Source organism: Sphingobacteriales bacterium, assembly GCA_016711285.1.
Lineage (GTDB): Bacteria > Bacteroidota > Bacteroidia > Chitinophagales > UBA2359 > JADJTG01.
Genome location: JADJTG010000013.1, coordinates 40,001 through 155,343 on the forward strand (window position 1 = coordinate 40,001; position 115,343 = coordinate 155,343).

At 41.7% G+C, this 115,343-nt stretch carries 94 protein-coding genes, 2 tRNA genes and 11 pseudogenes; 57 read left to right on the top strand and 50 right to left on the bottom strand.

Annotated elements, in window-relative coordinates; translation table 11 throughout:
- Positions 1 to 273: 273 nt before the first annotated feature.
- Positions 274 to 1,050, bottom strand: coding sequence for a glycosyltransferase family 2 protein (locus IPL35_09525; GenBank protein MBK8443627.1), 777 nt, complete (start codon positions 1,048 to 1,050; stop codon positions 274 to 276).
- 278 nt (positions 1,051 to 1,328) lie between these two features.
- On the opposite strand from IPL35_09525, the pseudogene IPL35_09530 reads away from it, so the two are divergent.
- The 5 genes and pseudogenes from IPL35_09530 to IPL35_09550 all read left to right on the top strand — a co-directional run bounded on the left by IPL35_09530 (position 1,329) and on the right by IPL35_09550 (position 6,624).
- Positions 1,329 to 1,991: pseudogene (locus IPL35_09530) on the top strand (PKD domain-containing protein).
- A gap of 6 nt (positions 1,992 to 1,997) precedes the next feature.
- Positions 1,998 to 2,651: pseudogene (locus tag IPL35_09535) on the top strand (PKD domain-containing protein).
- Between the two features lie 732 nt (positions 2,652 to 3,383).
- Positions 3,384 to 3,911 (top strand): annotated as a pseudogene (locus IPL35_09540) (choice-of-anchor D domain-containing protein).
- 921 nt (positions 3,912 to 4,832) lie between these two features.
- The gene (locus tag IPL35_09545) at positions 4,833 to 5,900 is read left to right on the top strand and encodes a PKD domain-containing protein (protein ID MBK8443628.1); all 1,068 of its coding nucleotides are present in this window, start codon (positions 4,833 to 4,835) and stop codon (positions 5,898 to 5,900) included.
- Positions 5,901 to 6,120: 220 nt separating this feature from the next.
- Positions 6,121 to 6,624, top strand: coding sequence for a T9SS type A sorting domain-containing protein (locus tag IPL35_09550; protein ID MBK8443629.1), 504 nt, complete (start codon positions 6,121 to 6,123; stop codon positions 6,622 to 6,624).
- 76 nt (positions 6,625 to 6,700) lie between these two features.
- Here the strand turns inward: IPL35_09550 and IPL35_09555 are convergent, their stop codons facing one another.
- The 3 genes from IPL35_09555 to IPL35_09565 form a co-directional block, all read right to left on the bottom strand.
- Complete coding sequence (locus IPL35_09555) at positions 6,701 to 8,104, bottom strand: CBS domain-containing protein (GenBank protein ID MBK8443630.1); 1,404 nt, start codon at positions 8,102 to 8,104, stop codon at positions 6,701 to 6,703.
- A 160-nt stretch (positions 8,105 to 8,264) separates the two neighbouring features.
- Positions 8,265 to 8,678 (bottom strand): single-stranded DNA-binding protein, encoded by a 414-nt coding sequence (gene ssb, locus IPL35_09560; GenBank protein MBK8443631.1) that lies wholly within the window; start codon positions 8,676 to 8,678, stop codon positions 8,265 to 8,267.
- A 124-nt stretch (positions 8,679 to 8,802) separates the two neighbouring features.
- Positions 8,803 to 9,288 (bottom strand): hypothetical protein, encoded by a 486-nt coding sequence (locus IPL35_09565; GenBank protein MBK8443632.1) that lies wholly within the window; start codon positions 9,286 to 9,288, stop codon positions 8,803 to 8,805.
- 219 nt (positions 9,289 to 9,507) lie between these two features.
- On the opposite strand from IPL35_09565, the gene IPL35_09570 reads away from it, so the two are divergent.
- The 4 genes from IPL35_09570 to IPL35_09585 all read left to right on the top strand — a co-directional run bounded on the left by IPL35_09570 (position 9,508) and on the right by IPL35_09585 (position 13,470).
- The gene (locus IPL35_09570) at positions 9,508 to 11,010 is read left to right on the top strand and encodes a helix-turn-helix domain-containing protein (protein MBK8443633.1); all 1,503 of its coding nucleotides are present in this window, start codon (positions 9,508 to 9,510) and stop codon (positions 11,008 to 11,010) included.
- Between the two features lie 80 nt (positions 11,011 to 11,090).
- Positions 11,091 to 11,930, top strand: a complete 840-nt coding sequence (locus IPL35_09575; protein MBK8443634.1) for a 5'-nucleotidase C-terminal domain-containing protein — start codon at positions 11,091 to 11,093, stop codon at positions 11,928 to 11,930.
- A 109-nt stretch (positions 11,931 to 12,039) separates the two neighbouring features.
- Positions 12,040 to 12,123: transfer RNA gene (locus tag IPL35_09580), tRNA-Leu, on the top strand.
- 120 nt (positions 12,124 to 12,243) lie between these two features.
- Positions 12,244 to 13,470, top strand: a complete 1,227-nt coding sequence (locus tag IPL35_09585) for a peptidoglycan DD-metalloendopeptidase family protein (GenBank protein ID MBK8443635.1) — start codon at positions 12,244 to 12,246, stop codon at positions 13,468 to 13,470.
- A gap of 74 nt (positions 13,471 to 13,544) precedes the next feature.
- Here the strand turns inward: IPL35_09585 and IPL35_09590 are convergent, their stop codons facing one another.
- The 4 genes from IPL35_09590 to IPL35_09605 all read right to left on the bottom strand — a co-directional run bounded on the left by IPL35_09590 (position 13,545) and on the right by IPL35_09605 (position 17,222).
- Positions 13,545 to 14,600, bottom strand: a complete 1,056-nt coding sequence (locus tag IPL35_09590) for a tryptophan 2,3-dioxygenase (GenBank protein ID MBK8443636.1) — start codon at positions 14,598 to 14,600, stop codon at positions 13,545 to 13,547.
- Between the two features lie 53 nt (positions 14,601 to 14,653).
- The gene (locus tag IPL35_09595; GenBank protein MBK8443637.1) at positions 14,654 to 16,195 is read right to left on the bottom strand and encodes a YifB family Mg chelatase-like AAA ATPase; all 1,542 of its coding nucleotides are present in this window, start codon (positions 16,193 to 16,195) and stop codon (positions 14,654 to 14,656) included.
- A gap of 15 nt (positions 16,196 to 16,210) precedes the next feature.
- A complete protein-coding gene (locus IPL35_09600) occupies positions 16,211 to 16,951 on the bottom strand; it encodes a L,D-transpeptidase family protein (protein MBK8443638.1) in 741 nt (246 codons plus the stop codon).
- Between the two features lie 197 nt (positions 16,952 to 17,148).
- Positions 17,149 to 17,222, bottom strand: a tRNA-Asp gene (locus tag IPL35_09605).
- A gap of 174 nt (positions 17,223 to 17,396) precedes the next feature.
- On the opposite strand from IPL35_09605, the gene IPL35_09610 reads away from it, so the two are divergent.
- The 4 genes from IPL35_09610 (at position 17,397) to IPL35_09625 (ending at position 21,219) form a co-directional block, all read left to right on the top strand.
- Positions 17,397 to 18,356: an acetyl-CoA carboxylase carboxyltransferase subunit alpha gene (locus IPL35_09610; GenBank protein MBK8443639.1), complete on the top strand. Its 960-nt coding sequence runs from the start codon at positions 17,397 to 17,399 to the stop codon at positions 18,354 to 18,356.
- A 157-nt stretch (positions 18,357 to 18,513) separates the two neighbouring features.
- Positions 18,514 to 19,032, top strand: a complete 519-nt coding sequence (locus tag IPL35_09615; GenBank protein MBK8443640.1) for a hypothetical protein — start codon at positions 18,514 to 18,516, stop codon at positions 19,030 to 19,032.
- The gene (gene sppA, locus IPL35_09620) at positions 18,981 to 20,285 is read left to right on the top strand and encodes a signal peptide peptidase SppA (GenBank protein MBK8443641.1); all 1,305 of its coding nucleotides are present in this window, start codon (positions 18,981 to 18,983) and stop codon (positions 20,283 to 20,285) included. Before IPL35_09615 ends, sppA begins: the two co-directional genes overlap by 52 nt.
- Positions 20,286 to 20,400: 115 nt before the next feature.
- Positions 20,401 to 21,219: a class I SAM-dependent methyltransferase gene (locus IPL35_09625; GenBank protein MBK8443642.1), complete on the top strand. Its 819-nt coding sequence runs from the start codon at positions 20,401 to 20,403 to the stop codon at positions 21,217 to 21,219.
- Positions 21,220 to 21,257: 38 nt separating this feature from the next.
- Here the strand turns inward: IPL35_09625 and IPL35_09630 are convergent, their stop codons facing one another.
- The gene (locus IPL35_09630) at positions 21,258 to 21,815 is read right to left on the bottom strand and encodes a DUF3575 domain-containing protein (GenBank protein ID MBK8443643.1); all 558 of its coding nucleotides are present in this window, start codon (positions 21,813 to 21,815) and stop codon (positions 21,258 to 21,260) included.
- Between the two features lie 234 nt (positions 21,816 to 22,049).
- Here IPL35_09630 and IPL35_09635 point away from each other — a divergent pair, with 234 nt between their 5' ends.
- The 4 genes from IPL35_09635 (at position 22,050) to IPL35_09650 (ending at position 25,586) form a co-directional block, all read left to right on the top strand.
- Positions 22,050 to 22,922 carry a phosphatidate cytidylyltransferase gene (locus IPL35_09635; GenBank protein MBK8443644.1) on the top strand — a complete coding sequence of 291 codons (873 nt, stop codon included), beginning with the start codon at positions 22,050 to 22,052 and terminating at the stop codon, positions 22,920 to 22,922.
- Positions 22,923 to 22,931: 9 nt separating this feature from the next.
- Positions 22,932 to 23,498: a dihydrofolate reductase gene (locus IPL35_09640; protein MBK8443645.1), complete on the top strand. Its 567-nt coding sequence runs from the start codon at positions 22,932 to 22,934 to the stop codon at positions 23,496 to 23,498.
- A 23-nt stretch (positions 23,499 to 23,521) separates the two neighbouring features.
- A complete protein-coding gene (locus IPL35_09645; GenBank protein MBK8443646.1) occupies positions 23,522 to 24,556 on the top strand; it encodes an AMP-binding protein in 1,035 nt (344 codons plus the stop codon).
- A 79-nt stretch (positions 24,557 to 24,635) separates the two neighbouring features.
- Positions 24,636 to 25,586 (top strand): T9SS type A sorting domain-containing protein, encoded by a 951-nt coding sequence (locus IPL35_09650; GenBank protein MBK8443647.1) that lies wholly within the window; start codon positions 24,636 to 24,638, stop codon positions 25,584 to 25,586.
- Positions 25,587 to 25,716: 130 nt separating this feature from the next.
- On the opposite strand, the gene IPL35_09655 is transcribed toward IPL35_09650, so the two are convergent.
- The 4 genes from IPL35_09655 to IPL35_09670 all read right to left on the bottom strand — a co-directional run bounded on the left by IPL35_09655 (position 25,717) and on the right by IPL35_09670 (position 28,154).
- Positions 25,717 to 26,700, bottom strand: coding sequence for a pyruvate dehydrogenase complex E1 component subunit beta (locus tag IPL35_09655; GenBank protein ID MBK8443648.1), 984 nt, complete (start codon positions 26,698 to 26,700; stop codon positions 25,717 to 25,719).
- Between the two features lie 154 nt (positions 26,701 to 26,854).
- Entirely contained in the window at positions 26,855 to 27,214 is a 360-nt protein-coding gene (locus IPL35_09660; protein MBK8443649.1) for a CoA-binding protein, read from the bottom strand.
- A 35-nt stretch (positions 27,215 to 27,249) separates the two neighbouring features.
- Positions 27,250 to 27,708 carry a hypothetical protein gene (locus IPL35_09665; protein ID MBK8443650.1) on the bottom strand — a complete coding sequence of 153 codons (459 nt, stop codon included), beginning with the start codon at positions 27,706 to 27,708 and terminating at the stop codon, positions 27,250 to 27,252.
- 50 nt (positions 27,709 to 27,758) lie between these two features.
- On the bottom strand, positions 27,759 to 28,154 hold the full coding sequence (locus IPL35_09670) for a hypothetical protein (protein ID MBK8443651.1): 396 nt from the start codon (positions 28,152 to 28,154) through the stop codon (positions 27,759 to 27,761).
- A 266-nt stretch (positions 28,155 to 28,420) separates the two neighbouring features.
- On the opposite strand from IPL35_09670, the gene IPL35_09675 reads away from it, so the two are divergent.
- Positions 28,421 to 29,260 (top strand): DUF4292 domain-containing protein, encoded by an 840-nt coding sequence (locus IPL35_09675; GenBank protein ID MBK8443652.1) that lies wholly within the window; start codon positions 28,421 to 28,423, stop codon positions 29,258 to 29,260.
- A gap of 36 nt (positions 29,261 to 29,296) precedes the next feature.
- On the opposite strand, the gene dnaA is transcribed toward IPL35_09675, so the two are convergent.
- The gene (dnaA, locus tag IPL35_09680) at positions 29,297 to 30,709 is read right to left on the bottom strand and encodes a chromosomal replication initiator protein DnaA (GenBank protein ID MBK8443653.1); all 1,413 of its coding nucleotides are present in this window, start codon (positions 30,707 to 30,709) and stop codon (positions 29,297 to 29,299) included.
- A gap of 535 nt (positions 30,710 to 31,244) precedes the next feature.
- Here dnaA and rplM point away from each other — a divergent pair.
- The 6 genes from rplM to IPL35_09710 all read left to right on the top strand — a co-directional run bounded on the left by rplM (position 31,245) and on the right by IPL35_09710 (position 36,486).
- Complete coding sequence (rplM, locus tag IPL35_09685; protein MBK8443654.1) at positions 31,245 to 31,688, top strand: 50S ribosomal protein L13; 444 nt, start codon at positions 31,245 to 31,247, stop codon at positions 31,686 to 31,688.
- A gap of 26 nt (positions 31,689 to 31,714) precedes the next feature.
- Positions 31,715 to 32,158: a 30S ribosomal protein S9 gene (rpsI, locus tag IPL35_09690; protein MBK8443655.1), complete on the top strand. Its 444-nt coding sequence runs from the start codon at positions 31,715 to 31,717 to the stop codon at positions 32,156 to 32,158.
- 62 nt (positions 32,159 to 32,220) lie between these two features.
- A complete protein-coding gene (rpsB, locus tag IPL35_09695) occupies positions 32,221 to 33,030 on the top strand; it encodes a 30S ribosomal protein S2 (GenBank protein MBK8443656.1) in 810 nt (269 codons plus the stop codon).
- A gap of 123 nt (positions 33,031 to 33,153) precedes the next feature.
- Positions 33,154 to 33,981: an elongation factor Ts gene (locus tag IPL35_09700; GenBank protein MBK8443657.1), complete on the top strand. Its 828-nt coding sequence runs from the start codon at positions 33,154 to 33,156 to the stop codon at positions 33,979 to 33,981.
- A 237-nt stretch (positions 33,982 to 34,218) separates the two neighbouring features.
- Complete coding sequence (locus tag IPL35_09705; GenBank protein ID MBK8443658.1) at positions 34,219 to 35,547, top strand: tail fiber domain-containing protein; 1,329 nt, start codon at positions 34,219 to 34,221, stop codon at positions 35,545 to 35,547.
- Between the two features lie 225 nt (positions 35,548 to 35,772).
- Positions 35,773 to 36,486 carry a UMP kinase gene (locus tag IPL35_09710; GenBank protein ID MBK8443659.1) on the top strand — a complete coding sequence of 238 codons (714 nt, stop codon included), beginning with the start codon at positions 35,773 to 35,775 and terminating at the stop codon, positions 36,484 to 36,486.
- 18 nt (positions 36,487 to 36,504) lie between these two features.
- On the opposite strand, the gene IPL35_09715 is transcribed toward IPL35_09710, so the two are convergent.
- Complete coding sequence (locus tag IPL35_09715) at positions 36,505 to 37,482, bottom strand: hypothetical protein (GenBank protein ID MBK8443660.1); 978 nt, start codon at positions 37,480 to 37,482, stop codon at positions 36,505 to 36,507.
- An 85-nt stretch (positions 37,483 to 37,567) separates the two neighbouring features.
- Entirely contained in the window at positions 37,568 to 38,176 is a 609-nt protein-coding gene (locus IPL35_09720; protein MBK8443661.1) for a DUF4230 domain-containing protein, read from the bottom strand.
- A 258-nt stretch (positions 38,177 to 38,434) separates the two neighbouring features.
- On the opposite strand from IPL35_09720, the gene IPL35_09725 reads away from it, so the two are divergent.
- The 3 genes from IPL35_09725 (at position 38,435) to IPL35_09735 (ending at position 40,211) form a co-directional block, all read left to right on the top strand.
- Entirely contained in the window at positions 38,435 to 39,178 is a 744-nt protein-coding gene (locus IPL35_09725) for a DUF4197 domain-containing protein (protein MBK8443662.1), read from the top strand.
- Between the two features lie 95 nt (positions 39,179 to 39,273).
- On the top strand, positions 39,274 to 39,618 hold the full coding sequence (locus IPL35_09730) for a hypothetical protein (GenBank protein MBK8443663.1): 345 nt from the start codon (positions 39,274 to 39,276) through the stop codon (positions 39,616 to 39,618).
- Positions 39,615 to 40,211: a hypothetical protein gene (locus tag IPL35_09735; GenBank protein ID MBK8443664.1), complete on the top strand. Its 597-nt coding sequence runs from the start codon at positions 39,615 to 39,617 to the stop codon at positions 40,209 to 40,211. Before IPL35_09730 ends, IPL35_09735 begins: the two co-directional genes overlap by 4 nt.
- Positions 40,212 to 40,251: 40 nt before the next feature.
- Here IPL35_09735 and IPL35_09740 read toward each other — a convergent pair whose 3' ends face one another.
- A complete protein-coding gene (locus IPL35_09740) occupies positions 40,252 to 41,055 on the bottom strand; it encodes a M48 family metalloprotease (GenBank protein ID MBK8443665.1) in 804 nt (267 codons plus the stop codon).
- Between the two features lie 219 nt (positions 41,056 to 41,274).
- Between IPL35_09740 and fumC the strand changes: the two are divergent.
- A pseudogene (fumC, locus tag IPL35_09745) lies at positions 41,275 to 42,668 on the top strand (class II fumarate hydratase).
- A gap of 153 nt (positions 42,669 to 42,821) precedes the next feature.
- Here the strand turns inward: fumC and IPL35_09750 are convergent.
- Positions 42,822 to 43,421 carry a PorT family protein gene (locus IPL35_09750; protein ID MBK8443666.1) on the bottom strand — a complete coding sequence of 200 codons (600 nt, stop codon included), beginning with the start codon at positions 43,419 to 43,421 and terminating at the stop codon, positions 42,822 to 42,824.
- 343 nt (positions 43,422 to 43,764) lie between these two features.
- On the opposite strand from IPL35_09750, the gene IPL35_09755 reads away from it, so the two are divergent.
- From IPL35_09755 to IPL35_09770, 4 genes and pseudogenes are all read left to right on the top strand, one after another.
- Positions 43,765 to 44,367 (top strand): hypothetical protein, encoded by a 603-nt coding sequence (locus IPL35_09755; protein ID MBK8443667.1) that lies wholly within the window; start codon positions 43,765 to 43,767, stop codon positions 44,365 to 44,367.
- Position 44,368: 1 nt separating this feature from the next.
- Positions 44,369 to 44,596: a hypothetical protein gene (locus IPL35_09760; GenBank protein MBK8443668.1), complete on the top strand. Its 228-nt coding sequence runs from the start codon at positions 44,369 to 44,371 to the stop codon at positions 44,594 to 44,596.
- A 130-nt stretch (positions 44,597 to 44,726) separates the two neighbouring features.
- A pseudogene (locus IPL35_09765) lies at positions 44,727 to 46,266 on the top strand (DUF853 family protein).
- Positions 46,267 to 46,317: 51 nt separating this feature from the next.
- Positions 46,318 to 47,112, top strand: a complete 795-nt coding sequence (locus IPL35_09770; GenBank protein ID MBK8443669.1) for an SDR family oxidoreductase — start codon at positions 46,318 to 46,320, stop codon at positions 47,110 to 47,112.
- 25 nt (positions 47,113 to 47,137) lie between these two features.
- Here IPL35_09770 and IPL35_09775 read toward each other — a convergent pair whose 3' ends face one another.
- From IPL35_09775 to IPL35_09785, 3 genes are all read right to left on the bottom strand, one after another.
- On the bottom strand, positions 47,138 to 47,761 hold the full coding sequence (locus IPL35_09775) for a hypothetical protein (GenBank protein ID MBK8443670.1): 624 nt from the start codon (positions 47,759 to 47,761) through the stop codon (positions 47,138 to 47,140).
- A gap of 37 nt (positions 47,762 to 47,798) precedes the next feature.
- Positions 47,799 to 48,173 (bottom strand): iron-sulfur cluster assembly accessory protein, encoded by a 375-nt coding sequence (locus IPL35_09780; protein ID MBK8443671.1) that lies wholly within the window; start codon positions 48,171 to 48,173, stop codon positions 47,799 to 47,801.
- A 279-nt stretch (positions 48,174 to 48,452) separates the two neighbouring features.
- The gene (locus IPL35_09785) at positions 48,453 to 49,358 is read right to left on the bottom strand and encodes a prohibitin family protein (protein ID MBK8443672.1); all 906 of its coding nucleotides are present in this window, start codon (positions 49,356 to 49,358) and stop codon (positions 48,453 to 48,455) included.
- A 223-nt stretch (positions 49,359 to 49,581) separates the two neighbouring features.
- Here IPL35_09785 and IPL35_09790 point away from each other — a divergent pair, with 223 nt between their 5' ends.
- From IPL35_09790 to IPL35_09810, 5 genes are read left to right on the top strand one after another with little or no spacing between them, the layout of a single operon-like run.
- The gene (locus IPL35_09790) at positions 49,582 to 50,016 is read left to right on the top strand and encodes a S46 family peptidase (protein MBK8443673.1); all 435 of its coding nucleotides are present in this window, start codon (positions 49,582 to 49,584) and stop codon (positions 50,014 to 50,016) included.
- Complete coding sequence (locus IPL35_09795; protein ID MBK8443674.1) at positions 50,013 to 50,441, top strand: S46 family peptidase; 429 nt, start codon at positions 50,013 to 50,015, stop codon at positions 50,439 to 50,441. The genes IPL35_09790 and IPL35_09795 overlap by 4 nt, the downstream gene beginning before the upstream one ends.
- A 33-nt stretch (positions 50,442 to 50,474) precedes the next feature.
- The gene (locus IPL35_09800) at positions 50,475 to 51,341 is read left to right on the top strand and encodes a S46 family peptidase (protein ID MBK8443675.1); all 867 of its coding nucleotides are present in this window, start codon (positions 50,475 to 50,477) and stop codon (positions 51,339 to 51,341) included.
- Positions 51,314 to 51,619, top strand: a complete 306-nt coding sequence (locus tag IPL35_09805) for a S46 family peptidase (protein ID MBK8443676.1) — start codon at positions 51,314 to 51,316, stop codon at positions 51,617 to 51,619. Before IPL35_09800 ends, IPL35_09805 begins: the two co-directional genes overlap by 28 nt.
- Before the next feature lie 43 nt (positions 51,620 to 51,662).
- On the top strand, positions 51,663 to 51,776 hold the full coding sequence (locus IPL35_09810; protein ID MBK8443677.1) for a S46 family peptidase: 114 nt from the start codon (positions 51,663 to 51,665) through the stop codon (positions 51,774 to 51,776).
- Between the two features lie 901 nt (positions 51,777 to 52,677).
- Here the strand turns inward: IPL35_09810 and IPL35_09815 are convergent.
- The 23 genes and pseudogenes from IPL35_09815 to IPL35_09925 all read right to left on the bottom strand — a co-directional run bounded on the left by IPL35_09815 (position 52,678) and on the right by IPL35_09925 (position 77,068).
- Positions 52,678 to 53,184, bottom strand: a complete 507-nt coding sequence (locus IPL35_09815) for a hypothetical protein (protein ID MBK8443678.1) — start codon at positions 53,182 to 53,184, stop codon at positions 52,678 to 52,680.
- A 187-nt stretch (positions 53,185 to 53,371) separates the two neighbouring features.
- Positions 53,372 to 53,695 (bottom strand): T9SS type A sorting domain-containing protein, encoded by a 324-nt coding sequence (locus IPL35_09820; protein MBK8443679.1) that lies wholly within the window; start codon positions 53,693 to 53,695, stop codon positions 53,372 to 53,374.
- Positions 53,696 to 54,756: 1,061 nt separating this feature from the next.
- Positions 54,757 to 54,999: a hypothetical protein gene (locus tag IPL35_09825; protein MBK8443680.1), complete on the bottom strand. Its 243-nt coding sequence runs from the start codon at positions 54,997 to 54,999 to the stop codon at positions 54,757 to 54,759.
- A gap of 38 nt (positions 55,000 to 55,037) precedes the next feature.
- Complete coding sequence (locus IPL35_09830) at positions 55,038 to 55,226, bottom strand: hypothetical protein (protein MBK8443681.1); 189 nt, start codon at positions 55,224 to 55,226, stop codon at positions 55,038 to 55,040.
- Positions 55,169 to 56,578, bottom strand: a complete 1,410-nt coding sequence (locus tag IPL35_09835) for a hypothetical protein (protein MBK8443682.1) — start codon at positions 56,576 to 56,578, stop codon at positions 55,169 to 55,171. The genes IPL35_09830 and IPL35_09835 overlap by 58 nt, the downstream gene beginning before the upstream one ends.
- A gap of 202 nt (positions 56,579 to 56,780) precedes the next feature.
- Positions 56,781 to 57,839 (bottom strand): hypothetical protein, encoded by a 1,059-nt coding sequence (locus IPL35_09840; protein ID MBK8443683.1) that lies wholly within the window; start codon positions 57,837 to 57,839, stop codon positions 56,781 to 56,783.
- A 748-nt stretch (positions 57,840 to 58,587) separates the two neighbouring features.
- Positions 58,588 to 58,752, bottom strand: a complete 165-nt coding sequence (locus IPL35_09845; GenBank protein MBK8443684.1) for a sulfite exporter TauE/SafE family protein — start codon at positions 58,750 to 58,752, stop codon at positions 58,588 to 58,590.
- A 51-nt stretch (positions 58,753 to 58,803) separates the two neighbouring features.
- A complete protein-coding gene (locus IPL35_09850; protein ID MBK8443685.1) occupies positions 58,804 to 59,169 on the bottom strand; it encodes a sulfite exporter TauE/SafE family protein in 366 nt (121 codons plus the stop codon).
- Positions 59,166 to 59,606 carry a FixH family protein gene (locus tag IPL35_09855; protein ID MBK8443686.1) on the bottom strand — a complete coding sequence of 147 codons (441 nt, stop codon included), beginning with the start codon at positions 59,604 to 59,606 and terminating at the stop codon, positions 59,166 to 59,168. The genes IPL35_09850 and IPL35_09855 overlap by 4 nt, the downstream gene beginning before the upstream one ends.
- A 96-nt stretch (positions 59,607 to 59,702) precedes the next feature.
- A pseudogene (gene ccoG / locus IPL35_09860) lies at positions 59,703 to 61,105 on the bottom strand (cytochrome c oxidase accessory protein CcoG).
- Positions 61,106 to 61,315: 210 nt separating this feature from the next.
- Entirely contained in the window at positions 61,316 to 62,563 is a 1,248-nt protein-coding gene (locus IPL35_09865; protein MBK8443687.1) for a c-type cytochrome, read from the bottom strand.
- A gap of 200 nt (positions 62,564 to 62,763) precedes the next feature.
- Positions 62,764 to 64,901, bottom strand: a pseudogene (gene ccoN, locus IPL35_09870) (cytochrome-c oxidase, cbb3-type subunit I).
- 13 nt (positions 64,902 to 64,914) lie between these two features.
- Positions 64,915 to 65,067: a cbb3-type cytochrome oxidase assembly protein CcoS gene (ccoS, locus tag IPL35_09875; protein ID MBK8443688.1), complete on the bottom strand. Its 153-nt coding sequence runs from the start codon at positions 65,065 to 65,067 to the stop codon at positions 64,915 to 64,917.
- A gap of 37 nt (positions 65,068 to 65,104) precedes the next feature.
- Positions 65,105 to 67,522, bottom strand: coding sequence for a heavy metal translocating P-type ATPase metal-binding domain-containing protein (locus tag IPL35_09880; GenBank protein ID MBK8443689.1), 2,418 nt, complete (start codon positions 67,520 to 67,522; stop codon positions 65,105 to 65,107).
- Positions 67,523 to 67,584: 62 nt separating this feature from the next.
- Positions 67,585 to 68,022, bottom strand: a complete 438-nt coding sequence (locus IPL35_09885) for an Rrf2 family transcriptional regulator (protein MBK8443690.1) — start codon at positions 68,020 to 68,022, stop codon at positions 67,585 to 67,587.
- 152 nt (positions 68,023 to 68,174) lie between these two features.
- On the bottom strand, positions 68,175 to 69,125 hold the full coding sequence (locus IPL35_09890) for a nitronate monooxygenase (protein MBK8443691.1): 951 nt from the start codon (positions 69,123 to 69,125) through the stop codon (positions 68,175 to 68,177).
- A 151-nt stretch (positions 69,126 to 69,276) separates the two neighbouring features.
- Positions 69,277 to 70,902: a ribonuclease Y gene (gene rny / locus IPL35_09895; GenBank protein ID MBK8443692.1), complete on the bottom strand. Its 1,626-nt coding sequence runs from the start codon at positions 70,900 to 70,902 to the stop codon at positions 69,277 to 69,279.
- A gap of 154 nt (positions 70,903 to 71,056) precedes the next feature.
- Positions 71,057 to 71,353, bottom strand: a complete 297-nt coding sequence (locus IPL35_09900; protein MBK8443693.1) for a cell division protein ZapA — start codon at positions 71,351 to 71,353, stop codon at positions 71,057 to 71,059.
- 70 nt (positions 71,354 to 71,423) lie between these two features.
- Positions 71,424 to 71,618, bottom strand: coding sequence for a hypothetical protein (locus IPL35_09905; protein MBK8443694.1), 195 nt, complete (start codon positions 71,616 to 71,618; stop codon positions 71,424 to 71,426).
- A gap of 225 nt (positions 71,619 to 71,843) precedes the next feature.
- A complete protein-coding gene (locus tag IPL35_09910) occupies positions 71,844 to 73,091 on the bottom strand; it encodes a hypothetical protein (GenBank protein MBK8443695.1) in 1,248 nt (415 codons plus the stop codon).
- Entirely contained in the window at positions 73,042 to 73,323 is a 282-nt protein-coding gene (locus IPL35_09915) for a hypothetical protein (protein ID MBK8443696.1), read from the bottom strand. Before IPL35_09915 ends, IPL35_09910 begins: the two co-directional genes overlap by 50 nt.
- A complete protein-coding gene (locus IPL35_09920) occupies positions 73,313 to 74,281 on the bottom strand; it encodes a phenylalanine--tRNA ligase subunit beta (GenBank protein ID MBK8443697.1) in 969 nt (322 codons plus the stop codon). Before IPL35_09920 ends, IPL35_09915 begins: the two co-directional genes overlap by 11 nt.
- A gap of 165 nt (positions 74,282 to 74,446) precedes the next feature.
- A complete protein-coding gene (locus IPL35_09925; GenBank protein MBK8443698.1) occupies positions 74,447 to 77,068 on the bottom strand; it encodes an AAA family ATPase in 2,622 nt (873 codons plus the stop codon).
- A gap of 397 nt (positions 77,069 to 77,465) precedes the next feature.
- Here IPL35_09925 and IPL35_09930 point away from each other — a divergent pair, with 397 nt between their 5' ends.
- On the top strand, positions 77,466 to 81,008 hold the full coding sequence (locus IPL35_09930; protein ID MBK8443699.1) for a hypothetical protein: 3,543 nt from the start codon (positions 77,466 to 77,468) through the stop codon (positions 81,006 to 81,008).
- A gap of 64 nt (positions 81,009 to 81,072) precedes the next feature.
- On the opposite strand, the gene nhaA is transcribed toward IPL35_09930, so the two are convergent.
- Both nhaA and IPL35_09940 read right to left on the bottom strand, forming a co-directional pair.
- Positions 81,073 to 82,227 carry a Na+/H+ antiporter NhaA gene (gene nhaA, locus IPL35_09935; protein MBK8443700.1) on the bottom strand — a complete coding sequence of 385 codons (1,155 nt, stop codon included), beginning with the start codon at positions 82,225 to 82,227 and terminating at the stop codon, positions 81,073 to 81,075.
- Positions 82,228 to 82,285: 58 nt separating this feature from the next.
- Positions 82,286 to 83,068: an MBL fold metallo-hydrolase gene (locus IPL35_09940; protein ID MBK8443701.1), complete on the bottom strand. Its 783-nt coding sequence runs from the start codon at positions 83,066 to 83,068 to the stop codon at positions 82,286 to 82,288.
- Between the two features lie 23 nt (positions 83,069 to 83,091).
- On the opposite strand from IPL35_09940, the gene IPL35_09945 reads away from it, so the two are divergent.
- The 15 genes and pseudogenes from IPL35_09945 (at position 83,092) to IPL35_10015 (ending at position 104,414) form a co-directional block, all read left to right on the top strand.
- The gene (locus tag IPL35_09945; GenBank protein ID MBK8443702.1) at positions 83,092 to 83,274 is read left to right on the top strand and encodes a hypothetical protein; all 183 of its coding nucleotides are present in this window, start codon (positions 83,092 to 83,094) and stop codon (positions 83,272 to 83,274) included.
- The gene (locus tag IPL35_09950; protein ID MBK8443703.1) at positions 83,267 to 84,739 is read left to right on the top strand and encodes an ABC transporter permease; all 1,473 of its coding nucleotides are present in this window, start codon (positions 83,267 to 83,269) and stop codon (positions 84,737 to 84,739) included. The genes IPL35_09945 and IPL35_09950 overlap by 8 nt, the downstream gene beginning before the upstream one ends.
- A 298-nt stretch (positions 84,740 to 85,037) precedes the next feature.
- Positions 85,038 to 85,559 (top strand): NAD(P)H-dependent oxidoreductase subunit E, encoded by a 522-nt coding sequence (locus tag IPL35_09955; protein ID MBK8443704.1) that lies wholly within the window; start codon positions 85,038 to 85,040, stop codon positions 85,557 to 85,559.
- A gap of 57 nt (positions 85,560 to 85,616) precedes the next feature.
- Complete coding sequence (gene nuoF / locus IPL35_09960; protein ID MBK8443705.1) at positions 85,617 to 86,969, top strand: NADH-quinone oxidoreductase subunit NuoF; 1,353 nt, start codon at positions 85,617 to 85,619, stop codon at positions 86,967 to 86,969.
- A gap of 67 nt (positions 86,970 to 87,036) precedes the next feature.
- Entirely contained in the window at positions 87,037 to 88,110 is a 1,074-nt protein-coding gene (locus IPL35_09965) for a (2Fe-2S)-binding protein (protein ID MBK8443706.1), read from the top strand.
- Positions 88,111 to 88,248: 138 nt separating this feature from the next.
- Positions 88,249 to 89,283 carry an NADH-quinone oxidoreductase subunit NuoH gene (nuoH, locus tag IPL35_09970; GenBank protein ID MBK8443707.1) on the top strand — a complete coding sequence of 345 codons (1,035 nt, stop codon included), beginning with the start codon at positions 88,249 to 88,251 and terminating at the stop codon, positions 89,281 to 89,283.
- A 636-nt stretch (positions 89,284 to 89,919) separates the two neighbouring features.
- Positions 89,920 to 91,278 carry a peptidylprolyl isomerase gene (locus tag IPL35_09975; protein ID MBK8443708.1) on the top strand — a complete coding sequence of 453 codons (1,359 nt, stop codon included), beginning with the start codon at positions 89,920 to 89,922 and terminating at the stop codon, positions 91,276 to 91,278.
- A gap of 26 nt (positions 91,279 to 91,304) precedes the next feature.
- Positions 91,305 to 92,336: an AAA family ATPase gene (locus IPL35_09980; protein MBK8443709.1), complete on the top strand. Its 1,032-nt coding sequence runs from the start codon at positions 91,305 to 91,307 to the stop codon at positions 92,334 to 92,336.
- Between the two features lie 23 nt (positions 92,337 to 92,359).
- Positions 92,360 to 93,013, top strand: a complete 654-nt coding sequence (locus IPL35_09985) for a hypothetical protein (protein ID MBK8443710.1) — start codon at positions 92,360 to 92,362, stop codon at positions 93,011 to 93,013.
- A 114-nt stretch (positions 93,014 to 93,127) separates the two neighbouring features.
- Positions 93,128 to 94,093 (top strand): annotated as a pseudogene (locus IPL35_09990) (AAA family ATPase).
- Between the two features lie 114 nt (positions 94,094 to 94,207).
- A complete protein-coding gene (locus tag IPL35_09995) occupies positions 94,208 to 95,578 on the top strand; it encodes an alpha-amylase (GenBank protein ID MBK8443711.1) in 1,371 nt (456 codons plus the stop codon).
- Between the two features lie 356 nt (positions 95,579 to 95,934).
- Positions 95,935 to 97,831 (top strand): annotated as a pseudogene (dnaK, locus tag IPL35_10000) (molecular chaperone DnaK).
- Between the two features lie 206 nt (positions 97,832 to 98,037).
- The gene (locus IPL35_10005) at positions 98,038 to 98,541 is read left to right on the top strand and encodes a hypothetical protein (GenBank protein MBK8443712.1); all 504 of its coding nucleotides are present in this window, start codon (positions 98,038 to 98,040) and stop codon (positions 98,539 to 98,541) included.
- A 173-nt stretch (positions 98,542 to 98,714) separates the two neighbouring features.
- Positions 98,715 to 100,409 carry a M3 family oligoendopeptidase gene (locus IPL35_10010; protein ID MBK8443713.1) on the top strand — a complete coding sequence of 565 codons (1,695 nt, stop codon included), beginning with the start codon at positions 98,715 to 98,717 and terminating at the stop codon, positions 100,407 to 100,409.
- 114 nt (positions 100,410 to 100,523) lie between these two features.
- A complete protein-coding gene (locus IPL35_10015) occupies positions 100,524 to 104,414 on the top strand; it encodes a hypothetical protein (protein ID MBK8443714.1) in 3,891 nt (1,296 codons plus the stop codon).
- Here IPL35_10015 and IPL35_10020 read toward each other — a convergent pair.
- A pseudogene (locus IPL35_10020) lies at positions 104,415 to 105,147 on the bottom strand (class I SAM-dependent methyltransferase).
- A gap of 137 nt (positions 105,148 to 105,284) precedes the next feature.
- Between IPL35_10020 and IPL35_10025 the strand changes: the two are divergent.
- Entirely contained in the window at positions 105,285 to 107,468 is a 2,184-nt protein-coding gene (locus IPL35_10025; protein ID MBK8443715.1) for a hypothetical protein, read from the top strand.
- Between the two features lie 164 nt (positions 107,469 to 107,632).
- Here the strand turns inward: IPL35_10025 and IPL35_10030 are convergent, their stop codons facing one another.
- Together IPL35_10030 and IPL35_10035 are read right to left on the bottom strand one after the other, a co-directional pair.
- Positions 107,633 to 108,400, bottom strand: a complete 768-nt coding sequence (locus IPL35_10030; GenBank protein ID MBK8443716.1) for a T9SS type A sorting domain-containing protein — start codon at positions 108,398 to 108,400, stop codon at positions 107,633 to 107,635.
- Positions 108,401 to 108,898: 498 nt separating this feature from the next.
- Entirely contained in the window at positions 108,899 to 111,037 is a 2,139-nt protein-coding gene (locus tag IPL35_10035; GenBank protein MBK8443717.1) for an elongation factor G, read from the bottom strand.
- A gap of 183 nt (positions 111,038 to 111,220) precedes the next feature.
- On the opposite strand from IPL35_10035, the gene IPL35_10040 reads away from it, so the two are divergent.
- Positions 111,221 to 112,132: an LD-carboxypeptidase gene (locus tag IPL35_10040; GenBank protein ID MBK8443718.1), complete on the top strand. Its 912-nt coding sequence runs from the start codon at positions 111,221 to 111,223 to the stop codon at positions 112,130 to 112,132.
- A gap of 657 nt (positions 112,133 to 112,789) precedes the next feature.
- Here the strand turns inward: IPL35_10040 and IPL35_10045 are convergent.
- Positions 112,790 to 113,248: pseudogene (locus IPL35_10045) on the bottom strand (hypothetical protein).
- Positions 113,249 to 113,705: 457 nt separating this feature from the next.
- On the opposite strand from IPL35_10045, the gene IPL35_10050 reads away from it, so the two are divergent.
- Both IPL35_10050 and IPL35_10055 read left to right on the top strand, forming a co-directional pair.
- Positions 113,706 to 114,584 carry a hypothetical protein gene (locus IPL35_10050; protein ID MBK8443719.1) on the top strand — a complete coding sequence of 293 codons (879 nt, stop codon included), beginning with the start codon at positions 113,706 to 113,708 and terminating at the stop codon, positions 114,582 to 114,584.
- Positions 114,585 to 114,880: 296 nt separating this feature from the next.
- On the top strand, positions 114,881 to 115,330 hold the full coding sequence (locus IPL35_10055) for a winged helix-turn-helix domain-containing protein (GenBank protein MBK8443720.1): 450 nt from the start codon (positions 114,881 to 114,883) through the stop codon (positions 115,328 to 115,330).
- Positions 115,331 to 115,343: the final 13 nt, after the last annotated feature.

Below are 115,343 nucleotides of genomic sequence, written 5' to 3' on the forward strand. Positions count from 1 at the left end.
CAATGAACTTTTCACAACCCCGACTGCTCTTGTTTATCTCGCAGCCCAATTCTTCTTTTCGCTTCTTCGCTGAGGTGGGCAACTCACATCGCCGCTCCGCTGAAGGGGGTCTCTTTTCGCTTCCTTTTTATTATCAACGCCCTTTTTGTCAAACGTTGTTTTCCTTGAAAGCGAGTGCAAAGATAATGACCTTATTTTCTATTCTCCAAATTTTTTTGCAATTATTTTTATTGTTTTTTTAAAATGACTATTTTTTGACTGATTTTCAATGTTTTATGTACTCCTTTTTTTACTTTCTTTTTCCACAATAATCATCTCCAATAGCTTTGATTGCCGGAGGAATGATGAATATGATGATAGAATACATATTTGAAAGCCTGCCAGTCCGTCTAAAAAACCTCTTTTTATAATGTAATCGGTGAAAAACTTAAAGAGTGGTTTGATGAGGATATGCGTGATGGAGCTTTTTTTGCCTTTTTGAAAGTCATCGGCTGCCATTAATGTGGTGAAATTATTTATCTTTTGGGCGTGTTGTGCAATGTTGTTGTAGCTGTAGTGGAGTAGATCTCCTTTGAGTTTTTGCAGGGTGGTGAGCGGTTGCATTTGTACTGACTCGTGAATATTGCCTTGCCAAGTGCCTTTTTGTTTGTTCCAAAGTCGGAGTTTGGTGTCGGGATACCACGCACTGTGCCGTATCCAAGTGCCGCAGTAGTTGGTGCAGCGATTGAAACAATAGGCATCTTTGGAAAAGTTTTGTTTTGCCGATAATATGGATTGTTTTAATTCGTCTGATAAAGTTTCGTCGGCATCTAAGGAGAGGATATAATCGTGGCGGGCGATGTGGTTGCCGTAGTTTTTGGCAGCGGTATAACCCTCCCATTTTCTTTGGATTACTTTAGCCCCGTATTGTTGGCATATAGTGGTGGTGGTGTCGGTGGAAAAACTGTCTATTATTATGACTTCATCTGCTATTCCTTGCAATGAATCTAAACAGCGTGTAATGTTGTGTGCCTCATTGTGGGTGATAATTACTGCACTCAGGGGGGGCATTTTTTATAAGTTCTTGCTTTTTTTTGACAAAGTTAGCAGAATATTCCATCTTTTATAAGAACTTGCTTATTTTTGAAAAAATATCATTTGAATTTTTTATTTAGTTATATTACAGTGATGTTTATTTGTTTCTTTGTTTAAATAATCTTTAATATACTGTCTTTTTGTGGGTGTTGTTTAGTTTATTTTGTTTTTTGTATATATATTAGCTTATTTATTTTCAGGTATTTAATATATTTTATTTTAAATAATTTTATTATTTTCTAAGTTTTATTGTTATGAAACGATTTTTACTGTTTATTCTTTTTTTAGCTTTTATACAAGGGAGGCTTTGTGCTCAAGTAAGCTATGATTTTCCGCTAAATGATGAAACGTTGGAAATAGAGGCGTGTGATATGATTATTTTGTATGATAATGGCGGCGCAGAGGATAATTATGCGCCTTCTTCTGGAACTGTGACGGTGTCGGCTCCCGGTGCTTTGTATTTTACGGTTTCTTTTACGGCGTTTGATTTGGCTGATGATTTTTTTTCGAGTTTACAAATTTATGATGGAGATAACACGATGGGGGCTTCTATCGCAAATTTTGGCTCTGGATTTGAACCCAACTTAAACACCATAGTGGTTTCCTCTACCTCCAATATTGTATCATTTGTATTTAATTCTTTTGAGTTTAACCAAATATCCGGTGAGGGTTTTGCGATAGAGGTTACGCCTGTAGTTGCTGATGGTGTAGAAGATGTGTTTTTTGCAGCCGATTCGCCGATGAGTTGCAACGGCTCGGTGAGTTTTACGGATTACTCGTGCAATGCACCCGATTCGTGGCTGTGGAATTTCGGCGATGGTACGACTTCTACGGCTCAAAACCCTACTCATACTTATACTACTGAAGGAAATTATACCGTGACATTGACCGCTTGCCAAGAAGATGTTTGCGGCTCGTATAGTATGCCTTTCGCTTTTGACAGCGAAGCCAGTTTTTGCTTTCAGGAAATAATGCCTGTGAGCGGTGAAGCCACTACTCAATCTTGTAAAGGCACATTATTAGACCCGGGTGGCAGTGAGCCTTATCCTTTTGAGCCTGTTTCATCTATTTATATTATTGACCCTCCCGGTGCTACTATACAATTCCGGTTTACTGACGTAAATTTAGAGGGTATTATGGATTTTGGTTTTGGTTTGCAGGGAGCGGGTGTAAGAGTTTATAAAGGTGTGGGTACTGCCAATCCTGTTTTTACGGAAATTCCTGCCAATGGTATCCCTCCTTTGAATACTGCTTTTGTGGTGGAAGATGCCATCACGGTAGAGTTTGTTTCGTACAACGGTAATTTTAATTCTTATGATGGCTTTGCGATGGAATGGGAGGTGGCAGCAGAAAATGTACCGCCTGTGGCTGCTTTCAGCACCGCCCAAAGTAGCCCTTTTGCTTTTAATACACCTGTTCAGTTTAATGATGAAAGCAGCAATAATCCGGGTGAGTGGCTTTGGAATTTTGGTGACGGCACTATTTCCACTGAACAAAATCCGCAGCACGCTTATACCGGTGTGGGCGATTTTACGGTGACGCTTGTGAGTACTAATTGCGAAGGCAACAGCAATGCCTTTTCGCAGGTGGTGACGGTTTTACCTTCGCCTACTCTGCTCAGTTATAGTCCGGCTTCGTTTTTCGTGACTTTGGAGTCCGGCGAAACTACCACCGAAACGCTCACTATCAATGCGGGCGGCGGCGGATTACTCAGCTATGATATTCAGGGTGCTGATGAAAGTTTTGCGGGTGTTATTTCGGTGTTGGTGTATAATTGGGGAGGCTTTAGTGCCGATGATGAAAAACAATATCAAAATACACTCCATATTTTGCAGGACAATTTCGGCACTTTAAATTATACCGAAACTTCTACTCAAAATGCCAATGAGTTGGAGAGTTTATTGGCTAATACACAAATTTTATTAGTACCCGGACGTGAAGATGATATAAATGAGGATATTTTTGAAGATTTTCAGGAAGTATTGCAAACTTTTGTAGAAAACGGCGGCTCTGTTATTTTTACTGGCGACAGCAGTGGCGATGCTATTAGGCAATCGGGATTGTTAAATGGTAATGCGGGAGCTTATTTGTTCAATCCGCTTATTTTAACGGAAAATAATGAACACCCCTTGCTGCAAGATGTGAATACTTCATTTTACGGAAAATCGGGCGTTATTCCCTATAACTTTACCAATAATGATATTCAGAATGTATTGAATTTTCAGAGTACGCTTTTGGTATCCTATCGCGAGGCAGGAGCAGGTAAAGTGGTTTATTTATCCTTTAATTATTATTTTTATAATGATGATATGGAGCAAATTTTGGCTAATGCCATTTCGTGGACTGCCGGCAATGAACAAACACAATGGCTGTTTGTAAATCCTGAAACCGGAAATATCAATGCCAACAGTTCGCAACAAATAGAGTTGTTGTTTGATGCTACCGGAAAACCCGCCGGAACTTATAATGTTACTTTACAAATTTATACCAACGACCCCGCTAATCCTGTAATTCAAGTGCCTTGTATTTTGGTAATTATCGGTATGCCGCAAATTTCTGTTTCTGATAATTCCTTAGATTTTGGCAATGTTATTCAATATACCTCCGCTACTGAAGAATTTACCATATATAATACAGGCAGCGATACCCTTTTTGTTACAGGCATCACTATCGGTGACAATCAGTTTACAACTGATGTGGACGATTTTTATTTATATCCGGGTTTTTCCTATACAATAGATGTTACTTTTGCTCCTACCGAAATTTTTACTCACAATAATGTGCCCTTAATTATTGAAAATAATGACGAGCCTATCACTGTGTATCTTAACGCAAATGCCACAGGCGCACCGGTTTCTTCCGTTAGCCCTGCTGCTATTAATTATACACTAAATGTAGGCGAAACCGGCAGCACTACACTTACGCTGAATAATCCCGGAGCCGGATATTTAGAATATAATATCAGTGCCAATTTGGTGTCTGCCAATACAGGATTTATTCTTAATTTTACTACTGATAATTATCCTACCGAATTTTATTGGCAATTATTTGATTCCGAAGGCAATTTATTGGCAGAAAGTATTCCGGGTAATTATACGGATGTTCTGACCGATTATACTGAATCGTTGATGGGGCTTTCGAGTGGCGAAAATTATACTTTGGAATTGTGGGATTCTTTTGGTGATGGTGGCTTGACTTCGTATGAAGTTTTAGATGCCACTACGATGGAAGTAGTTGATAGTGGCACGTTTGCTCCTTCTGATGGAGATAGCGGCTTTGAAGGTACAAAACTCACTGTTGATTTAGGAAGTCCTACGCTTAATCCTTCCGATTTGTGGGTTACTTTTAGTCCCACACAGGGTGAGTTGGATTTTCCTACCGGTTCGCAGGAAGTTGTAATTAATTTTGATGCAACTAATTTGCTGGGTGGTATTTACGAAACTACGCTCGTTATTGCCTCCAACGACCCTTTAACTCCTACTATTTCTATTCCGGTGACACTCACTGTTATTGGCATACCCCAAATTAATGTTTCTCAAAATACACTTGATTTCGGCAGTATCTTGGTCGGTTTGGAAAATACGCTCACTTTTACCGTCAGTAATGAAGGCGGTACTGATGATTTGGTGATTAGTTCTATTCAGATAGGAAATGCACATTATGAAGTCTCTCCTTCTAATTTAACCCTCGACCCCAATGAAACTGCTACCATTACCGTTACTTTTTCGCCAAATAATGTGGGCGACTGGGATACTCAAATGATTTTGGTGAATAACTCACAAGATGGGAATATTACCGTCAATTTGCAGGGAGCAGGACAACCCGCACCCAGTGCTTCCGTGAGTGCCACTGATGGTATCAACATCGTGTTGCAAGCCGGACAAAGCGGAATTGAAAGTTTTGTGGTTGCCAATACCGGAGCCGGAAATCTGGAGTTCGATATGCCTGCCAATAACCCTACTTATTTAGATTTCAGTACACAGGGCGGTAATGTAGCTCCTAACGGACAAAGTACGGTGACACTCGCTTTTGATGCTACAGGTATGACCGCAGGTGTATATGATTATGTTTTAGTAATTTCCACCAACGATCCTCTCAATCCTACTATCAATGTTCCTGTTACGTTGCAGGTCATTGCTTTTCCACAAGCGAGCTTCAATGCCAACAATACCGATGTATGCGGAACGGATATTACTGTTCAGTTCACCGACCAATCTGTGAATGTGCCTACTTCCTGGTTGTGGAATTTTGGTGATGGTACTACTTCTACTGCACAAAATCCTACCCACGTTTATACCGAAAATGGTACATATACTGTTACACTCGTTGCTTCTAACGAATTGGGAGCAGATACACTTATTTTACAGGATTATATTGAAGTAGATTTATACTGTATTGATAAACCTATTACTTGGAACGGCTCTCAAAGTGTGCAGGGCTGTAATGGTTCTTTGTATGACAGTGGCGGAGCAGACGGCAATTATGCCAATAATTCCAATGGAACACTCTCTGTTACTGCTCTTGGTGCTACTGCTATGGTGCTCACTTTTACTCAATTCAACTATGAGCTTGGTTTTGATACTTTGTATGTGTACGAAGGCACGCAAGCTATTCCAAGTGCTTTGGTGGGTGCTTATAGCGGCACTTCTTTGCCTGCCGGCGGTACAATTACTATCACAGGTCCTTCGTTTACTTTACGCGAAAAAACAGCTGTTAATGGCGGCAGCTTTGCGGTTTTAAACTCAATTTTGCCTGCCAGCAACCCGAAGCTCCCCCTACGGCGGCTTTCACTGCAACCCCTACGGCAGTATGCAGCGGTTTGGTAGTATTCAACAATCAATCAACATTGGCTTCTACCTATTCCTGGAATTTTGGCGATGGCTCTACTTCTTCTAATCCTGCCCCTACTCATCAATATACCGAAAGCGGCACTTATACCGTCACGCTCACTGTTACCAACAGCTTTGGAGATGCCACTGCTACCGAAACCCTTAATTTGAATGTATTGTATCCGAATGTAGGCATTTGCGAAGCGGCAAACCCAACGTGCCTATTCAGTTTAAAGATAATACTGCCAATGCTACTGATTGGTTATGGGATTTCGGCGATGGAACTTTGTTGCCCAGTGTTCAGAACCCTACCCATACTTATACTGCGGCAGGAACTTATACTGTTACGCTTTCTATTTCTAATACGGGTGTGGCTGCCAACTGCTTGGTGCAGTATTCCGCCAATATCGTTATCAGCAATGCTGCCCCCGATGAATGTACCTATGTAGGTATCAATGACCCCATACCTGCTATCGGCGATTTGAATGTGTATCCTAATCCTACAAAAAATCATTTATTTGTACAATGGAATAATGGCGCAGATAAAAATTGTACAATAGCTATATATGATATGTTAGGAAAATCAGTGCTGCAACAGTCTGTTGAAAATACAGGTGCTATTACCGAACAATTAGATATTAGCCATTTGGCAGCAGGCAGTTATGTGTTGATGGTGCGTAATGCACATCAATTTATAAAACGTCATTTTGTAGTGGAATAAAAAAATGATGGTATAAATAAAAATAAAACAGCCCGAAAAGTATGCACTTTTCGGGCTGTTTTATTACATATCAGCACTAATCTGCTATACGCACTTGCACTTGCTCTATGAGATTTTCGGCGAGTGCCAATACGGTAAAATGTAGATTTTTATATGAAAATTCTTTGTCTTTTTCAGGAAAATCACCCACAATATTCAAAATCATACCCGCCAAAGTATTGACATCGCCGCTTACTTCGGCAAATAGGTTTTTGTCTATTTCCAATAAGTCGTACATTTCATCTAAGCCTATCTTTCCTTCAAAAACCCAAGTAGTCGCATTGATTTGTTCGGCACGGTGCGCGTGATGCTCATCATCTTGGTCGGTTTCGTCATAAATATCGCCTACCAATTCTTCTAATATATCCTCCATCGTAATAATGCCCGCCGTACCACCGTATTCATCTACTACTATGGCTATATGGTGGTGGGTGCGCCGAAATTCGTTGAGCAGGTCATCTATTTTTTTATTTTCGGGTACAAACATCGGCTTGCGCAACAGCGTATGCCAATTAAAATGTTTGCCTTGTGTTTGTGTGCTGTGCAATAATACATCTTTGGCTACGATAATACCGATAATGTGGTCTATATCTTCTTGATATACAGGTACGCGCGAGTAGCCTGAATCTTGCAGCGACTGTAGTAATTCGTTGAAACTCACCGTGGCTTCTATCGCAAAAACATCGCGGCGTTGGCGCATTATTTTTTTTACAGATATTAATGAAAAGCTCGCCACCTTCGCCAACAGACTTTTTTCGCTGCGCAAATAATTGATTCCCGTGCTGCTGTTGCCGATAGTGTCGTTTTTTTGTGTGGTGGTTTCCGTTGAATTGTTTTTTGCCGGAAACGATTGCAGCTGGCTGCCGCCCGATGTATTATATACTATACTTTCTTGTGGCAATAATTTGTATAAAGGTTGTGTAAAACGGGTAAGATTATCTATAAGTGCTTCGTGGCGGAGTACCGTAGAAGGGGCTTTTAAAACGGCATAATGCTTCGGTAATAATACTACCAACCACATCAAACACAGACCTATCAGCCATACTATTGCCCAAAATGCAAATGGATATAGCAAGTCGGCGGTGTAATGGTGCAATAAATAGATGATGAGGATATATGCGGTGGTTTGGCACAAATGCCGGAGGGTGTATAATGCAAAATATACCGGACGCGGTGCTGCCAATAAATGTTGCAATCGCTTAGAGCCGCTAATATTGATGAGCCATTCTTCGGGCTGCTGTACCAATACTTGTGCAAAGGCGGCTTCTATTGCAGAGAGGCGCACACTCAGCCATAATAACACAATGCTCAACAAAACGGCTATTCCGCTAAATGCAAGTGTATGGGGAAACAATATATAAATAAAGATAAAAACACGGCTCTTGTACAGCGGAGGCTCGTCGAGGGAGTAATAATTATCTGTACTGCTACAACTATCCAATCGTTCTGCTTTTAATTAAAAAAATAGTATTCCTTTTTTGTTATTAAAAAGGTTTGCACAAATTATATACCAGCATTTTGTTATTTTAAAATAACGGCTGTGATATTTAAATTTTATTATTATGATGCTGTCTGCTTTTGCGGCAAACTTTTTTTATTTACTAAAACGGTAAATCATCGGAGTCGGGAGCTTGCGGCAAATCGTCTATTTCTTCGCGGCGGCTATTGCTGCGGTCTTCAAACGGACGACGCTCCAACATACTCAAATCCAAAGCCTCTATCTCTGTGATGTGGCGGTCGTGTCCGTTTTCGTCTTTCCACGAACGCGATTTCAACCGCCCCTCAATAAATACCAAACTTCCTTTTTTTAAAAATTTTTCCGCAATAGATGCCAAATTACGCCACACTACAATATTGTGCCACTCGGTAATTTCCACTTTCTCGCCGGCTTTGTTTCTGAACGACTCATCGGTAGCCACCGGAAAGGTAGCTTTCAATACGCCATTTTCCAAATATTTCACTCGGGGATCTTGACCTAATCTGCCAATAATCATTACTTTGTTTAGCGTTCTCATAATTGCTTAATTGTTATTTACTGCTGTTGAAAATGATTGTCTTTACACAAATTTATTAAAAACCTACAATGTTGCAATGTTTTTTATAAATATTTTTATATCTCAACCAATTATAACTCGTATTTCAACGACCATTGGAGCGTAAACTTCTTTCGCGCAAGTACTCAATGCGGGCGTTGGCGGCTTCTACTTCTTCTATGCGCGGAATATAGTCGCTGCGCGTGCCTTTGCGGGATTTCAGCATCGTTACCATGCCTATATACTCGGCTGTGTCCGAATAAACATATACTTCTAATTTTTTTTGAGACTCTAATTTCGGCAATACTAAATTTACTTCTTTATAACTGCTCAAGTTATGATTAGAGTCTTTAATGTGGCTGGTTTGCTCGCAAGGCAACGAACTCACAATACTGTCTTTTATCAAACACAACAAGCGCACCCGAATACTGTCGGCGGCTTGCTTGCCGGTGTTCGTTATTTCGTTTTGTGTATAAAATTTATCCTTCTGTATTTTGCCGCTGTGCGTTAGTATTTCTAAATGTGCTTTTTGCTGCGGTGCTTCCATTTCTTTGCAAGCTCCCGCTACAAACAGCAAGCCTGCAATGAGCATAATCGTGTATATGTTTTTGTTAATTGGTGCATTTTTTCGATTTTACTGCAAAATTATATATATTTTATAAGCTATTATTTATTTTCTGTGCTTGTATGTATCATTTGCAGATTTGTATGTTGCACAGCAATAATTTTATTTTCGCTTAGGGCGAATTTTCGCAAAATCTGCTTTTAGTGTATCTTTGTCTTTCTTCATCTCTTATTTTATTCTTTTACTTTGCCTGTGATTAGAGAAAATAATATCAAAATTATTTTTGGTTTAAAAATAAAGCATCTGCGCGAAAGCAAAAATTTGTCGCTGCTGATGCTATCCAAAAGTTCGGGACTGTCGATTTCTTATCTTAATGAAATTGAACGCGGCAAAAAATATCCCAAAACCGACAAAATTGTCGCCCTTGCCCGCGCCCTCGACAGCAGCTACGATGCACTTGTATCATTGCAACTGCCTCCCAAATTACAACGACTCGGGAATTTGCTCACTTCTAATATCATCAGCGACCTGCCTTTGTATTTGTTTGGTTTGGATTTTGGCAAAATGGTGGAGTGGATGAGCAACGAACCCGTAAAATTCAGCGCATTTATCGGCACTATCACCGAAATTGCCCGCACCTACGACCTCCAAAAAGAATATTTTTATTTCGCCGCCCTGCGCAGCTATCAGGAATTGCACGACAATTATTTTGAAGAACTCGAAGAAGGTGTGCAGTTTTTTATCAAAAAATATAAAGTGGATACGCTGCACCTCAGCTACGAATTTTTTGAAAATTTGCTGCGTCAGAAATTTGCCTGCTATATCAGTTACTTTTCGCTCGAAACCCACCCCGAACTTACCGCCATTCGCTATGTGTTTTTGCCCGAAAAAAACCGCCTCCTCCTCCACCCTCGCCTCAATGAATCGCAAAAGGCTTTTATTATCGGCAGAGAAATTACTTTTAATGTTTTAAAAGCCAAAGAACGCCCCACTACTTCGGTGATGGTACAAGTGCCTTCTTTTGAACACCTCATTAATCATTTTAAGGCTTCGTATTGTACGGCGGCTCTGCTCATTCCCCGCGAAAGGCTGCTGCCCGATATTGAGCGTTGGCTGGCGCATCGTACATGGAATGCTGATGATTTTTTTGAACTTCTGGCAAAATATCCCGTTTCGGCAGAATTGTTTTTGTTTCGGCTTACGAATATTTTGCCCAAATTTTTCAATATCAAAGATTTATTTTTACTCCGCTTTCAGCAAAATCGCGATGGCGGCAACGATGGCTACGACCTCACCAAAGAATTGCACCTGAGCCAAGATGCCCCGCAATCGCACAGCAACGAAACGCTGTTGCATTATTGCCGCCGATGGAGTGCGCTCCAATCCCTCCAATTGCTCAATACCCAACAACAACAGGGCAGTGCTGCTCCGGCAATTTTGGTTCAACGCTCTGTGTTTTTGGACAGCGGCAATGAATATTGGTGCTTGTCGGTGGCGCGTGCTATGGATCCTACGCCATTGCTCAATTCCAGCGTCACTATCGGGCTGCGCATCAATGAAGAACTGGCGAAAAAAGCCGCTTTTGTGCAAGACCCCCACATTCAACGGGTCGTTGTAAACCAAAATTGCGAAAATTGTCCGCTGCACGATTGTCAGGAGCGTGTTGCACCGCCTACCCTTTACGAAAATAATCAACAACAACTCCGCCTACAAGCCGCCTTGTTGCGACTTAAAGATGAACAATTATAAAAAAAATTAACCGCCTGTTTATCAATATACTTTCAAAAAAAAGCTAACTTTGTTTATTATCATTTTTTTGGTGAAAAATTATGCTGAGTAAATTATGTAGTAAGCAATGGATAAAAATTGTCGGTGTATTCTTGCCCCTCATTACTTGCTTGCAGGCTTGTTATAGCGGCTATTATGTAAATCAGGCGGCTTACAGCACACCGCAAATCATTTATTCCGATACGCTGCCCACCGATTCGGCAATCGTTGCCCGCATCGGCAGCTACCACATGGAGCTGCTGCCCGAAGACTCGGCAATGGCGGCTTTTATTGCGCCTTACAAAGCTGATATTTCAAAACAAATGGACGTGGTTATTGGCGAAGTGGACGGCGCACTCACACATTCGCGCAGTGCACCTGAAAGCACTTTGGGCAATTGGGCTTGCGATGCAATGATGCTGATGATGAAAGAAAAAACCAACGAACCCATTGATTTTTGTGTTATTAATAAAGGTGGTTTGCGGATTCCCGAATTGCGCGGCTCTGTTACTATTGGGCGTATTTATGAACTAATGCCTTTTGACAACGCCCTCACCACAGTTACTTTGGACAGTGCGCAGGTAATTCAGTTTTTTCAACATATTGCTGCCAACGGCGGCTGGCCTGTATCCAAAGAAGTATCCGCAATAATGGATAAAGATAATAACACCCTCATCAATGTATCCATCAACAAAGAAGCGGTGCGCGGTAATCGTACTTATACTGTGCTGGTGAGCGATTATATAGCCAATGGTGGCGATAAATGTTTCTTTTTGCAGGGCTTACCGCGCCAAAGTTATAATTTTTTGATGCGCGATGCACTCCTGAAAGCGGTAATATACAGTACCCGACAAGGCGAAAAAATACACGCCCAACTTGACAATCGTATGTTTTGGGACTAAAACAGTCGGTCGTTATCCTTTATTTATAAAAAAATAAGCCCGCAATGTTTTGTACAACCTCATAATTGTATTATCTTTGCACCGCTATTTTTATATAGTTGTACATTTTGCCCAGATGGTGAAATTGGTAGACACGCTATCTTGAGGGGGTAGTGCTCGCAAGGGCATGCAAGTTCGAGTCTTGTTCTGGGCACACTTGAGCATTTTTTCTTTATAAACCGTTCTCTTAAAACAAGAACGGTTTTTTTATTTTCAAACCATTGATACACAATAATTTTTGTTTCTTTGTGTCGTTATTTTTTTTGGTAAAAAAATGTTTAGGGTGAAAAAATATGCTTTGTATGTTTGCCTGCTGCTTGTGATGGTGGCAGGTGCTATTGCCGCCCAACAAGATGGCAGTTCCAAGAAAAATTTGGAAAATGAAAAAAAACGCCTCGCTAAAGAAATAGAACAAAGCAGTAAATTGTTGGAGGAAATCAGCCAAAAGAAAAAAAACTCTCTCAGCGAACTTTCCGTACTATCCAAACAACTCAAAGACCGCGAACGCCTTGTTCAGAATATTAATCAGCAACTCAATAATACCAATGCGGAAATACTTGCGCTTGAACGCTCCCTTGCCGAAATAGACAGTGGCACTGTTCAATTGCGCAATAATTATGCAGATATGGTGCGCTTTGCTTATAAAGTGCATAAAACTCACAGCTTTTTGGCTTTTTTGCTCTCTGCCGAATCTTTTAATGATGCCTACCGCCGACTCCAATATATTCGCCGCCTCAATGATTACCGCCAACAAAGGGTGAACGAAATGATCAAAGTGAGCGAAGAAAAAAAAGCGAAAGTTGCCGAACTCAATGATAACCGAGTGAAAAGTGCTTCGCTGCTGCAAGACCACCAGCAAGAATCTGAACAACTGCGCCTTTCCAAAAAACGGCAGGATAACTTGGTGAAAGAATTGGGCAATGAAGAAAGCGATTTGAGAAAAAAAATAAAAGAAAAAGAAAAAGCCGTCAAACGATTAGATGATCAAATCCGCGATATTATCCGCCGCGAACTCGCTGCTACCGAAACTCGCAAAGGCAGTGGCTCGGCTGTCGGTGCTGCTCCCAACATTGCCGTAGAACGCCTCTCGGCTGATTTTAGCAAAAATCAGGGAAAATTGCCCTGGCCTGTACAACAAGGTTATATCGCCGGAACTTTCGGCAGAAATATGCACCCTTTGGTCAAAAATGTTTATACCACCAACAACGGTATTGATATCGCCACCCAACCCAACAGCGAAGTGCGTGCTATTTTTTCCGGCACGGTGAGCAATATTCTGCATAGTCCGGGCTTTCAAACGGCGGTAATCATCAAGCACGGGCAGTATTTTACCGTATATACCAACTTAAAAGAGGTATTCGTAAATAAAGGAGATGAAGTAAAGGCAAAACAAAGTATCGGTGTTGTTTTTACCAATGAAGACAACGAAACCGAATTGCATTTGGAAATCTGGAAAGGTACGAATAAACTCAATCCTCAAAAATGGATTGCAGCACAATAATACTCATTGATGCTCCAATCTATTCTTTGTTTTTTTGAAAAAATTTGGAATTGTTCTGTTGCTTTTTTCTACTTCTATTTTACAAAAAATCCCAACTCCTGCTGCAATTCCGCACTCAATATCGGCAAATTGCGGCGTTCAATCATAAAACTCGTAAGCTGCGTGATTTCGGAAAATATATAGTGCTTGTCTAATGCTCCCCGCAGATAACCCGCTCCTGTGCTGCCGCCCGTACCCATGCGCGTGCCGATGGTGCGCTGTACCATTGCCACATGCCTGAAACGCCAAGTTGCTAATTTTTCATCTATATCCAACAGTGTATTCAACAGACGATACGGCACTTGCAACAGAGGATAATCGCGGTAGAGCATAATAAACAACGCTGAACGACAGGCATCTGCACTCATTTGTGGGGTAGTTGTATCATTTTCTATCAAAAATACCTGATCAAAAAATTCCAGATTGTTGCGCTCGCCTTCTACCAAACTTTTTGCATATAATTGGCGGTAATCATTCCAAAAAGCATGCAAACCGTTGTTGTTTTCTTCTTTAAAAATGGGGTGATAATTTTTCCAGAATTTCGCTTCATCAAAAAATGGCATGCGCTCCAACCAATTATTGATTAAATATAATAAAGACGGCTGCTGGTCTAAATCACGGATAATTTGGGCATCTTCGGGGCGCAACTGACTTAAAAAATATTCCCTGCCCACACGATGTTCCATTTTTAATCCCAAACTGCTCTCTACTATCTTGAATTGCAAACTCTGAAATCCTGATGCCGGACGCAGTAAGTTGCGAAAATCCAAAAAGTCTAAAGGTGTCATGGTTTCCAAAATAGAAATCTGCTGCACCAATATATCTAATATTGTTACAATACGCTGCAAGCGATGCAAAGCCGTTGGCAGGTCGGGGCTGTTTTCGGCAATAGGGTGCGCAAATATCTTCATTACCGAACCCAATTCGTGGCGTATTTGCTTAAACCACATTTCGTAGGTTTGATGAATGATGATAAACAACATCTCATCATGTGCTTCGCGCTCTATCAGTTCGCTTTCAGGAAATTGTGCGTTCAAAACATCATCTAAACGCAAATAATCTTTATAATAAACTCCTTTTGTGTGTTCCATCATTTTTATTACATTTATATATATAAAAATTTTATCCCATATCACATCTTTGGTTAAGATGCCCAGCCTTCGCGGTCTAAACTGCGAAAATGAATGGCTTCGGCAAGATGTTCTATTTTAATGTCTTCGCTTTGTGTTAAATCGGCTATGGTGCGGCTCACTTTCAAAATACGGTCGTAGGCGCGTGCCGATAATCCTAATTTTTCCATTGCCGCTTTCAAAAGTGTTTGCCCTGCCGCCGTAATCCCGCAATATTCTTTTATTTCTTTGCTGCCCATTTGTGCATTGCAATACATGGCTTTTTCGGATTGATACCGCTCCAATTGCATCTGCCGCGCCGCCACCACACGCTCGCGGATAGGTTCGCTGTGCTCGCCCTCCTGCGATGATGCCAACTCGCTGAAAGGAACAGGTGTTACTTCCACATGCAGGTCTATTCTGTCTAACAAGGGTCCCGAAATTTTATTCAGATATTTTTGTACCACTCCCGGCGCACATACACATTCTTTTTCGGGGTGATTGAAATAACCACAAGGGCAGGGATTCATGGAGGCTACGAGCATAAAACTCGCCGGATAATCTACTGTAAATTTTGCCCGCGAAATGCTGATGCGCCGTTCTTCCATCGGCTGACGCAACACTTCCAGTACGGTGCGCTTGAACTCGGGCAGCTCGTCAAGAAACAATACGCCGTTGTGTGCCAAAGATATTTCGCCGGGCTGCGGAATATTGCCGCCGCCTACTAATGCTACATCGCTTACCGTGTGGTGCGGCGAACGAAAAGGGCGCACTGTTACCAAAGCCGATTCTTGCTGTAATTTACCCGCAACCGAGTGTATTTTGGTGGTTTCCAAGGCTTCGTGCAGAGTAAGTGGCGGCAAAATGGAGGGTAGGCGTTTGGCGAGCATCGTTTTGCCGGCTCCCGGAGGTCCTATCAAAATAACGTTGTGCCCACCGGCGGCAGATATTTCAAGGGCGCGTTTGATGTTTTGCTGCCCTTTTACTTCCGAAAAATCCAAAGGGCTGTTTTTGAGATTTTCGTAAAACTCACGGCGCGTATCTACTACGGTGGGTTCTATTTTCAGTGTGCCGTTGAAAAACGCTATCACATCTTGCAGATGCGTCATTCCATACACCTCCAAATCGTTCACGATAGCCGCTTCGCGGGCATTTTGTTGAGGTAAAATCAAGCCTTTAAACCCTTCTTTTCGCGCTTGAATTGCAATAGGCAAAGCTCCTTTGACAGGTTGCAAGGTGCCATCTAAAGACAACTCGCCCATAATGATGTATTTATCTACCGCTTCGCTTTTTATTTGCGCTGATGCCGCCAAAATGCCGCAAGCAATGGTGAGGTCGTGGGATGCACCTTCTTTGCGAATATCCGCCGGAGCCATATTTACCACGATTTTCATACGCGGTATGTTGTAGCCCGAATTTTTGAGGGCGGTTTCTATTCGCTGATAGCTTTCTTTTACGGCATTGTCGGGTAAACCCACCAAAAAATATCCGGTTCCTGCGCTGATGTTCACTTCTACAGTGATAGTGGTAGCGTTAACACCAAAAACTGCGCTGCCGTGTACTTTTATTAATGCCATAAATGTTTTTAATTTTTAATAAAAACTGTAGTTGCCGTTTTCGTCAATATGCACAAAAGGGGGGCGGCGTTTGTAGATAAAATAGGAGTAGGCTTCTTCCAAAACGTGCCAAAAACGGTGCAACTCTTCGTCTTGTTTGTCGTGCTCGTATAGGAAGGGTGTGGTGATATCAAATTTGTAGGGAAAAATATGTACCGGTATATAGGTTTGACCATTTTCGCGGGCTTTGGCGCAGAGCCAATATATTTCTTTGATTTTTTCGTTGGTCATTGCCAAGCAGCCGATACTGAAACAATCGCCGTGAATGTAGATGTCGCCGCCTAAATTGCCGCTTTTGCTGCGCTGGCGGTCGGAGGTATTGGGATAATTGATGCCGAGCGAAAGATAAAAATTGCTGTTGGGATTAAATTCGTTGATGTAATAAAATCCTTCGGGTACTTGCTCGTCGCCGCGCTTGCTCTTGGGTCCCAATTTGCCGGAAGATTTGCAGATGGAGTAATCGCAGAATTTGTAGTAGTCCTGATTGTGTTCGTATTGTACCCACACTTCCAGAATAAGCTCTTCTTTGAATGCACGCAAATACACATTTTTGGGTCCTTGGTCGTAGTTCCAGCCGCGCCGTTCAAATTCTTCGCGCAGCCATTCATCTTTTTCTTTCTTGGCTGTCGCCACTCGCCCATGGTTCAGTTGCGATGCCAAAAAACCGGGCTGTGCTGCCAATACTGTACTCCACAACACTATACCCAAAAAAAACATTCTTTTTATCCAAAGCATAAAAAAACGTCCGTACTAACTTGTTATTGCTACAAAAGTAGCAATATTCTACCACATATTGCTGTATTTTTTATTTGCAATATCTATTATTGGGTTTCGCGGAGTTTTTTTGTGTGTTCAAAAATGGGTATAAAAAAAGTGGCACTTCGTAAGAAGTACCACTTTCTAAATTTGTTTTGCGGTCTGGACGGGACTCGAACCCGCGACCTCCTGCGTGACAGGCAGGCATTCTAACCAACTGAACTACCAAACCGTCGCTAAAACATCTCTAACTGTTCAAAACAATACCTGATGTTTTTAAAAGCGTTGCAAAGTTAAGGCTTTTTTTTTTACTGCAAAATTTTTTTGAAAAAATATTTTTATCTCTTTTTGCTATCCTTACTGTAACTTTGCTGCTCTTATTATCAAAACTTACCTCTCAAAGCTTATGCCAACTTTTTTGGATTTTGAAAAGCCGATTGAAGATTTATACCTTCAAATTGAAAAGGTAAAAAAATTAGGCGAAACACAAAAGGTAGATGTTACAGAACAAATAGCTGCTTTGGAGCAACAAATTGTAGCCACTACCGAGCGTGTGTATAGCAGCCTCACAGCTTGGCAAAGAGTGCAGTTGTCGCGCCACCCCGAACGCCCCTATACTTTGTTTTATATCCACGAAATGTGCAAAGGGCAATTTACTGAATTGCACGGCGACCGCTGCTTCGGCGATGATAAAGCATTGGTGGGCGGCTTCGGATTGCTCGATGGACACACAACGGTGATGTTTATCGGACACCAAAAAGGCACTACCGCCAAAATGCGCCAATATCGCAATTTCGGTATGGCAAATCCAGAAGGCTATCGTAAGGCTCTGCGATTGATGAAACTCGCCGAAAAATTTAACAAACCTATTGTGTGCCTCATTGATACTCCCGGTGCATTTCCGGGCATTGAAGCCGAAGAGCGTGGGCAAGCCGAAGCCATCGCCCGTAATTTGTTTGAAATGGTGCAACTCCGCGTGCCGGTGCTGTGTATTGTTATCGGCGAAGGGGCTTCGGGTGGTGCACTCGGCATTGGTATCGGTGACCGACTCCTGATGATGGAAAATACTTGGTACTCGGTGATTTCGCCCGAATCCTGCTCCTCGATTCTGTGGCATAGCTGGGATTTTAAAGAAACTGCCGCCGAACAATTAAAACTTACCGCCAACGATATGAAACACTACGGCATTATTGACGGTATCATTGAAGAGCCGCTCGGTGGAGCGCATCAAGACCCCAACCGCGCCGCCGAATATCTCAAACAGCAGATTCAGGAGCATTTGGCACAACTCCAACGCATTGACCCCGAAACACGCATCAATAATCGTGTGGAAAAATATGATAAAATGGGGCATTTTACGGCTTGATAAATGTAAGTTTGAGGCTATTGTTTTGAATTTTACATTTTTTATGAAATCTTTGTACCACAATATGGGTTATACACCACGAAATATCCGCTAATTTTGCATTTTCGTTTTTGTATTTTAATTTACCTTTTACAAGAAATATTATTACTTTTTCATTATGCGTCAGTTTTTAAAATATATACTGGCTACTTTGGTGGCTTTGTTTTTATTTATATTTATCGGCTTTGCTATTTTGGCGGGTATTGCTGCTAAAAGCATGAAATCCTCCGGTAGTAATGTTACCGTAGAAGCCAACACTGTGCTTAAAATTGCCTCCGACCGCCCCATTGCCGAGCGCAGTGTGAGCAACCCCTTTGCCAAACTAAGCGGCGAAGAAGAACAAATAGGTTTGGACAAAATCCTGAAATCTATTCGCAAGGCAAAAACTGATGATAAAATCAAAGGAATTTATTTGGACTTATCCACTGTGACGGCGGGTTTGGCAAGTGTTGATGAAATTCGTACTGCTTTGCAAGATTTTAAAACTTCGGGGAAATTTGTTGTGGGATACGGCGAAGTGCTTACTCAAAAGGCTTATTATTTGGGCAGCGTAGCCAATGAATTGTATGTAAATCGGTGGGCTATATGGAACTCAAAGGTTTTAGTTCGGAGATTATGTTCTATAAAAAAATGTTAGACCGCCTCGAAATTACACCCGAAATTTTTTATGTCGGCAAATACAAAAGTTTTACCGAGCCGTTTCGTTTTACGCAAATGAGCGAACCCAACCGCGAGCAGGTGAGCGCGTTTTTGAATGATTTTTATCAAAAATTTATTCGCAATATCTCTCACAACCGCAATATCGCACCCGACAGCCTCCGCAGCATTGTGGATAATCTGATGGTACGCACCCCGCAAGATGCCGCTGCCCTTAAACTCGTTGATGGTACTAAGTATTATGACGAAGTAGAAAATACTTTGCGCAATAATTTGGGCTTGAAAGAAGATGAAAAAGTGAAATTTGTGTCTATTGCCAACTATGCCGAACAAGTAGGCGATGATGAAGACTACGGCAAAGATAAAATCGCGGTGGTGTATGCTTTTGGCGATATTATAGACGGCAAAGGTGAAGAAGGAAGTATTGCTTCTAAAGATTATGTGAAAATATTGCAAAAAATACGCACCGATGATAAAGTAAAAGCAGTAGTGTTGCGCGTCAATTCTCCGGGTGGCAGTGCCTTGGCTTCTGATGTTATTTTGCGCGAAATTGATTTAATTAAAGACAAAAAGATTCCGGTGGTGGTATCTATGGGCGATGTAGCCGCTTCCGGTGGCTATTATATCTCTTGCCACGCCGACAGCATCTATGCCGAAGAAAATACTATCACCGGCTCTATCGGTGTATTCGGTATATTGCCTATTTTAGATAAATTTTTGGATAATAAAATTGGTATCACCACCGACCGCGTAAAAACTGCCAAATATTCCGATTTTCTCAACTCCCTCAACCGACCGCTTACCGATGACGAAAAATTGATTATGCAACAGCGCGTAGATAAAATTTATGACGATTTCCTTTCGCAGGTTGCTAAAGGACGCAATATGCACAAAGACAGTGTACATACAGTGGCTCAGGGGCGCGTATGGACGGGTACACAAGCCTTACAATTGGGATTGGTGGATAAAATAGGTCGGGTTGATGAGGCAGTGGCTTGTGCGGCGCGCATGGCAAATCTGGGTGACAACTATCGCATCAGCAACTACCCGCGAGAAGAAGACCCTTTTGAAAAAATTATAAAAAAAATCAACGGAACTGAAGATGAAGAAGCTGTGCGCGCTTTATTACAAGAACAGTTGGGTGTTTATTATCAATATATAGAACCCCTACAAAAATTGCAACGCATGCAAGGAATACAAATGCGTATGCCTTACGAATTAAATATTCAATAAAGTATAATACTTTTGAGTAGCAAGTGCGCATACACAGAAATTTGGCTTTATTTTTGACAGAGATAAAACAATAAGGAACGCTTTGTTTCTATCGTTCTGTGCTGCCAGTTATTTTATGAATTACAAAACTTCCATAAAAATTTGGGAAGATTTAGCTCAACATGATGTCTTTTGGGCTGTTAATCATTTCACACAATACGAAGGTGATGTGTGGGACGTGGAGGATTTTTTAAGAACCGGCACCACCGAAGTCAATACTGTTTTGCGCTTGCTGAAACAACAACAATGGCTGCCCCCCAATATTGATTTGGCTTTGGATTTCGGCTGCGGCATCGGGCGACTCACCCGTGCTCTATACCCTTATTTTGATAAAATTGAAGGCGTTGATGCTTCTGATTCCATTATTTATCAGGCGCGGCTGCGCAATACTGATTTTTTGGATAAAATTGAATTTTTTGTATGCCACGATGCCAATTTGAATGTCTTGGGTCCCAAAAAATATTCTTTCATTTTATCTACCCTTACTTTTCAGTATATTCCAATTCCCGAATCAATGTACCTCTTGCGAGAGTTGGTATATCGTCTCAAAATAGGCGGTATTTTGGTGTTTCAAGTGCCTGTGCGCGATATTCGCAAACCTTCTATTTGGCGTATGCTTAAAGCCGGCTCTCGTTTGCAGGATTACTTGATGGCTTGGGGATTGGGTAATACCTACCAAAATCTGCAACCTATTTGTATGGACGAAAACGATATTCAAGGATTGGTACGCACCTACGGAGGCACTATTTTGGGGAGTTTTTATACGAATCATTTAATGGAGCATTTCAACGGTGATTTGCGCTTCATTCCAGAAAATGACAGTGTAGATTATGTGAGTAAATTGTTTGTGGTGAAAAAAACAGAGGCCGTCCCGATAGACGACCTCTCCTTATAATTCCTGTTTTTTTAAAAAAAACTCTAATTTTCCTGCATTTAAAAGCGATACCCCACCGCCAATTTGGCGTAGCTGCCCAAATTCAATATAGGAAAATCTGATAAGTCCACCGCTGGATCACTGTTTTTCCATTCGTTGATAACAGCACGCCCCAAACCACCTCCTATTTCAACAACGATGTTCTGTGTGCCTACCCATTTATAACCCAAGCCAAATCCTATCGTAAACTTAGTATGCGACACTTTTTCGCTCGTGACGCTGTTATTAATCGTTTTTGAATTTCCGGTTGAAAATTTACCAAAAGCGTTGATATAAAATCTATCCAAACCCGCTTGTGGTTTCATATAATATTTCCCCTCTACCATAGTGCCGATTTCATTGGAGCGGTATTCATCGCTGTTTACTTTGAATTTGCTGAAGTCTAAGTGAGGTCTTGCTTCTATACCAAAATAATCATTTAACCCAAACTCTACACCCATATCTATATTGCCGAACAATAATCCCAATGGGTTTACTTTTATTTCGGTTTGTGCTTGTGCGGTATTCAAAAAACTCATCAACAGCACTGTTGTTGCTAATAACATTAATTTTTTCATGAATAATTATGTTGTGTTGTTTTTTTAATAAAAAATTAAAAGAAAAAAGATTTTTAAATTTTAAATATGCATTTTTAGATATTTTAAATAAAAGAATGTTTAATAAGATGCTTCATTTATTTTTAATTATATTTTTTTGATAATTCCGGTTCTGTGTATTTAAAAGTCTTGAAAGCTCGCTATTTTTGAGCAGTTTATTGTTGGGTTATCTTTATTTTATAAATTTCTTGTTTTATGATGTCTGTCGGCACTCCCCCTCCTGCTACTCCACCTGCTTCCACCCTACGCACTCGTGTTATCACGGCGTTTTTCTTTGTAGTGGTGATGGTGGCGGGTATTTACTTACACCCAATTTCTTTGCTGCTGCTGCTGGGGGCGGCAAATGTGCTGTGTTTGATGGAATTTCAACTGATGATACGCAACATCACCCAAAATACTTCGAGATATGTAGCTTTTGAGCGCGTGTATATGGCTGTGTCCGGCAGTATTTTGTATCTGCTCATTGCTTTCGTGATGATGGAGTATTGCGACACGATGTATTTAATTTATTTGCTGCCTTTGGCATTTTCTTTTTTTATCAAAGAATTGTACTCCCTTAGCCGCAGCCCTTTTAATAAAGTAAGTGCCAATGTGTCGTCTTTGCTGTGGATTACTGTTCCGTTTGCTATGGCTATCGGTATTGCTCATATCAATGGCTACTTTGACCCCAATATTCTGATGGGTGTGTTTTTGTTGGTGTGGGTAAATGACAGCGGTGCTTATTTAGTAGGTTCGCGTGTCGGTAAACATAAATTTTTTGAACGTATTTCTCCAAAAAAAACTTGGGAAGGTGTAGCGGGCGGTTTTGTGTCGGCAATACTGTGCGGCTTCATACTTTCTATGATTTGGACACAACTCAGCCGCACCGAGTGGCTGCTCTGTGCTATGTTGTCGGCGGTGTTCGGCACTATCGGCGATTTGGTGGAGTCGCTCCTGAAACGAAGTGTACAAATTAAAGATACCGGCTCTTTTTTGCCCGGACACGGTGGATTTTTAGACCGCTTTGATGCTTTTATTTTTGCTGTACCTTTTGTTTATACTTTTTTATATGTTTGGCGAAATTTTTAATTTCTTACCATGACAAAACGCAAACTTATTGTATATATTGCCACCAGTGCTGATGGCTACATCGCCCGCTCCGATGATGATTTGGAGTGGCTGCAACAAGTAGCTCGCGAGGGCGAAGATTATGGCTATGCCGCTTTTATACAAAGCATTGATACGGTGGTGCTGGGGCGAAGAACCTACGAAAAAGTGTTGCAAATGGGTGTAGTGCCGCATACCGACAAACGTTGCTTTGTGCTGTCGGCGGCAGATGGCTGGCACGTGCCTCCCGATGCACCACCTACCACTCAAGTGTATGGCAGCAATCTGGAAAGTTTTATTGCTCAACTGAAAGCTGAAAATTCCGAAAAACATATTTTTTGTGACGGCGGCGCACAAGTGATACAACAATTATTACGCTTGCAACTGATAGACGAAATTATTGTTTCTGTTATTCCTGTTTTGCTCGGCCGTGGTATTGCTTTGTTTCACAATACGGCAGCTTTGCCCGAAAATACTCTGTTGTTGCTCCAATGTTCTGCCTTCGAAAGCGGCTTGGTGCAATTACATTATCGCATCAAAAAAAATGATGCTTCCTGAAAATGCTTTATATTTCCTGCTAAATGCTGCTTTTAGATTTTTCCCGCTACTCCATTTCCGACATTATTGCCCAAATACCGCGCCGCGAGGCTTGGCAAATTGCTGTTGCCGATTTTTTGGAATGGTGGAATGATACTGCTGAGGATAATTTGCACATCAAAACTTCCGGCTCTACAGGTGTACCCAAATTATATATTTTTTCCAAAAATGACCTTCTTCAAAGTGCGCAAGCTACTGTCCGCTTTTTTGATTTACAGCCCCAAAATACCGCTTTGCTCTGTCTTTCTGCCGATTTTATTGCAGGAAAAATGATGCTCGTGCGGGCTATCGTTGCCCGCTTGCGCTTGTATTGCACTGCCCCCCGGTCGCTGCCTTTATCTGATGTGTCTTTATCCTTTGATTTTGTGGCGATGGTGCCTGCACAGGTGCTTGAAACTTTGCAAAAAAACGCCGCCCTCTGGCAACAGGTTCGCTGCTGTATTGTGGGCGGTGCTGCTCTCAGTGCGGCACAAATTGCGGCGTTGCAGTCGTTGCCCACCCGTTTTTATGCCACTTTCGGTATGACAGAAACCCTCAGCCACATCGCCGTGCGCGCCCTCAACGGAGTGCAAGCTGCCGAATATTATCAGGCATTGCCCAACATCATTTTGCGCACCGACGAACGCTCCTGTTTGTGTATTCGCGCTCCTTATTTGCCGCACGAAATCATCAGCAACGATATTGTGGATTTGCAAGCGGATAAGGTTCGTTTTCGGTTTTTGGGACGCGCCGATTCCGTGATAAATTCGGGCGGCATCAAGATTATTCCCGAATTGCTGGAAGCCAAAATTGCTCAGTTTATTGCTGTGCCTTTTTATTTTGCAGGTAAAAATGACGAAAAATGGGGGCAAAAATTAGTGCTTTATATAGAAAACGCTCCCTTTGAAAAAGAAAAAATGAGTCACTTCCGCTCTGTGCTGCAACAGCAATTGCAACGCTACGAGCAGCCCAAAGAAATTGTTTTTCGCACCGCCTTTCAGCGCACCGCCACCGGAAAAATAAAAAGGATTGCTTTTTAAAATATTTTTACCGCGGCTCAGGCAACATTTTTTTCTTTCATTTGCTCTTCCTTTTAAAACCAGAAAAACTTATATTATTATGAAATTAGTATTTGCATTTCTTTGTAGTTTGTTGCTCGGTGCAGAACAACTTTTTGCCCAGAATGATATTTATTTTCCGTTGTTGGAAAACACCAAATTTGTTTATACGGCAGGTGCTTATGATGGCGATCAAACAAAGGAATTGGTTTTTGATAAGGATACTTTGGTGGATGGTGTGGTATTGAAAAAATATTTTTTTTCGTATAAAGGCGAATGGGAAAGTTGGGAATCGCAAATGTGTTTATTATTAGAAGATGTAGCCGAGCAGCGCGTGTGGCAACGGTATTTTTCGGTAAATGCTGCCGGAGAGTCGGAATATTACGACCAGTTGCTTTATGATTTTTCTTTGCAACTTAATGATACCATATCCTATTCTACTTATGAAAGTGGTGACTACATGGTGCAGTATATTTCAAAAGAAGATAGCGTGATGACGGGAAATGGCTGGGCTAAACGTTTGTATATTCGCTATCTTCATCACGCTTCAAACCACGACCACGAGTATACTGTTTTGTGGATTGAAGGCGTAGGTAACTATTATAATACTTTGTCTGCAGACTTTCCTGATTGGTGGAATACCTTTGACCCTGTATGTGTTTGGAAAAATAATACTTTTGTTTTTGGAAATTGTGAAGAGAATGGTTTTAATTCCCTAAATGACCCAATGGCGACACCGCAAGCGAATGTGTTCGCGGTGTTGCCTACCCTTCCATCTGACAATGGTTTATTACAACTTGCTTATACGGGCGGTGGTTCTTTGGTGTGCTCGGTGGCGTTGTATGATATGCAAGGAAAAACGATAGCTGTATGGCGGCATCAGGCAGTGGACTCGGCTTCTTCGTTGCTTTCTTTGGAGTTGCCTGCTGCTATGCTTAGTGGCGTATATGTGCTGAGTATTGCAGATGAAAAAGAGCAAAAGCAAATTTCAAATTTAAAAATTATACGTTAGCAGATAAAAAAGTATCTTCATAATAAGTCAATCATTTTTTTAGGTGCATCTCAAAACAAAAAAGCGGGCTTTTTAGCCCGCTTTTTTTATTTTTCAAGAGCCTGTTCATTATGCAGGTTTTTCTTCTTTTTTATTTTTTAATATACATCACTTCTTTTACTGCTTTTATTACGCGCTCGGGATTGGGTATCCACTCCTGAATGAGTGTGGGTGCAAAAGCCAAGGGTGTATCTTTGCTGTTGATACGGATTACCGGCGCATCTAAATAATCAAAAGCACGGCGTTGTACGATATGTGATATTTCGGAGGCAATGCCTGCCAAAGGCGACAATTCTTCTACAACGACTAAACGGTTTGTTTTTTTCACCGACTGTACAATGGTATTGTAATCAATGGGGCGTATGGTGCGCAAATCTATTACTTCGGCACTGATGCCGTCTTTTTCCAGCATTTCGGCGGCGGCTAAGGCCACTTTCATCATTTTATTGAACGACACTATCGTCACGTCGCTACCGCTTCGCTTGATGTCGGCAACGCCTATCGGAATTAAATATTCTTCTTCCGGCACTTCGCCCATATCCGAATACATCACTTCCGACTCCAAAAACACCACCGGATCATCATCGCGAATGGCACTTTTCAATAAGCCTTTGGCATCGTAAGGGTTAGAAATTGAAATCACTTTTAAGCCCGGAATTTGTGCATAAAATGCCTCAAAACTGTGCGAGTGTGTAGCTCCCAACTGACCCGCCGAGCCGTTAGCACCGCGAAATACGATGGGACACGAAAAATGACCGCCCGACATCTGAAGCATTTTGGCTGCAGAGTTGATAATTTGGTCGGCGGCGAGAATGGCAAAATTCCACGTCATAAACTCTACAATCGGGCGGCAGCCGTTCATCGAAGCACCTACGCCGATGCCCGCAAAGCCTAATTCCGAAATGGGGGTGTCTATCACGCGCTTTGCTCCAAACTCGTCCAACATTCCCTGACTTACCTTATAAGCTCCGTTGTATTCGGCTACTTCCTCGCCCATCAAAAAAACACGCTCATCGCGGCGCATTTCTTCGTTCATCGCCTCTCGAATGGCTTCTCTCAGTCGTATTTTACGCATATATTGTTCGCTTTAGTATATAAAATGAAGCACAAAAATAAGCATAGAAATCTTAGTTGAAATCTAAAATTTATGCTGTATCTGAAAAATTATCTTTTTTGCAAAAATTTTTCCCTGTGTTTTTTAATCCCTGTCGCTTTTTTATCCGCACCTGTCAGTATTGTCCGGTTTGTAGCAATACCAAAGTGCAGGCTTCTTCAACAATAATATTCGCTGCTTCTGCCAACTTTGCCAGTTCGGAATTTTCGGTGCCGGGGTTGAAAATAATGCGGCGCGGCTGCAAAGCAATGATGTAATCGTAGTAGGGCTTTTGCCGTTCGGGATTCAAATACAAAGTTATCGTATCAATGCGCTCGCCGTAGATGCGTTCGCTTACAATAGGTGTAGTGCCAATGTGGGCTTCTTTTGCACCAATAGCAAACACCTGATGTCCGTGGTGGTGCAGCATTTTTACTGCTTTGTACGAATAGCGATACTCATGCGGCGATGCTCCCAACACCAATGTCGGAAGCATACCGCTATCGGAATTACTCATCATAGTTGTTTTTTTTACTTCGTTATCATTTTGATTACCTTGCGAGCCAATAAAACACCGCCCATTGCAAAAATTCCTTGCACCGCCAACGACTGCCAAGAGTAGTAATCGGGGTTGCGTTTTGCAAGGCGGCGTACTTTGCTGCCCATATTTTTTTCAATGTAAGGTCGCTCTGCCACTTGTGCTATAGAGGATTTTAGTTCGTTTTTTTTGCGTTGTTTTATTAAATAATTCATACCAAAATTTAGTAATTGTTTTGCTAAAGCAGAACTCAATAAGTTATTGCCATTGTTTAAAAATAATCTTTCTGCCAATGATGATATATTCGCTGCCAAAGTATTAGTATGTGATGAAGGCGCAACTGATGATGGAGATCGTGCTTTTGCGCTTGTGTCGCTTTCTTCTATGTCTTTTCGCAATTGCTTTTTTGCCAAAGCAATTTTAGTGTTTATATATTTATTGTTATTTGTCATATTCAATTTGTTTTATTTGCTTTTTGCCCAACTCAAAAAATCGTTTTTTTTTAATCTTCTTTCATAATTTCATCTACAAATTTGTCGGATATGGCTTTAAAAATGGGAAATTCCAACAAACTCTCTCTAAAAATAATAAAAATTAATAAAAGCACTACATGAAACATCGTAAGTGCTGCAAATGCTCCAAGTGCGCCCCAAAACGATGCCAAGTAAATTGTGAGTGTTATGATGCCAAAAAAATATGCCATAAATGCTACCATACCAATAATAATAACGGATACCGCAGATGCCAACAAACCTGATATTTGTTCGACACGCTCTAAAGCAAAAAGTTGTATTTTTTCTTTTTGCTTGTCTTTAAAATTACTCACCAATGAATTCAATGAATTGATGAATTTTTCCGGTGCAAGTATATTTGAAATCAGTGCATTTAGCCAACCCATAGTTTTTGTTCCTGTTTTTTTAGCAAAATAAAAATATTTTAGCTTTTAAACTACTATTATTTTGAAAAAGTGCCTCTTTTTGTTCTTTGATGTGTTGTTTTTGGGTGATGCTCTTTTAATAGGTGTTCTTTATCTATAACGAAAAATAATTGCAATGTTGCCAAAATCATTTTTAATCTATTCAATAAATAATAACATTTTGCAATTTTAAGCGTTTATTTGCAATGCTGTTTTATAGCACTGTTTTTTTTTATAGCAGTTTTTTTTTGTTTTATCTTTTTGTGATGTTTTATTTTAAAAATTCGCCCTTTTTTACTTTCTTAGTCGGTATAGTTTTTTTGACGATGGTGGCGGCTTGCAGCAACTCCAAGCGAGTACATACCACCCATAAGCCTACTGCCGCCGATGCCAATGTTTCCAATGCCGCCGCCAAATATAAAATGGTGCAAAAGTTGCAAAAAAGTATCGATGCCGCTTTGTTTGATGCCAATACTTTTACGACCAAAGCCAAACTCAAATTTACTCAGAACGGAAAATCTGAATTGCCTGTCAATATTACTTTGCGCCTGCAAAAAGACAAAGCTATCTGGCTGTCAGTAGCTCCGGCTTTGGGGTTTTTGAGTATTGAAGTGGCTCGCGCCCTTATCACGCCCGACTCTATTAAAGTATTGGATAAAATTAATTCCCGCTATTATGCCAAAGAGTTTTGCTATATAAATAATTATGTACATTATCCTTTGGATTTTGCCACGCTGCAATCTTTATTGCTGGGACAATATGTGCGCTATGAGGATTTCAGCGAAGTACACAGCAGTGCGGCGGCAGAGCAGCTTTTATCTCAAAATTCGGTGCTTTCGGCACAACGTGATGATTATCGTGTGCAGAGCATGGAAATTACCGATACGGCGCAGGCTCGTTATCTTTTGGCACAATACCACGATTATATTTTACTTGATAATCAAAAGGCTTTTTCTACCAAAAGGCGTTATGTACTGAAAAATCAGGGCGACCACTACGAAGTAGAAATAGAATGTTCTAATCCGCAGGCGAATACTGCGCTCAAAATGCCTTTTGAAGTATCGGACGGTTACGAGAAGGTAAAATAAAAACACAAAACAGCCAACGGAGAAGTAACGCTTTTTTTAGATGTTCATCTTAATTGTTTTATCCAAATCTTTGATGGTGCGCTCAAAAACCGGATCGGTATCTATTTGGTCGCTCACCGCCTGACAGGAGTGTATTACTGTACTGTGGTCGCGTCCGCCGAAGTCTCTGCCGATTTGTTTTAAGGAGTAGTTGGTGTATGTTTTTACAAAATACATCGCTATTTGGCGTGCCTGCACCGCTTCGCGTTTGCGGGTTTGTCCTTTGAGTATATCAATGGAGATATGAAAATAATCCGCTACCGTTTTTTGTATAAAAGGAATAGACAGGTCTTTTACAGAATTGTTGTTGTGGGTTTTGATAACGGTTTTTGCCAAATTCAAATCCACTCTCCGCTGTGCCAGCGAAGCATGAGCCACCAACGAAATCAATACGCCTTCCAATTCCCGCACACTTGAACTCACATTGTAGGCTACATATTCTACTACTTCTTTCGGCAACTCTATGCCTTCGGCGAGCATTTTGTATTCTAATATCGCCATGCGCGTTTCAAAATCGGGCATTTGAAGGTCGGCGATCAGCCCCCATTTAAAACGAGACAACAAGCGTTCTTCCATACCTACCATATCTTTCGGTGCGCAGTCGCTTGTCATCACTATCTGCTTGCCGCTTTGGTGCAAGTGGTTGAAAACATGAAAGAAAATATCTTGTGTTTTATCCTTTTCGGCAAAAAATTGTATGTCATCTATCAATAATACATCTACCATTTGATAAAAACGCACAAAATCATTGAGCGTATTGTTGCGCACGGCTTCTATAAACTGGTGGGTGAATTTTTCTGACGATACATATAATATGCTTTTGTTTGGAAACAAACGTTTGATTTGGTTGCCGATGGCTTGTATGAGGTGCGTTTTTCCCAAACCCACACCACCATATAATACCAATGGATTAAAAGCTGTGCCGCCGGGTTTGTTGGCAACGGCAATGCCCGCCGAGCGTGCCAATTGGTTGCATTCACCCTCAATAAATGCCTCAAAGGTGTAGTTGGGATTGAGTTGCAACTCAAAGGGCATTTTTTTGATACCCGGTATTACAAATGGATTTTGAATGTTTTGAGTAGGGCTTGTTTCGCTCTCTTTGTTAGCGGCAGTGTAAGCGTAGGTGCTTTCTTTTTGCTTGCCCGACGGATATTGATTTTCAATCACTATCCGATATTCTAATCGTACTCCGCTCCCCAATACGCTTTTGATGGTTTTACTCAATAGATTGACATAATGCTCCTCCAACCATTCATAAAAAAACTGGCTCGGCACTTGAATAGTAAGTATATTGGCTTCGTATTTTACGGGCTTAATTGGCTCAAACCAGGTTTTGTAGCTTTGTGCATTAATGCTATCCTTGATAATGACTAAGCAGTCTGTCCATATTTGTTCTACTGTTTTTGACATAGTCATATCTGAAAGAATAGATATTTTTCAAAAGAATCTTTAGTAGTAGAGTTGTGTATTATTCCTAATTGTGCTACTGAAAAATGATGCTGCCTTTAACAGCTTCACTACATTATTATATTACGAGCAAAAATATCGGACAACAGGATTTTTTTTTAAACCTTACACCCCTCATACTATCGTGCCTGCAAAATTTGGGAGGGGTAAAGATAGATAATGACTTTGAATTTTATACTAAATTTCTGGTGTTTTTTTATATATATTTTTAGGTGCGTATCATAAAAGCAGTAAAAAGGTGCTCTTATCATCAGCAAAAACAGACTTGCAAATGTTTTCCTCTAAAATTTTTATTCCAAAAATACACTGATTATCAATTATTTATGATTTTATATCGAAATATTTTTTTCCAAAAAATTTGTTTATCTTAATATATATTTTAACTTTGCATCTCTTTTTGAAAGCCGCTTTTGTACGGCGGAAATACATTTTTGATTATTATATTTTTTTAGCTATAATTTTTTAATTCTTTCAACTCGTGAATACTCTTAGTTATAAGACCCGCTCCTTTCGCAAAGAAGACGTAAAGCGCGATTGGTATGTGATTGATATGGAAGGTCAAACTTTGGGACGCGCCTGCACCCAAATTGCTTCTATTTTGCGCGGTAAGCACAAACCCATCTTTACCCAACACGTAGATACCGGTGATTATGTGGTGGTATTAAATGCCGAAAAAGTGGCATTGAGCGGTAAAAAACTCACCGACTATCAACATTTGCGCCACACCGGTTATCCGGGAGGACAACGTGCCAGCACTCCACGCGAAATTTTGGAAAAACACCCCGAACGCTTGGTAGAAATGGCTGTACGCCGTATGTTGCCTAAAAATATTTTGGGCAAGGCTATGTACAGAAAATTGTTTGTGTATGCCGGTGCCGAACACCCCCATACCCAAAAAATGAAACCCCTTGAAATCAAATAATTTACCTTTATTTTTTTTATATAAAAATGCCAAGTAAACAAAGCAATGGAGTAGGCAGAAGAAAAACCGCCGTAGCGCGTGTGTTTGTGGCTGCCGGAAGCGGTATGATTACCGTTAATAATAAGGATTATAAAAACTATTTCCCGATTGATTTTTTGCAGTTGGTTCTTACTGAGCCTTTGCGCATTTTGGGAATAGAAGATAAATATGATATTAAAATTAATGTAAACGGCGGCGGTATCAAAGGACAAGCAGAAGCCTGCCGTTTGGGTATTGCGCGGGCTTTGGTAAAAGACAATCCTACCGAAGTAACCGTAGAACGCAATGGTCAGGAAGTGCAGCTGAACGAAGTAAAAATGAAACTTAAAGCCGGCAACCGCGATATTCTTACCCGCGATGCCCGTAAAGTTGAGCGTAAAAAACCGGGCTTGCTCAAAGCACGCCGCGCTAAACAATTCAGTAAACGTTAATCAGTTTCAGCGTTCTTTATTCCTTTTTTATTTTCTATCTCTATTCAAAATTATTCATTTCTATGCCAAATATATCGCAGCAAGAATTGTTAGATGCCGGTGTACACTTCGGTCATCTTAAAAAGAAATGGAATCCTAAAATGTCGCCCTATATTTTTATGGAGCGCAAAGGTATTCATATCATTGACCTCAATAAAACAGCTACTTCTTTGGAAAAAGCAGGTAGTGCTATGCGGGCTATCGCTCGCTCCGGAAGAAAAATTTTGTTCGTAGCTACTAAAAAACAAGCCAAAGATATTGTATATGCTGCCGCTCAACGTGTAAATATGCCTTATGTTACTGAACGTTGGCTCGGTGGTATGCTCACTAACTTTACTACCATTCGCAAATCGGTGAAAAAAATGCAAAACACCGAAAAAATGTTGAGTGATGGTACCTTGGATAATATCACCAAAAAAGAAAAACTGATGCTCAACCGCGAAAAAGAAAATCAATTCCGTGTGTTGGGAGGTATCGCTTCTTTGAGCCGTATCCCTTCTGCTATCTTTTTGGTGGATATCGGACACGAGCATATCGCTTTGGCTGAGGCTCAACGCTTGGGTATTACTACTTTTGGTATGGTGGATACCAACGCCGACCCCAATAAAGTGGATTTCCCTATCCCCGCCAATGATGATGCCGCTAAATCTATTTCAGTTATCACCAACTACATCGTGGAGTGTATTCGCGAAGGTTTGGAAGAACGCCGCCAAGAGCGCGATGCCAACGGCGGTGATGCACCCGAAAGCGAAGTGGCTGAAGTTGGCGGAGAAGACCGCCGCCGCTTGCGCCGCCGTGGCGACAAAGGTGGAGATGCTTCCAAAGAAGATTAAAGCAGCAGCCGTTTTTTTAATTTGTTATTTTTTTTTCAAGACTTTTTAAATTCCTGACGTTCTTCCGTGCGTTTTTTTTACGGATTTTTTATCTTAACCATATAATATTGTATTTAATATATTATGTCTATATCAGCTTCTGATGTAAATAAACTCCGTCAAGTTACCGGTGCCGGTATGATGGATTGCAAAAAAGCCCTCACCGAAGCCAATGGCGATTTTGAGGCGGCTATTGATTATTTGCGCAAAAAAGGACAAAAAATTGCCGCTAACCGTGCCGATCGCGAAGCTACCGAAGGTGTAGTAATAGCCGTTACCAACAGCGACCACACGAAGGGCGTAGTGGTAAAAATAAGCAGCGAAACCGACTTCGTGGCTAAAAATGAAGCCTTTATTGACTTTGCCAAAAGTGTGGCTCAATTGGCTTTGGATAATTTTTCAGAAAATAAAGATGCCTTATTGCAGGTTACTTTAGATGGTACGCCTTTGTCGCAACATTTTGAAGAACAGGTAGCCAAAATCGGTGAAAAAATTGAATTAGCCGAATACGCCCGCCTCGAAGGTACTTGTGTTGTGCCTTATATTCACTTGGGCTACAAAATAGGTGTGCTGGCTCAATTGAACCAAAACGGTGCTGCTGCCGAAGATATGGGCAAAGATGTATGCATGCAAATCGCTGCCTTAAATCCGGTAGCTGTTAATAAAGAGAGCGTAGCTGCTTCTGTTGTAGAGCGCGAATTGCGCGTAGGTCGTGAGCAGGCTATCGAAGAAGGCAAGCCCGAAGTAATGGCTGATAAAATTGCCGAAGGTCGTTTGCAAAAATTCTTCAAAGAATTTACTTTGTTGAGCCAACAATTTGTGAAAGACAACAACAAAACCGTAGAGCAGGCTTTGAAAGAAGTAAACAGCGGCTTGACAGTGGTTGATTTCAAACGGGTAGCTTTGGGTTAATACTTTTTGTGTTTTTTCCCTTGTTTTAGTAGTAATTTTTACCAAAACTTATATACAAAGCGGGTTGTCGGATTGCCTCTGACAACCCGCTTTTTCGTTTTAAACTCCGGCTTATTTTTTTATATTTTGCTCATATTTTGTATTTGATTTTCATAGCCGATATTGGCATTTTTGTAGTGATGATAAATCACAAGCAAAGTAATCTCATTTTTTAATCACTCTCAACAATAAAAAAATATGAACGCTAAATTTTTATTTGTCGGCTTATTGTCCTTCGGCGTATCCGTTCAGCTATCGGCTCAGGCACCTTGGTCTAATCTTACTCCCCAAACTTTGGATTTCTACCCCTCCGGCTCTTCTTCCGTTAATTCTATTGGCGGTGCAGACGTTTTGCCGATCGGCAGTTTTTGTGCCGGTGATATTAGCACCGTTTCCCCCACTTCTTCCGACTTTACCGTACACACCAACAACAATTTATTTTTGGGTACTACTTCCTCTAAAGTATTTTTGGGCGGTTGCGGTAGCGTCAATGTTCCTTCTTTGGCAACAGGTGCAGCCGCTAATGTGGTAGTAGATGCTCAGGGTAATTTGGCAACAATGCCTTTAGGCGGCGGCGGTATCGGTGATGATTTGGGCAATCATACCGCTATTAAAAACCTGAATATGTCCTGCTTTGATGTTACCAATATAGATTCATTGGTGTTTTGTAATAATGGGGTTATCGCTCAAAGCAAAAATTTCCCTGGCGAGTTGGTATCTTATAATGCCTTCGGTGTGGGCATTGAGCCTTCTATGGTCAATATGTTGTTTCCGCCGCCTTATATCCAGCAAGGAACCGGTATGATGGGTTTGGGTCCTTTCAATTTTGCCGTTAATGGACAGGCTTTTGCTTCGGGCGGCTGGTGGATTCCCTCTGACCGCCGTTGGAAAAAAGACATCAAACCTATTCATCACGCCTTGGAATTGGTGCAACAACTCAATGGTGTGAGCTATGAGTATGACAATAAACACAATACTTCCGTGAAGTTTGTGCAAGGAAAAACCAATGGTTTTATAGCTCAAGATGTGATGAAAATAGTGCCGCAAGCAGTGCAAGGTTCTGAAGAAGGCGGATTTGTGGTAAATTATGATGCCATTATTCCGATTTTGAATGAAGCTATCAAAGAACAGCAATCCATCATTGATCAACAACAACAAACCATTGACAATTTGACAGAAAGATTATCCGCCATAGAACAAAGCCTTCAACTATCATCAAAAACAAATGCTGCTACTATCATACAAACATCTGCCGATAATAGTGCTGTGCGTTTGGAGCAGAATGTACCGAATCCTGCCAACGATGTTTGCTTTATATCCTACGAAATCCCTTTTTCTGCTGATAAAGAAAAAGCATTTTTGCTGATTAGCAATTTACAGGGTCAAATGATGCAACGCCTGCCACTTCCTGCTCAAAGTGGCTCTGTTGAAGTAAATACACATCGCTGGGCAAGCGGGGCTTATGTGTATAGCATTGAATTAAACGGAAAAATTATTTCTTCAAAAAATATGATGATTCAACGATAATTTTTATTTTTTATATCTTAAAACCAATATTTTATATATAACAATTCATTGCATTTTATGTGTAAATAATTATCGTTCCTTTTAGTAAATTGTATAAAGCCGATGTTTTTTTAAAAAAACATCGGCTTTATTGTATGTGTTTCACACACCAACAGCTCTACGAAAAATTGCGTGCAGACTACTATAAAAAAATTATCTTTGTATCAAATTTTTCAGTACAAATAAATGACGATGAAATACAAACGCATTTTATTAAAATTGAGCGGTGAAGCACTGATGGGCAGTAAATCTTATGGCATTGATTCGCCCCGTATCAATGAATATGCCCGACAAGTATATGAAATTACACAAGAAGGCGTGGAAGTGTGTATTGTCATCGGAGGCGGTAATATTTTCAGAGGTATGAAAGCTGACGAAATCGGTATTGATCGTGTTTCGGGCGATTATATGGGTATGCTGGCAACGGTGATTAATGGTATTGCACTCCAAAATGCTATTGAGAAACAAGGTGTAAACACCCGCTGTATTTCGGCGTTGGAAATCAGAGAAGTGTGCGAGCCGTATATCCGCCGCCGCGCCCTGCGCCATTTAGAGAAAAAAAGAGTTCTTATTTTTGTTGCCGGAACTGGTAATCCTTATTTTACTACCGACACCGCCGCCGCGCTCCGCGCTATAGAAATGGAAGCTGATGTTATTTTGAAAGGTACGCGCGTAGATGGTATCTATACCGCCGACCCCGAAAAAAACCCCACCGCCACCCGCTATGACCGTATTACTTTTCAAGATGCTTTGCACAAAAAACTGAACGTAATGGACGCTACCGCTTTTACTTTATGCCAAGAAAATAATTTACCTATTATTGTATTTGACATGAACAAAGCCGGTAATTTGCGCCGCGTGGTAGAAGGGGAAAATGTGGGTACATTGGTCACAACTTAACTCCTTTGTTTGCTTTTTTTATTGTACCACACCATAATTAAACAGCAATATCGCTATCAAAAAAATAAAATGTATTGCTTCCGCTATCCAAATATTGGGGCTTTCGTAGAGTACATACGCCAAAAAAAAACTTGTCGGTATTATAAAAAGCATTGTACACTCTTGCCAGTGTCCTATAAAAATACCTACTGTAATAAATGCCAACACCAATATCCAAAACATAATCGTTACATATTTGCGGTGTTGAATAATATAGCGCAAATATTTCAGCAATACTAAAGGAATTGCCAATAATAAAACCAATAAAAACAACAAGCCCTTAATAAATAAGGCGGGTGTGTATTGTACAGATATATTTAAAAACGGCTCTTGTGCCCACTTGTAAAAAAAAGGTAATTGGTCGGTGAGGTAGAAAAATGATATGGATAAATAAAATGGCAATATAATTCCTAACAAAGAAACTAATAATTCCTTGAAATTAAAGATGCGTACTACTGCCACAGAAATCGGTATTAAAAATAAGAGCATCGAACTTGGTAGAAAAAATAAAGATGCTACCCCCAATAGCATTCCTACATCAAATACAGGACTTACTCCTTTGCTGTTGTACATTATAAATACTGCCCTTACGCCTAATGTTACGAAAATAAGTGCTAAAAAAGACGGGTGCCAATAAATATAAGGCATACATAAATTAAGCACCAACAAAAAAGCGATACCGGGTAATATTGTTTTTTTTACGAAAAATAAACGCTGTACATAATGATTGAAGATAATTGCAGTACCAATACTTAAAGCTGTAAATATCAGTATTTGCTGATTTTGCCAAGGCAAAAAAGATTGAATGAAGTTGATAACTAAATGATAAAAATAACTACCACTTTGCTGTGTATCGGGTATGGGGAGCGATACAATAAAAAAAGGGTGAAAGAGTAATAAACCGTATAAAGCTATCCATATCCAACTGTCGTTGTTTTTAAAAAAGCTTATTAACATTCGTAATTCTTACGATTAAGTTGTAAAAAATGCGAATTTAAGCAATTATATTCGTTTGTTCGCTCACTTCAAAAATATCGCAACTTTATGATGAGGGCAAAAATATACCTTTGCCTTCGTTTTGAACCACCTGCCAGCCCTGTGCTTCTGCGAAAGATTTGATGAGGTCAAGAGCCTCCTGTGCCTGTTGTTCGGCGGCTTTGAACAAATGGCTGTTGGCGGCTTTTTTGCGAATATCGTCTTTGGCGGCTTGGGTTATTTGGGTCAGCTCCTGTGCCGTAAAACTATTGAAATATCCTTCGGTGAGGTCGTAATATTGAATCGTAGGATCTATGGATAAAATTTCGGGCGGCGGCAGTGGCGATAAATACAGCGTTTTGGTGTTTTCGTCGAGGTGGATATTCATTTTTTCCAAATCGTAACCTACCGACACTTTCGCCTGTACTTTGAGCAGTGCTTTTTTTTGAAAAACAGGCAAATCCAAACCGTAATAATTACGGTGGTCGTAAATATCACTCATCTCCCCTTCTACGGTAATCAGTTTTGCCACTTTTTTTATTTGCTCCAAAAGCACTACGCTTTGTATTTCAGTGGTGGCAGGTTTCCAGAAATTATTGGCACTGCAACCACGCAATAATACAATGCCCAGCACCAAACCTATCCCAATATATAAAAGCGGAGTCAATGATTTCATAAGATATATATAGCTGTTTTTGTATGGTTGTATAAGAACGAAATCCATTGTCGGAAAAGTTCTTGAAATTAAATCTATTCACAAAAAACTATCCACATTGTGGATAATCTCACAACACCACCACAAAATCGCGACAACAATTAAACTTTTTCCACATAAAAAAATCTAATTATGGCGTAATATTGTGTTTAACTTTATTGAAATTGTAAAATTTCATTCACAAAAAAAATAATTGCACAACTTTTTAATCAAAAATCAATGAAAAAAATTTTTTTATCGTTAGCCGTATGTGTCACTCTGTTGATAAGTGCTTGCACTTCTTCACAAATTAATAAAACCGTAAATAATGTATTAGATGCGGCTTCTTCTGCTGCCAATAGCGGCAAGCCCGTTACCGAAGCCGAGGTAGGCGAAGGGTTGAAAGCGGCTCTTTCAAAAGGTATCACGGTCGGTGCTGATTTGGTGGCAAAACAAGACGGATATTTTAAAAATCCGCGTATCAAAATTCCTTGGCCTCAAGATGTGCAAAAAGTAGAAAAAACCCTCCGCGATGTGGGATTAGGCAGCGAAGTGGATAAAGTGGTGCTTTCGCTCAATCGCGCCGCCGAAGATGCCGCCACCCGCGCCAAACCTATCTTCATCAGTGCCATCAAACAACTTACTATCCGCGATGCCATGAATATACTGCGCGGCAACGAAAACGCCGCTACCGAATATCTCAAAAAAACTACCTCCGGACAACTTCGCAACGAATTTAGCCCTGTTATTCAAACGTCATTGGATAATGTGCAAGCGACAAAATATTGGGGCGATGTGATTAAACAATACAATAAAATTCCTTTGGTGAAGCAGGTGAATCCCGACTTGAAAGGCTATGTGACCGACAAAGCATTGGAAGGCTTGTTTTTGATGGTTGCCGATGAAGAGAAAAAAATTCGTCAAAACCCTATTGCCCGCACTACCGAACTGCTCAAAAGGGTATTTGGTTTGCTGGATAAATAGTCTTTTTTTTTGAGAAAAAAAAACTGCAAAAATCTGCAAGGAAATTAAAATGTTCCTTGCGGATTTTTTACTTTACTGCTCTTTTAAAAAAAAATGTGCTTGACGTGGATGATCATTTTTTGCAACCTTTGCGCGAAACACTTTTTGATACAAAAAAAGTAGAAGTGTTTTTGTTGCGTGAGGATATGCGCTCGCCGTGGCTATCGGGCAATAAAGGGCGCAAACTAAAATATAATCTCTTGGCGGCACAAACTGCTCATCACCGCCGTTTGCTCACCTTCGGCGGTGCTTATTCCAACCATTTACATGCTTTTTCCAAAGCCGCCGCCGCATATAGTTTCGAAGCCATTGCCGTAGTACGAGGCGAAGAAAATGCCGCCGCCCCCTCAACCCCACCCTCCGCGATTGTGCCGAACAAGGCACACAACTGCATTTTGTGAGCCGCAGCCAATATCGCCAACGACACCAAGCCGATTTTATACAGACCTTGCACCTGCAATTCGGCGATTTTTTCCTTATTCCCGAAGGTGGAGCTAATGAATACGGTGTGCAGGGCTGCCGCGAAATTATAATAGATGCCGGCGGTGCAGAAAATATGGATTATTGGTGCGCCGCCTGTGGCACGGGTACTATGCTCGCCGGAATGATAGCGGCTTGCGAAGAAAAATCAATAGTGTTGGGATTTCCGGCATTGCCCAAAGCCGAATTTTTATACCAAGATATTGAACGGCAATTGCAGCCGAATCATTATCGCCGCTGGACTTTGCACACACAATATGCTGCTCCGCAATATGCCCGCTTAAATGATGAACTCCTGCAATTTATCCGCCGCTTTTATCTGCAACACCGCATTGTGTTAGATGCCGTTTATACCGCAAAAATGATGTACGGCATTTATGATTTGATACAAAAAGATTATTTTCCTGCCGGCTCACGTATAGCTGCCGTACATAGCGGCGGCTTGCAGGGTTGGCACGGTATGCTGCAGTATCAACAACAACTCCCCGAAATACCCTGGCAACTGATACAATAAAATGTATCCGTAACAAAAGATAAAAAAAGAAAAATAGAATTTATGACTTTTTTAAATTGCTGTATTTTTGGATAGCTTCGCGGATTTTTTCCATACGATTTTCGGGATTGGGGTGCGTGCTGAAAAACTCCGATTGTTCTCTGCCGCCCGAAGCCTCCTTCAAAATTTCCATTACTCCGATCATTTCTTCAGGATTATATCCCGCCTCTATCATAAATTTTACGCCCAATTCGTCCGATTGTAATTCATCTTCTCTGCCATATTTCATATTTACTACGTTGCCAATCATCTGTGCCATCTGCGCTGTTTGTTGGCTGTTGGGGTTGTTCGGGTCATAAGTAGCCATTACTACTGCTCCCGTAATGCCTTGTGTGAGTTCTTGCTTGGCGATGCGTGCCGCCGAATGACGAGCCACCACATGCCCGATTTCGTGACCCAATACACCGGCAAGTTGGTCTTCATTTTTTAACCGCGACAGCAGCGCATAGGTAATAAAAACAGGACCGCCGGGTAAAGCAAAAGCGTTTACGGTTTGGTCATCTGCCAGCAAATGAAAACTAAATTCATAAGGTGTGTTTTTGGCTTCGCTGCTTTGCAACAGTTTATTTCCCACATTATCCACCAATGTTTGCAATTTTTCGTCAGGATACAAACCGCCGTGCTGCTGTGCCATAGCGGGTGCACTTTGCAATCCCAAAGCAATTTCCTGTTCAGTATTGATACTAATGTGTTGAGTTTCGCCAGTGATGGGGTTTGTTTGCGAGTTGGAATAATAGCGGCACAAACTAAAACCTACCATTACAAGGGCAATGAGAATGGTAGCTGAAAGACGAGAACGATTCATGATATTTTTTAAAAAAATAAAAAAGGGTGATTAAACTGCAAGTGTAACAAAAAAATGTAAAAAAACGTTTCGTATCCATCATTAAATCATAAAAAGCTACTGCTCATACTTGTTTTTTTATAAAAGCTACTTCTTAAAAAGCATTTAGTGTGGTGTCAAAAGGTGTTTTTTTTCGTACCTTTACACTTCAATTATACCATTTTAATTATAGTAAAATATATGAATGTAAGAAAAGAAAAAGACAGCATGGGCTACATTGATGTACCCGCCGAGCGATATTGGGCGGCTCAAACGCAGCGTTCTACCGAAAATTTCCGTATCGGCGGCGAGCGTGCCCGTATGCCCATCGAAATTATCCACGCCTTTGCCATTTTGAAAAAAGCTGCCGCTTTGGTTAATGCCGAACTGACGAATTTTTCTAAAGAAAAAGCTAACCTTATCGCCCAAGTATGCGATGAAATTGCAGCAGGGAAATTAGATAACGAATTTCCTTTGGTAATATGGCAAACCGGCTCCTGCACTCAAAGCAATATGAATGTAAATGAGGTAATTGCCAATCGCGGGCAAGTGTTGCAGGGTGGTAGCCTCAATGATGAAAAAAAAGTGCTGCACCCCAACGATGATGTAAATAAATCGCAATCGTCTAACGATACTTTTCCTACTGCCATGCATATAGCCGCCTACAAAATTTTGGTAGAACATACCATTCCGCAGGTAGAAAAGTTGCACGATACGCTACGCGAAAAATCGGAGCGTTTTATGAATGTGGTGAAAATCGGGCCACACACTTTATGGACGCTACACCGCTTACTTTGGGGCAGGAGTTTTCGGGCTATGTGTCGCAACTAAACCACGCCCTGCGTGCCATACGACACACCCTGCCGCATTTGTCGGAGTTGGCATTGGGCGGAACGGCAGTAGGTACAGGCATCAATACTCCAAAAGGATATGCTACGGCAGTAGCTGCAAAAATTGCAGCGTTGAGCGGCTTGCCTTTTGTAACGGCAGAAAACAAATTTGAAGCACTCGCCTCACACGATGCTTTGGTAGAAGCACACGGCGCACTAAAAACCTTAGCAGTAGCTTTGATGAAAATAGGAAATGATGTGCGTATGCTTTCATCAGGTCCGCGCAGTGGCATCGGCGAAATCCTAATCCCCGAAAATGAACCCGGATCTTCTATTATGCCCGGCAAAGTGAACCCCACCCAAAGCGAAGCCCTCACGATGGTGTGCGCTCAGGTATTGGGAAATGACGTGGCTGTTAATATCGGCGGCTGCACTGGACATTTTGAACTCAATGTGTTTAAGCCTTTGATTATTTCTAATTTTTTGCAGTCGGCGCGTTTGTTGGGCGATGCCTGCGACTCTTTTAATGAACACTGCGCCATCGGTATCGAACCTAATGAAATGATGATAAAAAACATCTTAGAAAATTCATTGATGCTCGTAACTGCACTCAACACACATATCGGCTATGATAATGCAGCTAAAATTGCCAAAACTGCCCACGCTCAAAATAAAACCTTGCGCGAAGTAGCCATAGAATTAGGATTGCTCTCAGGGGAAAAATTTGATGAAATTGTAGTCCCTGAAAAAATGGTAGGTTTATAAAATAAAAAAGAGATATAAGATTTTATAACCTTATATCTCTTTCTACTGTATGGATAAAAGAGAAACGAGCGTTTGGAATAAAATCCCAAGACGCTCGTTTATTCACCCACTCTCGTTTAAAAAAAACTAATTGTTTATAAAACAGTAAATATACTAAAACAAAACTCCCAAACGCAAACCTATTTTACTTTGAGAAATTTTGCCATCGTTAGGAACGTTCTTCACAACGCCCGTAAATCCATTATCAAAAAACAAAGCGGCAAATAAAGATATGCTTTCATCAATAGCATATTCGGCACCGCCACCCAAACTCAACGATAAGTTGATAGGTTTATAATCTTTAGATTTTACCTTATCCTCTTTTGAACTTACTTTGATACCCGGTGTTAAGCCCATTTGTCCAAAAAATGTTAGGTTATTACCCATTTCATTGGTACGGAACTTCAACAACGCCGGAAATTCAATATACTGTAAATTTACTTTATACTCAGCTAAGGAATCTACTTTAGATGAACCTCCTACAAACATGTGATTCATTCCGGTAGAAATTGCATAACGGTCGGCAAAAAAATAATCTATCATTAATCCATAGCCGAAACCCATTTTTGAAGAGGTTTCAATACCATCTACGTTGGCTCTGAACCATGCCACATTCGGATCTATATGCAAACCGAAGCGGAAACCTTCAATCTGAGCACTTACTGACTGCACAAAAGCAATAATGACAAAGAACAAAAAAAGAATTTTTCGCATGATATTTCGTTAATAATTTGTTTTTTTAATTTTGAATGTCAAATGGTAAAGTTACCAAAAAAAGTTCCTATTATAGCAAAAAACTTATTCATGCACACCCATCGGTATATCCTACGCTACTCAATTCTGTCGTATAGACAATGGCTATGTATTATGGTCACTTTATTTTTTTTTATTTCTTGTAAAAAAAATGAAAAAAAAATTCCGCCGCCTGATGTATCCTCCATACAAGCCGATGTAGCCCTCCATCGTTTTGACCAAGCCATTTTTCAATTAGATACTACGCAACTGCTGCCTTCTACTCAAAAATTAGCAGTGCAATACCCCGATTTTTTTCCTTTTTATGTACAAGGAACTGATGCAACTCGGCTTGTGGAACACTGCCGACAGCAGCCAAAATCTTCCAAATACTGCCAAAGAATTGTCGGCATTCATCAACAACAGCGATATGCGCGGTGTGTATGATAGTGTGCAAACGCATTTTAAAGAAGCAGATTTTCTGAAAAAAGATTTTGAACAAGCCTTTCGCTATTATAAATATTATTTCCCCAACCGCCGCATACCCGATATTTATACTTGTATTTCGGCATTTAAAGTGGCTGCTTTTACCTACGATACCACCGCTTTGGGCATTAGCTTGGATATGTATTTGGGAAAAAATTATCCGGTGTACTCCTTAGTGGGTATTCCGAAATATCTTTCTGATTTTTACGAGCCGCGCTATCTTGTTTCTAACAGCATCAAAGCGTGGGTAATGAATATGATGAGTGACGAAGGGCGGCAACTCCGTCTGATTGATAAAATGGTGCGAAACGGTAAAATGCTCTACATTGCCGATAAACTGCTGCCCGCCACCCCCGACAGTATCAAAATGACATATACCGCCGACCAAATGCAATGGTGCGAGCGCGAAGAATTTAATATCTGGACGTTTTTTAGAAAATAACTTGCTCTACGAAACCGAAAGCCGAAAAGTAGATAAATATGTACACGAAGCTCCGACCAGTTCCGGTATGCCCCCAGAATCTCCCGGAAATATAGGCTCGTGGATAGGTTGGCGTATTGTGGACAGCTATATGAAAAAAAATCCGAACCTCTCTTTGGAGGCTCTGATACAAATGAAAGACGGACAACAGATATTGCAAGCCTCCGGCTACAAACCTTTGCGCCCTTAAAAATGGGCTAAGGTGCATTTGCCATACAAAAATTCCAACTTTCTGAACTATTTTTGCTGCATCTTTATTAAAAAAGAGTGCTAAAAGAACTTATTTTTTCTAAAAAACACAACTCTAACCTCAGATAATTATGAGCAATGTAGATAAATTTACGGAAGTTATTGCCAACGGATATACAACCAAAGGCGACAGTTTTGTGCTCGGTGCTGCTATGCTTGATGAACAACATATCGTGAAAAACTTGCTCGTAAAAGCTCCTTTGCGCACGCTCAACCGCCACGGCTTGATAGCAGGAGCTACCGGAACAGGTAAAACAAAAACGATTCAGGGCATTGCCGAATCTTTATCCAATAAAGGAATTTCGGTGTTTTTGATGGACATCAAGGGCGACTTGAGCGGAATTGCCGAAGCCGGTGACTGCAATCCTAAAATAGATGAACGACACGAAAAAATAGGCATAGCTTGGGAGCCGCACTATTTGCCCGTAGAGATGCTCTCACTATCCAAAGAAAAGGGTGTGCGCCTTCGTGCTACCGTCAGCGAATTTGGACCAGTGCTTTTTTCCAAAATTCTCGACCTCAATGAAGTACAAAGCGGTATCGTTTCCGTTATTTTTAAATGGTGCGATGACTGCAATTTTCCTTTGCTGGATTTAAAAGATTTTAAAAAAGTGCTCCAATACATCACCAAAGAAGGAAAAGATGAAATAGAAGCCGATTATGGGGCTGTTTCAGAGGCTTCTACGGGCACTATTTTGCGCAAGGTAATAGAATTGGAGCAGCAGGGAGCTGATGTGTTTTTCGGAGAACGCTCTTTTGACCCGCGCGATTTAATAGATATTCGCGATGGCAAAGGATTGATTTCGGTGGTGCGACTGATGGATTTGCAAGACCGCCCGAAATTGTTTTCTACATTTATGTTGAGTTTGCTGACAGAAATTTATGCCACTTTTCCCGAAGTTGGCGATGCCGAAAAACCCAAATTGGTGTTTTTATTGATGAAGCTCATCTGATTTTCAACGAAGCCTCTAAAGCATTGCTCGACCAAATAGAAACTATCATCAAACTGATTCGTTCCAAAGGTGTGGGCATTTTCTTCTGCACCCAAAATCCGAGTGATATTCCTGATGCGGTGTTGAGCCAGTTGGGTATGAAAATTCAACACGCTTTGCGTGCTTTTACCGCCAAAGACCGCAAAATGATAAAACTCACCGCCGAAAATTATCCTCTGTCGGATTTTTATCAGGTTGATGAGCTATTGACTTCTTTGGGTATCGGCGAAGCCGCTGTGACGGTATTGGACGAAAAGGTCGCCCCCACCCGCTGGCACGCACGCTGCTGTGTGCACCGGGTACGCGTATGGACATACTCAATGATGCGGAAATGAGCCAACTCATAGCACGCTCGCAGTTGGCGGCTACCTACAACGAAGTCATCGACCGCCACAGTGCTTACGAAATATTAAACCAAAAAATACAAACCACCGTGCCGCCTGTTGCCGAAAAAACCGACACCACGCGCACTGTTCAAAAAGCAGCACCTGTGCCCAAAGAAGAACCTTCGTTTTTTGATACTTTGTCTAAAAATCGTATGGTAAAGCAGGTGGGTACTTCTTTGGTGCGCGAAGTAACGCGCGGCTTGATGGGTATGTTTTTCGGAAAAAGACGTTAGTTTTTTCCGAAAAAATCATCTTTTTATTTTAAAAAAGCTCCTTATTTTTTTATGAATCTTTCTTTGCAAGGAAAAAATGCTTTGGTATGCGGCGGAAGTCAGGGTATTGGGTGGGCAAGTGCGGTAGAATTGGCAAATTTTGGCGCGCGTATTACGCTTTTTGCCCGCGATGCAGCGCGATTGGAGCAAGCAGCAGCGCAGTTGCCGCGACCTTTTGGGCAGGCGCACGATTTTTTGACAGCCGATTTCAGCGAGCCGCAAACGGTGCAGCAAACAGCAGCACGATATATACAACAGTATCCCGATTTATCTTTTCAGATACTTATCAACAATAGCGGCGGTCCGAAAGGCGGAGCTATCACCAATGCTGCCACCGAAGAATTTTTGGCGGCGTATCAACAGCATATTTTGTGTAGCCATTTGTTGGCGCAAACGCTTTTGCCCGCTATGAAAGCGGCACAATATGGTCGTATTATTAATATTATTTCAACTTCTGTTAAAATTCCCATATCGGGATTGGGCGTTTCTAATACCACACGCGGAGCTATGGCGAGTTGGGCAAAAACTTGGGCAAATGAAGTAGCTGCCTTTGGAATAACGGTGAATAATGTGCTGCCAGGATTCACGGCAACCGCGCGGCTGCACAGCCTCATCGAAGCCAACGCCGCAAAAGCAGGTGAAAGCACACAACAAATTACAAAGGCAATGCTCGCAAGTGTGCCGGCGGGGCGTTTTGGCGAAGCAGCAGAGGTGGCGGCGGCGGTGGCGTTTTTGGCAAGTCCGGCGGCAGCCTATATCAATGGCATCAATTTGCCGGTTGATGGCGGGCGCACCGGTTGTTTATAGAAAAAAAGTGAAGGAAAAATATTTTTCACCCTTCCAGCATTTCAACCAAATCGGCTACCTGCGAAAAATTGCGCAAGCCCAATGATATTTCATCATCGCCACTCAATAACACGCCCTTTAAAAGGTAAGGTGTGTAGCGTTTTTGTAAGGAATCGGTGGTAAAATTCATTTTCAAAAACAGCTTTTCTCCTGCAAAACGCAGTGCCTGCAATGCCTCCAACTCTTCGGCTGATAGATTGATGTGTCCAAAATCCAGTATCAACATCTCATGATATATATCGGGTTGTGTGCCGAGTGCGCTTATCTGGCGGATAGCTTCAGGAACGCTCTGCACCGAAATACGCCGAAAAATCGTTTGAATTTGTGGCAACAAAAGGTCGCGGTGCAAATTTTTGTTGCTTACAACGGCACTAATACCAATTTCAAAACATATATCGTTGAGCGCGTCTTCGGAGAGGTTGCCGCCATCAGCTACTATTTGTGTGCCGCTAATCCAAGCGGTCAGTTCTTTGGCTTGCGCCGTTGATATGCAATGCGGCGAGGCTTCATCAAAGCAAAAACACAAAAACTCTGCACCCGAAGCCGCAAAATAGCGGGCATCGGAAAGGTGTGTGAGTTGGTCGGCAAAGAGCGTAGTACGGAGCAGCACGATACTTTGATGGAAATGTTGTTATTGTTGCTGTTGTTTATGCAGAGAAAGAAGAGCCGCAGCCGCACGAAGAAGTGGCATTGGGATTATTAAAAATAAATCCGCGATTGTTAAGACCGTGCAGAAAATCTACTTCCATGCCACTGATATACAAAAGGTGGGCACGATTGATGAAAATGCGAATGTTGTGTATGAAATATTCCTCGTCTAATTCATTTTTTTCATCAAAACCCAGCACATAAGAAAGCCCCGAACAGCCGCCGCCTTTTACGCCGAGGCGCAAGCCCTGATGTGTGGGAATTTCTTTATCGTGCATCAAAAATTTGATTTCTTTTACTGCTCCTTCCGTGAGGCGAACGGGACATTCCGTGCCAATGAGTGTTTGAGTATCGGAAGATATATTATTTGTCATAATGATATAAAAATTTTAATTTATATGCCCATTTTTTGATATTTTAAACTCAAACCTGCCTTTCAAAAAAGCAATTAAAGTTTGATTTTATTGACCAAAAAAGATAATTTTTTTGTGATAAATGTACTCTGACTTAATAATTAAACAACAAAGATACACCAACAATGTTTCTTTTTTTTTCCGACAGGATAAATTTAAAAATCAAGACACCCAAAATAATTAAATAGCTTGTAGAAAACAAAATTGTTCAAAGAAAAAGGATCAAATGTTTTGCTTTTTTTACTTGCCATCTAATATCAGGGGAGTTTTGCTATCGCCCATAATCACTACTTTGGCGTTGTTGGAAGTGGCGAGTTCGCGGTAGGCTTTGATGGTTTCGTAGCGCAGCATCTGGTCGCTCAGGCTGCTGTTCAATATTTTTTGATAATCGGTAATACCTTGTGCTTCTACACGTTTGCGCTCGGCTTCCTGCTTTTCTTTTTGCAACACAAATGCCATTTTTTGCGCTTCCTGCTCCGCATTTATTTTGGATTCAATGGTGAGCTTTACGGATTCGGGTAAGTTGATGTTGCGCACCAGTAGCTCCTCCAATTCCAAGCCGCGTGCTTTAAATTCCGCCGAAATGTCTTTGAATATCCGACCCTGAAATTCTTCGCGTTTGGTGGAGTACAAATCTACGGCATTATAATAAACGGCATTGTCGCGGATTTTGGTGCGGGTGATGGGGCGCACAATGACTGATTGATATTCTCTGCCGATTTCGCGGATAATTTTGGGTGCTTCGGCAGGAATGATACGATACAGCACTGTTAAGTCTATCGTAACCTCCAAACCATCTGACGACAATACCCGAATGGCATCATCGCCCGATTTGTCGCCCTCGTCGTGCACTGCCGACATGGTGTAGTTTTGGGTGCGGGCATCTAATTCGTGGATTTTTGTAAGCGGATTAATCAGGTGCAAGCCGCTTTCCAGCACTTTATCATTTACTTTGCCAAATAAACTTTTTACGCCTACCATTCCTGCATCTATTTGTATGACCATAGATGACAGTGCGCCAACTATGATAGCGGCTATGCTCACCAAACGCAATGTTTTTGCGACAGATTGTAATTGCACATTTGCCTGAAACATAAAAACAAAAGACATTATCAAAAATATAATGCCTATAATAAGAAGTGCCATAATAAATAAGATAGAATGTTAATTTGAATATAGTTTAGTATCAACATTTTTTTGTCGGTTTGCGTTCTTTTTTTTATCAAAATCATCATTTCATATTATTATGTGTATTTATTGACAACTTTTAACATCAGAACACCCTTGTTTCTTTAATAACTTAATATCTTTGCAAAAAACACATTTGTTGAATATTTTTATTCTTAACTCATTTACTTTTATAACAACAATGATTAAAAGAACAATGTTGGCTTGGCTCACAGTATGCAGTATGAGCCTTGCTGCTTTGCCTCCCCCACCCGACGAAGGTATGTGGCTGCCTATGTTTGTAGAACGGTTGAATTATACCGATATGCAAAAATTGGGCTTGCAACTCACCGCCGAAGAAATTTACAGCATTAATCACAGCAGCCTCAAAGATGCTATCGTGATGCTCGGCGGCGGATTTTGCTCTTCGGAGTTAGTATCGCCCGAAGGTCTGTTGCTCACCAACCACCACTGCGCCTACGACCTCATTCAGAGCCACTCCAGCGTGGAACACGACTACCTCACCGATGGTTTTTGGGCAATGAAAAAAACCGAAGAATTAAGCCAACCCCGGACTCACGGCTTCTATTTTGGTGCGTATGGAAGATGTAACGCCGCTCATGAAAGCCGCCATTGAAAAAAGGAAAAGCAGAAGAGCGCGATGCTATTGTGGCTGCCGAACAAAATGCCATTATTGAAGAAACTCAAAAAGAAAACGCCAACTACGAAATTAAAGTGAAGTCGTTTTTTGATGGCAATGAATATTATATGTTCATCTACGAAACCTTCCGCGATGTGCGATTGGTGGGTGCGCCCCCTTCTTCTATCGGAAAATACGGTGGCGATACCGACAACTGGATGTGGACACGCCATACCGGCGATTTCTCTGTTTTGCGCATCTATGCGGCAAAGACAACAAACCCGCCGACTATTCTGCCGACAATGTGCCTTACAACCCAAACATTTCTTGCCCGTTTCTTTAGATGGTGTGCAGGAAAAGATTATGCCATGATTATGGGATTTCAGGAACTACCGACCGCTACCTCACTTCCAACGGCGTAAATCTTGCAATTGAAAAAAACCAACCCGACCCGTGTGAAAATTCGCGGCAAATTGCTCGAAACGATGAAAGAACACATGGATTCCGACAAAGCTATAGAAATTAAATATGCCTCTAAATATGCCTCTATCAGCAATTACTGGAAATATTTTATCGGACAAACGCGCGGATTGAAACGTTTAGATGTCGCTGATAAGAAAAAACAGGAAGAAGATGCTTTCAGAAAATGGGTAAATGCCGACCGCGACCGCAAAAAGAAATACGGCGAAGCCTTAGAACTCGTGCAGCAAGCCTACGAAGAACTCGACCGCAGTGCTTTGCACAATGTGTATTTGAACGAAGCTGTTTTCGGTTCTGAAATTATGGGCTTCGCTTATAATTTCTCCGCCTTAGAGCCGCTGCTCATGATGAAATCTACTCCTAAAGCAGATTTGGACGCTGCCATTGAGCAAATCCGTCAAACGGCTGCCGCTTATTATAAAGACTACGACCGCGCCACCGACCAAGATATTACCGGCGAACTCATGACCCTGTATGCACAGGGTGTCTCTCAAGATGATATGCCTGCCGTACTCAAAGCCGCCAACAGCAAATTTAAAGGAGATTATCGCGCTTATGTAAAAGATATGTTCAACCGTTCTTTTATGAGTGACCCCACCAAATTGGAAGCATTTTTGAAAAAACCTACGCTCAAAGCCCTCAAAGCTGACCCCGCTTATGCCGCTTTCAACGATATTTTTACCAACTATCGCCAAAAAGTAGCACCCTCGCGCAAAGCGGCTTTTGAAAAACTTTCGCAGGGCAATCGCTTGTATGTGGCGGGTGTGCGCGAAATGAACCCCGACAAAAATATTATCCCAACGCCAACTCTACTATGCGCCTCACCTACGGGCAGGTGTTGAGCTACAAACCTCAAGATGCGACTTTCTATAATTATTTCACTACCGCCGATGGTATTTTGGAAAAAGAAGACCCCACTAATCCCGAATTTATCGTTCCTGCTAAATTGAACGAATTAATCCGTAAAAAAGATTTTGGACAATATGCAGATAAAGATGGCTCTTTGCACGTCAATTTCTTATCCAATACCGACATCACCGGCGGAAATTCAGGAAGTGCCGTGATGAACAACAAAGGCGAACTCATCGGTATCGCCTTCGACGGCAACTGGAAGCTATGAGCGGCGATATTGCTTTTGAACCCAATTTCAACGCACTATTTCGGTGGATATCCGCTATGTATTGTTTGTAATTGACAAATATGCAGGTGCTACCAATTTGATAAAAGAAATGAAATTGATGCGCAGCAGCGAGGATAAAAAAGAAGATAAAAAATAATTCTTCTCGTTTCTTTGCATTTTTTAATAAAAAATCCCTCGTGTTTGATACACGAGGGATTTTTTTGTTGCCCACCACTTTGACAAAGTTCAAAAATTTGTCAAAGTTAAAAAGAAGTGAGCTAACCGAGTTCAGAAGTGAGCTAACCGAGTTCAAGTAAGCTAACCGAGTTCCAAGTGAGCTAACCGAGTTCAGAAGTGAGCTAACCGAGTTCAGAAGTAAGTTAGCCGAGTTCAGAAGTAAGTTAGCCGAGTTCAAGTGAGCTAACCGAGTTCAAAGTAAGTTAGCCGAGTTCAGAAGTGAGCTAACCGAGTTCAAAGTGAGTTAGCCGAGTTCAGAAGTGAGTTAGCCGAGTTCAGAAGTGAGTTAGCCGAGTTCAAGTGAGTTAGCCGAGTTCAAGTGAGTTAGCCGAGTTCGAAGTGAGTTAGCCGAGTTCAGAAGTGAGTTAGCCGAGTTCAGAAGTAAGTTAGCCGAGTTCAGAAGTGAGTTAGCCGAGTTCAGAAGTAAGTTAGCCGAGTTCAGAGGTGAGTTAACCGAGTTCAGAGGTGAGTTAACCGAGTTCAGAAGTGAGTTAGCCGAGTTCAGAGGTAGGGGGGTACTTATATAGGTAGGGGACTTTGGAAGTACCCCCCCCTCGCCTACCCCCTCTAACAATAGGTGCGAAAATTGCGAGTTATCAATATTTGCTTTATAAATAAGGAGTTTTTGAGAAAACAACCGCCCATAGCCGCCTACTTTGGGGAAGTGCAGCGCACCCCACCCAAAAAATGCCTCTGACCTAAGCAGCAGGCACAAAACTGCCCCACCACTCCCCAAAACACCGCCCAAAGCTGTTTTTAAACAAAAAAACGGGGGGCACTTTCAACAGTACCCCCCGTTTTTTGCGATGGACTCCACCTACTTAAATACCTTCGCCTCCGGCTTCTGGTGTGGGTGTGGTCGGTAGCCTGCCGCCTTGACCCTCAAATCGCTCCCGCAAGCCCTCATACACCGTATCGGCTCCCGGCAACCCCGCTTTGGCGGCGGCTTCAAAAAGGCGGTAGCCGATGAGGGCATTGCTGTATGCCTCCGAACCCGCCAATATTTGAGTGTCGCGCAGCCGCTCTGTGAGTTGGTTGGCGAGCAGCACGAGTTCGTCCAACTGGCGGTAGAGCGTAAAATCTTTCTGCACCTCCACCACATTCAGGTAGGCGGGCAGCAGGGTGGCGTTATTGTTCATAGCGGCGAGGCTATCCTCCACAAAGGACTTGTTCGCAATGTTGATTTTTGGCAGACTTTGGCGTTCTTCTACCGTAAGACCCACCAAAAAAGGCAATTGTTGCAAAATGGTTTGCAAGGCAGTTTTTACGGCTTGCACTTGGGCGGCGGTGAGCGTCACCGACACGCGGTTGTTTTGAGCATTTGACATAGTTAAAAAAAATTTAGGTTAAAAAATAAGCCGCTTTAGCTCCACGGCAAGCGAGTTGTGTTCGGCAGTGGGGGGCGGACTGTTGCGCAATGCTTAGTGTTCTTTATAGCAGATAAATTGTGGGTGAGTGGGTACTTTTTGTTTTTAAAAATAGGGCGTTTCGGCAAACTCAACGCCCTATCATAAGCTACAACTTTATCCATTGTGTGCTTTGTGTGAGGTGTCCGTCTTGTTTCCACGCTGCCCAATAGATGCCGCTCGGCAGGGCTGCTATCGAAAAATCGGCGCAACTATTGTCGGCACTCAACACAAAAGTTGTCATCAACCGACCCTGTGCATCGTACAACTCCACCACATTGCGCACCGCATCGCTGGTGTAGGGGGTGCAAATATGTAAGGTATTGCCGCCGGCAGGGTTGGGGCTGCATTGTAGGCGGGCTGCATCGGTATTGATTTTGTGCGCCTGCGGATAGCGCGCCGCCCCCTGCTGTTTGGCGGCAGGAAATACCAAATCGGGAATATCGGGGACAATAGCTTCGCCTGTAAAATGACTCCACAAAGCCGCCGCCTGTGCTGCTGCTGCGTGGGGTTTTCGGCGATACTCAAAAGCGTGTTGAGTTGGGCAGTAGTGGGCGTATATTCGGTAGTGGCACTGTAATACTGCAAATTGATGCTTTGCAGCGTTTTAAAATCAGCTTCTTCTTCCGTGTCGGTGGGTAGTGCATTCAGGAGGCTTTGTGCCGCAGCAACATCATTTTGTGCTATTTTTATGCACAGCAAAGTTTGTACTGCCGCCGTAGTGCCTTCCTCTTCCAATACTTCCTGTATTTGTTCGGAGTCGTTTTCGGTCATGAACTTTTGGAGCAAACGCTGCAATATCAACTCTTTGCGGCTGCTGTGCCGTTTGATGTCGCTGCTCAGATAATCGCGCGCCGAAAGCACCTGCTCCGTTTTGATGCTATACAGCAAAGCATATACGCCGGCAGGTACGTGGTTGTAGGCAATGTTCATCAGGCTGTCGCTCAGGGGCGCATTGCTCAACAAAATATCGTTGCGTTTCCATTGTGCCCTAGCGGTTTGCTCGGCGGTGGCTGCCAATACACTATCCGACAAATAGGGCGAAGCGGTTTTGAGCGACTGGTAAGTGGAATATTGATTGGGAGTAGTGGCAATTTTGCTCAGCAATACCTCCTTGCTGTCGTTGTCTATTTCTTGTTTCAGGTTGCGGATAATATCGCGCTCCCCCTCCAAACAATCGCGGGTGAGCGGCACACAGGGGTCTGGAGTAATAGGGCTGTCTTCTACCTCCAAGCAACCTGCATAACCCTCCAAAGGTGCTGCGATATTGGCATAATAATGATTATGAAAAAGGCAATAACCGTCGGTATCATCATAATCGCAATGCGGCACCAAGCGCGCATCGGAGGGATTTTCGGGATAATAGTAGATAAATTCTTCGGTTTCGGCTGCATCGGCTATAAAATGATGATGATGCGCCGCACTGAACAAATTTACCTGCGGCTCATCTGCCGTGCCTTGGTCGGCAATACTGCCATTTGCCATTCCTGCGCCTCATACATATACATCTGCTTCCGAACAGGTAAAATCATTTTCGGCGATATTTAAGCCGCTGTTGTTGCCTTCTGCCGAAATTCCAATAAAGGTGTTTTCAAAATCATTACATTCTATCAGGTTTTCGTACATTCCCAAACCGGAAAGCATTATACCCACACTGCCCGACATCAATAAATTTCCTTTTGCTTCAAAAGCATTTCCCGACAATTTTTTTCCGCCTCGTGCATATATATTTGCCAAATTACCCAATGTCACTGTACCTGTCGGCTCTGTCTGTTCTATGAAATCGTTGTTGTAAGCAAATAAATTGGCACTGCCAAAGAGCAGATATCAAAAGTATTATTATGAAATATATTGCGCTGCTCATCGGTGGCATCTAATATGCCGACTCGTACCTGATTGGTGGGTACTAATAAACTACTACGCGTGTAAATACCATAGCTCTCCGCCCGAAAAATTGCACGCATCTTGCCACCATAAAAGAAGCATCTAAACCCGTGATGCCGTATTGTTGGAGGTTGGTGAAGGTGCAGCCTTTGAATGGAATATTGCTCACCGCCCACAAACTTACGCCCGTGTGGGTTTGGCTATCGGTGCACTCAAATATGCAATCGGTGAATGCCGACACATTGGCGAGGGTATAGCGCAACATTTCTACGGATTTACGGTTGTTGAGGAAGGTGCACTCCTGCGCCTGCACAATGCCGCCGTAGTATTCTTGGGGGCTGGCATAGTTGCGGCGGGTGGTGCTCACGGCGCAGATGGCGTTTTCGATGAGGGCATCATTGCTGAATTGCACCACGCCGGGTCCGTCGGCAGCGAGGGCGTTGGCGGCATTGAGCATAGCGGCGGTGTGTGCCACTGCGGGGTTGCCCCATACCTCTATGCCCTGCCAGCGTTGTCCGGCGCAGGCGGAGGTGATAGTGGCACCATCTACCACTAATCGCGCCCCGCGCTCCACAATGATGCGCGCTTCGGCGGGCATACGCACCTCGCACTGCAAAGTGAGCGTGGCTCCGGATTTTACAACTATATCTTCATACATACGAATCGGGAAATCCCACGTTTCGTTTTCGGTGATTTCCCAAGGAACAGCAGATTTAGGGCAGTTGAATATATAATCTTTAACCGAAAATAAATAAGTATTGCGATGAACACGCGCAATTTGTTCGGGTGATAAATAACGAGAGGAGTTGGCATCGCTCATCATATTATTGGTACCATTTTGAGGGTCGGTAAAATCGTTGTTAGGAGTACCACAGTTCCAAATATGGGGATGATGGCAATTTTGTGGACACTCTGTTGTGCCTGCACCAAATACATCATCTAAATATTCCAAAGATTGAGTATTACAAATTTCAGGGCAACAAGTAGCTTGGTAAGTGTGTAATAGCCCCAAATTATGCCCCAACTCGTGCGCTAATTGTCGCCCTATAATAACACTCAATGTATTGGGGTCTGTGTTTGGTTGGAAGCAATTGACTAAATAAAGTCCTAATTCATCATCATCACTAAAATTTAGTCCAGATTGGTCTACTACTCCTCCTAATTCTGCCGCTCCACCGACACCACCACCTGTTGGTAAATTTCCTGTAAAGTATATATTAATTTCGTGTTCTATATTTACATGATATTGAGGAAAATTAAAACTTTTTGCATGATGATTTACTGGGTCCTCATGAAAATATATATCTTGAAGTACAAATTCAATTTTAGAGTCGGTAATATGGCAGTCATCTCCACATACACAGGGATAAGGGCGAAAAGGAGCGGCGATATTGCGATAACGTTCATTAAGCCCCCCACTCCAATACGGCATTCGTAAGTATGGCTCTGTCTTGCGGAGTGTCATCAAAATTTTGTTTATCGGCAAGGCTGTTCCAAAATACATGCATATTAATAGCGATTTGCTTTACCGAGCAGTTGCGATTAAATCAATAGTTTTGCTGGGGTCTGTAGCGGTCATTAAAAAGCAGCACTGGCAAAAGTACAAGTTTGAACTTTAGTGTTTATGCTTTCCTCTATACCGTAGCAAACAGATTCCTGTGCTTGTAAAAAGAGGAAACAAACAATAATAAAAAACAAAGATTTTTCTTATGATTTATAAAATTTAGTGGTGTAAAAATTTGATGATTTGCCGTGTTTTTAAACAAAATCATATACACTCCGGCGGCTAAATGTGCCGTAGATATTTCAGCAGAAGGCTCACGAACAGGAAATTGTGCCAATATTTGACCATTGCTCGACAACAATATACATTCCGCAGTATCATATACCGAAAAATCGGGGATTGTGAAAATTAGTTTTTCAGGAAATGCAGTTATTTCAATGGGCGTATCTGCGCTTCCGTCATCTACTCCATATACTAAGGAATAATCACAATCATCGCTGCCATTGGCATAGTAGGGGTCTATTTCCAAAGTAACTGCAATTGCATCATCTTGATAGCAATGTAAAACTCCTTCCCCACCATCATCCAAAATAAGAAAATTATAAATAAAAAAAGGAGTCGCACCATACAAACTATTGATTTTTGTGTTTTCAATCATCCAAATACCAGTTTCATCAGCAAGTTGTTGTTCTACACTATCACTAATTATAAAATGTATATACTGATTTTTAGTAATAACACCCTCTATAGTTTGGTAATTAATAGAATCAACAATGGCAGTTACATCATAATAATTTGAGGAGTATAAATCACTTATTATTTTTGTATTCCATGCATCACCGACTTCCGCATTAAAATCATACAAAGTAAAAAAATCTTGCCCGTCATATAGTTTCACCAAGCCATTTTGTTCGTGTATATATAAAGTATCAACAAAAGCAAGAGAACGCAATTCTAAAATTTTGCAGGCTGTATTTTCAATCAGAGTATTGCCTATACATTCCATAGTGACAGTCCAATAGTCAGGAGGTCCCAAAGGCGAACGTTGAGCATACCACCACTTCGCCCCAATGGGTGCAAACTCGGCATTTTGGGCGTGGGCTTCGGGCGGCGGTGCCACAAAGAGGTAGGCAAATAGCAAAAACAGCAGCAGCCAACGGGGGCGCAATAAAAATTGTTTCGTTTTCATAAATGAAAAAATTAAAAATATAAGATGGGCAATATCGCCCTTGGTTTTTGTTGTGTTATTTGTTGGTAGTTTTTTTCATTTGGTGCTTGTCTTTCATTTTTCGTGGGATAACGGAGCTAATTTAACGCATCTTTTTCAAAACACCAAATTTTGGAGTAGTTTTTTTGTCATTGTTTTGTAAAAAAGTTGAGGTTTGTAACTTTTATGATTTCAAAATTTGTGGTTGTTTCATTGCTGCGTATTTATCAGGCGTATTTACAAGTTTCATAAAAAAAACTCTGCGTCTTTGCGTCTTAGCAGTGAAAAATACTAACCGCAAAGACACAGCAGCCCAAAGAAAAAAATACTAAAACAATTTACAGGCGTATTTACAAGTTTCATAAAAAAACTTTGCGCCTTAGCGGTGAAAAATACTAACCGCAAAGACACAGCAGCCCAAAGAAAAATAATGCTCGCCTTATTTTTTTAAATATATAGATTGGTTTTATACATATACTTTATCTGATTTTAACCCAATCCTGACATCGCTTTGCGCCTTCGTGCCTTTTTTAGGCGGTGGTGTCGTTTTTTTTTACCCCAAAAAAACGGTCGTATAGCTAACAGAGCTTATTAATGAGAATTTTTTATTTATGACAACAACTCATTTTCTGGTTTTCCAAAGCCGGAGAAATATAGGGAATACCCAAATTTAAGCCGCGTAATATCAACAAAACAGCTACCAAACCTACCATATACGGCGTGAGCTTGTTTATTTTTGGCGCAAACCCAGCGAAATAAATTTTCCGAAAATCATCGTAGCCGCCATTATCGGCATCGTACCCATTCCGAAGGAAAACATCAACAACGCGCCGCTGTAAAAAATGTGCCGATGCCGCCGCCGCCGCCAATGCCAAATATACCAGCCACAGGGCAAAAACCATTTACTACTCCTATTCCGAAATACGAAAAAGGTGAAGTACGGCTTTTAAATATGCCGACAGGCGACTTTGATAAATTGTGTGTAGCGCGATACTAAAGGAATGTTCGTATTTTTTGAACCCAAATAGGCTGACAACAATACCGCCAAAACAAATACACCTGCAATTATTGAAAGCACTTGCTGGAGTTTGAAAAACGAAAAACTCATTCCCACTGCTCCCAATATGCCGCCCAATATGGAATAAGAAACTGCCCTGCCTATGTTGTATAAGCCGATAGCCAATGATTTTCGGGCGGTATCCAACTGGCACCGCAATGCCAATGCCAAAGGACCGCACATACCCACACAATGAAAACTCCCCAAAATACCAATAGAAAATCCAGTTCCGAACAACAGTGCTATTTCGTTCATTTTTGTATCAATATGCTTTGTTCTTTGTAATAAGGCTGCTTGCCATTATTCCACTGAATACGAACCTTGTAATTTCCCGCCACTAAACGGTTTTTTTCAATAGAAAAAAAACCTGCCGTATCCGGTTGTAGAGGAAGTTGTACGTCTTTGCTTTGGTCGTCTAATTTTATCAATTCCACCGTGCCGCCTTCAAATTGTGTGTGTAAGTTGGCAGGCAACTGAATTTTGACGTTTTGTGCATCTTGTTGTAATAAGGAGGCTGTGGAAATGCGGTTCAGATTATTGGCAGCATCTATTAATTGTTGATATTTCATCTCTTTTTCATAATAGTTGCTGTCCATCATTTCATTACTTTGTTGGTAGGCAATGTATATCATCACTCCCATCGCTGCTATAAACAGCACAATCACCATTAAGATTTTATAACCCCAATTCATATCAAACAAGCAATATTTTTTTATTGAATTTAATCGGTTGAATAGCTGTATTTTATTCCAAAAAATGCTTTCAGCAATAATTTGTACAAAAATGTATTAAAGAAAAGGACCTAAAAACTTGGTCTTCACGGTTTGTATTTTGGTATCTCCTTGATACACCGCAATTTTTATGTCCGAACTGCGCTTGGTAAGTGTGTTTTTGGGAATTTCTACAAAGAAAGTAAACTCATTGATAGCTTCGCCTTTCAGCAACAGCTGCGGCTCGCCTACTATTTTTATTTCTCCGGTAGCTCCTTCTAATTGCAGCTTTATTGGCATGTCTTTGCGCATTTTGTTGATAATTTTTGCCTCAAACAAATTGCTGATTTTTGCGCCTTCTACTTCCTGATATAGCTGACCTTTTACGCGCGACACATACATATCCACCGTTTTGCGCGACATCACCAAACCGCCCATCAACAGCAGTAGCAGACTGAGCAATACGGTGTAGGCTTTCATGCGCGTGTTGAAATGAAAAGGCTCTTTGCGGCTGATTTCGTTTTCCGAGGCATAGCGGATCAGTCCACGCGGAAATTTGAGTGCGTCCATTACTTCGTTGCACGCATCAATACAGGCAGTGCAGCCTACACAATCCAATTGTACGCCGTTTCTGATGTCGATACCGGTGGGGCATACTTGTACGCACTTAAAACAATTTACACAATCGCCTTCGGTGCGCTCTGCATTTTTTTTGTATTTGCCGCGAGGCTCGCCGCGTTCATAATCATAAGCCACCAACATGGTGTCTTTATCAAACATTACACCCTGTAAGCGTCCGTAAGGACAAATGGTAGTGCATACTATTTCGCGCACAAATGCAAATACGCCGTAAAATAATAAAGTAAATATTATTAAGCCTACAAATAAACCTACATGGTTTTTGAGTGGCTCGTGCATGTATTTTAATATGGTATCTACACCTAAAATATACGACAAAAAGGTATGCGAAATAAGAAACGAAATGAACAGGTATATGAAGTGTTTGAGTGCTTTTTTGCCGAATTTTTGTGCTGTCCAAGCCGATTCGTTGAGTTTTCTTTGTTGGCTTGGTGTGCCTTCAATGAGCCACTCAATAGGGCGAAACACAAATTCCATAAATACCGTTTGCGGACATACCCACCCGCAAAACAAACGCCCGAAAGCCACCGTAAATAATACAATAAATACAATAAACGTAATCGTGGCAATGGCGAAAATGAAAAAGTCTTGAGGCCAAAATATTTTACTGAATAATATAAATTTGCTTCCAGGTATGTTTATCATCATAAAAGGCAAATCATTCACTTTGATAAAAGGCAGGATAAAAAATACCGCCAAATATAAATAAGCTAATATTTTGCGATAATTATACCATTTTCGGAGGGTTTGAGTGCATAAATCCAATTCCGTTTGCCTTTTTCGGTTACGGTATTGATACGGTCGCGGTAACTTTCGGCTTGCAATAAATCATCGAGATTCACGGGTGCAGAAGGGGTATTTTAGTTTTTTTTAATATTTTTCAGCTTATTATAGAAAAAACTGGAGAGGCTCTAAACGCTGAATAATCATAGCTTTATATATATATTATTGATATTCACAACCAATATTTTTTTCAAAAAAAACCTCTGCTGTGTATATAAAGCTATGATTGGTTTTTGTTTACAGCAGAATGGCAAAAGGTTTCTTTTTTTTTAAAAAAAATTTACTGTTTGAAATGCTACTATTAGCAACACTTCAAACAGTAAATTGCTCATTATTATTGCGGATTCTTTTCTACACTGGCAGTACCGGCGGTAGTATCGGCGGCGGCGGGGCTGCTTGGGTGCTGTCGGCAGGGCAGCAGCAGCTTCTTTCAACAATTCGCCTTGCGGTTCTTTTGCTCCTTCGGGGTTAGTGCCGTGAATGGATTTTATAAAACTGGAAATCTGTGCAATTTGATGCGGTGTGAAACTTTTTTCCCAAGCAATCATACCCTTATCAGGCCAGCCGTATTTGACAGATTTAAATACTCCCGACAAAGAACCGTCGTGCAACCAATAATCATCGGTGAGGTTGGGTCCTACACCGCCTTTTTTACTGCCGCCGTGGGCTTCGTGGCAAGGCGCACAATTGCGTACAAACAGGCTTTGACCTTCGCTAATATCGGCATCAGCCAACATTTTTACCGAATTTTCATCTACATTGCTGCCTTGCGATTTCAATAATGCTTCGCGCTCCTGACGGGCGGCTATCATTTCTAATTCGTATTCTTTGAGGGGCAGTGGTGCTGTTTCGGCAATATGATAACGCCACATGTAAATACCCGCAAAAATAATAGTGCCTATGAATGCCGCCGTAAACCAAGGTGGCGTGATGTTGTTCAACTCGCGGATACCATCGTAATTGTGCCCTGCATCTAATTTTGCCTCTTCCGAAAGCGGCTGGAAGCGATTCATACTGTTCCATATTTTTTCCCACCAGCTTTCTGTTTCGGTGGCATAACCTTCTTCGCGGGCGGCTAAATGAAGAGTGCGTGATGTTTCGTATCCTAAATAACAAATCAGGAGTATTTCTACCAAAATCACCAATCCCAAAAAATAACTGAGCGTAGTGTTGGAAAAACCTCCGCCTGAAGTCGCCGCCGCTGTGGTGGCATCTTGCGCCATTAAACTTTGTGCCGATAAACCCAACAGCAATAACAAACCTAATGTTTTATTATGTTTGCGTGCCAACATACGCACTGCCATCATGAAAGTTTCGCTCAACATATATATTGGAATGAGCAATACAAAGGCTACAAACAATAAGAAAAAGTTGAGAAAATACGAAGAAGAAGCACCTGCAGCAGCATTTGCCGCCGTTGTTGCTTCGGCGGTAGTTTGTGCCATCAGCACGGAATGACTCCAAAGTGCCAACAGCAAAAAACTCCATTTATATTTTTTATTATTATATGCGTTCATAAAAATAATGATTAAAAAAAGAAAATTAATCTAAAGGTAATCTTTCATTTTTTGATATTTCCTGGTCGCTGGTGCTATATACCCAAAGGCTTACCAGTACAAAAAAAATTACAAAAATCAATAGCGAAATAATGGGGTAAATGCTTACTCCATTAATTTGGGTGAGATACGTTGAGAGTTTCATACCTTATTGTTTTTTTTTATTTTTGAGCTTGTAAAGGTTGATTTTCAAGTTTAATATCTTTCCCGAGTCGTTGCAAATACGCTATCAAAGCTATAATTTCTTTGTCGCTCGCAATATCAATAGAATTTTCTTTCAAACCCTTTGCAATAGTTTCGGCTTGTTTGTCCAAATCATTGTTGGCAATGGCTTCGTAACCTTCGGAATAAGGTACGCCCAATTTGCGCATCGCATGTATTTTGGAGTTGGTGCTGCCTTTATCTATGCTATTTTCGAATAATGACGGATAAGACGGCATAATAGAACCCGGAGCCATTGAACTCGGCTCCAACATGTGGTTGAAGTGCCAAGCATCGCCGTATTTTCCGCCGATACGCGCCAAATCCGGTCCGGTGCGTTTGCTGCCCCACTGAAACGGGTGGTCGTACACAAATTCGCCCGCTTTGGAATATTCGCCGTAGCGTTCTACTTCGTAGCGGAAAGGGCGTATCATTTGAGAGTGGCAATTGTAGCAGCCTTCGCGCAAATAAATGTCTCTGCCTTGCAATTCCAACGGTGTGTAGGGTTTTACGGAGGTAATGGTCGGTATATTTTCTTTTACCAAAAATGTAGGTATTAATTCCACCAAACCGCCAATACCCACTACTATCAAACTCATCACCAACAATAAGAGCGATCTGCGCTCAATGAAACTGTGCCAGTGCAAAGAGGCAGGAACCGTGTAGGCTTTGGGCAAAGCAGGAGCTTCCGCTTCTTCTTCGGCAACAAAAGCACCCGAATTTGCAGTTTTTATCAAATTATAAATCATGATAAATACGCCTATTAAATAAACAGTACCACCAATACCTCTGATAACATAAAAAGGTATGATGGTTTGTACTACGTCCATAAACTGATATTGCAACTGACCGGTAGGCGTAAAGGCTTTCATCATAAAATAGGTGCGGAACGCACTCCAATACATCGGAATAGCATAGAGCAAAATACCCAAAGTACCCATCCAGAAATGCGTAGAAGCCAACGATTTGGAGTATAACTGGGTGCGGTATAATCTCGGAATGAGCCAATACATCATACCAAAAGTCAAAAATCCGTTCCAACCCAAGGCACCAATGTGTACGTGTGCCACTGTCCAGTCGCTGTAATGCGAAATGGCATTTACGTTTTTCAGCGATAACATCGGACCTTCAAAAGTACTCATACCAGAAGCAGTAACGGCTACTACAAAAATTTCAATACAGGGTCTTCGCGCACTTTATCCCACGCACCGCGCAAAGTGAACAAGCCGTTGAGCATACCTCCCCAACTTGGCAACAACAACATAATTGAAAAGGTAGTGCCTAATGATTGTGCCCAATCGGGTAAGGCGGTATAGAGCAAATGGTGCGGACCTGCCCATATATATAGAAATATCAAACTCCAAAAGTGCACGATACTCAAGCGGTAGGAATATACAGGGCGGTCGGCGGCTTTGGGCAAAAAGTAATACATCAAACCCAAATATGGTGTGGTTAAGAAAAACGCCACCGCATTATGTCCGTACCACCACTGCACCAAAGCGTCTTGCACGCCTGCATACATGGAGTAGCTTTTTAAGAAGGATACCGGCATTTCCATAGAATTTACAATGTGCAACATCGCCACTGTCACCCACGAAGCGATAAAAAACCATATCGCCACATATAAATGCCGCTCGCGGCGGGTGAGGATAGTTCCAAACATATTAATACCGAACACCACCCAAATCAATGTAATGGCAAGGTCAATAGGCCATTCTAATTCGGCGTATTCTTTGCCGGTCGTAAAACCCGCCAGCAGCGTTACCGCCGCCGATACAATAATCAGTTGCCAGCCCCAAAAGTGCAAACGCCCCAAAGCATTGCTCCACATGGAGGCTTTCAGCAAACGCGGAATGGCATAATACACCGCCGTAAACATGCCATTGCCCACAAAGGCAAAAATAACGGCATTGGTGTGTACAGGGCGTAATCTCCCAAATGTTAAATAAGGAAAATATTCGCTGAAATTCAGCGCGGGATAGGCAAGTTGGAAGGCGGCTATTACGCCCAACAACATACCTACTGCCCCCCAAAAAATGGTCGCAATGGCAAACATTCGGGGAATCCGGTTGTCGTAGGTAAATCTTTCTAAGCTCATAGATTATGATAATTTATTTTGTTTGTTTGTTATTGTCAAATAAAATTTTTTTCGCCGGTCCCTCTACATCGTCAAATTGCCCGTCTTTCACACTCCACAAAAAACCAATCAAAAAACCGCCGGCGATGCAGATACTCACAATTAAAAGAATAATAATGACACTCATTTTTTTTATGTATATGAATTATATTTTTTAAAAAAAACTATTTCAAATCAAAACGTTTTGCCATCAGCTCGGTAAGCCCATACGTCAAAAAAACAATCGTAATAGAACTCGCAGGCATTAAAATAGCTGCTACAACAGGTGATAAAATACCCTGAACAGCATAATATAAACCTATCATATTGTAAATGGCTGAAACAATAAAACTGAATAAAATAATAGGGCGGTTGGAAGCGGCAAAGCGGATAAATACATCTAATTTGTTCAATACTTCGGCGGCAATAATACCATCAGAAGCAGGCGTGAAATGATTATCCGAATCGCTCACCGCAATTCCTACATTGCTTTGTTTTAAAGCTCCGGCATCGTTAAGCCCGTCGCCGACCATCATTACCTGCAAGTGGTGACGATTTTGTAAATCTTTGATATATTCTAATTTTTGTTGCGGATTTTGATGAAAAAGTATGGGGCTGTCTTTGCCCAACAGGGCTTCGATGGTCGGCAGTTCGGTGTCATTGTCGCCCGACAACAACGACAGTGTATAGCGGTTTTTGAGCCGACCTATCAGATGCGATACCCCCAAACGATATTGATTGGAATATACAAATTCGCCCACAATTTCGCCTTCTATCCACAGCACCGACTTAGAGCCTTTTTGTTGCGGAAACAAAGAACCTCCTACCCACTCCGGCGAACCCACTTTTAAATAGGTGTCTGCTATCCAGCCTTCAATCCCTTTGCCGGCGGTTTCTTTAAAATCGCTCACATCTTCTACACGACTTATATTCAAAAACTCCAAAATCATTTTACTCGCCGGATGCGAGGAATGTTGTACCAACGCCGCTACCTGCTGTTTTTGGGCTTCGTTTAATGTTTTGCCATAATAACGCAAGCGTGCGCCCTGTACCTGTGTCAATGTACCCGTTTTGTCTAAAACAATATGTTGTATTCGAGGCAACTCGTCTATCACTTCCGCCGAGCGCAGATAAAAACCATTTAAACCCAATATACGCAAAATATTGCCTTGTGTATAATTCTGCGACAATAATAAGGCGCACGGGCAAGCCACTATCAAAACCGTAGTGAGGGCATTCCACATCAAATGTGTAGCTCCCTGTGCATACCAATATAGGGCAGCAGCAGTACCCAACAACAATACAGTATATGAAAAATATTTGCTGATAATATCGTACAAATTAGCTTTGGGTTGTTCTTTTTTGGTAAAAACCGGATTGTTCCACAAATGTGTCAAATAGCTTTGCGATACCGTTTTTACTACTACCAATTCCAACAAGCCGCCCGTTTGTTTGCCGCCGGCATAAATAAGTTCGCCGATGCGTACCGGAACAGCTTCACTTTCGCCGCTTACAAAACTGTAATCTATGCTCGCTGTACCTTTGCTCACAATGGCATCTACCGGAATAATCTCGTGGCTGTGCACTTGCACTATATCATTGACCTGTATTTTTGAAATTTCGGTTGGTATGATAGTCCCGTTTTTCACCACATCTAATGCTATCGGGAAAAATGATTTGTAGTCGCGGTCAAAGGAAATTGTTTGGAAAGTACGACTTTGTAGCCAGCGACCGATGAGCATAAAAAATACTATTCCGCTCATACTGTCCAAATAACCATTGCCGCTGCCACTAAAAATATCATACATACTGCGCACAAACGTTATCAGCAATGCCAATGCCACCGGAACATCAATATTGAGGTATTTATTGCGAATACTGCTCCACGCCGACACAAAAAACTCGCTCGCCGAATACAGCAATACCGGCAACGACAATATCACGCTGATAGATTTGAAAAATACCTGTATGCTGTGCTCTACGCTATTGGCAAATGCAAAATAATCCGCAAAGCTCATCATCATAATATTGCCAAAACAAAAACCCGCCACACCTATTTTGTACCAGCGGCTGCGGTCTGTTTTTTGTACATCTTTTGATGATAATTGATTCAAATTCAAATATGGCTCGTAGCCGATTTGTGCCAATAATTCTACTACTTGACGCAAACTCACTTGCTGCTCCTGATATGCTATAAATAGTTCTTTTTGAGAAAAATTGACACGCGCCGCCATAATGCCTTGGTTGATGAAAGGGAGTTGCTCTAAAAGCCAAAGACAACTGCTGCAATGAATTTGGGGTAAATAAAATGTAATTTGGCTTTGCTTGCCATCGCTAAATTGCACTATCTGACGTTTGATGTCGTCATTGTCCAAAAATGCAAATTTACCCTCCCGCAATTCGTCTTTCTGTACGTTGCCCGGGTGTGTGTTTAAGTCGTAGTAGGCACAAAGGTTGTTTTCGTTCAATATTTCATACACCGAGCGACAACCCTGACAGCAAAAATATTTGTCGCCGCCACTGTTGATGCTTTGTTTGGAACAAGCAGCCCCGCAATGATAACAAAGCATTTGCTCAGTATTCGAATGTGGTGTGGCGGACATATTTTTGATGTTTTTAAATTTAGGAAAATAATATCTTTTTATCTTCTATTTTTAGAATTTTTTTAGGATTTATTTTTTAAAAAATATTTTCCGCTGTTCAATTTTTCATTAAAATCAAAGATATTATTGTTTTCTATCATTTGCAATAGCCTCTTTTTTATTTCTTTATACTCCAAATGAACCGGACAAGGTGTTTTTTCGGAACATGCTTTTAAGCCCAACACACAATCGGTATAAATGCTGTCGCCGTCAATGGCTCGTACAATATCGGCTATGGAGCTTTTTTCATCGGTTTCGTCTAAATAAAAACCGCCGTTGGGTCCCTTTACCGAGTGTACTAAACGTTTGCGGCTCAATTCTTGCATAATTTTGGCAATAAAATGCTCCGGCGAATCAATGCCTTTAGCGATTTCTTTTACGCCTACCCGCATATTCTCTTTTGATTTTTGTGCCACGAAAATCATCGCTTTTATGGCATATTCACAGGACTTTGAAAACATAAACTTTGCTTGTCTTTAAAAACGGATACAAAGATAAAATTTTTTAAAACAAAATAAAAAGATATTTTTATCTTTTTTTATGAAAATAGAAAATTATTTATTAAATCATTCTTTTTTGTTTGTTTTATTTTCGCAAAAAAAACTGACAGATTTTATTTCCATTGTGCGGCTTCTTGCCGTGCTTGTTCAAATTCCTGCCAAATTTCGGCTACAATGTCGGCGGCGGGTTGTATGCGGCGCACAAGGGCTGCCACCTGCCCTATTTCTAATTCGCCCTCGTCCATATTGCCTTCAAACATACCTTTTTTGGCACGCCCACGCCCTAAAATGTTTTTCAGCTCTTCGGCAGAGGCGCAACGACTTTCGGCAGCAACAATTTGTTCAAAAAAATGGTTTTTCAACAACCGTACCGGTACTATGGTTTTCATCATCAGGTGTGTGTCGCCTTCTTGGGCAACCACTACTTTTTGCTTAAATGCCTCGTGTGCCGACGACTCTTCACTCGCCACAAAACGTGTACCGATTTGTACGCCCTCTGCGCCCAATACCATTGCTGCCAACATAGCTCTGCCTGTGGCTATGCCACCCGCTGCTATCAGTGGTATTTGCACCGCTTGCCGCACTGCCGGAATGAGGCATAGCGTGGTGGTTTCTTCACGACCATTGTGACCGCCTGCTTCAAAGCCTTCTGCTACTACCGCATCGCAGCCCGCCTCTTGTGCTTTGACTGCAAATTTGGCACTCGCCACTACATGCACTACTTTTATTCCTTCTTTTTTGAGCAATTGTGTGTAGGTTTTTGGGTTGCCCGCCGATGTAAATACTATCGGTACGCGGTATTTGATGATATTTTCAAGATGGCTTTCGAGATCGGCATACAGCAAAGGCAAATTGACGGCGTAGGGGCGGTTGGTGGCGGCATTCATTTTTTGCAAATGCTCGGCAAGTATGTCGGGATACATAGAGCCTGAGCCGATAATACCCAAACCACCGGCATTGCTCACTGCTGCTGCTAACCGCCAGCCCGAACACCAAATCATTCCGGCTTGAATAAGGGGATATTGAATATTGAAAAGCTGATTGATACGATTGGAGGAAAGCATGTTTTTTTACTAAAAAGAATTTGGAAAACGGAATAAAAATGTAAAGTTAATGATATTGATGGGTATAAAAAAAGCCCTATCGCGCTAAATGCGATAAGGCTTTTGTATGTTTTTTTTCGCTTATCAAAAAAGATAAGTAAAAATGATGCTTTTATTTTGCAAAACTTACGGCGCGTTTTTCACGAATTACCGTTACTTTTATTTGTCCGGGGTATTGCATTTCGGATTGTATGCGTTGAGATATTTCAAACGATAAAGTATCGGCGCGTTCGTCTGCAACTTTTTCGCTTTCTACAATCACGCGCAACTCTCTGCCTGCCTGAATGGCGTAGGCTTTGTCCACTCCTTCGTAGCTGAGTGCCAGCTTTTCGAGTTCTTCGATGCGTTTGAGGTACTGTTCCAAAATTTCGCGGCGGGCACCGGGGCGCGAGCCGGATATAGCATCGGCAGCCTGCACAATAGGCGAAATAATAAAGGTCATTTCTATTTCGTCGTGGTGCGCACCGATGGCGTTGCAAATATTGGGTTTTTCTTTGCAGCGTTCAGCGATTTTCATACCCAACAGGGCGTGGCTGAGTTCGGGGTCTTCTTCGGATACTTTACCAATGTCGTGCAGGAGGGCGGCGCGTTTGGCGTGTTTGGCATTTAAGCCGAGTTCGGCAGCCATAATTGCGGCGATATTGGCAGTTTCTTTGGAGTGCTGGAGCAAATTTTGACCATAAGAAGAACGATACCGCATTTTTCCCACCAAGCGCACCAATTCGGGGTGCAAGCCGTGAATGTCTAATTCAATAACAGTGCGCTCGCCGATTTCCACAATTTGTTGCTCTAATTGGCGGCGGGTTTTGTTTACCACTTCTTCGATGCGGGCGGGGTGTATGCGACCATCAGCTACGAGGCGTTGGAGCGAGAGGCGTGCCACTTCGCGGCGCAGGGGGTCGTAGCCCGAAATTACCACCGCTTCGGGCGTATCATCTACGATGATTTCTACACCGCAGGCAGCTTCCAAAGCGCGGATATTGCGTCCTTCGCGACCGATGATTTGACCTTTTACGTCATCGCTTTCCAACTGAAACACCGACACCGCATTTTCGATGGCGTGTTCGGCGGCAGTGCGCTGTATGGTTTGTATGATGATTTTTTTAGCTTCTTTGTTGGCTCTCAGTTTTGCTTCGTCCAAAATCTCTTTCACATAAGCCATCGCTTCTGTTTCGGCTTTTTTAATCATGGAGTCCACCAATTGCTTTTTAGCATCTTCTGCACTGATACCCGCCAATTTTTCCAAACGTTGTGCTAATTCTTTGTCGGCGTTGGCAATCTTTTGTTGCAATTCAACTTTTTTCTTTTCGTTATCTTCGCGCTTTACATCTATTTCTACTTTCTTTTCCTCTACCAATTGCAATTGCTGGGTGAGGTTTTCTTTGATTTTGTCCAATTCAGTTTCGCGCTGTTTGATGGCGTTTTTGCGTTGATTGAGGGCATCTTCGCGCTGATTGAACTGTCGTGTTTGGTTTTCAAGTTCTTTTTTCTTCTGATTGATTTCGCGCTCGCTGTCTGCCTCTAATTTTAATATTTTTTCTTTGGCTTCCAGCATTTTTTCGCGCTTTTGGGTTTCTGCCTTTTGTTGAGCTTCTTCGGTGAGGCGGGCGGCTTCGGCTCGCGATTGCTCCAGTACCGTACTGCTGCTCGCTATCCCTGCTTTTTTACCGCCCAAAAAACCGACTGCTGCTCCTATAACGGCTAAAACTCCGACTATAACAATATTAATAATATCCATTGTGCATGCATGTAATTGTTTTTGTGAATGATGAGTAAATAAAATAATTAAACCCTGCTTTTTTGTAAAAGCATTACCATACACTCAAAAAAAAGAACAAATAAACCCGGATATTAAAGTATATATATCAAAAAGGACGACAAAGCAGTAATATTTACAGCCGCTTTAAAAAAACGGTGAGTTGCTCTTCTAATTCTTCTATCTTGTCTAAAGATTCCTGTTGCTGAACTGATTCATATTGTTTGGATAATCCATCTACACATATCATCAAGCAGGCCATCGCCAAATGGTCTATTGTCTCTTTGGTAGGATAAATGGCTTTAAATTCAGCCATTTTTTCTTTGATGATTTTTCCTGCTTTTCGCACAATTTCTTCCTCATCAGCTTTTATTTTTAAAGGATAAGGTCGCTCTGCTATTTGCAAGATGATGCTGATGATTTCTTTATTCATTAATATTATTGAAAATAAAGCAATGATGTTATTATAACAAAAAAGAATCTTTAGTTGCCCGAAAATATATTTACTTTAAAGCAGCCAGGCATTTGTCTATGTCTTGAATGTATTGTTCTATTTTGTCTTTCAGCTGTTGGCGTTCTTCGGGTGCAGCCGATATGCCTTTTGCCAAACGCAAAAATTTATTGTTTTCTTCTAATTCGTTTATTTTTTGTTGGTGTTGTTCTATAATTTGATGTAAGCGTTGTATTTCTGATTCCAAATTTTGATTTATTTGTTGTATTTTGATATGCGTTTCCAACAGTAAATTAACCTTTTTGGATATACTGTTTAATTTTACGGATAATTCATTCATATACAAGCGATAAATTAAAAAATAGAAACGATTGCTTTAAAACATTTTTTTTAAAAAAACGGTTGCAATAATAAAATATTTTTTCTGAAAGTTTAGATAATTTTTTAAGTTGCTCTTTTTACCAATGGCTGGTTAGCGTTGTATTATGCCAAATTCTTTCACAAGTATCTCCAATATTTTTTTCATTGCTGTATCAATATCCGCATCTGTAAGCGTTTTATCAACGGCTTGCAGCACAAAGCTCAAAGCGTAGGATTTTTTTCCTGCTCCTATTTTCTGTTCGTCTTCGTATAAATCAAATATGTTTATTTCTTGTAAATATGGCGGTGCTTGCTGATATACTGCCTTTTCCAATTGTGCGTAGCTGACGGTTTTATCCAGCAACAATGCCAAATCGCGGCGCACTGACGGAAACTTCGGCAGCGGTTTGAATGTAAAAGCGTATTGTCGGCGGGCTGCTACTATATTATCCCACTGCACAATGGCTGCATATACGGGCTGTGGTATATCAAACTGCTCCAACAGTTCGGTGCGTACAGCTCCTATTTCTGCCAGCAAATGTCGGTCTGAATAATAGCCAATGCCGTACTCCAATAGTTCGCTCTCAAAAACAGTGCCCATATCCGGCTGTAGCGCAAGTCGCTGCCAAAGATATTGAAGGTGTTGTTTGAGGTCAAAAAACTGATATGCACGGCTTTTTTGCTGCCAGCTTTCGGCTTTGCTGCCACTCATCAATATCAACAGTTGTTCTGTTTCGGTATAAGTTGTATCGCTGCCGCGATGATATACTTTGCCAAATTCAAAAAAGCGGCAGTTGGTGTTTTTGTAATTCAGATTGTGGCGCACCGCCTCCAATGCTCCGCGTACCAAATCTTTGCGCAACACATCTAAATTTTTGTTCAGGCTGTTGAGCAATGTCACTGTATCCGCTTGATGATGCCCATAATATTGCGAGTTGGTCAGTGAATTGTTCATAATTTCCGAAAAGCCTCTCGCCGTCAGTGTAGTGGCGACTGTTTCGCGGAGGGCGGGTACATCGGGCGAAGGCGAGGGTGTGAGCGTGGCATAAATTGCCTGCGGAATCGGCATATTGTTGTAGCCGTAAATACGCAAAATTTCTTCTATCACATCTACTTCGCGCGTTACATCTACTTTGTTGGTAGGCACGGCAACCGTCACACTGTCTGCTGTTTCACGCGCTACGATGTCCATCTCTAATGCTGACAAAATATGCTCAATCATGGCGTTGCTGATGTCGGGAGTTCCTGCTAATTTGCGCACTTGCTCATAGCGCACTTTTACTTTTGCTTTTGCTACTACTTGCGGATATTCATCTATTATATCTGCCGTAATGGTGCCGCCTGCTATTTCCTGTATCAACAGTGCTGCACGTTGCAGAGCTTTCAGGCAGCTGTTGGCATCTGCGCCTTTTTTCGAATCGCTGTGCTGCTTCGGTGCGCAAATTGTGATATTTGGCGGTTTTTCGTACCGAAACGGCATCAAAACAGGCACTTTCCAAAAATATATCTTGGGTTTGCTCGCTTACACCCGATGCTTTTCCGCCAAAAACACCCGCAATGCACAAAGGATTATTGTTGCCGTCACAAATCATTAAATCGCCCGGCTTGCAAGCGGCGTTCCGTGCCGTCCAACGTCACAAAGGGCGTATTTTGCGGCAATGTTTGTACTACGATGGTTTTTTCGGCTATGGCGGCGGCATCAAAAGCGTGCAAAGGTTGCCCACTTTCCTGCAATACAAAATTCGTAATATCCACAATATTGTTGATGGGGTGAATACCAATTGTGGTTAGATGCTCTTGCAGCCAAGCCGGAGAAGGTGCAATGTGTACATTTTTTATCAATACACCGCAATAGCGCGTACAGCGTTCCTTGTCTTTTATAATTACCTGATAACCCGTTTTGGGTGCTTTTGCCTCAAAATGAGCCGTATCGGGTAAATTCAGTTGTATGTCCTGATTCGGAAAGCGTGTTTTTACATAAGCCGCTACATCTTTTACAATGCCTATATATGCGCCTGCATCGGAACGATTGGGCGTTAAGCCGATGGTAATTAGAGTATCAGGTGGAGGAATATTTAAAAAATGCTGCACCGCTTGTCCGACTACCGCATTTTCATCTAATACCAAAATGCCCGAATGGTCGTCACCGATACCGATTTCGTCGGCGGCACAAATCATGCCGTTGCTTTCTTCGCCGCGAATTTTGCTTTTTTTAATTTTAAAAGGCTCGCCGCCCTGCGGATACAAAGTAGTTCCAATGGTAGCAAGCACTACTTTTTGTCCGGCGGCTACATTGGGCGCACCGCACACTATTTGTAATATCTCCGTACCTGTATTTACTTGCGTAATACGCAGGCGGTCGGCATTAGGGTGCTGTATGGCACTCTGTACTTCTGCTACTATTAAACCATTCCAACGGTCGGCTTCGTGGTTGCCTATTTTTTCTATATCTTCCACTTCCAGCCCTATTTCCGTCAAAATATTGCCAATTTCTTGAACAGATAGCGGTATATTGAGATAACTTTTTAATGTATTGTAGGAGATTTTCATCTCTTAATAAAATTTTAGAATGTGCAAAGGTAATATAAATTTTGAGTTTAATACCGGTAAAACGGGCAAACCCCTGAACGTATAACAAAAAAGGCGAACCACTGTGTGTCCGCCTTTTTATCATTCATTTTTTTACTGTTAATAGTAAAATATTTTCCCGTTCTTTTAGGTACTCGGACTGCGGTAGCCGATGCGGGGGCGGTTGATGTTCCATTCAAAGTTGCCCACTTTATCCAAAAATCGTACATCTTCGCCACTGATGGTGCGAATGGTGTCGGTGTCGCGCTCGGCTTTTTCTATGGCGGCAAGGCGCAAATTCTGACCTTTGATGATTTCGCGCACTGTATTGCGCACCAAGCGTCCGTTTCCGAAATAGCGGTCTTTGGTCGCTAATTGATTTTTGAAATAAGTTTCCAACATTTCTGCGCCTTCGGCAGAAAGATGGTACTGCTCGCCTGCAAAAATTTGCTGCGCTATCTGCATCAATTCCTCAATGGAATAATCTTTAAATTCAATGGTACGGTCAAAGCGGGATTTTAAGCCCGGATTGGACTCTATAAACTGCTTCATCGGTTCAGGATAGCCCGCTACTACCACCGCAAACTGACCGTTTTGGTCTTCCATGCGTTTGAGGAGGGTTTCTATGGCTTCTGCTCCAAAATCATTTGTGCCGCGTTGCACCAAAGCGTATGCTTCATCAATAAATAATACTCCACCTTGTGCTTCATCTATTTTTTGGGCTGTTTTGATGGCGGTTTGTCCTACAAAACCCGCTACCAAAGATTGGCGGTCGCCTTCTACCAAATGCCCGCGTTCCAAAATGCCCAATGCTTTGTAAATTTTGGCAAGAATGCGTGCTACGGTTGTTTTGCCCGTGCCCGGATTGCCCACAAATACGGTGTGCAAAGAGAAATGATTCAGTACATTTTTACCAATTTCTTTGTAATAACGCACCAGGGTAATGAGTTTGCGAACTTCATCTTTGATATTTTCCATTCCTATCAAAGCGTTCAATTCTTTGAGTGCGGCTTGCAATAATTCTTCTTCTATCGGAATATCCGGCAACTCTACTTTTTGACTTTGGAATACTTTTTCAAAATCTTCTACGATGATGGTGGATAGTTCTTCCTGATTTAATTGGTGCGGATTCGGCAATTTCATTACACGCAAACCTAAATTTATTTTTGCTTGCTCCACCAACCAGTTTACATAGCGGGCGTTGCCGAAAAATCGGTTGCGCGAGCGATAGGCTTCTACTATTTTGTCGTACAAATACGCTTTGGCTTGCGGTGTGATATTGACACGGCGGTCGGTGGCGGCGTATTCGGCAATATCGGCGAGTTCCTGAGGCAGGTAGTCGGGAAATTCGAACCATACATTCAGACGCGATTGTAAGCCGGAGTTGGCATCTAAAAAGGTGCGCATTTCGGCAGGATAACCGGCGAAGATAATGGCAATGTCGCCTTTGCCGTCGCTCATTTCTTTGATTAAAATTTCTATTACCTCGCGCCCGAAGTCTTTGGCATCGTCCAACGAGCGGGCAAGGCTGTATGCTTCATCTACAAACAAAATGCCGCCGCGGGCTTTTTTAATTGCTTCTTTTACTTTCGGGGCGGTTTGTCCGATGTATTCGCCTACGAGTTCGGAACGATCCACTTCATATACGTGCCCTTTGGACAATAAGCCCATTTTGTGGTAAATTTTGCCCAGCATTTTGGCAACGCTGGTTTTTCCGGTACCCGGATTACCGGTGAATATGGCGTGCAATTGTATGGAGGATTCGTCATCAAAGCCTTTTTCGCTGCGCAAACGGATAAACCGCAAATATTCGGCGTAGTCGCGCACTTTTTGTTTGATAGTTTTCAAACCGATGAGGCTGTCCAAACTTTCCAGCACCTCTTCTAAGTTTTTTTCGCGCTCAATGATGCGCTTGGCGGTGCGTGTGCCTCCTGATAAATAGGCTTCGTTCATTCCTTCTTCGAAGTGCTCGCCCACTTCAAATGGCAAAATGGCAATGAGCTGATCCATAAATACGATTTCTACCGTATAACGCCCCACAAACCAAGAGCCGCTGCCGTCAGAACCCCAACCTGACGTAATCGTGAAGGTTTCGTCTTTATCGGTGATTTGGCGCAACTCTGCGGTGTCGCCTTTGAGCAAATGTGCTTCGTTGTAGAAATTAAAGCTCAGTTCACAATGCCAAGGTTCGGGAAACAGGTTGTTGTGAAAATTAAATTCGACAAAAACGAAACGTGTTTCTTTTGCATCGAATTTTTTCATGTATGTCCTGTTTTCTCTCGGCGTACTGATGTCGTTGCTTTCGTAGAGTTTGATGGACTCTATATTAAAATAGGGGTTTTTACTCTCCGAAACCACGCCCATATCTTCTACATAAAAACGATTGACGGCTACTACTTCGCCGTCTATTATCGCTTCCCATTCGTAGATGCCTTTTTTCCAGTATGCTCCTTTCTTTTTATTGCCCCACCCCTCGCGAATGTAGATAATGGGGTCTTCTTTGCTGATGGAACGATTTACGTCCAACGAACACATTTCAGTACGCTTATTGCCTTTAAAGGTATAGGCTTTGAGCGTAATTTTGATGTCCCAATCGCGCTGGTCGAAGAGTTTGTTGTAAAAAGAAAGCTCGGCGTAGATATATGAGGTTTCGGAGCGTTCAAAAACACGCTTGTATCGCTTATTGCGCCCCGCCAACCATTCGGCAGAGCCATATATTTTTAAATCCTTGAATTTATAAAATTCTTTTACAGATATTGTATCGCTCATATTTGTTATTGACAGGTTTTTTAAGTTTTTTTTAAAAAAATTTATTTCCTCTTTGTGGAGTAAATACGTAATAAAATGATTTGTATAACAAAATATATGGCTGTTTGGGTTCGTTAAAAATGGCAAAATATATACCTAAACGCTTATTTTTTTTAAAAACCTGATTTTATGCTGTTATTTTTATTAAAATTGTCCGTTTTTAGAGATTTATTGTACTATTTTGAGTATTATGACGAATATGTATGATTAAAGTTGCATTTGTTTTTTTTACAAAATAAAGACAATTATTTCCATTTTTTGTACAAAATTGTGCCTTGCTTAAACTGAATATAACATCGTGGCGTTATATTTTATCATTGATATTTTGCATTGTTGATTTATAAAATTAATAAAAACGTTGAAAAAACATTTGGCGGTTTCTTATATATATTGCGGTTGGCTGTTGTTGATGGCTTGGCTGTGGTGTGGTACTGCGGTTCAGGCACAACATTTTCAGACGAACTTCGGCAAAAATCGTGTGCAATACCACGATTATGAGTGGTCGTTTTATGAAAGCGACAACTTTTTGGTGTATTTTTATCAGGGCGGGCAGGATTTGGCTAAATATACCTTAGCTGTTGCCGAAACTGCTGTTCCGCTTATTGAATCTAAATTGGAACATCGCCTGTCGAGTAAAATTGAATTGCTGGTGTATCATAATAACTCCGACTTACGCCAAACCAATATCGGCGGCGGTATGGACAACATCACCAACAGTGGCGGCACTATGCAAATTGTGGGTAATAAGGTATTTGTGTATTTCAACGGCGACCACGAGGAACTGAGCCGTCAGATTAAGCGCGGTATTGCCAAAGTGTATTTTGATAATTTATTGTTTGGAACTACTTTGCAGGAAATCGTGCAAAATGCGGTGCTGCTCAATTTGCCAGTTTGGTTTGTTGATGGCTTGGTGGCGCATATTGGTAGCGGTTGGAACGAAGCCCTTGACCATCGGCTGCATTTGGCTTATGTTAATGGTGATTTGGAAAAATTTCACCGCTTGCAGGGCGATGATGCTGCTTTTGCCGGACAAGCATTTTGGCATTATATCACCACTCAATATGGCGATTACAGCGTGCCCAATATCCTCTATCTTACCCGCATACACCGCAGCAGCGACAACGGCTTTATTTATGTACTCGGCAAAAATACCGAAATGCTCATTGAGGAATGGAAAAGTTATTTGCAGGCAAATTATGCAGATATGGAGTGGAGACAGGATTTTTCGGACGATGACTTGATTTGGACTTTTAAACAAAAACGCAGCAATATTCAAATTGATAATATCCAACTCAATCCCAAGGGGCAGCAATTTTCTTATGCCAGCAACGACAATGGCTTGCTCAAGGTTTTTGTATATGATACAGAGAAAAAAAGAAAAAAACGTTTGTTGCGCTCCGGTATGCGCAGCTACAACTTGCCCGTAGAGCATAATTATCCCCTTTTGGCGTGGAGTCGTAGTGGCGATAAAATGGCTATTGTGTATGAAAAACGCGACCGTATTATTTTGAAATTATACGAACCCGATACCAAAAAATCTGAATCTTACGACATTACCAAATTCCAGCAAGTGGCAGGGCTTTGTTTTACGGATAATAATAATGAACTCATATTGTCGGCGATGCGCAACGGGCAAATGGATTTATTTACTTACACCATTTCCAGCACCAAAGTAACACCGCTTACCAACGATTTTTTTGACGATTTAGACCCCGCTTTTGTAAAAATAGGCGAAAGGCGCGGCGTGGTTTTTGCTTCCAACCGATACAGCGATACCCTTCGCGTGGAACGCTTCGACTCTATTATGCCCGCCCCGCATTTTGACATCTTCTTTTATGATTTTTCCAAAGAAACCGAAACACAACAGCTCACTCAATTGAGCCATACGCCTTTATCCAACGAACGGCAGCCATATAGCTACGACACGCTGTTTACTTTTTTGAGTGATGATAATGGTATCAATAACCGGCATTTGGCGCATTTTGATAGTGTGCAGGTGCGCACGGATACTTTGGTGTATTTTAAAGGCGACAGCGTTATTACCAATCCGGCTTACAGCTTGGATAGTTTGCAGGCAGAAATTAAAAAAATAGTGTTGAAGCCCATCAAAAAAGAAATTGGAAAAGTATATGGTGTATCAGATTATATGCAGAGTATAGAGGAGCAAAGTGTGACCTGGAATAAAGAGGGCTTGCAATTGGTTGATGATGACAAAAAATATAAATTGTATCGTTTTAAAGCTCCGCAGTTGAGCGAAAAACGCAGCGTCAGCGATACGCCCTACAAAGCGGCTTTGCGCCGCCAAGCGGGAACACTCGAAGATAATGCTGCCGATAATGCTGCCGTAAAAAAAGATACTGCCTTACTCATCAGCAATAATCAGTTTTATAGAGGTTTGGGTTCTAATCCGCCGACAAATGTTGCCACCAACAAGGTTGGTGAAGAAGCAGTTGAAACTTCTTCATCAAATGTTAGGAACACCCATACCGCCGCTTCTAAAAAAACCGAAAACCCCTTCGACCTCCAAAGTGAGTTTGATTGGCTGGAGGCGATGCAGGCGGCTCAGGGCGATACGTTGCGCAGTGTGCAAGCTGATGGTTTGGTGGAGCGTGCCAATGCTTTGCGCCGCTCGCGGGTGCGTACTTATGCCCCAAAATTTGCGGTGGACTATGTGGTGGCACAATTCGACAACAGTATTGTTTTTAATGAATACGAAAATTTTCAAACTACCCTATCGCCCGGTATTTTTAGCCCCGAATTAGATGGTTTTTTGCGCTTTGGAACGAGTGATTTATTTGAAGATTATAAAGTTGTTGGCGGTTTCCGCTTGCCTGTCAATCTGAATGGTTCGGAATATTTTGCAGAATTGCAAAACCTAAAAAAACGCTTGGATAAAAAAATATTCCTTTATCGTAAAAGCGAAAAAAACTCTTTCTCTTTTGGCGATAATGGCGTGTATCCGGTAAAAAACATCACACTTTATGCACAAGGCTCTTTGATATATCCTTTGGATATGGCGCAAAGTTTTCGTTTGCACGGCGGCTATCGCAACGACCGCGTTATTTTACTCAGCACCGACTATCCGTCTATGCTGGCGGGTTCTTATGAGGAAGACTGGGCAAATTTTAAATTGGAATATATATATGATAATACGATTCCCATCAATATTAATATCCTCAACGGCACACGCCTGAAAATTTATACCGAATTGCGCCGCCAGTTTGATATGGCTCTCAATGATACTGTTGCTCGTTTCAAACTCATCAATCCCGGCACTTTGGGTATCGTGGGTTTTGATGCCCGCCACTACGAAAAAATACATCGCAATATTATATGGGCGAGCCGGCTTACCGGTGCTGCTTCTTTCGGCAACCGTAAAATGATTTATTATTTGGGTGCGGTGGATAATTGGTTGGTATTTAATCAAGACCGCCGCTTTGATTACAGCACACCTATTGATTACGATGCAGGCTATGCGTATCAGGCAATGGCTCCGAACTTACGCGGCTTTAAATCCAATGTACGAAACGGCAGCAATTTTCTGTTGCTCAATACCGAACTCCGCATACCTTTGTTTGCTTATTTTTCTGCCAAACCTATTCGCTCCAAATTATTGCAACATTTTCAGGTGGTGGGTTTCTTTGATGCAGGAACGGCTTGGGCAAAGGGAACTCCTTGGAGTGCCGAAAATCGTTATTATACTTATCAATACGGCGATCCGGCAGTGCAGCCGGTGGTGGTGCAGGTCAATTATTTCAAAGACCCCATCGTGTATGGATACGGATTTGGTGTGCGTTCCAAAATATTCGGCTATTTTGCTAAGGTGGATTGGGCTTGGGGCATAGATAACGGCAAACGCTCCGACCGTTTTGTATATCTTTCGTTGGGTACGGATTTTTAATCTATTAAACTCAAATTATCATCTGAAAATTTATTTTTTTATGTCTGCTCCGTTTTTTTGTGCATCAATTTTTTGCCTCCGATGCAGCAGGTAGGATATTGCGCAAAATGATATAGCCCGCTATACCTGACAATAAAGAAGCTATTAAAATACTTAATTTCAGTTCGTTGATGAGGCTGTCGCTATCAAAAGCAAGTAGCGCAATAAAAATTGACATCGTAAATCCTATACCGCCCAATATACTAACTCCCGCAATTTGTTTTAAATTTAATTCGGGCGATAAACTGCAAATGCCTATCGCTGCCGCTGCCGCCGTAAAAAGCGTAATCCCCAAAGGTTTGCCTATTACCAATCCGGCTATTACACCCAAGTTATGCGGCATTGTCCATACATTGCTTATCTGTGATGTATCTATCGTAAAAGCCGTATTGGCTAATGCAAAAATCGGTAAAATAAAAAAAGCCACGGGTTTGTGTAGTATGTGTTGTAAAATATAAGAAACCGACTGCTCTTTGCCATCGCCAAAAGGAATAGCAAAAGCCAGCAACACACCTGTGATAGTAGCATGAATACCTGAATGTAGCAGCGCATACCACATTGCCACGCCACCTACCAGATAAGGTAATAAACGGTGTACTTTTAAACGATTGAGTATCAATAATACCGCAAAAATCCCCATAGCTGCCCCTAAATAGCCCCACGCAATGCTTTTGGAATAAAACAGCGCAATAACCAAAATAGCACCCAAATCATCAATAACTGCCAATGCTGTCAAAAATACCTTCATAGTAAGCGGCACTCGATTGCCCAGCAACGATAAAATACCCAACGCAAAGGCAATATCCGTTGCCATTGCAATGCCCGCACCATCTTGTGCGGCAGTAGCATAATTAAATAGCATATAGATACCTGCCGGAACTAACATACCGCCCAAAGCTCCTACAATGGGTAATAGTGCATCTTTAATATTGGATAGCTCGCCCTGATACAACTCACGCTCCAATTCCAAACCTATCAACAAAAAGAAAATTGTCATCAAGCCGTCATTCACCCAGTGTGTAAGGCTGTGCTGTGCAATATTTATATGCCAAAAATGTTGGTAAGTTGCCCCAACAGATGAATTGTTCCAAAGCAAAGAAACTAATGTACAGATAATTAAAATAACGCCTCCGGCTTTCTCGCTGTCAAAAAATTCTTTAAATAAACGGGTAGCTTGCATATTTAATATTGGAGCTTTTAAAAAAAGTGATGATAAAAAGTAAATCTGTTGAAGAGCATTAAAGTTCCACCGTCAGCCCGTCATACGCCAAAGCGATGTGTGGCGGCAACGCAGCATTGATGTCGGCGTGCCGCCCCAACTGATGGCTGATATGCGTAAAATACGTCTGCCGTGCGCCAATCCGTTGAGCAATATCAATGGCTTGCTCAAGTGTAAAATGCGAAATATGAGGTTGGTGGCGCAGCGCATTGAGTACCAAAATTTCTGTTCCTTTTATTTTGTCTATTTCCTCGTCCTCAATATAATTGGCATCTGTAATATAAGTAAAATCGCCTATCCTGAATCCCAACACCGGCAGTTGGTGGTGCATCACCTCTATGGGTTGCAGAGTAATATCGCCCACTGTAAATGCGTGCTTTTTTGAAATACGGTGCAATGTTATTTGAGGAATACCCGGATAGTCGTTGTCAAAAATATAACTAAAACTATTGCGAATGGCTTGCTCTACGAGTGCATCGGTATAAAAAGGGATTTTTTTGGCGTTCATAAAATTAAAAGCGCGGATTTCATCTAAACCGCCCAAGTGGTCGCGGTGTTCGTGCGTCATTACTACGGCATCCAGGCAAGCCACGCGATGGCGCAACATCTGCTGCCGAAAATCAGGACCGACATCTATCGCCAATGTGGTGTTGGGGCTTTGTACCAACAACGACGACCGCAAACGTTGGTCGTGCGGGTCGCCGGAAGTGCATACCGCGCAAGAGCAGGCAACCATCGGCACTCCCAAAGAAGTACCCGTTCCTAAAAAAGTAAAGCGTAATGTTGATGTGCTTGCTGTCATATAGCTTCTTCTTGTACAACTGTATGGCAAAACAGGATAATGGCATTTCTCTGTATAAAAAATATTTCTTACCCTGCTTTTTATTTTTTGATGTTGGTGAAAATAGTAATAAAGTATTTTTTTCTTATAAAAATCTGCTTATTATTGCAAAAACTATCATTTTGATGCTTTTCGGTTCAATAATAAAATATACTCGGCATGTTTAAATATATCTTCAAGCGTATTTTTATCTTCATTCCTACTTTGTTAGCCATTTCGCTCCTTACTTTTATATTGAGCAATAATGCCCCGGGCGACCCCGTAGAGACGATGCTCAAAGCTCAAAATGACCAAGGGCAGGCAGCAAATTTGCAAGCTAACGAAAAAGCTTATCTAGAAAAACGCGCCGAATTAGGTTTGGATTTACCTATTTTTTATTTCGCGCTCTCTAATACTGCACGCCCCGATACCCTCCATTATCTGGCAAAACGAAGCCACCGCGATAATCTCGAACGACTCATCTATCAATACGGCAACTGGGATAAAATACAATCTTATTATCAAAATATTCGCCAGATGGAGATTCAAACTGCTTCTGTTCCGTCTGATTCTCTCAATGCCGATGCCTTGATTGCCGTGCGAAGCCAAATTCAAAAATTATACATCGAACCCAAACCCGACCTGACCCGACAAGCTTTGGACAGCTTGCAATTTACGATAAAAGGACAAAGCAGTTTGGCAACTTTGCAACCCGCACTTACTGCCCTACAAAATGCCGACCAAACTATGCAACAAACTGCTACACGCTGGAAAAATTTTGTTCCTTCGTTCAAATGGTACGGGTTGCACAATCAGTATCATCGCTGGTTTTTTGGCGATAGAGCCTGGTTCGGTAAAGTTGATAGCAACAAAACTTTTGGTGGATTTATTCGAGGTGATTTTGGAAAATCGTACAGCGACTCTCGTCCGGTAGCTTCAAAAATCGGCGATGCCATTCGCTGGACAATGCTCATCAGCTTTTTGTCTATCCTTATTACTTATTTGGTTGCCATACCTTTGGGGGTGAGTTCGGCTATATCCAAAGGCAGCCTGAAAGATCAAGTTATTACTACCTCCCTTTTTATGCTCTATTCTATTCCGAGCTTTTGGATAGCTACGCTTCTGATTATGTTCTTTGGCGGTGGCGATTATTTAGATTGGTTTCCGCCTTACGGTGTAGGTGGCGACTTAGCCGCCAATGCCGGATTTTTTGCCCAACTCAAAGACCGCGCCATGCATTTGGTAATGCCTCTTATTTGCTGGACTTACGACTCTTTTGCCTATTTGTCCCGACAAATGCGCGGCGGTATGCTCAATGTTTTGCGTCAGGATTATATCCGCACCGCTCGTTCCAAGGGCTTGCCCGAAAACAAAATAGTTTGGAAACACGCCTTTCGCAATTCCCTCCTGCCTATTATTACTTTGTTTTCAAGTGTATTTCCTTTGATGATTAGCGGTGCTATCGCTTTGGAAATTATCTTTTCTATTCCGGGTATGGGAAAAATGGCTTACGAAGCCTTGATAGCCCGCGATTATCCGGTAGTTTTTACCGTGATGATGTTTTCTTCCATTCTTACTTTAGTAGGATATTTGGTAAGCGATATTCTATATGCTATCGTAGATCCGCGCATTACTTTCAGTGATTCAAAATAGGAGGCTATTCAAAAAAGTAATTTTTGTTCTGTTTTTTTTACTTATAAAACAAACTGACAATAAGCATAGAAACAATACCGTATTGGTAAAAAATTTCAAAAAATGTTTTATAATAAATTGATTATCACTGTTTTATAAAATAATTTTTTCTTCAAAAATCATAGCTGTTAAAAATCCTCTCTAAAGGTCGCTTTTTTTCAATAACTTTGCATTTCTTTTGCAGCACTTTTTTTGTAAAAGTGTTTTTTAAAATCAGCAAAAGTGATATTTCAATTGTTATTTTGAAAAAATTAAAGCGATGAGTTCAGAAAATCGGCAACAAGTAGCGTTTTCTCCCGAACGCTTGCAGCAAGTACACAGCATCATTGCCCGCTATCCCGAAGGAAAACAAAAATCGGCAATATTGCCTATTATGCACCTCGCCCAAACCGACTTCGGGTGGATGAGTGTGCCTGTGATGGATTATGTGGCTTCGCTGCTGCATATAGAGCCTATTGAAGTATATGAAGTGGCTACTTTTTATACGATGTTTCATTTGGAGCCGGTGGGCAAATATACTTTGGAAGTGTGCCGCACAGGACCGTGTATGCTGCGTGGCAGCGACCAACTGTTGGAGTATTTGCAAAATAAACTCGGCGTTGGTATCAATGAAATCACTCCCGACGGGCGTTTTACCATCAAAACTGTGGAGTGCTTGGCAGCTTGCGGCGGTGCACCTTGTTTGCAGGTAAAACTCAAATCTTTAGACGGAGCGTATCAGTATTACGAAAATCTAAATTCTCAAAAAATAGACGAACTCATAGAAAAAGAGTGGATATAATATATACTATCCGCTTTATTTTTCTTTTTTTGATTTGCAAAGCATTTATTCCAAAATATGCCTATCAAAATACTCACCGAACATATTGGCAATACGCCCAATTTGCATCAGTTTAGCGTATATCGCGCCAAAGGCGGCTATCGTGCCGTAGAAAAAGCCCTTAAAAGCCTGACCCCCGACGAAGTAACCGAAGAAGTGAAAAAATCGGGCTTGCGCGGGCGCGGCGGTGCGGGTTTTCCGGCGGGAATGAAATGGAGTTTTCTTGCTAAACCCGAAGGTGTGCCGCGCTATTTGGTGTGTAATGCCGACGAGTCAGAACCCGGAACATTCAAAGACCGCTATTTGATGATGAATAATCCGCACGCCCTCATTGAGGGTATGATAGTGGCGAGCTATTCTTTGGGTGCGCGTACTTCGTATATTTATGTGCGCGGAGAAATGTTGTATGTGATACAAATATTGGAGCGTGCCATCGCCGAAGCTGAAGCCAACGGATTTTTGGGTAAAAATATTTTGGGCAGCGATTATTCGCTGAACTTGTATGTGCACCCGGGCGGCGGTGCTTATATCTGCGGCGAAGAAACGGCACTGCTCGAAAGTTTGGAGGGCAAACGCGGCAATCCGCGCAATAAGCCGCCTTTTCCGGCTGTGAAAGGTTTGTATCAATGCCCGACAGTGGTGAATAATGTAGAAACCATTGCCGCCACTTCGTGGATAATCAATAATGGCGGCGATGAATATGCCAAAATTGGAGTGGGCAAAAGCACAGGCACTAAATTAATTTCGGCAAGTGGGCATATCCGCAAGCCGGGTGTGTATGAAATAGAATTGGGCGTTCCGGTTGAGGAATTTATTTACAGCGATGAGTATTGCGGCGGTATGTGGCACGCCGACAGCCGCCTGAAAGCAGTGGTAGCGGGCGGCTCGTCAGTACCTATTTTGCCTACTCAACTGATTTTGAAAACCGCACAGGGCGAGCCACGACTGATGACCTACGAAAGTCTTTCGGACGGAGGTTTTGTAAGCGGCACCATGTTGGGTTCGGGCGGATTTATTGCTATGGATGAAAGTGCCTGCATCGTGCGCAATACCTGGAATTTTTCCCGTTTTTATCATCACGAAAGTTGCGGACAATGTAGCCCCTGCCGCGAAGGAACGGGGTGGCTAGAGAAAGTGCTGCACCGCATTGAACACGGACACGGACATAGCCGCGATATAGATTTGTTGGTGGACATTGCTAAAAAAATAGAAGGCAAAACTATTTGTCCCTTGGGCGAGGCGGCGGCTTGGCCTGTGGGCAGTGCCATTCGCCATTTCCGCCACGAATTTGAATGGCATGTGAGCCACCCCCACGAAGCAACCCGCCCCAATGCCGTATATCGCGGAGCGGCAGCGGAGAGTGTGGTGTAGCAAGGAGAAGCGTTTCGTTAAGATTAATTTTATCTTCAATCAGCAACAAATTTTCATTCTTTTTTCCATGGAACAAACACCAGCACCTCAGCTTTTTAAACTTACCTTTGATAATATAGAAATAGAAGTAGAACCCGGCACCACCATTTTGCAAGCGGCGCGCCGCATCGGTGGCGAAGTAGTGCCGCCTGCTATGTGTTTTTATACGCCACTCAAAGGAAGCGGCGGAAAATGTCGTACCTGCTTGGTAAAAGTGACGCAGGGCAGCGCAAAAGACCCGCGCCCGATGCCTAAATTAGTACCTTCGTGCATTACTACCGTGCAAGATGGTATGGTGGTGCAAAATACTACCAGCCCCGAAGTACTCGAAGCACGCGAAGGTGTCGTGGAGTTTTTGCTCATTAATCACCCTTTGGATTGCCCCATCTGCGACCAAGCCGGCGAATGTCATTTGCAAGATTTGTCTTACGAACACGGCAAAGCCGCTACGCGATACGAAGAAGAACGCCGAACTTATGATATGACCGATTTGGGTCCTTATATCAAACTGCACATGAACCGTTGTATTTTGTGCTATCGCTGTGTATTTACCGCCGACCAAATTACCAACCAACGCGTACACGGCGTACTCAACAGAGGTGATGCCGCCGAAATAGGAACGTATATATCCAAAGCCATTGACAATGATTTTTCGGGCAATATGATAGATGTATGTCCGGTGGGTGCACTCACCGACAAAACCTACCGCTTCAAAAGTCGCGTGTGGTTCTCCAAACCCTACGATGCCCACCGCAACTGCGATAAGTGCTGCGGCAAAGTGCTTTTGTGGTACAAAGGCGAAGACATAATCCGTGTAACGGCACGCAAAGATACCTATGGCGAAGTGGAAGCTTTTATTTGTAATACCTGCCGCTTCGAAACCAAACGCACCGCCGATTGGGTAATAGAAGGCGAAAGTAAAATAAGCCGCCACTCGGTAATCGGGCAAAATAAACGCCGCAAAACGTTGCTCCCTGCATTTCCGCTCAAACAGGCGCAAGAACAATACAAACAAATTGATGATGTGCGCGAACCTTCAAAACTTAATTATGAAGAATCACGCCTGAAAAATGATCTCACTAAAAGTAAATTTGATAAATAAATGTTGAGTAAAATATCAAATGATGATTATTTGTTTTAAAATATTGATAATCAATTTTTTATAAAAAATTAAATCAGCATTTTTTATCCGACTCGGTTTTTTTATTTTATTTTAAAAAAATACAACCCAACATACACAATGGCTCTTTCGCTGCTGCTTTTTAAAGGCATTATTATTTTGTTGATATTCGCTATTACCTTGTTGGTAGCTACCTATTCCACCTACGCCGAACGTAAGATAGCATCTTTTATTCAAGACCGCATCGGTCCAAATCGTGCCGGACCCTGGGGATTACTCCAACCGATTGCCGATGCCGGAAAAATGTTTTTTAAAGAAGATTTTATTCCCGCTAACGCCAACAAATGGTTGTTTATCTTGGGTCCCTGCTTGGCAATGCTGGCAGCTCTGATGAGCAGTGCCGTTATTCCGTTTGGCGGCGATTTTTCTTTGGGTAATGAAATTTTTAATATTCAAGCCATCAATACCAATGTAGGTATTTTGTACATATTTGCAATAGTGGCTTTGGGCGTATATGGTGTGATGATAGGCGGTTGGGCGAGCAACAATAAATTTTCGTTGCTCGGAGCTACGCGGGCAGCCTCGCAAAATATCAGCTACGAGTTGGCAATGGGGCTTTCTATTATCGCCGTTATTATGATGACCGGCTCTTTGAACCTGCGCCATATCGTGGATAATCAATCAACGGTGTGGAATGTATTTGTGCAACCTTTGGGCTTTATTATTTTTCTTACCTGTGCTTTTGCCGAGTGCAACCGCACCCCTTTTGATTTGCCCGAATGTGAAACCGAACTCATCGGCGGCTATCATACGGAGTATAGCTCTATGAAATTAGGTTTTTATTTGTTTGCCGAATATATCAATATGTTTGTGTCGTCTTTGGTGGTAGCTACGCTTTATTTTGGCGGTTATCATTATCCTTTTGAGAGTCAGGTAGCGGCGGCTTTGGGGCAAAATACAGCCACTTTGCTGGGTGTGGGTGCTTTGTTTTTGAAGGCTTTATTTGGGGTGTTTTTCTTTATGTGGGTGCGCTGGACTTTGCCGCGTTTTCGCTACGACCAACTGATGAATCTCGGCTGGAAAGGGTTGTTTCCTTTGGCAATACTCAATATTCTCATTACCGGAGTCGTTATTTTGCTGTGGGGAGCGAAGTAGTGTAAGATATTTATTATTATTTTTTCACCTTTAAAAATATCGTTTATGTATTTTATTGATCAATGTAAAAGTTTATTAAAGTATAAAAAACTACCTATATTGGAAAAATAGGGAGTGCTATTACAAGTAAAAAAAAAATAGGAGATACGATAAAAGTACCAATAAAATCTAAAAACAATGTAGAGAAAACCCCTTTTTTAGAATACTTAAAAAAATGGAGCAGGATAATATTATATACGATAATATTATATACGACAATATTACTGATTATAATGGAGAAACAAAAGAAGGTTTTTTGATAGGTGTGGTAACATTTGCTTGTTTTTACCCTTGTTAAATATATGATTATCAAACAAATATACAGTTAGAAAAGTATTTATATTTTTAAGTAGCTTTTTACAACTAGAGTTATCAGAAAGAAAAAAAGGGCAGTATAAAGCAAGTAAATATTTTATTTCTCGCACTTTAGATACTGCTATTCTTCTTGAACAAAGAAAATAGATTTTTTTTAGCTATTATTGTATTTAACAGTTTTTTTAATCCTTAAAAAACCTTAACAGATTATACCAATATCTTTGTTTTTTCGTTGAATGTGGTGTGCAAATACGAAAAAATGATTTTTTTAACCATACCCGAATGAAATATTTTAATAATTGTATAGCTGCTTTGATGCTGTGCGTGCTTGGTATGCCGAAAGTAGCGGCTCAGGACGGCAGTGTTTTACTCGATAAAATAGCGGCAGTGGTCGGCGATAAATTTGCCCTCTACTCCGATATTGAAGTGCAGAGCCTCCAAACCAAAATGCAAAACCCCAATGCCGATGTTGCCGAACTGCGCTGTTCCCTCATTGACCAAGTGCTGCTCCAAAAACTCCTCGCCACACAAGCCGAAATTGATAGTGTACTCGTGAGCGAAGAAGAAGTGGATGGCGAAGTGGAAAACCGCGCTCAGTATTTTGTGCAAGCCGTGGGCGGCGAAGAGGCTTTTGAACAATATTACAGCAAATCCGTTGCCGATTTCAAAGATGAAATACGAATTGATGTGCGCGAACGCCTGCTGGCACAACGCATGCAAGGCGAAGTGCTCTCAAATATCAAAGTTACTCCTTCTGATGTACAAAAGTTTTTTAACGATATTCCCAAAGACAGTATCCCTTATTTGCCCACCGAAGTAGAAGTGGCTCAACTGCTCCTCAAACCACGCATCAGCGAAGCCGCCAAAATAGAAGCGCGGCAGGCTCTCAAAGACCTGCGCGACCGCATTGTGAGTGGTAAAGACAACTTTGAAAAACTCGCCGAAATTTATTCCGAAGACCCCGGCTCTGCCGTCAAAGGAGGCAATCTAGGATTTATGGAACGCGGCATGCTCGTACCTGCTTTTGAAGCCAAAGCGTTTTCGCTTCAGAAAAATGAAATTTCGGACATCGTAGAAACCGAATACGGTTATCATATCATCAAAATGTTGGAACGGCGCGGCAATCGTATCAATATACAACATATTCTTATCAAACCAAAAATCAACAGCGATGATTTGAAACTCGCCAAACTCCGCTTGGATAGCATTCGCACCCTCATCGCTTCCGATAGCCTTTCTTTTGCCGATGCCGTGGCGAAATACTCCGATGACGAAAGTACCAAAAATGCCGGCGGTATCGTTACCAATCCGAGCAACAATTCCACTTATTTGCCCTTAGACCAACTCGAAACCGATGTGTATTTTGCCATCAACGGCTTGAAAGAGGGCGATATTTCGCAAGTGTCCGAAACTTCTCTGAATGACGGCGGCAAGGCGTATCAAATTTTGCTGTTGCGCCGCCGCATTGAGCCGCACCGCGCCAACCTGAAAGATGATTACGAAAAATTGAAAAAATTTGTGGAAAATCAAAAACAGGCAGAAGCCCTGAACCGCTGGCTCACCGAACGGGCGCAGCAAACCTATATTTTTATAGCTCCCGAATTTGCCGAATGCCCCAATTTGAAAAAGTGGGAAAATTAAAAAAACTAAGTAATTTGTAATGTATTATGGGATTTAGCAATATCACAATCAATAATTTTCGCGGCATTGCCTATTTAGAGGTAAATGATCTAAAACGTATTAATCTCTTTGGAGGCGCAAATAACAGTGGAAAAACCACTGTATTGGAAAGTGTATTTGTGTTGAGTGGTCCTTCTAATCCTTTTCTTGCTATTAGAACAAATTCTCTACGAGAACTCTTACAAAAACCCACTGAAGAACATTTAATTATTTTATTTCATCAGTTAAATATTCAGAAGAATATTCACTTAGAAGCTATTGAACAAGAGGGACACAAACGTAATCTTATTATTACTCCCATTTATAAAAATGAGCTTATAAAACAGGTAGATTTTGAAGAAGAAAATAAAAATATTAATGGCTTAAAACATCAACTTTCAGGAAGTTTTGTTACAAATTCTACTATAACAATGAATGAAGATGGTTGGTTAGTAGAAGAACAAGTTAAAAGTGAAGAAAGAATAGATTGCATATTTTTGAATTCGTATTCTCTGATGAAAACCATAGATGAACGTATTAATAAAATTATAATAAATAGAAATAAAAACAGATTGATAGAAGTTTTACAGCAATTAGATAATAGAATTATTGATGTTCACACAAGTAATGATGTCGTTTATTTAGATATTGGGTTAGACCGCTTTGTTCCAATTAACGTTATGGGTGATGGAATGAAACGCCTTTTAGCAATAGTATCGGCGATATATAATTTCAAAGATGGTATCGTACTGATTGATGAAATAGACAATGGCTTATATCGCACCACACAAAAAATGCTTTGGAAAGCGGTAATTTTAGCGGCTCAAACCTTTAATGTTCAGATTTATGCTACTACCCATTCGTGGGAGTGCTTGGAAGCTCTTAATGTTGCCGCTAAAGAATCTGTAGCAAATGGAGTTATTCCGGAAGATGAGATACGTTATTTTAGAATAGAGAAAACAGAAGATAAACATACCGCTTTTGCTTACCGACAAACTATATTTGAAACCGCTATTGAAGAAAAGTGGGAAGTACGGTAAAAATAAAATCTTTGAAATGAAAAATGCAACAACTAAATAATCCTAAGGACAAATCAAAAATAGAAATAAAATCACCAAAAATACTGGCAGTGGAAGGGCAAGATGAGTGGTGGTTTTTTTGTAGAATATTAGAAAAATATCTGAATATTAAAGATGTTCAGGTAATTGACATTGAAGGTGAAAGTAAATTTAAAGAAAAATTAGAATTATTGAAGTTATCACCTAATTTTAGCATAGTTAATCAAATTGGATTTGTGCGTGACGCAGATGAGGATTCTAATATTTCTTTTGAAAAAATACAAAATGCAATTAAAGATAACTTAAAAATATCGCCACCTGTAAATATCAATTCCTGGATATCAGATAAAAATTATGCCTTAGGGGTTTTCGTGTTACCAAATAGTTCCGATAGCGGTATGTTAGAAGATTTGTGTATGGAAAGTGTAGCTGAAGACCCAATCATGCCTTGTATTGATGCTTACTTTGAATGTATGAAAAAGGTTTTATTCACTGAAAATTTACCAAAAAATTTCTCAAAATCAAAAACACAGGTATTTCTTGCTTCGCGCAAAGAATATAAAACGAGTATAGGTTTTGGAGCAGAAAAAGGATATTGGAACTTTTCTGCTCCTTGCATGCAGCCTTTAATCAAATTTTTAAAAGGCTTTGAAGTATAAAAAATTTAACAGAATTAACCTTTTGGCAAAATCCTTGTATTATAAAACATAAAAAAATATTTCTCACCGAAAATATATTTTAATAAAAAAAAAAGACCCTAATACAAAATAATAATGACAAAGTATCAATCTGATGTGGAAGGTGTAAAAGGATTATTGCAGACGTATCAAACTTTGAGCAGCGAAATCGCTAAAGTGATTGTAGGACAACAGCATATCGTGAAATCGCTCCTCACTTGTATCTTCTGCGATGGTCATGCCTTGATGGTCGGCGTACCCGGATTAGCAAAAACACTTTTGGTAAAAACCATCTCCGAAGTTCTTGACCTATCGTCGAAACGTATTCAGTTCACTCCCGACCTGATGCCCTCCGATATTATGGGTGCAGAAATTCTCGACGACAACCGCCAATTTCGTTTCAGCCGAGGTCCTATCTTCGCCAATATCGTACTGGCGGACGAAATCAACCGTACCCCGCCCAAAACACAATCCGCTTTGCTCGAAGCTATGCAAGAACGCAACGTCACCGTTGCCGGACAAGTGCCTGCGCTGCCACTGCCTTTCTTTGTGCTCGCTACCCAACATCCCATCGAACTTGAATGAACTTATCCCCTGCCCGAAGCTCAATTAGACCGCTTCATGTTCAATGTTTATTTGGATTATCCTTCGGAAGCCGAAGAAATTAATATCGTAAAAAACACCACTTCCGACCAAAAAGTACAACTGCAAAAAATTATCGGTGCTGCCGAAATCCAATATTTCCAGCACTTGGTACGCCGTATTCCCATTGCCGACAATGTATTGCAGTATGCCGTGCGCCTCGCCGCCAAAACGCGCCCCAATACCGCCAATGCTGCCAAAGAAGCCAACAACTACTTGGCGTGGGGTGCCGGACCGCGGGCTTCGCAGTATTTGGTACTCGGTGCAAAATGCAATGCTGCCCTCGCCGGAAAATTTTCGCCCGATATTGACGATGTGCAAGCGGTGGCAGAATCTGTACTCCGCCATCGTGTAGTAAAAAACTACAAAGCTGAAGCCGAAGGCATTAGTGTAGAAACGATTATCAAAAATTTGTTGTAAAAAAAACGCGCCTTACCCGCGCAAATATGTATTTTTGAAACTTGTTTAAGGTTTTTTAATAAACTTTAAACAAGTTTTTTTATCTCATAAAAAAATAAAAAACATTTATTTGGTATGACGATTATCACCGTTTGGCTGCGCCGCAGCAGTTTGATGTTGCTCCTTCTCACTGTATTTTTGCTCTGCACACAAGCGCAAAATGCCTATTTTACTACACCTCAATGGGCAAAAAATGCCAATATTTACGAAGTAAACATACGCCAATACACTCCACAAGGCACTTTCAAAGCCTTTGAAGCCGAATTGCCGCGCCTCCGCCAATTGGGTGTGGATATTTTGTGGCTGATGCCTGTGCAGCCTATCGGAAAAGAAAAGCGCAAAGGCTCGCTCGGCAGCTATTATTCCATTCAAAACTACACCGCCCCCAACCCCGAATTTGGCACTATGGACGATTTTAAATCTTTGGTAAATGCTGCACACCGCTTGGGTATGTATGTGATATTGGATTGGGTGGGCAACCACAGTGCGTGGGATAATCCCTGGCTGAAAACAAACCCCGACTGGTACACACGCAACGAAAAAGGCGAAGTAGTGTCGCCTGTTGCCGATTGGAGCGATGTCGCCGACCTCAACTATGAGAACCCCGCTATGCAGCAGGCAATGATAGATGCCATGAAATTTTGGGTAGAAGAAGCCGATATTGACGGTTTTCGCTGCGATGTAGCCATGATGATACCTTTGGATTTCTGGATAGCCGCCCGCACCGCCACCGATACACTGCAAAAACCGCTTTTTTGGCTCGCCGAAGGCGAAGGCGCGGAGTTTCATCGCGTATTTGATATGACCTACGGCTGGAATTTTCACCATCTGCTCAATGATTTGGCAAAAGAAAAGAAAAATAATTTTGATATAGACGACTATTTCAAAAATGAATACAAAAGCTATGCGCCGGGCAACTACCGCATGCAGTTTATCACTAATCACGACGAAAACTCGTGGAACGGCTCTGAATTTGAACGCATGGGAGCAGCGTATCAACCTTTGGCGGTACTCACTTTTACGATGCCCGGTATGCCGCTTTTATATAGTGGGCAGGAATACGGCTTGCAAAAACGTCTCCGCTTTTTTGACAAAGACACCATTCCCGCTACGCCCAATGCCGCATTGACCGATTTTTACGGCAAATTATTACAACTCAAAAAAGAAAATCCCGCTTTGTGGAACGGCATAGAAGGAGGCTGTATGAAAAAACTACATACCTTGAACCCCGCCAACAGACTCGTATTTATCCGCGAAAAAGACGGCAACAAAGTAATTACCTTGCTCAACCTCAATAGTGCCAAAGCCAAATTTTCGGTGAATATGCGCGGGCAATACGGCAAATTCCGCAATGTATTCGACGGCAGCGAAATAGAATTTTTGCCCGAACACTCTTTTGAACTCCCCGCCTGGGGCTACGCCGTATATGAGCAACGCACCAATTGACGATTGCGCAAAGGCGATTTAAACAGTAGCTGACAAATTGTCATTGCACCCCCCTGATATAAAGTGTCATTTTATCGCTTTTTGAGATAGAATGACACTTTTTTTCTGCCATTTTTCGCTTGGCACAGCGATTGAATATATACCGATATAAAGAACTATATTTTAATACATTGATAATTAAAACCGCATTAAAATGTCTTTATCTGATTTTTTTAGAATTAACTCCTTGGAAAACGGGGCTGGGTGGTGCGGCTCGAATGGATAGTGATTTATGGGAAAGATATTTTGAAAAAATAAAATTAATAAGCGGTTTAAGACGTTCCTAAAAAATTAAAAAATAAAATAAACATACAAATATGAGTAAAATAATCGGTATAGACTTAGGTACTACCAACTCCTGCGTTGCTGTAATGGAAGGCAACGAGCCGGTGGTAATTGCCAACGACGAAGGCAAACGCACCACACCTTCCATTGTCGCTTTTCTTGAAAACGGTGAGCGCAAAGTGGGCGACCCCGCCAAACGTCAATCCATTACCAACCCCCAAAACACCGTGATGTCCATTAAACGTTTTATGGGACATCGCTACTCCGAAGTAGGCGGCGAAAAAGACAAAGTAGCCTACACCATAGCACGCGGCGATAACGACACCGTGCGCGTAGATATTCGCGGTCGTATGTACACCCCGCAGGAAATTTCGGCGATGACCTTGCAAAAAATGAAAAAAACTGCCGAAGATTATCTCGGTCAGGAAGTAACCAGAGCCGTTATCACCGTACCCGCTTACTTCAACGACAGCCAGCGTCAGGCTACTATTGAAGCAGGTGCTATCGCAGGGCTAAAAGTAGAGCGCATCGTGAACGAACCCACCGCCGCTGCTTTGGCGTATGGGTTGGACAAAAAAGACAAAGAAATGAAAATTGCCGTTTTTGACTTGGGCGGCGGTACTTTTGATATTTCTATTCTCGAACTCGGTGGCGGCGTATTTGAGGTGCTTTCCACCAATGGCGACACCCACTTGGGCGGTGACGACTTCGACCAAGTTATTATTGACTGGTTGGCGAGCGAATTTCAGCAAGAAGAAGGAATGGACTTGCGCAAAGACCCCATGGCTCTCCAACGCCTCAAAGAAGCCGCCGAGCGTGCCAAAATAGATTTGTCGGGCGGCAGCGAAACCGAAATCAATTTGCCTTATATCACCGTTACTCAAAGCGGACCTAAACACTTGGTAAAAAAATTGTCGCGTGCCAAATTCGAACAATTATCGGATAAACTCATCGAACGCACCCTTGAACCTTGCCGCAAAGCTATGAAAGATGCCGGATTGAGCAATGCCGATATTGACGAAGTAATTTTGGTGGGCGGCTCTACTCGTATTCCGAAAATACAGGAAGTAGTAGAACAGTTTTTTGGTAAAAAACCCAACCGCAGCGTAAACCCCGACGAAGTAGTAGCCATTGGCGCAGCCGTACAAGGCGGTATTTTAAGCGGCGATGTGGCAGGCGATATTGTTTTGTTAGATGTTACGCCGCTTTCTTTGGGCGTAGAAACGATGGGCGGTGTGATGACTCGCGTCATTGAATCCAACACTACCATTCCTACCAAACGCAGCCAAATCTTTAGCACAGCAATGGATAATCAGCCTTCGGTAGAAATTCACGTATTGCAGGGTGAGCGTCCTATGGCTAATCAAAACCGCAGCATCGGGCGTTTTCATTTAGACGGTATTCCGCCGGCTCCGCGCGGTGTGCCGCAAATTGAGGTAATTTTTGATATGGACGCTAACGGCGTACTCAAAGTGAGCGCACAAGACAAAGGTACCGGTAAACAACAAAGTATTCGCATTGAAGCCTCTACCGGATTGAGCCAACAGGAAATAGAAAAAATGCGTGCCGAAGCCAAAGCCAATGAAGAAACCGACAAACAAGCCTCGCGAGCGCGTGGAAAAAATCAATCAAGCCGATGCTTTGATTTTCCAAAGCGACAAGCAATTGAAAGAATACGCTGATAAAATTCCGGCAGACAAAAAAGCTGCAATAGAAGATGCTTTGGGCGCATTGCGCAGCGCGCACCAAAATCAGGATGTAGCGGCTATCGACAGCGCGATGGAGCACTTGAACAATGCTTGGCAGGCAGCTTCGCAGGATATGTACAACGCCGCCAACGACAGCAACGCAAACGCATCATCATCGGCAGAGCCACACACCGCGCCAGCCGGAGGCGATGATGTGCAAGATGCAGAAGTGGTAGGATAAATATAGTGTGAGCAGATAGAAAAATTTAATTGATTATAATAGAATAGATGCAAAAAAGTCGTGCTGATAATAAGGTGCGGCTTTTTTTTATTATTTTTCAGCAAAAATTTAACTCAATAACAAATATTTTAAACACAATCTTTCAATATTGTATAAGTGCAGCTATTTATCGCTACAAATTTTCTTTAAATAAAAAAACAGACGATATGATAACGATGAAAAACAATACACTTATGATGGCGGCGGTACTCCTGATGATGAGTTTTGCCGCTTGCAACAATTCAGGCACTGCGCCCTCATCGCCAACCACAGAGGCAAATGCCGCCACACCTGTTGCTATCACCAAACAACAAGCCATTGACCTCGCCCAGCAATTCGTGAAGTATCAGGGATATACAGCTACACCCGTGCAGCGAACGATGAGCGAGTTGCAACTTGAACCCGACGAATATGCTTCTTCGCCGGAGGGCATTTTGCAAATACGCCACGCTCAGATTTTGGAGAAAGCCTTCGGCGCACGACAATTTCGCGGCAGCCGCTGGGCAGTGGGCTTTGAATACAGTGATGATATTCCGAACATCGGACGCTATGTGACCATGGACTCCGCAGGCAATAATATAAAAATGGAGCCGAAAGATATAGAATTGGATTGGCTGCTTAAATCTCCGCTTACCATCAAAAAAACCGACAGCACCGCCCAACACCAATAATTCTGATTGCGATTTTTTTGTTTATATTCATTTGCTTTTAAATTTTTTTTTCTTTCTGATTTTTTTAGCACTTTTATAAAAAAGCTCGGCTGCCTTCTAAAATCCTCTGTCTTAAATCGCTAATATTGTTGTATTTTTGCGTTTTATACCACCCTTTCAATCGCACCGATTATATGAAATTTCAGAACATACCTTATCAGCGACCGGATTTTCAACAAATAAAAACACAATTTGAAGCCTTATTATCGCGCTTTGAGAAAGCTGATGATGCAGCTGTCGGCGATGTAGTTTTAAAAGAAATAAATGCCTTGCGCAATGATTTTGACACACTGAAGAATATAGCTTCCATACGTCATACCATTGATACCAAAGATACTTTTTATAAAGCAGAAAACGATTTTTTTGATGAAGTATCGCCCGAATTGGAGGATTATATCAGCCGTTTTTATACAAAATTACTCCGATCGCCACATCGCCGCGAGTTGGAAGCCGAATGGGGCAAACAATTATTTACCATTGCTGAATTGTCGGTAAAAACGGTAAATTCTACCGTGATTAACGAACTGAAACACGAAAACCACCTCGTGAGCGAATATGTGATGCTCTGTGCATCGGCAAAAATAATGTTTGAAGGCGAAGAGCGCAATTTGTCGGGTTTGTCGCCATTTATGCAAGCTCCCGACCGCGATATGCGCCGCCGTGCTGCCGTAGCTTATTGGGGCTTTTTTGAACAAAATAAAGAAAAATTTGACGAATTGTACGATGAACTCGTGAAGTTGCGTACCAAAATTGCTCATAAACTTGGCTATGCCAATTTCGTACAACTCGGCTACGACCGTATGCTCCGCTCCGACTACGGACCTATACACGCCGAGCGTTTTCGCGAACTCATTCATCGTTTTATAGTGCCGGTGGCGCAGCGTTTTCGCCGCCGCCAAGCTCAACGTATCGGCGTGGATAAACTCAAATACTACGACCACGCTTTTTCGTTTCCTTCCGGCAACGCTACCCCAAAAGGAGATGCAAGGTGGATTTTGCAGCACGGCAAACAAATGTACGAGCAGCTTTCGCCCGAAACTGCTGCTTTTTTTGATTATATGGTGGACACCAACCTAATGGATTTAGAAAATAAAAAAGGCAAAGCGGGCGGCGGCTATTGTACTTATTTAGCCAACTACAAAGCTCCTTTTATTTTCTCCAACTTCAACGGCACTTCGCACGATATTGATGTGCTCACGCACGAGGCAGGACACGCATTTCAGGTATATGAAAGCCGCAATTTCCAATTGCCCGAATACAGCTGGCCTACACACGAAGCCTGCGAAATTCATTCGATGAGTATGGAATTTTTGACCTATCCCTGGATGGAAAATTTCTTTCAGGAGGATACCCGAAAATATAAATACACCCACCTCACCGAAGGTATTATCTTTTTGCCTTATGGCGTGTCGGTAGATGAGTTTCAGCACGTTGTATATGAAAATCCCGATTTTACGCCGCAACAACGCAAAGAGGCTTGGCTGGAGATAGAAAAAAAATATTTACCCTGGGTAGATTATGACGGTATTGAGTTTTTGGAACAGGGCGGATTTTGGCAACGTCAGGCACATATTTACGAAATGCCTTTTTATTATATTGATTATACCTTGGCGCAGATGTGTGCTTTTCAATTTTTGAAAAAATCTACCGATAACCGCTCCGAAGCCTTCAACGATTATTTGCGTTTGTGCAGGGCGGGCGGCAGCAAACCTTTTTTGGAGTTGGTGAAATACGCCAACCTGAAATCGCCTTTCAAAGCAGAAACTTTTCAGAGTGTGCTGGAAAATGTAGAAAACTACTTGCAAGAAGTAGATGACCGTTATTTGTAGGCGGGTTGCGTAAAAAAAAACAAGTTATTTTTTGTAGAAAGATGTATTCGGAATTACATTTTATTGTAATTTTGAATACATCTTTTTTTATCCACTAAATTTTAACAAAAACCTATGAAAAATACCTTTTTAGCTGCCCTCACCGCCTGCTGCTTGCTGCTGTGCAGTAGTTTTTCTGTCCTTGCACAGTTTCAGGTGGATTATGCTTTAATGTGTCCTTCTCAAGAAGAGATTAATTACTGTGCAGAAGTTGTTTTTACAATTATGTCGGACGAAACCTGCGAAGCAGGTTTTGAGTACCACAATATCACTACCAACGAAAAAGATACCTTGTTTCTTGATGAGAATAATGTCGGAGTTATCATAAAGCAATCAGAAATTCAGAACGAATATTGGGTGAAATTTACCAACTTATGTAACCAAGCAGTAGATAGTGTTTCTGTTGATATGTTTAGTTGTATTCCCTTTGGTCAGTACAATCAGGTAGATTTAGGCGAAAAAGACAGCGATTATGTGTTCAATATATACGATGTATTGGAAGATTTGTATATGTATCAAATAAATGAGGGTGAAAAATTTTACAGCAATTATTGGCTCACCTGCGATACTTGCAGAGGAATGAAAGAAATACCGCAGGCAGATAGTCTGAAAAATTACGTTGTATCGCCTTTTTGGGCACAAAAAACGGCGGGTTGTACTATTTGTTCAGATTATCATATTGTGCATATTGAAGAGAATGGCGATGTGTGGTTCAGCATAGACCCTGATATGGAGTATGTCGCCGAAAATAATGTGAAATTGTTTTTAGATTTTATTAGTACGGTTGATGATGATGCCTTTATATCTCTACAAATCAATTTGCTGCTGAACGAAAACCCTATACAAACTGTGCCCGCCTACCAAGTTATTGATTATACGCCCTGCAAGGAAATGTTGGGCTGGGAGGAGCAGGTATCAGAAAACTTCAATTTTACCGTTCTTTATAGCTATAATTTTGAAGATGATTATTCTTCTTTTTTGTACCTTGGAACTACTGATTTTTCTATTTCAGTAGAAGGAGGCTGTACCGAAGGTTATTTGTGGATAAATCACAATGAAAATATACAAGATACGATTTATGCCAGTGGTGGTGTTTTTAATTTTACTCATACCTTGTGTATCAGCCACGACTCAATTGCCCATTTTTCATTAGAAAACCTTTGTACGGGAGAAGTCAAGGAATACTCAAAAACAATGAATATATGCTCTGAAGATTGCTGGAAAGATCAGCCATCTAATGGTTATGTTGATATTTTTGTTCAAAACTTTCCTTTTAGTTTTGATGCAAAGCTATTATTAGAAGATTTTTATGCACAAGCTCTTCAAAAGTTGCCTACTGTTTATACTGCTCCTGATATTGTTTGCGCTGAATGTAAAAATTTATCCATCGTACAGGATATTAATTCCTATGAATTAGTCAATGCCGAACTCTCCCCTCAAATTGAAACTAATATGACATGGACACCAGCAGGTGAAGTATTTGTAGATAATTATTACTATGACGGTATTCCTCTTACTTTATTTTTTCAAAATGCGCAAAATCAAACATTGCGTATTGGTGTGTTTTTATATAGTAACGATAATAATTCTGATATTCAATATTTTCCTCAAAACAACATTTATTGCATAAAACAAGTAGTATTTTCCGCCGAAGCACAGCCTTTGTGTGTAAATGGTGCGATGGATTCTTTGCACATCAATATAACGGGCGGCTGCGAAGAAGGCTATACCATACATGAGCTGCTCACCGGAAAAACTTATACCGCCACACCAACAGGAGAAGAGCAGTTTGAGGCACAATTTTCTTATTTGTATGATGTGTATTCGGTGCAAATCGTCAATAATTGTACGCAGGAAAGCAAATATATTTATTGCGATGCCTATTGCGAGCCGCAAGCGCATTATATCAATTTCAATTATCCTTGCAGCTTGGGCGGAGATAAAAAGGCAGTATTTATTGAAGATTTGGAGAGTTTTGTGCAGCAACAACTCGCCGAAAACCCACCTTTCTTGGATTTAAAATGCGACGACACCGAAGGTGCGAAATCTTTTACCTTAGATAGTTTGTGGCTTTCCGACTCCAACGAGTGGTCGCTTTTGCACGATGCTTTGATGGTATCTAGCCAAATACCTGCCGTTTGGGAAAGCAATATCGGCGAATTTCCTGTATATGTCGTACTCAATTTTACACCAACTTCCTACAATACACCCGCTTGCGATTTCCCTTGCTATTTTAGCGACTTGCCACCGCAAAGCCAACAGCTTTTGATAGATTTTTATAATAGCACCAATGGCAGTTCTTGGACAAACAATGCCGCTTGGTTGGAGTTTCATACACCTTTGCAGGAGTGGTATGGATTGGGTGCAAACTGCAACGGAATATCTTCTATCAATTTGCCCAATAACAATTTAACCGGAACATTGCCCGATAATTCTAATACTTGGGCTGTTGGCGAGTTGTTCCTCGACAATAATCAAATTGGCGGCAACCTGCCCGCTGCTTTGGGTAATACGCCCTTCTATTCTTTAAATTTATCTTACAATCAGTTTAGTGGCTCTATCTCCCAAATGCCAAGTGCTTTTAATCTAGTGGATTTATCTCACAATCAGTTTAGCGGCTCTATTTCACAAATACCGTATGCTTTCGATCTAAATTTATCCTACAATCAGTTTAGCGGCTCTATACCCTCTTTTACAAATTACTCTAACAACTCTACTGTCAATCTATCACATAATCAATTCAGTGGGCAAATTCCCGATTTAGTTTATGCGCCGGATTTGAAAGTTTTTGATGTATCGTACAACCAACTCAGCGGGCAAATTCCTGATTTAGTTTATGCGCCGTATTTGTATGCTTTTGATGTATCGTACAACCAACTCAACGGGCAAATTCCCGATTTTTCATACCTGCCCGATATGTTATTTATTGATGCTTCACATAACCAATTGGTTGGGCAAATTCCTACTTTTTCTTATGATTATCCCGACTCCGAATACCATAGTTTTAGCTTAGATGTATCGTATAATCAACTGAGCGGAGGTTTGCCCTTGAGTTATTTTGGTGCTTTAAATGCTTCGCACAACCAATTAAGCGGCGATTTGTCGGGTTTGATAGACAACCAGTTTGGCAGCTCCCTAAATATAAGCCATAATCAATTTAGCGGCGCACTGCCTCATATCAACTTTATGAATAGTTGGAGCTATTTAGATGTATCTTTCAATCATCTCTCAGGTGCTTTGCCGAGTTTAGAGTGGTATCAGAGATTAAATCTTTCACACAATAATTTTTCCGGTACTATCACCGATTTGGGTATGGGTAATGAATTGAATCTTTCCTATAACAATTTGAGTGGTGCATTTCCTGACTTGTCCGGCAATGCTAATTTGTCGGAAATAGATGTGTCGCATAATAATCTATCGGGTACTTTGCCCGATATTTCCAACGCTGAAAGTTTGAGAATTATAAAAATATGCCCGGGTAATAGTTTTTACGGCGATCTTCCTGTTTTTGATAATTGCCCTGATTTAGACCCCGTAGATTTTTCGTGCGTAACTCCTGAACCGGATAGCGGCTCTGTTAGTATCATTGATGATATTGTTATCAATGGCAGTGGTGGTATTGGCAATGTAATTATCGGCGGTAGCGGCTCTTTGGGCGGCACCAACTGGGCTACCAGCGATAAAGACGGCAACGGCAAAAAAGAAAACAACGATGCCCAAAAGGATAATGTGATGTATGCTTTGCAAATTTCGCCTAATCCGGTGCAAAATTACCTCCATATTATCGCACCTGCTCCCGAAGCTACCGTGCGGGTATGGACGATAACCGGTAAATTATTGCTCACACATTCATCATTTATCAGTGGCGATGCCATAGATATATCGGCATTGCCGCAAGGCTCTTACATCATAGAGTGGTATCAGGCTGCTGTGGGAAGGTATTTTTCTAAATGTATAAAAATATGATTATTTCTTTCTGCCGTAAAATCCTGTTGCACAACCCCCAAAATAAGACGTAAAAGTTACTTCCAATCCCGCCGCTTCAAAAATAGTGGCTGCTGCACGGGCATCGCCGAATTGCTGTGTATATGTCCAGAGCATTTTGTATTCCTGCGGATTTGCCAACAACAGCAAACCCAAACAAAGGAATAACTTTTCCGAGATAAAAACCGTACAAAGTACGCAATATCAACCCGTGCGGTTTTGAAATTTCAATAAACGAAAATTGCCCTTGTGGTTTTAAAATACGCTCGATTTCCTGTGCCAGACTATTTAGTTGTCCGGCATTGAAGATTTTAAGACCAAATGCACAGATTACATAATCAAAATGTTGGGCAGGCAATGAATTTGCTAATATATCTTGTTGTACAAGCACAACCGAACCACCATATTGTTTGTTGTTTTTGTGGTGAGCGTATCGCAGCATACCCTCCGAAAAATCCAAAGCAGTGAGCTGCGATAGGGGAAATTGTTGCCGAATGGCTGCCCACGTTTCGCCCATACCCGTCATTAAGTCTATGATGGCGGGTGTTTTTTCGTCCTTATTTTTTTCAAAAACTTTCAAAAATTGTCTGCGCCACCGCAAAGAAAATCCAAATGATGTGATGTAATTCATTCTTTCATACGAGCGGCTCATGCGGTCAAAGAGGTGTTTTACATACTCTTTTTCATAAATAGTAGTAGTGTGGTGCTGGTTCATTGCGTTTTTTTCTGTTGTAAAAATAATGTGTTTTACAATGCTGCAAACTACTACTACTGCCTCGCCAACAAAGATTTAAAAAATATAACGTATTTTAGCATTTTGATTGTTAAAGATTTTTTTAAAAAAATTCGGCTATGATATATCATCGTATAAGCATCGTCAATAATAAATACTTCTTGTGGCTGCTGTGTTGTGTTTGGTGCGCTATGGGTACGATAAGCGCACAAGATAACAATAGCACGGCTACTGCTCAATTTTATGAAAACCGCCGCGCTGCGGCTCATTTTCCGCGCACCTTTGTTCCGAATTTCAACAGCAATGCCGCCGACCGTAGCAGTACGCACAATATAGAGCAGTTGCGACAAATGCTGCTGCACCAATATCTGCCCGCTTCGCCGCACAGCACCCGTTCCACTGAATTGCAATGCAGCCGCATCACAGAAAGCCCTGCCGGTATTCATGTTGTATTTCAGCAAATGGTGGGTTCGTATGAAGTGTATCAGGGCACTATAAAAGTAAATATGGATAAGAATGGAAAAATATATTCCATTTTTGACAATACTTTTCATATCGCCGATAATATACCTGCTTCGGTGAATATGCTGCCGCCAACGCTGGTTTTTCAGCAATATATCGGTAGCCGCCAACGCACATACAATAACCTCACCGCCGCGCTGTTGGAAGGCTGCAAACCAAAAAAAGTATTGTTTTTTACCAATAACCAACAGGCAGTGTGGGAAATTCAGGGTATTATTGTGCAAAATGGCGGCGCACAATATCGCGAGTGCTGGATTGACGAACAAGGACAACTCCTCTATGAGCGCGATAACTCCAGCTACTACGGCAGCCACCGCCGCCGCTCCACCAACGACAGCATCGCTCAGGCTATGGTATTTATGCCCGACCCCCTCACACAACAAAATGTATTTTACGGCACACCCTACAAAGATGATAACGATGCCGACAAAGCCGAACTCAATAATGTACGCATACAAGTGGATATGCCGTGCAGCTACAAAAATGGCTTTTTTGTATTGGAAAACGACTACGCCATTGCCAGCGACCACTCAGCACCCACCGGCGCACCTGCCAAAAGCCCAATACCCGAATTTATGTTTACTCGCGCCGAGCAGGGTTTTGAAGATGTAAATGCTTATTATCATGTCGTCAGTTTTCAGCAATATGTCCGCAGTTTGGGATTTGAGAATTTATACAGCAAAATAAAAATAGATGCGCACGGCAGCAATGGCGAAGACAATTCTTTTTTCAACCCGGGTGCTGCTCCCAATGATGAACGGCTTACCTTTGGCGAAGGCGGCGTTGATGATGCCGAAGATGCCGATGTGGTGATTCACGAATATACGCACGCTTTGTCGCACTATGCTTCGCCCTACACCAATGACGGCACCGAACGCCGCTCTATTGATGAGGCTTTCGGCGATTATATCGCCTGCTCTTTTTCGCGGTCTTTGAGCGAATTTTCATGGATGCGGACGTTCACATGGGACGGACACAATGAATTTTGGAGTGGGCGTTTCAGCAACAGCACCAAGCATTATCCCGAAGACAACAAAGAAGATATTTATTATCGCAGCGAAATATTATCTTCGGTGTTGATGGAATTGTGGGAAGAATTGGGCAGAGAGGTCAGCGATAAGTTGTTGTTGCAAACTTTGTACAGTTCAGCAAGTAATATCACTATGAAAAATGTGGCGCGCGCTTATGCCGATGCCGATATAATGCTGTACAACGGTGCTCATCTCAAAACCATTATTCCTTATTTCTACAAAAGAGGTTTGTGGGATTATGTCGCCGATGCCGGAGCCGACCGTGATGTTTGTTTGGGCGATACCGTAATATTGGGCAATGAATTGATTTTACCTTTAAATGCCACCGTAAAATGGTCGCCTGCTATCGGATTGGAAAATACTAATTCGGCGGTGGTGGTGGCTGCGCCCAGCCGCACCACTACTTATTGGGTAACAGTAACCGACAGCGACAATTTGGTGTTTGTGGATTCGGTTCGTATTACTACTGCCGTGTGTGTGGATAGCATCGCCCGAAGCGGAAAAATAGAATTGCTCAATTCGGGGCAGTTTGCGATAAGTGGCAATATTTTGTGGTTGCGTTTTCCTGAAAATACTACTTCAGCAGAGGCGGCATTGTGGGATATGAAAGGCGCGTTGCTGGGGCAATGGCAGCAAAATTCGGGCGATTTGATGCTCATTGAAGCTGCTCATTTACCCAAAGGTGTATATCTATTATCGGTAAAAAGTAACCTCCATGAGCAAAGTTTTCAACTGATGCGTTTGGAATAGCGCAATTTTCCGGCTTTGCGGTTGGTATCTTTTTCACCGCTAAGGTACTAAGGCGCGGAGTTGTTTTTTTCTTCTTTCTCTTTGCGGCTCTGCGACTTTGCAGTTTTGGTAGCTTTTTTTTCACCGCTAAGGTACTAAGGCGCGGAGTTGTTTTAGATAATATATCATTTTAAGATGATGTGTTTATAAAGTATTTTTCCGTTTTTGGTCTGACGAACAACTATCAAATAAATGCCTGAATGTAAATAAGAAGTATCTATATACAATTGATTATTTGGAGTATCGGGTGTTGTTTTATGAATTAGTTTGCCGTCTAAAGTATAGATACAGGCTTCAATATCAGTAGTCGGCAAATCTTCAAAAAGAAGTATATTGCCATTATAAAAAGGAGTGAGATAAGTTTCTTCTTCCAAACCCACAGAAGTAGCATCACAATCAATGTCAGGAGAGTAGCTCCATTGTCCTTCGTTTGTAAAGGCTTCATACTGAATATTATATTCCGCATCTTCGTAGCAATGCACATAGCGAAATACGGGATTATCGGCAAAACGGGGTATGAGTAAGGGGGTGAATGAAGGATATGCACCACTTGGAAAATCAATCCACTTCCAAAAATAGGTATCATAAAAGGGGTTTTCTTCTGTTCCCAACCATTCTACATTGCGATATATCCATTCGCTGCTTACATACTGCCGTCTTATATTTTTCCCATTTATAGGTACTATTGTTATGGAATCTACCGTTACAGTAATTTTTCCAACTAACACTTGTTGTTGAGTAACATAGTCGTAAGATATAAAAGAATAATCCCAGTTATCGCCCTCATTAGCATTGAATATATAAAGTGGAAAAAATACTCCATTATCAACAAATTTTACAGTATCATTTTTTTGGTGTAATATTCCGGTGAGTGTATTTTCCATATCACTCATTTTTTTACATATATTACCATCAATTAATGTATCTCCCAATATGGTTATTGGCGAATGATGATATTCATCTTTTCCTTCTTCATTAGATACAATTAATAGACTCCACTTCGCGCCAATGGGCGCAAACTCGGCGGTGCTTTGGGCGCGGGCTACGAGGGGAAATGGTGGTGTTTCATAATAAAAGTTTTAAATAAAAAATAGCCAGGCGCGTAAATTGTTTTGTTCTTTTCATAAAGAAAAATGAGTTTGCGGCTCTGCGACTTTGCGGTTGGTACTCTTTTTTTTCACCGCTAACAGCCAAGGCGCAGTTGTTGTTTTGCTGTGGGATAACGATGCTATTTCGCTGCATTGAACTTGACTAAAGGTAAAGCATCTTTTCAAAAAGTGGATAGTGGATTTTGTCATTTTTTTGTAAAAAAATATTACCGACACTTATGAGGTGTCGGTAATATCAAAAAATATAAAATATCAAAAATCAGATACAAAAAAATGGCTCTGCTAATGATCTTCTTGGTGCTGAGTATCTTTTTTGTGTTGATCTGCCAATTCTTGCTGGATATTGAAAGGCACAGGGGCATAGTTGTCAAATTGCATTTTGTATTTGGCTTTGCCTTGTGTAATAGAGCGCAAGGTGGCTGAATAATCGTGCATTTCGGCTAAGGGTATGCGGGCAATGATTTTTTGATAGTGTCCTTCTGCTTCCATACCTTCAATGATGCCGCGCCGTGTTTGCAGGTCGCTCATTACGTCTCCCATAGCTTCGCTGTCCACTAATACTTCCACATGATAAATCGGCTCTAACACCTGTGGTTGCGCATCTTGAAATGCCTCTTTGAATGCCATCATACCTGCAATTTTAAAAGCCATATCGTTGGAGTCCACCGAGTGCATTTTGCCGTCATACACACTTACCCGAATATCGCGCACATAACTGCCCGTGATGGGACCATTTTCCATTTTTTCAATAATACCTTTGGTAATGGCACTCATAAAGCGCGTATCAATAGCACCGCCTACGACACAATTATTAAATACCAACTTGCCACCCCAGGGCATGAGGTGTTCGTCGGTATGGCGTACCTGAATACCGGCAGGCGGCGGCATGTGCTCGTGGTAAGGCTCTATGAGCAGGTGCACTTCCGCAAATTGTCCTGCCCCGCCGCTTTGTTTTTTGTGGCGATAAATGGAGCGTGCCTCTTTTTGTATGGTTTCGCGATAAGGAATACGCGGTGGCTCAAAATTGATTTGTATTTTGTAGTTGTGTTCTATTTTCCATTTTGCCACATTGAGGTGGAGTTCGCCCTGTGCGTGCAAGATGGTTTGTTTTAGCTCCTGCGAATGTTCTACATGCAAAGTGGGGTCTTCTTCTTGCAAAACGTGCAATGCCGTTGCCAATTTTTCTATATCTGCCTTGTTTGGCGTAGTGATGGCTGTGCGCACTCGCGGTGCCGGAAACTGTATTTGTGTAATATGAAAAGGCTGACCTTTGGGGTGCAATGTATTATTGGTATGTGTGTTTTTGAGCTTTACCGTAGCACCGATGTCGCCGGCGTGGAGTTCGGAGATGTTTTCACGGTTTTTGCCGTTCATCAAAAACAAATGCGAGATGCGTTCCACCGCTCCCGTCTGCGAATTGACAAGTTCGTCGCCGTTGTGTACTACTCCCGAATATACTTTAAAAAACGACATATCGCCCAAATGCGGCTCGGAGATGGTTTTATACACAAACAATACCGCCGATCCTTTGGGGTCGCAGGCTAAGGTTTTCCCGCTTTCGCGCAATACGGGCGGCGCATCGGAAGCAGCCGGAGCTACATCATTCAAAAATCCCATAATGCGCCCACTGCCCATATCTTTGGTTGCCGAACAACAAAACAAAGGAAATATATCGTGGTGCACCATGGCTAATTTTAAGCCGCGTGTCATTTCTTCTTCCGTCAGCTCACCTTTTTCAAAATAAAGTTCCATCAAAGAGTCGTCGTGTTCGGCAATGGCTTCTACCAATTCTTTATGGAGTGTTTCGGCGCGCTCGACTTCGGACGCAGGAATGGGTTTTTTGATAGGTTTGCCGCCATTGGCATCAAATTCATACAGCGTCATTTTGAGTACGTCAATAATAGCATTAAAACCCGTACCCGCATTGAGAGGATATTGAACAATGGCTATATTTCTGCCAAAACGGTCTTTGGCTTGCTCTACGGTTTTGTCATAGTCGGCTTTTTCGTGGTCTAATTGGTTCACCACCAATATCATCGGCGTTTTAAATTGCTCGGTATATTCCCAAATAATTTCTGTTCCTACTTCTACTCCATTCTGAGCATTGAGCACCATCACGCCGGTATCTGCCACACGCAACGCCGACACCACCTCTCCTACAAAATCATCAAAACCCGGCGTATCAATAATATTGATTTTACTGTCTTTCCAAGCAGTGTGCAAAAGCGTGCTGAACAAAGAACTGCCACGTTCGCGCTCTAATTCGTGATAATCGGAAGTGAGCGTTCCGGCATCGGTGGTGCCGCGCCGATTTAGTAATCCCGCTTCGTAGAGCATACACTCGGCGAGTGTGCTTTTGCCACTGCCCGAATGCCCCAAAAGCGTAATGTTTTTAATGTTGGGGGTGTGATAAACTTTCATAAGAACGCTATGTTTTTTATAAAATAAAATAAAGCCGAATATAGCAATTTTTTTGCAGATGCCAAAAAATAAAAATGCTGCTCTGCCATTGCTGTTTTTTTCTGCCGCAAAAAAAATTAACCTGTCGTAAAAAAACCCTTCGTACTGCGCTTTACTTTTGCCGTATATTTCGCAAAAATAAATATGACACAAAAAATTGCTCCGCTACAAGTCGGCGATACCGTTGCACTTATCAGCACGGCTCGTGCTTTTGATGCTGTTTCGCTACAGCCCGCCATTGCCCTACTGCATCAGTGGGGTTTGAAATGCAAAGTGGGCAGAAGCATCGGCGCACGGCAGCATCAATTTGCCGGTGATGACGACTTCCGCGCCGCCGACCTGCAAATGATGTTAGATGACGACAACATCAAAGCGATATGGTTTGCCAAAGGTGGCTACGGCACCGTGCGCATCTTGGATAAAGTTGATTTTTCGCGCTTTTACCGCCACCCCAAATGGCTCATCGGTTATAGCGACCTCACCGCTTTGTTTGGTCATATTGCCGCACGCCGCTCCCGACTACCCTTGCTGCACGCCACTATGCCTACTTCGCTTGCTAACACCGATATGGCGGCTCTCGATGCTTTGAAAAATACACTTTTCGGCGAAAAAATGACCTATCACCTGCCGCCGCACCCGCTTCAACGGGGCGGTGTGGTATCTGCTGCCCCCCTGATAGGCGGCAATTTGTCGGTTTTGTACAGCTTGCTCGGCAGCAGTTCGGAGGCAAGCTGGAAAGGCAAAATTTTGTTTCTGGAAGATATTGACGAATACCTCTATCATATTGACAGAATGATGTGCAACCTGCAACGCAGTAGAAAACTGGCACAATTGGCGGCATTGGTAGTGGGTGGTTTTACGGATATGAACGACAATAGTGTAGCTTTCGGAAAATCTGCTGAAGCTATCATTGCCGAACATTGCAGCAGCTACCAATTTCCTGTTGCTTTTGGTATGGCAGCAGGGCATCAAAGCAATAATTTTCCTTTAAAATTGGGCGCATTGTGGCAACTCCATGTAATGCCCACCGGAGCAACTCTGAAAGAATTATACTAAAATTAGATAAAAGATGTGTGCTTTTTGGGTGCGCAAACCTTAATTATAATTACTGAACCTTGTTTTTTGAACACGGATTTGATGGATTGAACAGATTTTCTCCGATCAAAAATCTTTGATGCTCATCTGTTTCATCATTTATCATATAAAAAGCAGACGAACCTTAGCCTGTATAATGAATATGTGCAGTAAATAAATTATTTTAGTATAAAAATCCCTTATTTATAAGGCAAATATTAATAACTCTTTATTATTGCAACTATTGTTGGAGGGTAGCCGAGGGGTGGGGGGGGGTACCTATGGGGGTACCCCCCCCTACCTATATAAGTACCCCCCCCTACCTCAGAACTCGGTTAGCTCACTTCTGAACTCGGTTAGCTCACCTCAGAACTCGGTTAGCTCACTTCTGAACTCGGTTAGCTCACCTCAGAACTCGGTTAGCTCACCTCAGAACTCGGTTAGCTCACCTCAGAACTCGGTTAGCTCTCCTCAGAACTCGGCTAACTCACCTCTAAACTCGGTTAGCTCACCTCAGAACTCGGTTAGCTCACCTCAGAACTCGGCTAACTCACCTCTAAACTCGGTTAGCTCACCTCAGAACTCGGTTAGCTCACCTCAGAACTCGGTTAGCTCACCTCAGAACTCGGTTAGCTCACCTCAGAACTCGGCTAACTCACCTCCGAACTCGGTTAGCTTACTTCTGAACTCGGTTAGCTTACTTCTGAACTCGGTTAGCTTACTTCTGAACTCGGTTAACTCACTTCTGAACTCGGTTAACTCACTTCTGAACTCGGTTAACTCACTTCTGAACTCGGTTAACTCACTTCTGAACTCGGTTAACTCACTTCTGAACTCGGTTAACTCACTTCTGAACTCGGTTAACTCACTTCTGAACTCGGTTAACTCACTTCTGAACTCGGTTAACTCACTTCTGAACTCGGTTAACTCACTTCTGAACTCGGTTAACTCACTTCTGAACTCGGTTAACTCACTTCTGAACTCGGTTAACTCACTTCTGAACTCGGTTAACTCACTTCTGAACTCGGTTAACTCACTTCTGAACTCGGTTAACTCACTTCTGAACTCGGTTAACTCACTTCTGAACTCGGTTAACTCACTTCTGAACTCGTTAACTCACTTCTGAACTCGTTAACTCACTTCTGAACTCGGTTAACTCACTTCTGAACTCGGTTAACTCCTTCTGAACTCGGTTAACTCACTTCTGAACTCGGTTAACTCACTTCTGAACTCGGTTAACTCACTTCTGAACTCGGTTAACTCACTTCTGAACTCGGTTAACTCACTTCTGAACTCGGTTAACTCACTTCTGAACTCGGTTAACTCACTTCTGAACTCGGTTAACTCACTTCTGAACTCGGTTAACTCACTTCCTGAACTCGGTTAACTCACTTCTGAACTCGGTTAACTCACTTCTGAACTCGGTTAACTCAGTTTTTTTTTAACTTTGACAAATTTTTGAACTTTGTCAAAGTGGTGGGCAACAAAAAAACCTACCTATCCTCTAATCCTAAAAATAAAGGTTCAGACAAATGGAAGTTGGCGGTAATTTGAAATGAGACAAATCTTAATCATAATAGCAATAGCATTAATTGGATGTCAGACGGAAAAGACAGAAACTTCCGTTGACTTCAAAACAACTGTTTTCAATTTGGACAGCCCTAAAGATTCAATCAGTTTTGCGGATTGGCAGGAAACTCATTTATCAAATCAAACCAGCCAAAAAATTGACACCTTATTATTTTCACAAGACACTATTGCAGTTGGTGAACTGTATTATTCTGACGACCAGTTTTTAGTTTATGGATATTGTCAGGGAGAATTTGGCGGTGCTTTGATGTTTCAAGCAAGAGAATCAAAGGACTCAATTTATTATCTTGAATGCACTTGCCCCGTAATGATAGACAAAAGAGATGATGGCTATTACATTACAGAATCTTTGGCTCATATAGATGGATTCGGAAAAGTTCAATGTTTAAAATATCCTAAAGAGTTAGTAAATGTTCATATAGATAGCCTAAGAACAGAATGGAAAGTCAAAAAGTATCCTGACCTAACCGAACATGAAATATGGAAAAAACTTGAAAACCAAGGAACCGTTTTAATTGACACCATTGGATTAACTTTCAGTATGTTTTTTCCTTATGATAATGAAAATTACCTGATTTTTTCTGACTATCAAAACACCTATCTCGGGTTATTAACCACAAATAGCCTAAAAACTGTGGATACTTTATTGAACCTACCTACTTGGACATATAATGATGCACTGAATGACAAAATAAACGGTTATTATCACTACAACTTCAGACGAAGAAGTGATTACAGTAATGACAAAATTATACAAAAAACCGTTTCTTCGGGTGACATATTCGCAAAAGGCGATTCAATAGTAATCGCTTATAGATTTAATGAGACGACTGAAAATAAATAAAAAACTACTGCCAACAATGGTTAAAAAATCATAGCTGCCCTTCGGAACAGTAACGCTTTTTAGCCGAGCCGTTGTGAAAAACAAAAATCCTGTCTATCCCTTCATCCTAAAAATAAAGGTTCAGGCAAATGGAAGTTTTGAACTCGGTTAGCTTATACCATTAAAACAACTATTTGGCATAGTTATTATGGTATGGTAATTATGTCATTACCCATAGAACTTATCATAAAAGAGTCAGCAGATTACCTAAAACAGCTACATAAAAAGCCAAAAGGAAGGGCGTTTCTAAAATAAAGATGTTGATGAATATCCAAAGCGGTATCCACCACAATCATCTTCTTGCCATCAAGTCAGGGGCTTCTGTGCGTTCGATAAACAGGTGGAAAGCTACTTACCAATCGCAGGGACTTGATGGATTGCTCAGGGACAATAGAGGTGGTGATTTCCGTAGCCAACTCGAGACAGCAGACAAGGAGCGGATATCGCAAAAGCTAAAAGATCCCAAGAATGGGTTGCGCACCTACAAAGAAGCACAGCAGTGGCTGAAGTCGGAGTTGGGTATTGAAAAGCAATACAATACGGTAAGGATGTATCTGAAGCGAAACTTTGGCACAAAACTCAAGGTGGGTAGAAAAAGCCATATCAAAAAGGACGAAGCGGCGGTTGATACTTTTAAAAAAAACTTATCAAACACGCAGAAGGCATTAAAAATAAGGAGTTTCGTCTTTCAGGCTGCCAGTGTATAAATATTTATGTTGC

Coding starts and splice junctions, on each gene's coding strand:
- IPL35_09665 (MBK8443650.1), bottom strand. CDS start 27,708: ATGACAAATAACAATAAATATATAAACACTAAAATTGCTTTGGCAAAA.
- IPL35_09600 (MBK8443638.1), bottom strand. CDS start 16,951: ATGTTTTTTTTGGGTATAGTGTTGTGGAGTACAGTATTGGCAGCACAG.
- IPL35_09890 (MBK8443691.1), bottom strand. CDS start 69,125: ATGCTTTCCTCCAATCGTATCAATCAGCTTTTCAATATTCAATATCCC.
- IPL35_09640 (MBK8443645.1), top strand. CDS start 22,932: ATGACAAAACGCAAACTTATTGTATATATTGCCACCAGTGCTGATGGC.
- IPL35_10055 (MBK8443720.1), top strand. CDS start 114,881: ATGTTGATGAATATCCAAAGCGGTATCCACCACAATCATCTTCTTGCC.
- IPL35_09720 (MBK8443661.1), bottom strand. CDS start 38,176: ATGAAATCATTGACTCCGCTTTTATATATTGGGATAGGTTTGGTGCTG.
- IPL35_10035 (MBK8443717.1), bottom strand. CDS start 111,037: ATGAAAGTTTATCACACCCCCAACATTAAAAACATTACGCTTTTGGGG.
- IPL35_09635 (MBK8443644.1), top strand. CDS start 22,050: ATGATGTCTGTCGGCACTCCCCCTCCTGCTACTCCACCTGCTTCCACC.
- IPL35_09660 (MBK8443649.1), bottom strand. CDS start 27,214: ATGCTTCCGACATTGGTGTTGGGAGCATCGCCGCATGAGTATCGCTAT.
- IPL35_09985 (MBK8443710.1), top strand. CDS start 92,360: ATGCAACAACTAAATAATCCTAAGGACAAATCAAAAATAGAAATAAAA.
- IPL35_09900 (MBK8443693.1), bottom strand. CDS start 71,353: ATGAATAAAGAAATCATCAGCATCATCTTGCAAATAGCAGAGCGACCT.
- IPL35_09770 (MBK8443669.1), top strand. CDS start 46,318: ATGAATCTTTCTTTGCAAGGAAAAAATGCTTTGGTATGCGGCGGAAGT.
- IPL35_09710 (MBK8443659.1), top strand. CDS start 35,773: ATGACGATGAAATACAAACGCATTTTATTAAAATTGAGCGGTGAAGCA.
- IPL35_09595 (MBK8443637.1), bottom strand. CDS start 16,195: ATGGCATTAATAAAAGTACACGGCAGCGCAGTTTTTGGTGTTAACGCT.
- IPL35_09965 (MBK8443706.1), top strand. CDS start 87,037: ATGGAACAAACACCAGCACCTCAGCTTTTTAAACTTACCTTTGATAAT.
- IPL35_09575 (MBK8443634.1), top strand. CDS start 11,091: ATGCTGAGTAAATTATGTAGTAAGCAATGGATAAAAATTGTCGGTGTA.
- IPL35_10005 (MBK8443712.1), top strand. CDS start 98,038: ATGATAACGATGAAAAACAATACACTTATGATGGCGGCGGTACTCCTG.
- IPL35_09705 (MBK8443658.1), top strand. CDS start 34,219: ATGAACGCTAAATTTTTATTTGTCGGCTTATTGTCCTTCGGCGTATCC.
- nhaA (MBK8443700.1), bottom strand. CDS start 82,227: ATGCAAGCTACCCGTTTATTTAAAGAATTTTTTGACAGCGAGAAAGCC.
- IPL35_09920 (MBK8443697.1), bottom strand. CDS start 74,281: ATGAAAATCTCCTACAATACATTAAAAAGTTATCTCAATATACCGCTA.
- IPL35_09725 (MBK8443662.1), top strand. CDS start 38,435: ATGAAAAAAATTTTTTTATCGTTAGCCGTATGTGTCACTCTGTTGATA.
- IPL35_09610 (MBK8443639.1), top strand. CDS start 17,397: ATGCCAACTTTTTTGGATTTTGAAAAGCCGATTGAAGATTTATACCTT.
- IPL35_09630 (MBK8443643.1), bottom strand. CDS start 21,815: ATGAAAAAATTAATGTTATTAGCAACAACAGTGCTGTTGATGAGTTTT.
- IPL35_09545 (MBK8443628.1), top strand. CDS start 4,833: ATGATTTTGGTGAATAACTCACAAGATGGGAATATTACCGTCAATTTG.
- IPL35_09715 (MBK8443660.1), bottom strand. CDS start 37,482: ATGTTAATAAGCTTTTTTAAAAACAACGACAGTTGGATATGGATAGCT.
- IPL35_09995 (MBK8443711.1), top strand. CDS start 94,208: ATGACGATTATCACCGTTTGGCTGCGCCGCAGCAGTTTGATGTTGCTC.
- IPL35_09865 (MBK8443687.1), bottom strand. CDS start 62,563: ATGAACGCATATAATAATAAAAAATATAAATGGAGTTTTTTGCTGTTG.
- IPL35_10010 (MBK8443713.1), top strand. CDS start 98,715: ATGAAATTTCAGAACATACCTTATCAGCGACCGGATTTTCAACAAATA.
- IPL35_09645 (MBK8443646.1), top strand. CDS start 23,522: ATGCTGCTTTTAGATTTTTCCCGCTACTCCATTTCCGACATTATTGCC.
- IPL35_09785 (MBK8443672.1), bottom strand. CDS start 49,358: ATGGCACTTCTTATTATAGGCATTATATTTTTGATAATGTCTTTTGTT.
- IPL35_10015 (MBK8443714.1), top strand. CDS start 100,524: ATGAAAAATACCTTTTTAGCTGCCCTCACCGCCTGCTGCTTGCTGCTG.
- rny (MBK8443692.1), bottom strand. CDS start 70,902: ATGGATATTATTAATATTGTTATAGTCGGAGTTTTAGCCGTTATAGGA.
- IPL35_09815 (MBK8443678.1), bottom strand. CDS start 53,184: ATGTCAAATGCTCAAAACAACCGCGTGTCGGTGACGCTCACCGCCGCC.
- IPL35_09940 (MBK8443701.1), bottom strand. CDS start 83,068: ATGACAGCAAGCACATCAACATTACGCTTTACTTTTTTAGGAACGGGT.
- IPL35_09840 (MBK8443683.1), bottom strand. CDS start 57,839: ATGAAAACGAAACAATTTTTATTGCGCCCCCGTTGGCTGCTGCTGTTT.
- sppA (MBK8443641.1), top strand. CDS start 18,981: ATGGAACTCAAAGGTTTTAGTTCGGAGATTATGTTCTATAAAAAAATG.
- IPL35_09885 (MBK8443690.1), bottom strand. CDS start 68,022: ATGTTTTCAAAGTCCTGTGAATATGCCATAAAAGCGATGATTTTCGTG.
- IPL35_10040 (MBK8443718.1), top strand. CDS start 111,221: ATGACACAAAAAATTGCTCCGCTACAAGTCGGCGATACCGTTGCACTT.
- IPL35_09740 (MBK8443665.1), bottom strand. CDS start 41,055: ATGAATCGTTCTCGTCTTTCAGCTACCATTCTCATTGCCCTTGTAATG.
- nuoF (MBK8443705.1), top strand. CDS start 85,617: ATGCCTATCAAAATACTCACCGAACATATTGGCAATACGCCCAATTTG.
- IPL35_09650 (MBK8443647.1), top strand. CDS start 24,636: ATGAAATTAGTATTTGCATTTCTTTGTAGTTTGTTGCTCGGTGCAGAA.
- IPL35_09955 (MBK8443704.1), top strand. CDS start 85,038: ATGAGTTCAGAAAATCGGCAACAAGTAGCGTTTTCTCCCGAACGCTTG.
- IPL35_09750 (MBK8443666.1), bottom strand. CDS start 43,421: ATGCGAAAAATTCTTTTTTTGTTCTTTGTCATTATTGCTTTTGTGCAG.
- IPL35_09850 (MBK8443685.1), bottom strand. CDS start 59,169: ATGAACGAAATAGCACTGTTGTTCGGAACTGGATTTTCTATTGGTATT.
- IPL35_09975 (MBK8443708.1), top strand. CDS start 89,920: ATGAAATATTTTAATAATTGTATAGCTGCTTTGATGCTGTGCGTGCTT.
- ssb (MBK8443631.1), bottom strand. CDS start 8,678: ATGAGAACGCTAAACAAAGTAATGATTATTGGCAGATTAGGTCAAGAT.
- ccoS (MBK8443688.1), bottom strand. CDS start 65,067: ATGAGTGTCATTATTATTCTTTTAATTGTGAGTATCTGCATCGCCGGC.
- IPL35_09830 (MBK8443681.1), bottom strand. CDS start 55,226: ATGCGTGCAATTTTTCGGGCGGAGAGCTATGGTATTTACACGCGTAGT.
- IPL35_10025 (MBK8443715.1), top strand. CDS start 105,285: ATGATATATCATCGTATAAGCATCGTCAATAATAAATACTTCTTGTGG.
- IPL35_09855 (MBK8443686.1), bottom strand. CDS start 59,606: ATGAATTGGGGTTATAAAATCTTAATGGTGATTGTGCTGTTTATAGCA.
- IPL35_09670 (MBK8443651.1), bottom strand. CDS start 28,154: ATGGGTTGGCTAAATGCACTGATTTCAAATATACTTGCACCGGAAAAA.
- rpsB (MBK8443656.1), top strand. CDS start 32,221: ATGCCAAATATATCGCAGCAAGAATTGTTAGATGCCGGTGTACACTTC.
- IPL35_09700 (MBK8443657.1), top strand. CDS start 33,154: ATGTCTATATCAGCTTCTGATGTAAATAAACTCCGTCAAGTTACCGGT.
- IPL35_09915 (MBK8443696.1), bottom strand. CDS start 73,323: ATGATTTGTGACGGCAACAATAATCCTTTGTGCATTGCGGGTGTTTTT.
- IPL35_09950 (MBK8443703.1), top strand. CDS start 83,267: ATGTTTAAATATATCTTCAAGCGTATTTTTATCTTCATTCCTACTTTG.
- IPL35_09945 (MBK8443702.1), top strand. CDS start 83,092: ATGGCAAAACAGGATAATGGCATTTCTCTGTATAAAAAATATTTCTTA.
- nuoH (MBK8443707.1), top strand. CDS start 88,249: ATGGCTCTTTCGCTGCTGCTTTTTAAAGGCATTATTATTTTGTTGATA.
- IPL35_09655 (MBK8443648.1), bottom strand. CDS start 26,700: ATGCGTAAAATACGACTGAGAGAAGCCATTCGAGAGGCGATGAACGAA.
- IPL35_09880 (MBK8443689.1), bottom strand. CDS start 67,522: ATGTCCGCCACACCACATTCGAATACTGAGCAAATGCTTTGTTATCAT.
- dnaA (MBK8443653.1), bottom strand. CDS start 30,709: ATGTCAAAAACAGTAGAACAAATATGGACAGACTGCTTAGTCATTATC.
- IPL35_10050 (MBK8443719.1), top strand. CDS start 113,706: ATGAGACAAATCTTAATCATAATAGCAATAGCATTAATTGGATGTCAG.
- IPL35_09615 (MBK8443640.1), top strand. CDS start 18,514: ATGCGTCAGTTTTTAAAATATATACTGGCTACTTTGGTGGCTTTGTTT.
- IPL35_09835 (MBK8443682.1), bottom strand. CDS start 56,578: ATGCCGTATTGGAGTGGGGGGCTTAATGAACGTTATCGCAATATCGCC.
- IPL35_09780 (MBK8443671.1), bottom strand. CDS start 48,173: ATGACAAATAATATATCTTCCGATACTCAAACACTCATTGGCACGGAA.
- IPL35_09585 (MBK8443635.1), top strand. CDS start 12,244: ATGTTTAGGGTGAAAAAATATGCTTTGTATGTTTGCCTGCTGCTTGTG.
- IPL35_09625 (MBK8443642.1), top strand. CDS start 20,401: ATGAATTACAAAACTTCCATAAAAATTTGGGAAGATTTAGCTCAACAT.
- IPL35_09925 (MBK8443698.1), bottom strand. CDS start 77,068: ATGAGCGATACAATATCTGTAAAAGAATTTTATAAATTCAAGGATTTA.
- IPL35_09590 (MBK8443636.1), bottom strand. CDS start 14,600: ATGGAACACACAAAAGGAGTTTATTATAAAGATTATTTGCGTTTAGAT.
- IPL35_09980 (MBK8443709.1), top strand. CDS start 91,305: ATGGGATTTAGCAATATCACAATCAATAATTTTCGCGGCATTGCCTAT.
- IPL35_09805 (MBK8443676.1), top strand. CDS start 51,314: ATGCGCCTCACCTACGGGCAGGTGTTGAGCTACAAACCTCAAGATGCG.
- rpsI (MBK8443655.1), top strand. CDS start 31,715: ATGCCAAGTAAACAAAGCAATGGAGTAGGCAGAAGAAAAACCGCCGTA.
- IPL35_10030 (MBK8443716.1), bottom strand. CDS start 108,400: ATGAGTGATATGGAAAATACACTCACCGGAATATTACACCAAAAAAAT.
- IPL35_09565 (MBK8443632.1), bottom strand. CDS start 9,288: ATGCTCATTGCAGGCTTGCTGTTTGTAGCGGGAGCTTGCAAAGAAATG.
- IPL35_09790 (MBK8443673.1), top strand. CDS start 49,582: ATGATTAAAAGAACAATGTTGGCTTGGCTCACAGTATGCAGTATGAGC.
- IPL35_09525 (MBK8443627.1), bottom strand. CDS start 1,050: ATGCCCCCCCTGAGTGCAGTAATTATCACCCACAATGAGGCACACAAC.
- IPL35_09755 (MBK8443667.1), top strand. CDS start 43,765: ATGTACAAGGAACTGATGCAACTCGGCTTGTGGAACACTGCCGACAGC.